General features: G+C 68.7%; 102 protein-coding genes and 1 tRNA gene (2 of these 103 cut by a window edge). 48 read left to right on the top strand and 55 right to left on the bottom strand.

Going from position 1 to position 113,931, the window contains the following annotated elements:
* A protein-coding gene (locus SOM10_RS14610) for a FadR/GntR family transcriptional regulator (RefSeq protein ID WP_072591934.1) crosses the window boundary here: on the top strand, positions 1 to 386 show its 3' portion. Its footprint begins 343 nt before the window's first position; 386 of the gene's 729 nt are visible here — the last part of the coding sequence; its start codon lies off the left edge, out of view; its stop codon occupies positions 384 to 386.
* Between the two features lie 34 nt (positions 387 to 420).
* On the opposite strand, the gene SOM10_RS14605 is transcribed toward SOM10_RS14610, so the two are convergent.
* Positions 421 to 1,809, bottom strand: a complete 1,389-nt coding sequence (locus SOM10_RS14605; RefSeq protein WP_320490717.1) for an aspartate aminotransferase family protein — start codon at positions 1,807 to 1,809, stop codon at positions 421 to 423.
* A gap of 36 nt (positions 1,810 to 1,845) precedes the next feature.
* A complete protein-coding gene (locus SOM10_RS14600; RefSeq protein ID WP_072591932.1) occupies positions 1,846 to 3,330 on the bottom strand; it encodes a CoA-acylating methylmalonate-semialdehyde dehydrogenase in 1,485 nt (494 codons plus the stop codon).
* Between the two features lie 99 nt (positions 3,331 to 3,429).
* Here SOM10_RS14600 and SOM10_RS14595 point away from each other — a divergent pair, with 99 nt between their 5' ends.
* On the top strand, positions 3,430 to 4,968 hold the full coding sequence (locus SOM10_RS14595) for a PucR family transcriptional regulator ligand-binding domain-containing protein (RefSeq protein WP_320490716.1): 1,539 nt from the start codon (positions 3,430 to 3,432) through the stop codon (positions 4,966 to 4,968).
* Between the two features lies 1 nt (position 4,969).
* On the opposite strand, the gene SOM10_RS14590 is transcribed toward SOM10_RS14595, so the two are convergent.
* The 6 genes from SOM10_RS14590 to SOM10_RS14565 form a co-directional block, all read right to left on the bottom strand.
* Positions 4,970 to 6,364 carry an aspartate aminotransferase family protein gene (locus SOM10_RS14590; RefSeq protein WP_320490715.1) on the bottom strand — a complete coding sequence of 465 codons (1,395 nt, stop codon included), beginning with the start codon at positions 6,362 to 6,364 and terminating at the stop codon, positions 4,970 to 4,972.
* Positions 6,361 to 6,828, bottom strand: a complete 468-nt coding sequence (locus tag SOM10_RS14585; RefSeq protein ID WP_053097793.1) for an Lrp/AsnC family transcriptional regulator — start codon at positions 6,826 to 6,828, stop codon at positions 6,361 to 6,363. Before SOM10_RS14585 ends, SOM10_RS14590 begins: the two co-directional genes overlap by 4 nt.
* 88 nt (positions 6,829 to 6,916) lie before the next feature.
* Complete coding sequence (locus SOM10_RS14580) at positions 6,917 to 8,077, bottom strand: acyl-CoA dehydrogenase family protein (RefSeq protein WP_320490714.1); 1,161 nt, start codon at positions 8,075 to 8,077, stop codon at positions 6,917 to 6,919.
* A complete protein-coding gene (locus SOM10_RS14575; protein WP_285364336.1) occupies positions 8,074 to 8,832 on the bottom strand; it encodes an alpha/beta fold hydrolase in 759 nt (252 codons plus the stop codon). The genes SOM10_RS14580 and SOM10_RS14575 overlap by 4 nt, the downstream gene beginning before the upstream one ends.
* Positions 8,833 to 8,876: 44 nt before the next feature.
* Positions 8,877 to 9,791, bottom strand: coding sequence for a sugar kinase (locus tag SOM10_RS14570; protein WP_320490713.1), 915 nt, complete (start codon positions 9,789 to 9,791; stop codon positions 8,877 to 8,879).
* Positions 9,788 to 10,996 carry an MFS transporter gene (locus SOM10_RS14565; RefSeq protein ID WP_187250725.1) on the bottom strand — a complete coding sequence of 403 codons (1,209 nt, stop codon included), beginning with the start codon at positions 10,994 to 10,996 and terminating at the stop codon, positions 9,788 to 9,790. The genes SOM10_RS14570 and SOM10_RS14565 overlap by 4 nt, the downstream gene beginning before the upstream one ends.
* 389 nt (positions 10,997 to 11,385) lie before the next feature.
* On the opposite strand from SOM10_RS14565, the gene nrdH reads away from it, so the two are divergent.
* From nrdH to nrdF, 5 genes are read left to right on the top strand one after another with little or no spacing between them, the layout of a single operon-like run.
* On the top strand, positions 11,386 to 11,619 hold the full coding sequence (nrdH, locus tag SOM10_RS14560; protein WP_042537838.1) for a glutaredoxin-like protein NrdH: 234 nt from the start codon (positions 11,386 to 11,388) through the stop codon (positions 11,617 to 11,619).
* 6 nt (positions 11,620 to 11,625) lie between these two features.
* The gene (gene nrdI, locus SOM10_RS14555; RefSeq protein ID WP_053097788.1) at positions 11,626 to 12,087 is read left to right on the top strand and encodes a class Ib ribonucleoside-diphosphate reductase assembly flavoprotein NrdI; all 462 of its coding nucleotides are present in this window, start codon (positions 11,626 to 11,628) and stop codon (positions 12,085 to 12,087) included.
* Between the two features lie 20 nt (positions 12,088 to 12,107).
* Positions 12,108 to 14,228, top strand: a complete 2,121-nt coding sequence (nrdE, locus tag SOM10_RS14550) for a class 1b ribonucleoside-diphosphate reductase subunit alpha (RefSeq protein ID WP_053099256.1) — start codon at positions 12,108 to 12,110, stop codon at positions 14,226 to 14,228.
* A 10-nt stretch (positions 14,229 to 14,238) separates the two neighbouring features.
* Positions 14,239 to 15,060, top strand: a complete 822-nt coding sequence (locus SOM10_RS14545) for an NUMOD3 domain-containing DNA-binding protein (RefSeq protein WP_320490712.1) — start codon at positions 14,239 to 14,241, stop codon at positions 15,058 to 15,060.
* Positions 15,057 to 16,034 (top strand): class 1b ribonucleoside-diphosphate reductase subunit beta, encoded by a 978-nt coding sequence (gene nrdF, locus SOM10_RS14540; RefSeq protein WP_053097786.1) that lies wholly within the window; start codon positions 15,057 to 15,059, stop codon positions 16,032 to 16,034. Before SOM10_RS14545 ends, nrdF begins: the two co-directional genes overlap by 4 nt.
* Before the next feature lie 73 nt (positions 16,035 to 16,107).
* Here nrdF and SOM10_RS14535 read toward each other — a convergent pair whose 3' ends face one another.
* The 5 genes from SOM10_RS14535 to SOM10_RS14515 are packed head-to-tail and all read right to left on the bottom strand — an operon-like array spanning position 16,108 to position 20,830.
* The gene (locus SOM10_RS14535) at positions 16,108 to 16,959 is read right to left on the bottom strand and encodes a siderophore-interacting protein (protein WP_320490710.1); all 852 of its coding nucleotides are present in this window, start codon (positions 16,957 to 16,959) and stop codon (positions 16,108 to 16,110) included.
* Positions 16,956 to 17,792, bottom strand: coding sequence for an ABC transporter ATP-binding protein (locus SOM10_RS14530; RefSeq protein ID WP_320490708.1), 837 nt, complete (start codon positions 17,790 to 17,792; stop codon positions 16,956 to 16,958). Before SOM10_RS14530 ends, SOM10_RS14535 begins: the two co-directional genes overlap by 4 nt.
* Complete coding sequence (locus tag SOM10_RS14525; RefSeq protein ID WP_320490707.1) at positions 17,785 to 18,849, bottom strand: FecCD family ABC transporter permease; 1,065 nt, start codon at positions 18,847 to 18,849, stop codon at positions 17,785 to 17,787. Before SOM10_RS14525 ends, SOM10_RS14530 begins: the two co-directional genes overlap by 8 nt.
* On the bottom strand, positions 18,846 to 19,898 hold the full coding sequence (locus SOM10_RS14520; RefSeq protein WP_320490705.1) for an iron chelate uptake ABC transporter family permease subunit: 1,053 nt from the start codon (positions 19,896 to 19,898) through the stop codon (positions 18,846 to 18,848). Before SOM10_RS14520 ends, SOM10_RS14525 begins: the two co-directional genes overlap by 4 nt.
* Positions 19,895 to 20,830 carry an iron-siderophore ABC transporter substrate-binding protein gene (locus tag SOM10_RS14515; RefSeq protein WP_320490703.1) on the bottom strand — a complete coding sequence of 312 codons (936 nt, stop codon included), beginning with the start codon at positions 20,828 to 20,830 and terminating at the stop codon, positions 19,895 to 19,897. Before SOM10_RS14515 ends, SOM10_RS14520 begins: the two co-directional genes overlap by 4 nt.
* A 301-nt stretch (positions 20,831 to 21,131) precedes the next feature.
* On the opposite strand from SOM10_RS14515, the gene SOM10_RS14510 reads away from it, so the two are divergent.
* Entirely contained in the window at positions 21,132 to 26,324 is a 5,193-nt protein-coding gene (locus tag SOM10_RS14510) for a beta strand repeat-containing protein (protein ID WP_320490702.1), read from the top strand.
* Between the two features lie 111 nt (positions 26,325 to 26,435).
* Here the strand turns inward: SOM10_RS14510 and SOM10_RS14505 are convergent, their stop codons facing one another.
* Positions 26,436 to 28,964 carry a LuxR C-terminal-related transcriptional regulator gene (locus SOM10_RS14505; protein ID WP_320490701.1) on the bottom strand — a complete coding sequence of 843 codons (2,529 nt, stop codon included), beginning with the start codon at positions 28,962 to 28,964 and terminating at the stop codon, positions 26,436 to 26,438.
* A 134-nt stretch (positions 28,965 to 29,098) separates the two neighbouring features.
* Here SOM10_RS14505 and SOM10_RS14500 point away from each other — a divergent pair, with 134 nt between their 5' ends.
* The gene (locus SOM10_RS14500; protein WP_320490700.1) at positions 29,099 to 29,650 is read left to right on the top strand and encodes a hypothetical protein; all 552 of its coding nucleotides are present in this window, start codon (positions 29,099 to 29,101) and stop codon (positions 29,648 to 29,650) included.
* Positions 29,651 to 29,720: 70 nt separating this feature from the next.
* Here SOM10_RS14500 and SOM10_RS14495 read toward each other — a convergent pair whose 3' ends face one another.
* The 3 genes from SOM10_RS14495 to SOM10_RS14485 form a co-directional block, all read right to left on the bottom strand.
* Positions 29,721 to 30,161, bottom strand: coding sequence for a hypothetical protein (locus tag SOM10_RS14495; RefSeq protein WP_083569392.1), 441 nt, complete (start codon positions 30,159 to 30,161; stop codon positions 29,721 to 29,723).
* A gap of 91 nt (positions 30,162 to 30,252) precedes the next feature.
* Positions 30,253 to 31,599, bottom strand: coding sequence for an MFS transporter (locus SOM10_RS14490; RefSeq protein ID WP_082298048.1), 1,347 nt, complete (start codon positions 31,597 to 31,599; stop codon positions 30,253 to 30,255).
* Between the two features lie 5 nt (positions 31,600 to 31,604).
* Positions 31,605 to 32,045: a MarR family transcriptional regulator gene (locus tag SOM10_RS14485; protein WP_053097780.1), complete on the bottom strand. Its 441-nt coding sequence runs from the start codon at positions 32,043 to 32,045 to the stop codon at positions 31,605 to 31,607.
* Positions 32,046 to 32,126: 81 nt separating this feature from the next.
* Here SOM10_RS14485 and SOM10_RS14480 point away from each other — a divergent pair, with 81 nt between their 5' ends.
* The 5 genes from SOM10_RS14480 to SOM10_RS14460 all read left to right on the top strand — a co-directional run bounded on the left by SOM10_RS14480 (position 32,127) and on the right by SOM10_RS14460 (position 36,776).
* Entirely contained in the window at positions 32,127 to 32,864 is a 738-nt protein-coding gene (locus SOM10_RS14480) for a copper homeostasis protein CutC (protein WP_320490697.1), read from the top strand.
* Between the two features lie 55 nt (positions 32,865 to 32,919).
* Positions 32,920 to 33,774: an alpha/beta hydrolase gene (locus SOM10_RS14475; RefSeq protein WP_320490696.1), complete on the top strand. Its 855-nt coding sequence runs from the start codon at positions 32,920 to 32,922 to the stop codon at positions 33,772 to 33,774.
* Positions 33,775 to 33,935: 161 nt separating this feature from the next.
* The gene (locus SOM10_RS14470) at positions 33,936 to 34,673 is read left to right on the top strand and encodes a DUF1684 domain-containing protein (RefSeq protein WP_320490695.1); all 738 of its coding nucleotides are present in this window, start codon (positions 33,936 to 33,938) and stop codon (positions 34,671 to 34,673) included.
* Between the two features lie 49 nt (positions 34,674 to 34,722).
* Positions 34,723 to 35,772 carry a biotin/lipoate A/B protein ligase family protein gene (locus SOM10_RS14465; protein WP_320490694.1) on the top strand — a complete coding sequence of 350 codons (1,050 nt, stop codon included), beginning with the start codon at positions 34,723 to 34,725 and terminating at the stop codon, positions 35,770 to 35,772.
* Between the two features lie 38 nt (positions 35,773 to 35,810).
* Positions 35,811 to 36,776 carry a site-specific DNA-methyltransferase gene (locus SOM10_RS14460; RefSeq protein ID WP_320490693.1) on the top strand — a complete coding sequence of 322 codons (966 nt, stop codon included), beginning with the start codon at positions 35,811 to 35,813 and terminating at the stop codon, positions 36,774 to 36,776.
* A 51-nt stretch (positions 36,777 to 36,827) separates the two neighbouring features.
* Here the strand turns inward: SOM10_RS14460 and SOM10_RS14455 are convergent, their stop codons facing one another.
* A complete protein-coding gene (locus tag SOM10_RS14455; RefSeq protein ID WP_320490692.1) occupies positions 36,828 to 37,373 on the bottom strand; it encodes a hypothetical protein in 546 nt (181 codons plus the stop codon).
* Positions 37,374 to 37,497: 124 nt separating this feature from the next.
* On the opposite strand from SOM10_RS14455, the gene SOM10_RS14450 reads away from it, so the two are divergent.
* Positions 37,498 to 38,964, top strand: coding sequence for a carboxylesterase/lipase family protein (locus tag SOM10_RS14450; protein ID WP_320490691.1), 1,467 nt, complete (start codon positions 37,498 to 37,500; stop codon positions 38,962 to 38,964).
* A gap of 45 nt (positions 38,965 to 39,009) precedes the next feature.
* Here the strand turns inward: SOM10_RS14450 and SOM10_RS14445 are convergent, their stop codons facing one another.
* The 8 genes from SOM10_RS14445 to SOM10_RS14410 all read right to left on the bottom strand — a co-directional run bounded on the left by SOM10_RS14445 (position 39,010) and on the right by SOM10_RS14410 (position 44,200).
* The gene (locus tag SOM10_RS14445; protein ID WP_320490690.1) at positions 39,010 to 39,483 is read right to left on the bottom strand and encodes a DUF3237 domain-containing protein; all 474 of its coding nucleotides are present in this window, start codon (positions 39,481 to 39,483) and stop codon (positions 39,010 to 39,012) included.
* Between the two features lie 269 nt (positions 39,484 to 39,752).
* The gene (locus tag SOM10_RS14440) at positions 39,753 to 40,121 is read right to left on the bottom strand and encodes a hypothetical protein (protein ID WP_320490688.1); all 369 of its coding nucleotides are present in this window, start codon (positions 40,119 to 40,121) and stop codon (positions 39,753 to 39,755) included.
* A 57-nt stretch (positions 40,122 to 40,178) separates the two neighbouring features.
* A complete protein-coding gene (locus SOM10_RS14435; protein WP_320490687.1) occupies positions 40,179 to 40,790 on the bottom strand; it encodes a hypothetical protein in 612 nt (203 codons plus the stop codon).
* 23 nt (positions 40,791 to 40,813) lie between these two features.
* Positions 40,814 to 41,227, bottom strand: a complete 414-nt coding sequence (locus SOM10_RS14430; RefSeq protein ID WP_320490685.1) for a hypothetical protein — start codon at positions 41,225 to 41,227, stop codon at positions 40,814 to 40,816.
* 7 nt (positions 41,228 to 41,234) lie between these two features.
* On the bottom strand, positions 41,235 to 41,795 hold the full coding sequence (locus SOM10_RS14425) for a hypothetical protein (RefSeq protein ID WP_320490683.1): 561 nt from the start codon (positions 41,793 to 41,795) through the stop codon (positions 41,235 to 41,237).
* 143 nt (positions 41,796 to 41,938) lie between these two features.
* A complete protein-coding gene (locus SOM10_RS14420; protein WP_072591899.1) occupies positions 41,939 to 42,301 on the bottom strand; it encodes a cupin domain-containing protein in 363 nt (120 codons plus the stop codon).
* Positions 42,298 to 43,704 (bottom strand): NAD(P)/FAD-dependent oxidoreductase, encoded by a 1,407-nt coding sequence (locus SOM10_RS14415; protein WP_320490681.1) that lies wholly within the window; start codon positions 43,702 to 43,704, stop codon positions 42,298 to 42,300. Before SOM10_RS14415 ends, SOM10_RS14420 begins: the two co-directional genes overlap by 4 nt.
* Positions 43,705 to 43,732: 28 nt before the next feature.
* Entirely contained in the window at positions 43,733 to 44,200 is a 468-nt protein-coding gene (locus SOM10_RS14410; protein ID WP_053097765.1) for an Lrp/AsnC family transcriptional regulator, read from the bottom strand.
* A 100-nt stretch (positions 44,201 to 44,300) separates the two neighbouring features.
* On the opposite strand from SOM10_RS14410, the gene SOM10_RS14405 reads away from it, so the two are divergent.
* Positions 44,301 to 45,734, top strand: coding sequence for a gamma-aminobutyraldehyde dehydrogenase (locus tag SOM10_RS14405; RefSeq protein WP_320490679.1), 1,434 nt, complete (start codon positions 44,301 to 44,303; stop codon positions 45,732 to 45,734).
* Between the two features lie 14 nt (positions 45,735 to 45,748).
* Here the strand turns inward: SOM10_RS14405 and SOM10_RS14400 are convergent, their stop codons facing one another.
* Positions 45,749 to 46,036 carry a hypothetical protein gene (locus SOM10_RS14400; protein ID WP_053097764.1) on the bottom strand — a complete coding sequence of 96 codons (288 nt, stop codon included), beginning with the start codon at positions 46,034 to 46,036 and terminating at the stop codon, positions 45,749 to 45,751.
* Between the two features lie 157 nt (positions 46,037 to 46,193).
* Here SOM10_RS14400 and SOM10_RS14395 point away from each other — a divergent pair, with 157 nt between their 5' ends.
* The 3 genes from SOM10_RS14395 to SOM10_RS14385 are packed head-to-tail and all read left to right on the top strand — an operon-like array spanning position 46,194 to position 49,560.
* Positions 46,194 to 47,333 (top strand): ROK family transcriptional regulator, encoded by a 1,140-nt coding sequence (locus tag SOM10_RS14395; protein ID WP_072591897.1) that lies wholly within the window; start codon positions 46,194 to 46,196, stop codon positions 47,331 to 47,333.
* Positions 47,330 to 48,238: a polysaccharide deacetylase family protein gene (locus SOM10_RS14390; protein WP_320490676.1), complete on the top strand. Its 909-nt coding sequence runs from the start codon at positions 47,330 to 47,332 to the stop codon at positions 48,236 to 48,238. Before SOM10_RS14395 ends, SOM10_RS14390 begins: the two co-directional genes overlap by 4 nt.
* Entirely contained in the window at positions 48,235 to 49,560 is a 1,326-nt protein-coding gene (locus tag SOM10_RS14385) for an MFS transporter (RefSeq protein ID WP_320490675.1), read from the top strand. The genes SOM10_RS14390 and SOM10_RS14385 overlap by 4 nt, the downstream gene beginning before the upstream one ends.
* A gap of 6 nt (positions 49,561 to 49,566) precedes the next feature.
* Here SOM10_RS14385 and galE read toward each other — a convergent pair whose 3' ends face one another.
* The 3 genes from galE to galT form a co-directional block, all read right to left on the bottom strand.
* Complete coding sequence (gene galE, locus SOM10_RS14380) at positions 49,567 to 50,544, bottom strand: UDP-glucose 4-epimerase GalE (RefSeq protein WP_053097760.1); 978 nt, start codon at positions 50,542 to 50,544, stop codon at positions 49,567 to 49,569.
* Positions 50,545 to 50,638: 94 nt separating this feature from the next.
* A complete protein-coding gene (galK, locus tag SOM10_RS14375; RefSeq protein WP_320490674.1) occupies positions 50,639 to 51,835 on the bottom strand; it encodes a galactokinase in 1,197 nt (398 codons plus the stop codon).
* On the bottom strand, positions 51,832 to 53,052 hold the full coding sequence (gene galT / locus SOM10_RS14370) for a galactose-1-phosphate uridylyltransferase (RefSeq protein WP_320490673.1): 1,221 nt from the start codon (positions 53,050 to 53,052) through the stop codon (positions 51,832 to 51,834). The genes galK and galT overlap by 4 nt, the downstream gene beginning before the upstream one ends.
* A gap of 158 nt (positions 53,053 to 53,210) precedes the next feature.
* Between galT and SOM10_RS14365 the strand changes: the two genes are divergently transcribed.
* The 7 genes from SOM10_RS14365 (at position 53,211) to SOM10_RS14335 (ending at position 61,198) form a co-directional block, all read left to right on the top strand.
* Entirely contained in the window at positions 53,211 to 54,164 is a 954-nt protein-coding gene (locus SOM10_RS14365; RefSeq protein WP_320490746.1) for a LacI family DNA-binding transcriptional regulator, read from the top strand.
* 262 nt (positions 54,165 to 54,426) lie between these two features.
* Positions 54,427 to 55,590 carry a Gfo/Idh/MocA family protein gene (locus SOM10_RS14360; protein WP_056279281.1) on the top strand — a complete coding sequence of 388 codons (1,164 nt, stop codon included), beginning with the start codon at positions 54,427 to 54,429 and terminating at the stop codon, positions 55,588 to 55,590.
* A 2-nt stretch (positions 55,591 to 55,592) separates the two neighbouring features.
* Complete coding sequence (locus tag SOM10_RS14355) at positions 55,593 to 56,765, top strand: dihydrodipicolinate synthase family protein (RefSeq protein ID WP_320490670.1); 1,173 nt, start codon at positions 55,593 to 55,595, stop codon at positions 56,763 to 56,765.
* Positions 56,762 to 57,625, top strand: coding sequence for a sugar phosphate isomerase/epimerase family protein (locus SOM10_RS14350; protein WP_053097755.1), 864 nt, complete (start codon positions 56,762 to 56,764; stop codon positions 57,623 to 57,625). The genes SOM10_RS14355 and SOM10_RS14350 overlap by 4 nt, the downstream gene beginning before the upstream one ends.
* 587 nt (positions 57,626 to 58,212) lie before the next feature.
* A complete protein-coding gene (locus SOM10_RS14345; protein ID WP_320490668.1) occupies positions 58,213 to 58,971 on the top strand; it encodes a sugar phosphate isomerase/epimerase family protein in 759 nt (252 codons plus the stop codon).
* A gap of 71 nt (positions 58,972 to 59,042) precedes the next feature.
* Positions 59,043 to 60,101: a LacI family DNA-binding transcriptional regulator gene (locus SOM10_RS14340; protein ID WP_320490667.1), complete on the top strand. Its 1,059-nt coding sequence runs from the start codon at positions 59,043 to 59,045 to the stop codon at positions 60,099 to 60,101.
* The gene (locus SOM10_RS14335) at positions 60,098 to 61,198 is read left to right on the top strand and encodes a glycerate kinase (protein WP_320490666.1); all 1,101 of its coding nucleotides are present in this window, start codon (positions 60,098 to 60,100) and stop codon (positions 61,196 to 61,198) included. Before SOM10_RS14340 ends, SOM10_RS14335 begins: the two co-directional genes overlap by 4 nt.
* Before the next feature lie 594 nt (positions 61,199 to 61,792).
* Here SOM10_RS14335 and pgm read toward each other — a convergent pair.
* On the bottom strand, positions 61,793 to 63,436 hold the full coding sequence (pgm, locus tag SOM10_RS14330; RefSeq protein ID WP_320490665.1) for a phosphoglucomutase (alpha-D-glucose-1,6-bisphosphate-dependent): 1,644 nt from the start codon (positions 63,434 to 63,436) through the stop codon (positions 61,793 to 61,795).
* A 62-nt stretch (positions 63,437 to 63,498) separates the two neighbouring features.
* On the opposite strand from pgm, the gene pheA reads away from it, so the two are divergent.
* Positions 63,499 to 64,449 carry a prephenate dehydratase gene (pheA, locus tag SOM10_RS14325; RefSeq protein ID WP_053097750.1) on the top strand — a complete coding sequence of 317 codons (951 nt, stop codon included), beginning with the start codon at positions 63,499 to 63,501 and terminating at the stop codon, positions 64,447 to 64,449.
* A gap of 15 nt (positions 64,450 to 64,464) precedes the next feature.
* Here the strand turns inward: pheA and SOM10_RS14320 are convergent, their stop codons facing one another.
* The 11 genes from SOM10_RS14320 to SOM10_RS14270 all read right to left on the bottom strand — a co-directional run bounded on the left by SOM10_RS14320 (position 64,465) and on the right by SOM10_RS14270 (position 75,581).
* On the bottom strand, positions 64,465 to 66,531 hold the full coding sequence (locus tag SOM10_RS14320; protein WP_320490663.1) for a molybdopterin oxidoreductase family protein: 2,067 nt from the start codon (positions 66,529 to 66,531) through the stop codon (positions 64,465 to 64,467).
* Positions 66,528 to 68,072, bottom strand: a complete 1,545-nt coding sequence (locus SOM10_RS14315; protein WP_320490662.1) for an FAD-dependent oxidoreductase — start codon at positions 68,070 to 68,072, stop codon at positions 66,528 to 66,530. Before SOM10_RS14315 ends, SOM10_RS14320 begins: the two co-directional genes overlap by 4 nt.
* 2 nt (positions 68,073 to 68,074) lie before the next feature.
* A complete protein-coding gene (locus tag SOM10_RS14310; RefSeq protein WP_320490661.1) occupies positions 68,075 to 69,466 on the bottom strand; it encodes an MFS transporter in 1,392 nt (463 codons plus the stop codon).
* A gap of 125 nt (positions 69,467 to 69,591) precedes the next feature.
* Positions 69,592 to 69,876 carry a DUF6457 domain-containing protein gene (locus tag SOM10_RS14305; RefSeq protein ID WP_320490660.1) on the bottom strand — a complete coding sequence of 95 codons (285 nt, stop codon included), beginning with the start codon at positions 69,874 to 69,876 and terminating at the stop codon, positions 69,592 to 69,594.
* Complete coding sequence (mobA, locus tag SOM10_RS14300) at positions 69,873 to 70,631, bottom strand: molybdenum cofactor guanylyltransferase (RefSeq protein WP_320490659.1); 759 nt, start codon at positions 70,629 to 70,631, stop codon at positions 69,873 to 69,875. Before mobA ends, SOM10_RS14305 begins: the two co-directional genes overlap by 4 nt.
* A complete protein-coding gene (gene glp / locus SOM10_RS14295) occupies positions 70,628 to 71,860 on the bottom strand; it encodes a gephyrin-like molybdotransferase Glp (protein WP_320490658.1) in 1,233 nt (410 codons plus the stop codon). Before glp ends, mobA begins: the two co-directional genes overlap by 4 nt.
* A gap of 108 nt (positions 71,861 to 71,968) precedes the next feature.
* The gene (locus SOM10_RS14290; protein WP_053099248.1) at positions 71,969 to 72,178 is read right to left on the bottom strand and encodes a hypothetical protein; all 210 of its coding nucleotides are present in this window, start codon (positions 72,176 to 72,178) and stop codon (positions 71,969 to 71,971) included.
* A 231-nt stretch (positions 72,179 to 72,409) separates the two neighbouring features.
* Positions 72,410 to 73,330, bottom strand: a complete 921-nt coding sequence (locus SOM10_RS14285; protein WP_320490657.1) for a hypothetical protein — start codon at positions 73,328 to 73,330, stop codon at positions 72,410 to 72,412.
* 423 nt (positions 73,331 to 73,753) lie between these two features.
* Entirely contained in the window at positions 73,754 to 74,794 is a 1,041-nt protein-coding gene (locus SOM10_RS14280; RefSeq protein ID WP_157538247.1) for an LLM class flavin-dependent oxidoreductase, read from the bottom strand.
* Positions 74,795 to 74,857: 63 nt separating this feature from the next.
* A complete protein-coding gene (locus tag SOM10_RS14275) occupies positions 74,858 to 75,094 on the bottom strand; it encodes a DUF2795 domain-containing protein (protein WP_320490656.1) in 237 nt (78 codons plus the stop codon).
* A gap of 64 nt (positions 75,095 to 75,158) precedes the next feature.
* Positions 75,159 to 75,581: an Hsp20/alpha crystallin family protein gene (locus tag SOM10_RS14270; RefSeq protein ID WP_053097741.1), complete on the bottom strand. Its 423-nt coding sequence runs from the start codon at positions 75,579 to 75,581 to the stop codon at positions 75,159 to 75,161.
* A gap of 123 nt (positions 75,582 to 75,704) precedes the next feature.
* Between SOM10_RS14270 and SOM10_RS14265 the strand changes: the two genes are divergently transcribed.
* Both SOM10_RS14265 and SOM10_RS14260 read left to right on the top strand, forming a co-directional pair.
* Complete coding sequence (locus SOM10_RS14265) at positions 75,705 to 75,989, top strand: MerR family transcriptional regulator (protein WP_187250757.1); 285 nt, start codon at positions 75,705 to 75,707, stop codon at positions 75,987 to 75,989.
* 97 nt (positions 75,990 to 76,086) lie between these two features.
* On the top strand, positions 76,087 to 77,817 hold the full coding sequence (locus SOM10_RS14260; protein ID WP_320490655.1) for a sodium:proton antiporter: 1,731 nt from the start codon (positions 76,087 to 76,089) through the stop codon (positions 77,815 to 77,817).
* 63 nt (positions 77,818 to 77,880) lie between these two features.
* Here the strand turns inward: SOM10_RS14260 and SOM10_RS14255 are convergent, their stop codons facing one another.
* The 5 genes from SOM10_RS14255 to SOM10_RS14235 all read right to left on the bottom strand — a co-directional run bounded on the left by SOM10_RS14255 (position 77,881) and on the right by SOM10_RS14235 (position 81,401).
* Positions 77,881 to 79,308 (bottom strand): dicarboxylate/amino acid:cation symporter, encoded by a 1,428-nt coding sequence (locus SOM10_RS14255; protein WP_320490653.1) that lies wholly within the window; start codon positions 79,306 to 79,308, stop codon positions 77,881 to 77,883.
* Between the two features lie 141 nt (positions 79,309 to 79,449).
* The gene (locus SOM10_RS14250; RefSeq protein ID WP_053097737.1) at positions 79,450 to 79,788 is read right to left on the bottom strand and encodes a hypothetical protein; all 339 of its coding nucleotides are present in this window, start codon (positions 79,786 to 79,788) and stop codon (positions 79,450 to 79,452) included.
* Positions 79,789 to 79,915: 127 nt separating this feature from the next.
* The gene (locus SOM10_RS14245; protein WP_053097736.1) at positions 79,916 to 80,146 is read right to left on the bottom strand and encodes a helix-turn-helix domain-containing protein; all 231 of its coding nucleotides are present in this window, start codon (positions 80,144 to 80,146) and stop codon (positions 79,916 to 79,918) included.
* Positions 80,143 to 80,778: a hypothetical protein gene (locus SOM10_RS14240; protein WP_320490650.1), complete on the bottom strand. Its 636-nt coding sequence runs from the start codon at positions 80,776 to 80,778 to the stop codon at positions 80,143 to 80,145. Before SOM10_RS14240 ends, SOM10_RS14245 begins: the two co-directional genes overlap by 4 nt.
* Before the next feature lie 2 nt (positions 80,779 to 80,780).
* Positions 80,781 to 81,401 (bottom strand): DUF2975 domain-containing protein, encoded by a 621-nt coding sequence (locus tag SOM10_RS14235; RefSeq protein WP_053097734.1) that lies wholly within the window; start codon positions 81,399 to 81,401, stop codon positions 80,781 to 80,783.
* Between the two features lie 226 nt (positions 81,402 to 81,627).
* Here SOM10_RS14235 and SOM10_RS14230 point away from each other — a divergent pair, with 226 nt between their 5' ends.
* The 4 genes from SOM10_RS14230 to SOM10_RS14215 all read left to right on the top strand — a co-directional run bounded on the left by SOM10_RS14230 (position 81,628) and on the right by SOM10_RS14215 (position 86,140).
* Positions 81,628 to 84,153 (top strand): ATP-dependent Clp protease ATP-binding subunit, encoded by a 2,526-nt coding sequence (locus tag SOM10_RS14230; protein WP_053097733.1) that lies wholly within the window; start codon positions 81,628 to 81,630, stop codon positions 84,151 to 84,153.
* 124 nt (positions 84,154 to 84,277) lie between these two features.
* Positions 84,278 to 84,781, top strand: a complete 504-nt coding sequence (locus tag SOM10_RS14225; protein WP_042539928.1) for an amino-acid N-acetyltransferase — start codon at positions 84,278 to 84,280, stop codon at positions 84,779 to 84,781.
* A gap of 9 nt (positions 84,782 to 84,790) precedes the next feature.
* On the top strand, positions 84,791 to 85,450 hold the full coding sequence (locus SOM10_RS14220; protein WP_320490647.1) for a hypothetical protein: 660 nt from the start codon (positions 84,791 to 84,793) through the stop codon (positions 85,448 to 85,450).
* Between the two features lie 279 nt (positions 85,451 to 85,729).
* Positions 85,730 to 86,140 (top strand): hypothetical protein, encoded by a 411-nt coding sequence (locus SOM10_RS14215; RefSeq protein ID WP_053097730.1) that lies wholly within the window; start codon positions 85,730 to 85,732, stop codon positions 86,138 to 86,140.
* Between the two features lie 276 nt (positions 86,141 to 86,416).
* On the opposite strand, the gene radA is transcribed toward SOM10_RS14215, so the two are convergent.
* Positions 86,417 to 87,784, bottom strand: a complete 1,368-nt coding sequence (gene radA / locus SOM10_RS14210) for a DNA repair protein RadA (protein WP_053097729.1) — start codon at positions 87,782 to 87,784, stop codon at positions 86,417 to 86,419.
* A gap of 100 nt (positions 87,785 to 87,884) precedes the next feature.
* On the opposite strand from radA, the gene SOM10_RS14205 reads away from it, so the two are divergent.
* The 5 genes from SOM10_RS14205 (at position 87,885) to cydC (ending at position 94,555) form a co-directional block, all read left to right on the top strand.
* Positions 87,885 to 88,565: an ArsR family transcriptional regulator gene (locus tag SOM10_RS14205; RefSeq protein ID WP_053097728.1), complete on the top strand. Its 681-nt coding sequence runs from the start codon at positions 87,885 to 87,887 to the stop codon at positions 88,563 to 88,565.
* 93 nt (positions 88,566 to 88,658) lie between these two features.
* Complete coding sequence (locus tag SOM10_RS14200; protein WP_320490645.1) at positions 88,659 to 90,074, top strand: cytochrome ubiquinol oxidase subunit I; 1,416 nt, start codon at positions 88,659 to 88,661, stop codon at positions 90,072 to 90,074.
* Positions 90,075 to 90,088: 14 nt separating this feature from the next.
* Entirely contained in the window at positions 90,089 to 91,111 is a 1,023-nt protein-coding gene (gene cydB, locus SOM10_RS14195) for a cytochrome d ubiquinol oxidase subunit II (protein ID WP_072591877.1), read from the top strand.
* A 106-nt stretch (positions 91,112 to 91,217) separates the two neighbouring features.
* A complete protein-coding gene (gene cydD / locus SOM10_RS14190) occupies positions 91,218 to 92,885 on the top strand; it encodes a thiol reductant ABC exporter subunit CydD (protein WP_320490643.1) in 1,668 nt (555 codons plus the stop codon).
* Positions 92,882 to 94,555, top strand: a complete 1,674-nt coding sequence (gene cydC, locus SOM10_RS14185; RefSeq protein WP_320490641.1) for a thiol reductant ABC exporter subunit CydC — start codon at positions 92,882 to 92,884, stop codon at positions 94,553 to 94,555. The genes cydD and cydC overlap by 4 nt, the downstream gene beginning before the upstream one ends.
* A 333-nt stretch (positions 94,556 to 94,888) precedes the next feature.
* Here the strand turns inward: cydC and SOM10_RS14180 are convergent, their stop codons facing one another.
* Complete coding sequence (locus tag SOM10_RS14180) at positions 94,889 to 95,665, bottom strand: hypothetical protein (RefSeq protein WP_320490639.1); 777 nt, start codon at positions 95,663 to 95,665, stop codon at positions 94,889 to 94,891.
* 127 nt (positions 95,666 to 95,792) lie between these two features.
* On the opposite strand from SOM10_RS14180, the gene SOM10_RS14175 reads away from it, so the two are divergent.
* Together SOM10_RS14175 and SOM10_RS14170 are read left to right on the top strand one after the other, a co-directional pair.
* The gene (locus SOM10_RS14175) at positions 95,793 to 96,839 is read left to right on the top strand and encodes a hypothetical protein (RefSeq protein WP_320490638.1); all 1,047 of its coding nucleotides are present in this window, start codon (positions 95,793 to 95,795) and stop codon (positions 96,837 to 96,839) included.
* A gap of 57 nt (positions 96,840 to 96,896) precedes the next feature.
* A tRNA-Ser gene (locus tag SOM10_RS14170) sits at positions 96,897 to 96,987 on the top strand.
* Positions 96,988 to 97,208: 221 nt separating this feature from the next.
* On the opposite strand, the gene SOM10_RS14165 is transcribed toward SOM10_RS14170, so the two are convergent.
* The 3 genes from SOM10_RS14165 to SOM10_RS14155 are packed head-to-tail and all read right to left on the bottom strand — an operon-like array spanning position 97,209 to position 99,005.
* Positions 97,209 to 97,793, bottom strand: coding sequence for a DUF1349 domain-containing protein (locus SOM10_RS14165; RefSeq protein WP_320490636.1), 585 nt, complete (start codon positions 97,791 to 97,793; stop codon positions 97,209 to 97,211).
* Complete coding sequence (locus SOM10_RS14160) at positions 97,790 to 98,419, bottom strand: TetR/AcrR family transcriptional regulator (protein WP_320490634.1); 630 nt, start codon at positions 98,417 to 98,419, stop codon at positions 97,790 to 97,792. Before SOM10_RS14160 ends, SOM10_RS14165 begins: the two co-directional genes overlap by 4 nt.
* Entirely contained in the window at positions 98,409 to 99,005 is a 597-nt protein-coding gene (locus SOM10_RS14155) for a sugar O-acetyltransferase (protein WP_320490632.1), read from the bottom strand. Before SOM10_RS14155 ends, SOM10_RS14160 begins: the two co-directional genes overlap by 11 nt.
* Positions 99,006 to 99,174: 169 nt before the next feature.
* Here SOM10_RS14155 and SOM10_RS14150 point away from each other — a divergent pair, with 169 nt between their 5' ends.
* The 5 genes from SOM10_RS14150 (at position 99,175) to SOM10_RS14130 (ending at position 107,333) form a co-directional block, all read left to right on the top strand.
* The gene (locus tag SOM10_RS14150; RefSeq protein ID WP_230108984.1) at positions 99,175 to 100,176 is read left to right on the top strand and encodes a LacI family DNA-binding transcriptional regulator; all 1,002 of its coding nucleotides are present in this window, start codon (positions 99,175 to 99,177) and stop codon (positions 100,174 to 100,176) included.
* Positions 100,177 to 100,416: 240 nt separating this feature from the next.
* Entirely contained in the window at positions 100,417 to 101,709 is a 1,293-nt protein-coding gene (locus SOM10_RS14145; RefSeq protein ID WP_230108985.1) for an MFS transporter, read from the top strand.
* A 62-nt stretch (positions 101,710 to 101,771) separates the two neighbouring features.
* Positions 101,772 to 104,270, top strand: coding sequence for an alpha-L-rhamnosidase (locus SOM10_RS14140; RefSeq protein WP_320490626.1), 2,499 nt, complete (start codon positions 101,772 to 101,774; stop codon positions 104,268 to 104,270).
* Complete coding sequence (locus SOM10_RS14135) at positions 104,267 to 106,516, top strand: glycoside hydrolase family 3 C-terminal domain-containing protein (RefSeq protein ID WP_320490625.1); 2,250 nt, start codon at positions 104,267 to 104,269, stop codon at positions 106,514 to 106,516. The genes SOM10_RS14140 and SOM10_RS14135 overlap by 4 nt, the downstream gene beginning before the upstream one ends.
* Positions 106,517 to 106,562: 46 nt before the next feature.
* On the top strand, positions 106,563 to 107,333 hold the full coding sequence (locus tag SOM10_RS14130; RefSeq protein ID WP_320490623.1) for an SDR family oxidoreductase: 771 nt from the start codon (positions 106,563 to 106,565) through the stop codon (positions 107,331 to 107,333).
* A gap of 244 nt (positions 107,334 to 107,577) precedes the next feature.
* Here SOM10_RS14130 and SOM10_RS14125 read toward each other — a convergent pair whose 3' ends face one another.
* A complete protein-coding gene (locus SOM10_RS14125) occupies positions 107,578 to 108,672 on the bottom strand; it encodes an alpha/beta fold hydrolase (protein WP_320490621.1) in 1,095 nt (364 codons plus the stop codon).
* Positions 108,673 to 109,443: 771 nt separating this feature from the next.
* On the opposite strand from SOM10_RS14125, the gene SOM10_RS14120 reads away from it, so the two are divergent.
* Both SOM10_RS14120 and SOM10_RS14115 read left to right on the top strand, forming a co-directional pair.
* Positions 109,444 to 109,800 (top strand): cupin domain-containing protein, encoded by a 357-nt coding sequence (locus SOM10_RS14120; protein WP_320490619.1) that lies wholly within the window; start codon positions 109,444 to 109,446, stop codon positions 109,798 to 109,800.
* Between the two features lie 61 nt (positions 109,801 to 109,861).
* The gene (locus tag SOM10_RS14115) at positions 109,862 to 110,374 is read left to right on the top strand and encodes a tetratricopeptide repeat protein (RefSeq protein WP_320490617.1); all 513 of its coding nucleotides are present in this window, start codon (positions 109,862 to 109,864) and stop codon (positions 110,372 to 110,374) included.
* A gap of 233 nt (positions 110,375 to 110,607) precedes the next feature.
* Here SOM10_RS14115 and SOM10_RS14110 read toward each other — a convergent pair whose 3' ends face one another.
* Complete coding sequence (locus SOM10_RS14110; RefSeq protein WP_320490616.1) at positions 110,608 to 112,965, bottom strand: arylsulfatase; 2,358 nt, start codon at positions 112,963 to 112,965, stop codon at positions 110,608 to 110,610.
* 242 nt (positions 112,966 to 113,207) lie between these two features.
* On the opposite strand from SOM10_RS14110, the gene SOM10_RS14105 reads away from it, so the two are divergent.
* Positions 113,208 to 113,699, top strand: a complete 492-nt coding sequence (locus SOM10_RS14105; RefSeq protein WP_201471033.1) for a DUF1269 domain-containing protein — start codon at positions 113,208 to 113,210, stop codon at positions 113,697 to 113,699.
* Positions 113,700 to 113,852: 153 nt separating this feature from the next.
* Here SOM10_RS14105 and SOM10_RS14100 read toward each other — a convergent pair whose 3' ends face one another.
* Positions 113,853 to 113,931: the 3' portion of a hypothetical protein gene (locus SOM10_RS14100; RefSeq protein WP_320490613.1), read on the bottom strand. Its footprint extends 47 nt past the window's final position; 79 of the gene's 126 nt are visible here — the last part of the coding sequence; its start codon lies beyond the right edge, outside the window; it ends in the stop codon at positions 113,853 to 113,855.

The raw sequence follows: 113,931 nt of genomic DNA, 5'->3' as shown, positions 1-113,931 counted from the left end.
TGCGGCGGGTGCTCGAGACGGGAGCAGTGCGGGCTGCGGCGAGCCGGACGCTGGATGCCGCGACCCGCGCCGACCTGTGGGCGCGACATGAGGCCGCACTGCCCGCCGGGCCCGAGGAGTATCGGCGTCTCGACACGCTGCTGCACCTCGCGATCGCGGAGGCGGCCGGCATCCCCTCGCTCGTCGCGCTGGTCGCCGAGAACCGGGCCGACGTCAATGCGTGGCTCGACACGTTCCCGCTGATGCCGCGCAACATCCAGCACTCGGGTGAGCAGCATGAGCAGATCGTGACGGCGATCCTCGCCGGGCGGCCCGATGTCGCCGAGGCGGCGATGCGCGATCACCTCGCCGGTTCCGAAGCGCTGCTGCGCGGATTCCTGATCTGAACCCGCGCAGCAGCGGCTGCGCCTCACGGCACTGTCAGCTCGTGGCTGCCTCGTCGGCCACGGCGAGAGCCTCGTCGAGCACGGCCAGACCGCGCACGAGATCGTCCTCGCCGATCACGAGCGGCGGTGCCACGTGGATGCGGTTGAAGTGCGTGAACGGCCAGACACCCGCCTTCTTGGCGGCGGCGGCGAAGGCGGCGACGGGCGCGGCATCCGCTCCGCTGGCGTTGAACGGCACGAGCGGCTCGCGCGTCTCCTTGTCGCGCACCAGCTCGACGGCCCAGAAGAGCCCGCGGCCGCGTACCTCTCCGACGCTCGGGTGGGTGTCGACCCAGCCGCGCAGGGTCGGCTCGACGATGCGCTCGCCGAGGTCGCGCACCCGCTCGAGGATGCCGTCGCGGCGGAACACCTCGAAGGTGGCGACGCCCGCGGCGCACGCGAGCGGATGCCCGGAGTACGTGAGCCCTCCCGCGAACGGCGTGGTGTCGAAGGCCTTCGCGATGCGCTCGGAGATGACGACGCCGCCGAGCGGCACGTACCCGGAGTTCACGCCTTTCGCGAAGGTGATCAGGTCGGGACGCCCGTCGTACGCGTCGATGCCGAACCACTCGCCGAGGCGGCCGAAGCCGACCATGACCTCGTCCGCGATGTAGACGATGCCGTAGCGGTCGCACAGCTCGCGCACGCCCTGCAGGTAGCCGGGCGGCGGCACGAGCACGCCGTTCGTGCCGACGACGGTCTCGATGATGATCGCCGCGAACGTCGAGGGTCCTTCGAGCTGGATGGTCTGCTCGAGGTGGGCGAGGGCGCGCTCGGACTCCTGCTCCGGCGTCTCGGCGTGGAACGGCGAGCGGTAGAGGTAGGGCCCGAAGAAGCGCACGGCTCCGGAATCCGGTGTGCCGTTCGCCCACCGGCGAGGATCACCCGTCAGCGAGATCGCCGTCGAGGTCGACCCGTGATAGCTGCGGTACATCGACAGCACCTTGTGGCGGCCCGTCGACTGGCGCGCCATGCGCACGGCGTACTCGTTGGCCTCGGCGCCGCCGTTGGTGAAGAAGACCTTCTCGAAGCCCTCGGGCGCGACCTCGACGATGAGTCGGGCGAGCTCGCCCCGCACGTCGTTGGCCATCGCCGGCTGGATGGTCGAGAGGCGACCCGCCTGCTGCTGGATCGCGGCCACGAGGTCGGGATGCTGGTGCCCCAGGTTGAGGTTCACCAGCTGGCTCGAGAAGTCGAGGTAGGCGTTGCCGGCGTAGTCCCAGAACGTCGAGCCCTCACCCGCGGCGACGGGCAGCGGATCGATGAGTCCCTGGGCGCTCCAGGAGTGGAAGACGTGGCCGCGGTCGTCCGCCCGCACCTGCGCCTCGGCCTCGGGGGCGGGGAGCGGATGCGATGCGCCGTGGCGATCGATGAAGTTCGTCATGTCTCGTGTCTCGGTTCTCAGTGTCTGCTCGGGGGCTCAGTGGTTGCTCGGGAAGCCCAGGTCGATCTGCGAGGGCGTGTGGTCGGGCCAGCGCGTCGTGACCACCTTCGACCGAGTGTAGAAGTGCACCGACTCGGGTCCGTAGATGTGCGAGTCGCCGAAGAGCGAGTCCTTCCAGCCGCCGAACGAGTAGGCGCCGATCGGCACGGGGATCGGCACGTTGACGCCGACCATGCCGACCTCGATGTCGAACTCGTACTGACGGGCGGTGCCGCCGTCGCGGGTGAAGATCGCGGTGCCGTTGCCGTACGCGTTCGCGTTGACGAGCTCGACGGCCTCGGCATAGGTCTCGACGCGCACGACCGAGAGCACCGGGCCGAAGATCTCGTCGTCGTACACCTTCATGCCGGGAGCGACCCGATCGATGAGGCTGACCCCGATGAAGAAGCCGTCGGAGTCGAACTCCTTCGTCGTGCCGTCGACCACGACGGTCGCACCCTCCGCGGTGGCGCCGGTCACGTAGGAGGCGACGCGGTCGCGGTGCTCGCGGGTGATGAGCGGGCCCATCTCGCTCGCGGCATCCGTGCCCGCGCCGATCGTGAGTCCGTCGATGCGCGAGGCGATCGCTGTGACGAGGTCGTCGGCGATGTCTCCCACCGCGACCAGCACCGAGACGGCCATGCAGCGCTCGCCGGCTGAGCCGTATGCGGCCGAGACCGCGGCGTCGGCCGCGGCGTCGATGTCGGCATCCGGCATCACGACCATGTGGTTCTTCGCGCCGCCCAGAGCCTGCACGCGCTTGCCCGCGTTCGCCGCCCGCTGGTAGATGGAGCGGGCGATCGGGGTCGATCCGACGAAGCTGATCGCGTTCACCCGCGGCGACTCGAGCAGCGCGTCGACGGCCTCCTTGTCGCCGTTCACGACATTGAGCACGCCGTCGGGCAGTCCTGCCTCCTGGAAGAGCTTCGCGATCCAGATGGCCGCCGACGGGTCCTTCTCGCTCGGCTTGAGCACGACCGTGTTGCCGCAGGCGATCGCCGAGGCGACCATCCACAGCGGCACCATGACGGGGAAGTTGAACGGCGTGATCGCCGCGACGACCCCGACGGGCTGCTTGACCGAGTGCACGTCGACGCCGCGCGAGACCTGCTCGCTGCGCTCTCCCTTGAGCAGGTGCACGAGGCCGGCGGCGAACTCGACGTTCTCGATGCCGCGCGAGACCTCGCCGGCGGCGTCCGAGAGCACCTTGCCGTGCTCCGAGGTGACGATCGCCGCGAGCTCGGGTGTGCGCTCCTTGAGCAGCTGACGCAGGCGGAAGAAGACGTCGGCGCGCTTGATGAGGCTCGTCTCGCGCCAGGCGGGCAGAGCGGATGCCGCGGCGGCGATGGCCTGGTCGACCTCGGCGGTCGACGCGAAGGCGACCTGCTTCGACACCTGACCGGTGGCCGGGTCGAAGACCTGTCCCGTGCGCGCCGCGTCGGCGGTCTCTGCTCCATTGATGAGGTGACGGACGATGTCCACGGGGCTCCTTCGTGCTGCGTGATCCGTATCGAACACTCTGACCGAGCAGCGATACGCTGGGTTCTCTCCCATGATCACAGAGCACGAGAGGGCGAACAGGTGTCAGAACGTAGCGACTTCGAGCTGGGTCGGACAGAACGTCCGGACGGCAGCACGTTTCTCAGCGTCTCCGACGTGCTCTCCGAGCCCGCCGTGCAACAGGGCGGCCCGTCCGTGCTCGTCGGCGGCGCCGCTCTCGATGTCGCCGTGCGGTGGGTGCATGTCTCCGACAGCCCGGACGTCGCGCGGCTTCTCGACGGCGGCGAACTGCTGCTGACCACGGGCGCCGGGTGGCCGAGCGACGTCGAGCAGCTGCGGGACTTCGCGACCAGCCTGCACCGCGCGGGCATCGCCGGCATCGTGTTCGAGCTCGGCACAGCCCGGGAGGCGGTTCCCCAGCCGCTGGTCGACCTGTGTGCGACGGCCGGACTGGCGCTCATCGCGTTGACCCGAGAGGTCAAGTTCGTCGCGGTGACCGAGGCGGTGCATCACGCACTCATCGCCGCGCAGACGCACGCGCTGCACGAGCGGCAGCACCTGCACGAGCTCTTCACCGCGCTGAGCCTGCAGGGCGCGCCGGCCGATGTCGTGGTGTCCGAGACCGCGCGGGCGCTGCGCGCACCGGTGATCCTGGAGAACCTCGCGGGTGAGGTGATCGCGGTCGAGGGGCTCGACTCTCCGATCGCCGACGTCCTGAGCTCGCGTGGCGACGCCGAGCGGGTGCCGGTGCAGGCGCGGGGAGTGCGCTGGGGCACGCTGCTCGCCCAGCCGGGACCGGCTCACCCCGCCGGGCGGGTCACGGTGCTCGAACAGGGGGCGACGGCCCTCGCGTTCGGCTGCATCGCCGACGGCGGCGACACCGAATGGTCGCTGCTCGCGCAGCGCACGGTGATCGATGATCTGCTGGGGGCGCGCTTCGCGAAGGCCGACGACATCGACGCGCGGCTGCGTGCCGGCGGTTTCGCCCTCGCCGACCGGCAGTGCCACGGGATCGTCGCCCGAGGGTCGGCGTCGATCAGCGAGCTCGCGTATCGCGCACGGCAGGCGGGGTTCGCCGTCATGGCGGCCAGGGTCGAGGGCGACGACGTCGCTCTGCTCTCGCTTCCGGCAACCGCAGTGCTGTCCGACGAGGTCGTGCTGCGCATCGCCGGTCCCGACCGCGCGGTGTTCGTCGGCCCGGTCGCCGATGACGTCGTCGGACTGCTCGGCTCGCTGCGCGCCGCGCGCGACCTCGCCGACAGCGACCGTGCCGAGGCGGGGGCCAGAGTGCGGCGGGTCGACGATCGCCCGCTCGAGAGGCTCGTCGCCACGCTGCGCGACGATCACCGACTGCACGAGCACAGCGAGCGGATGCTGGCGCCGCTGATCCGTCACGACCGAGAGCGTCGCGGCGACCTGCTCGCCGTGCTCGCGGCTCTCGTCGCACACCCGGGCAACCGCTCGGCGGCGGCCGCCGCGAGTCACCTGTCGCGGTCGGTGTTCTATCAGCGCCTCACGCTGATCGGCGATCTGCTCGGTGCCGACCTCGACGACGGCGAGACGATCGCGGCGCTCCACCTCGCGCTCCTCGCGAGGCGGCGCACCGCGGTGACCGACTGAGTCAGAGCACCGACTGGGCGTCGGTGAGCACGCTCCGCAGGATCTGCTCGATCTGACGGAACTCCGCGGGTCCCACCGTCAGCGGCGGTGCGAGCTGGATCACGGGGTCGCCGCGGTCGTCGGCACGGCAGTAGAGCCCGGCCTCGAACAGGGCGGGGGAGAGGAAGCCGCGCAGCAGCCGCTCGGACTCGTCGTCGTCGAAGGTCTCCCGCGTCGCCTTGTCCTTCACGAGCTCGATGCCGAAGAAGTAGCCGTCTCCGCGCACATCGCCCACGATCGGGATGTCGAGGAGCTTCTCGAGCTCGGCGCGGAACAGGGGCGAGTTCTCGCGCACGTGCTCGTTGAGCCCCTCCTCGTCGAAGATCGCGAGGTTCTCGAGGGCCACGGCCGCCGAGACCGGATGCCCGCCGAACGTGTAGCCGTGCGGGAACGACACGTCGCCCTTCGAGAACGGCTCGTAGATCCGGTCGCTGATGACGGTCGCGCCGATGGGCGAGTAGCCGCTCGTCATGCCCTTGGCGCACGTGATCATGTCGGGCACGTAGCCGAGGCCCGTGCACGCGAAGGTGTGGCCCAGGCGACCGAACGCGCAGATGACCTCGTCCGATACGAGCAGCACGTCGTGGCGGTCGCAGATCTCGCGCACCCTGGCGAAGTATCCGGGAGGAGGCGGGAAGCATCCGCCCGAGTTCTGCACCGGCTCGAGGAAGACCGCGGCGACCGTGTCGGCGCCCTCGAACAGGATCATCTCCTCGATGCGGTCGGCGGCCCAGCGGCCGAAGGCCTCGAGGTCGTCGCTCGGGCCGCCCATCTCGGCCGCGCGGTAGAAGTTGGTGTTCGGCACGCGGAACCCACCCGGGGTGACGGGCTCGAACATGGACTTCATCGCCGGGATGCCGGTGATGGCCAGTGCGCCCTGAGGGGTGCCGTGATAGGCGACCGATCGCGAGATGACCTTGTGCTTGGTGGGCTTGCCCATCAGCTTCCAGTAGTGCTTCGCGAGCTTGAACGCGGTCTCGACCGCCTCGCCGCCGCCCGTCGAGAAGAACACGCGGTTCAGGTCGCCGGGCGCCTCGGCCGCGAGTCGGTCGGCGAGCTCGATGGCCGCCGGGTGCGCATACGACCACAGCGGGAAGAACGACAGCTCGGAAGCCTGCTTCGCCGCGGCCTCGGCGAGGCGACGGCGGCCGTGGCCGGCGTTGACGACGAAGAGTCCGGCGAGGCCGTCGAAGTACTCCTTGCCCTTCGAGTCCCAGATGCGGTGACCGTCGCCCTTGACGATGATCGGGACGCCGCTCTTCTCCATCGTGGACTGCCGTGTGAAGTGCATCCACAGGTGGTCCTTGGCCATGGTCTGGAGTTCGGACTCGGACGGTGTCGGGCGTTGCGTGCTCATCTGGTCCCCCAGTTGTAGAGCTGCTTCTGCAGCTTGGCGTAGATGAAGGTCTCGGTCGACAGGACACCGTCGATCGGGCGGATGTGATCGTTGATGAGGGCGAGGAGGTCCTCGTCGTCCTCGCAGACGACCTCGGCGAGGATGTCGAACGAGCCGACGGTGATGACGACGTAGTCGATGGCGGCGATCTCGGCGATGGCCTCGGCCACGACCCTCGTGTCGCCCGAGACGCGGACGCCGATCATGGCCTGCCGGGGGAAGCCGAGCTGCATCGGATCGGTCACTGCGACGATCTGCATCACGCCGGACTCGGTGAGCCGCTGCACGCGCTGGCGGACGGCGGCTTCGCTGAGCCCCACCTCTCGCCCGATGTCGGAGTACGAGCGTCGCCCGTCCTCCTGCAGCAGTTCGATGATCGTCTTCGCGACATCGTCCAGTGGGGGGTGCTTCTTCGAGGACGCCATGATGCGATCCTCGCACCGCAGCGGCCGGTCTTCAACTGATTCCGCAGAATCGGCAGAGCCTCAGGGGTGAAACCGCAGAATATCGCGCTTATGCCTCGAGGGGTCCGAGCCAGGCGCTCGCCGCAGTGGAATGCGCCGATTCGGGATCGGAGGGATGGAATGCGCCCGCGAGGACGTCCCGGTAGAGACGCGACAGCTCGTTCGACGAGAAGTATGAGCCGCCGCCGGCGACGAGCATCGCCTGATCGACGACGTGCTTCGACATCGTGATCGCCCGGTGCTTGACGCCCGACAGCAGGGTGAACCACCGAGCGCCGTTGTCGACCTTCTCATCGACATCGCGGGCGAGCACCGCGATCTGCGGCGGGAGCGCGTCGTACGCGAGGCCCATGTCGGCGATGCGCCAGCGGATGTCGGGATCCTGGCTGTACGTCGCACCCGTCTTCTTCGAACGGCGCATCTGCGCGGTGAGCACCGCGAGGTCGAGGGCACGGCGTGCGATGCCCGTGTAGACGGAGGCGAGCAGGATCTCGAAGACGGAGAAGATCCCGAAGACGATGGGGTCGGGGTTCGGGCCCGGATCGATGCGACGCACCACGTGCGCGGCATCCGCCACGGCTCCGTCGAGACGCGTCGTGCGGCTCTGGGTGCCCCGCATGCCGAGGGTGTCCCAGTCGTCGCCCGTGACGACCGCGTCGGTGCGGTCGACGAAGGCGAAGACCAGCTTCGGAGCGTCGGCGCTCGTCGTGTCGAGGCCGTGCAGCCCGAGCCTCGTCCATACGGGCGCGAGCGAGGTGAAGATCTTCGTGCCAGTGAACGCGTAGCCTCCGTCGGCGGTGGGCGCGGCCTCGGTGTCGCTCCCGAACAGCACCAGGTCGTTGCCGCCCTCGCTGATTCCGAAGGCGAAGACCTCGCCCGCGACCGCGCCGTCCTGCACGAACTCGAGACCCGGCACGCCGCGGTCGGAGAAGACCTTCGCGACGCCGGTCCACACCAGGTGCATGTTGATCGCGAGCGCCGTGGCGGGAGCGGCGGTCGCGAGACGCTGCTGCAGGATCGCCGCCTCGGCGAGGCCGAGCCCCGCGCCCCCGCGTTCGGCGGGCACGAGGATCGACAGATATCCCGCGTCGCGGAGCTCATCGAGGTCCTGCTCGGGGAACGTGTTCTCGCGGTCGTGGATCGGGGCCCGCTCGCGGATGCGCTCGAGAAGGTCGTCGGGAAGGTAGGCGGTCGGATCGAAGGTGCTCACGCGAGTGCCTCTCTCAGCTGTCGGACGGTCTCTTCGGGCTTGTCGCGGTGCAGCGAGTGCCCGGCGCCCTCGACGACCGACATCGTGACGAGGGGGTTGGAGGCGAGGACGCCGGCCGCGACCTCGCCGGTGAAGATGCTGTAGACCGCGGGATCCGAGGCGATCACATGGGTGGGAACGGTCAGCCGGGCGGCATCCGCAGTGACGTCCCACGGAGTGTTCTGCGCACTCGTCTGCTCGACCGCCCAGGCGCTCGCGCGGTGCACCGCGTCGACCTTCAGCTCCCAGTCCTGCGGGTGCCAGTGCGGATGCTCCTGCCGCACCAGCTCCACCCTGTTGTCGGCGAAGGCGCGCTCCTGGCTCCTGCGGACGATCGCGGCATCCCGGCCGCCGACGAGGATCGCCGGATCGAGCAGCACGAGTCGGCGCGTCCACTCGGGAGCGGATGCCGCCGCCGCCGTGCTGGAGGCCCCGCCGAGCGAGTGGCCGACGACGGCATCCCAGGGTCCCCCTCCGTCGGGCGTCGTGGTGGCGAGGTCTGCCGCGTAGGCGGCGACCGAGTAGTCGAGGGCGCGCGGGGCGTCGCCGTGGCCACGCAGATCGACGGCGGTCGCATGCCATCCGGCGTCGGCGAGGTCGGAGCCGACGCGCCACATGAGAGCCGCGGACGAGCCGAGCCCGTGCACGAGGAGAACGCGACGATCGGATGCCGGGTCGCCCCAGGAGATGCGGGGCAGCGTGAGCGGTGCGGGCATGCAGCAAGCCTACGACCGGCTCGCGGCGGTGAGGCCTGCGGAGCTCAGTCGAGGGGCGGCAGGTCGCCGTGCGTCGTCAGCACGCGGGCCGCGGCGGTGTGGCCCGCGGACAGCCGTTCCGACAGATCTGCGCCGTCGAGGGTCGCGGCGAGGAACCCGGCCGCGAACGCGTCTCCGGCGCCGACCGGCTCGACGACCTCGACACGGGGAGCGGGCACGAACACCGGCTCGTCGTCGCCGAGGAACGCGGTCGCCCCGACGTCGCCGTCCTTGACGATGAGCAGCCCGCAGTGCGGCAGACGGGTGCGGATCTCGGCGGCGGTCGCGGTGCCCCAGATGCGCTCGGCCTCGTCGCGTCCGACGAAGGCGATGTCGGCGGCGTCCGCGAGGCGGGCGAGGGTGTCGGCGGCATCCTGCATCGTCCACAGTGCGCGGCGATCATTGACGTCGAAGGACACGAGGGCGCCGGCGGCGCGAGCGTCGACGAACAGCTGATCGACCATCGCGCGGCAGGACGGCGAGAGCGCCGGGGTGATGCCCGTGGTGTGCACGATGCGGACGCCGGCGAGCTGAGCGACGTCGAGGAACCCCGGTGCCATCAGCGAGGCGGCCGACCCGCGCCGGTAGTAGTAGACCGACGACGACTCCACGCCGGGGTCCTTGAACATGACGCCGGTGGGAGCATCCGCATCCGTCGTCACCCAGAGGTCGACGCCGCGCCGCTCGAGCTCGGTCGAGATGCGCACGCCGATCGGGTCGTCACCGAGGCGTGAGGCCCACGCGGCGCGGTGCCCTGCCGACACGAGCCCGACCGCGACGTTGCCCTCGGCTCCCGCCAGACCGAGCGCAGCCGTCTCGGTCTCGGCGAGCGGGGCTCCGAGAGCGGTGACGAGTCCCATGGACTCGCCGATGCAGACGACCTCGGGGGCGGCGGATGCGGGGGAGGGGGCAGAGCTCATGAAGGGGTGACCGCCAGGGGTTCGGTGTCGGGGTGGGGACTCGCGTCGCGATGGCGCAGGTCGGGGAAGGAGCGGACGAAGACGATCGAGACGACGAGGCCGGCTGCGGCGAACAGTGTCGCGGCGAGGTACGCGCCGCGCGGATCCGTCGCGTCGACCAGGAAGCCGGCGACCGCCGAGCCCGCCGCGGCACCGATGAGCTGTCCCGTGCCCGCCCAGCCGAACGCCTCGGCGGTCTCGCTGAACTTCACGCTTGCGGTCGTGATGGCGAACAGCACGGCGAGGGCCGGCGCGATGCCGATGCCGGCGAGGACCAGCGTGCCGCCGAGCCAGAACACGTTGAGGGAGAACATGGTGAGCGCCAGGCCGACGGTGACGATCGCGAGACGGCGGGCCATGGCCCAGGGGCCGATGGGGATGTGTCCGAACGCGAGTCCGCCGGCGAGGCTGCCGACCGAGAAGACGGCGAGCACGAGGCCGGCGGCGAGGCTGCCGTGCTCGAACGTGGCGACGACGCCGACCTCGACGGCGGAGCAGGCGCCAATGAGGAGGAACCCGATGACGGTGGCGAGCAGCACGGGCGGCTTGAGGACGACCTTGCCGAGGGCGTTGCGGCTGCGGGGGATGCGCACGCGACCGACCTCGGGCGAGAGGATGAACCACGCCCCGCCGCCCACCAGCACGACGGCGACGAGCAGGAGACCCTCGGCGGTGCCGACCTGGGTCGAGACGAGGGTGATCACGACGGGCGCGATGACCCAGATGATCTCCTGCAGCGAGGCATCGAGGGAGAACAGCGGAGTGAGCTGCTTCGAGTTCACGAGCTTCGGATAGATGGTGCGCACGGCGGCCTGCACCGGCGGGGTCGAGAGGCCGGCGATCATGCCCAGGATCATGTAGCCGGGGATGCTGAGGGGGAGGAGCGCGAGCCCCAGCACGGCGACGACGCAGACGCTGAGCGTCAGGGTGAGCACGCGGCGCATGCCCCAGGCGCCCATCCACCGACTCGTGATCGGGCCGGCGACGGCCTGCCCGACGCTCGTCGCGGCGAGCACGAGGCCCGCCGAGCCGTATGACCCGGTCTGCTGCTCGACGTGCAGCAGGATCGCGAGCGAGGTCATCCCGTTGGGGAAGCGAGCGGTCAGCTGTGCAGCGATCATGCGCGCCACTCCGGGCGTGCGAAGAAGGTCCCGATATCCCGCCACGGGTCAACGCTACCGGGAGGCGCGGACGCGGGTCCAAGCGGCTCCTCTGCGACACGCCGCGACACGCCCAAACCGAGTTTCCACAGAAAATCCGATGTCCGAGGTCGGCCGTATCGTCCCCCCTGTGGATGGATCTCTCACAGGTCGTTCCCAGCCGCGATTTCTCGCGGTTCGGAGGCACTGTCAAGGGGGCTGTGCCTGTGGAAGAAACGGTGGAGAACCTGTGTTGTAACAGTGGAGAGCGGTGGAAAACTACACGTATGTAACTACTACCCCTAGTGGTCACCCTGAATGTCCGTACCTATATGTAGTATTGAGATCCCGGTGAGGGTCTACCGGAAAGCAGCCTGATTCAGATGCAGGCCAGAGATGTGAGGGGAAGCGAAAAGATGTCGATCACGGTCTACACGAAGCCGTCCTGCGTTCAGTGCAACGCCACCTACCGCGCGCTCGACGCCAAGGGCATCGAGTACGAGATCCTCGACCTGTCGGAGGACGCCACGGCGCTCGAGCAGGTCAAGGCGCTCGGCTACATGCAGGCACCCGTCGTCGTCACCGACGAGGGTCACTGGTCGGGCTTCCGCCCCGACAAGATCGACGAGCTCGCCTCGCGTCTGGCGTGATCCGCCATGAGCGCCGTCGCGACCGCCGCGCCGCTCCTGGTCTACTTCTCGAGCGCCTCGGGTAACACCGCGCGCTTCGTCGAGAAGCTCGGGCTCCCGGCCCGACGCATTCCCCTTCTCCGACAGCAGGAAGAACTCGTCGTCGACGAGCCCTTCGTGCTGGTCACCCCCACCTATGGCGGGGGTGAGGGGCGCGGCGTCGAACGAGGCGCGGTGCCCAAGCAGGTCATCCGGTTCCTCAACGACGAGCGCAACCGGCGTCACATCCGCGGAGTCATCTCGGCGGGCAACACCAACTTCGGCGACTCGTTCTGTCTCGCCGGTGACATCATCAGCCGCAAGTGCAACGTGCCTCACTTGTATCGGCTCGAGATCTTCGGCACACAAGACGATGTAGATCGCGTGAGCGACGGATTGGAGCGACGGTGGGTACCGCAGTTGACGAGCAGGCAGGAGCCGACTCAGTGACGGATACGGTGGCGTTCAAGATGAACCCGACCTACGAGGGCCTGGACTATCACGCCCTCAACGCGATGCTGAACCTGTACGACGCGAACGGCAAGATCCAGTTCGACGCCGACAAGCGGGCGGCGCGCGAGTACTTCCTGCAGCACGTCAACCAGAACACGGTGTTCTTCCACTCGCTCAAGGAGCGCCTCGACTACCTCGTCGAGAAGGAGTACTACGAGCCGGCCGTGATCGAGCAGTACTCGCTCGAGTTCATCCAGAAGCTCAATGACCTCGCCTACGGCAAGAAGTTCCGCTTCGAGACGTTCCTCGGCGCCTTCAAGTACTACACGAGCTACACGCTCAAGACGTTCGACGGCAAGCGCTACCTCGAGCGCTTCGAGGACCGCGTCGTGATGACGGCCCTCGGCCTCGCCGGCGGCGACGAGCAGCTCGCCGTCGCACTGGTCGAGGAGATCATCTCCGGCCGCTTCCAGCCCGCGACCCCGACCTTCCTCAACTCGGGCAAGGCCCAGCGCGGCGAGCTCGTCAGCTGCTTCCTGCTGCGCATCGAGGACAACATGGAGTCGATCGCCCGCGGCATCAACTCCGCCCTCCAGCTCTCCAAGCGCGGCGGCGGAGTGGCGCTGCTGCTCTCGAACATCCGTGAGGCCGGTGCGCCGATCAAGCAGATCGAGAACCAGTCCTCGGGCATCATCCCCGTGATGAAGCTCCTCGAAGACAGCTTCAGCTACGCCAACCAGCTCGGTGCACGTCAGGGTGCGGGTGCGGTGTACCTCAACGCACACCACCCCGACATCATGCGCTTCCTCGACACCAAGCGTGAGAACGCCGACGAGAAGATCCGCATCAAGACGCTGTCGCTCGGCGTCGTCGTGCCCGACATCACGTTCGAGCTGGCGAAGAACGGCGAGGACATGTACCTCTTCTCGCCGTACGACGTCGAGAAGGTCTACGGCGTCCCCTTCGGCGACATCTCGGTCACCGAGAAGTACCGCGAGATGGTCGACGACCCGCGCATCAAGAAGACGAAGATCAACGCGCGCGAGTTCTTCCAGACGATCGCCGAGATCCAGTTCGAGTCGGGCTACCCGTACATCATGTTCGAGGACACGGTGAACAAGGCCAACCCGATCAAGGGCCGCATCAACATGTCCAACCTCTGCAGCGAGATCCTGCAGGTGAACACGCCGACCACGTACAACGACGACCTGTCGTACGACCAGATCGGCAAGGACATCTCCTGCAACCTCGGCTCGATGAACATCGCGCTGTCGATGGATGCCGATGACCTGGGCCAGACGGTCGAGACCGCGATCCGTGCGCTGAGCGCGGTGAGCGACCAGAGCCACATCCGCTCGGTCCGCTCGATCGAGGACGGCAACGACCGTTCGCACGCGATCGGCCTCGGCCAGATGAACCTGCACGGCTACCTCGCCCGCGAGCACGTGCACTACGGCTCCGAAGAGGGCATCGACTTCACGAACATCTACTTCTACACGGTGCTGTTCCACGCGCTGCGCGCCTCGAACAACATCGCGATCGAGCGCAAGCAGGCCTTCGACGGCTTCGAGGACTCGACCTACGCGTCGGGGGAGTTCTTCGACAAGTACATCGAGCGCGCCTGGGTTCCCGAGACCGAGAAGGTCAAGGAGCTCTTCGCGGGCAAGCACATCCCGACGCAGGAGGACTGGGTGGCGCTGAAGGCGTCGATCCAGGAGCACGGCATCTACAACCAGAACCTGCAGGCGGTGCCCCCGACCGGCTCGATCTCGTACATCAACAACTCGACGTCGTCGATCCACCCGATCGCGTCGAAGATCGAGATCCGCAAGGAAGGCAAGCTCGGCCGCGTCTACTACCCGGCGCCGTTCATGACGAACGACAACCTGGAGTACTACCAGGACGCGTACGAGATCGGCTACGAGAAGGTCATCGACACCTACGCCGCCGCCACCCAGCACGTCGACCAGGGCCTGTCGCTGACGCTGTTCTTCAAGGACACCGCCACGACGCGTGACATCAACAAGGCTCAGATCTACGCATGGCGCAAGGGCATCAAGACGATCTACTACATCCGTCTGCGTCAGATGGCGCTCGAGGGCACCGACATGGCGGAATGCGTCAGCTGCATGCTGTAATCGGCGAGAGATGATCATGCTGGAATTGAGGGATCGCGTAGGCGGATGGCCGATCATCGGTCTCGTTTACGCGGTCCGCCGCTACGATTCGCCCGAGTATCGGTATGTCGGCATGACAACGAAGTCCGTGGGAGTTCGCAGCAGGCAGCACCTGAAATCTGCGCGGGCGGGGAAGAGAACACCTTTTTACGACTGGATCCGTGCGCGCGATTCAGAGCAAGAAGAGGTGTATTTCGAACCCGTTGAGATAGTGATGGGCAGCCAACTTGAGGCTTTGGGTCTCGCCGAGCAGAGCTGGATTGCGAAGCTGCGAGCAGAGGGCCATCGGCTACTGAACCTTTCTGACGGCGGCCTGGGACCTCAAGGGCACGTCTGGACAGAGGCACAGCGTGAAGCCGCGGGTCAGCGATCGCGAGGAAGGAAACGACCGGATATAGGCTCCGGTCCGGATCATCCGAGCTGGGGGACTCGACGTTCCGACGAGCAGCGAGCCAGTTGGTCCGCTCAGCGCAAAGGCATGAACGCTGGGGAGAGGAATCCGAACTTCGCGAAGTTCGGACCCGAGCATCCGAAGTTCGGACATCGGATGTCCGAGCAGGCAAAAGCGAGGCTCTCCGAGATGCGGAAAGGCGAGTTGAATCCCAACTTCGGAAAATCCGCGAGCGTCGAGACTCGACTCAAGATGTCGATGACCCGCGCAGGCAAGCCGATGCCATCCAGCAGGCGAAGCGCGCACACCAGGTATCACTCAAACAAAGGCGTGTTCAAGGACACGTGCGCATGCTGCGTCGATGACCGTCAGAATGCACAGGACGAAATGAGGAAAGAATGACAGGGCAGAAACTTCAGCTTGTCAATGAGGTTCAGGCGATCAACTGGAACCGCATCCAGGACGACAAGGACCTCGAGGTCTGGAACCGCCTGGTGAACAACTTCTGGCTGCCTGAGAAGGTGCCGCTGTCGAACGACGTCCAGTCGTGGAACACGCTCACGCCCGATGAGCAGCTGCTCACCATGCGCGTGTTCACCGGTCTGACGCTGCTCGACACGATCCAGGGCACCGTCGGCGCCGTCTCGCTGATCCCCGACGCGATCACGCCTCACGAAGAGGCCGTGTACACGAACATCGCGTTCATGGAGTCTGTGCACGCGAAGAGCTACTCCTCGATCTTCTCGACGCTCGCGTCGACGAAGGAGATCGATGAGGCGTTCCGCTGGTCCACCGAGAACCCGAACCTTCAGAAGAAGGCTCAGATCATCATGGACTACTACCAGGGCGACGACCCGCTCAAGCGCAAGGTCGCCTCGACGCTGCTCGAGTCGTTCCTGTTCTACTCGGGCTTCTACCTGCCGATCTACTGGTCGTCGAAGGCGAAGCTCACGAACACGGCCGACCTGATCCGCCTCATCATCCGTGACGAGGCCGTGCACGGGTACTACATCGGCTACAAGTTCCAGAAGGGTCTCGAGAAGGAGACCGAGGAGCGCCGCCAGGAGCTGAAGGACTACACCTTCAACCTGCTGTTCGAGCTCTACGACAACGAGGTGCAGTACACGCAGGACCTCTACGACGGCGTCGGCCTGACCGAGGACGTCAAGAAGTTCCTGCACTACAACGCCAACAAGGCGCTGATGAACCTCGGCTACGAAGCGATGTTCCCCTCGACCGTCACGAACGTGAACCCGGCGATCCTGTCGGCTCTCTCGCCGAACGCCGACGAGAACCACGACTTCTTCTCTGGATCGGGATCGTCGTACGTCATCGGCAAGGCCGAGGCGACGGAAGACGACGACTGGGACTTCTGAGTCACCTGCTGAACGATACGAAGGGGGCGGATGCTGCGGCATCCGCCCCCTTCGTCGTGCTCCGCTGCGCGGATCACCCGACGAGTGGCCCACCTCGACGCCAGTAGCCGAGGAAGGAGACGCGGTCCTTTGGAATGCCGAGGTCGGAGGTCAGATACCGGCGAATACCGGTGGTCATGCCGGACTCACCCGCGATCCACGCGTAGAAGGCGGTGTCCTCGCGGGCGGACGCACCGTGGGTGGCGCCCCAGGCGTGCACCGCCCGTTCGATCGCCGTCGAATCCGGGGCGTCGCGCAGCACGCGATGCACGCGCGCGGTGTCGGGGGCAGCCGGCGAGATGAGGTCATCGGCGGGGTGACCGCATTCGAGGATGACCTCGGCGCGCGCGTCCGGCCCGAGGGAGTCGAGGATGCCGCGCACAGCCGGGAATGCCGTCTCGTCGGCGATGATCAAGAACCGCCCCGCATCGCCGGGATGCCAGTGCAGTCCGTACCCGGTCCACCCCATTCGCGCGTCGGGACCGTTGACGACGAGCCGGTCGCCCGGGGACGCCGCGGCCGCCCATGCAGAGGCGGGCCCGGCGGGCTCGTGGAGGAAGAAGTCGATGTCGATCTCGCGGTCCTCGGCTCTGATCGCGGCGGGGGTGTAGGTGCGCAGCACGTTGCGTTCGTCTTCAGGGAGGGCGCGCCACCGTGTGTACCAGTCGGAGGGATGCGGTGTCGGCTCGTCGAGCAGTCCGAAGTCGGCGATACCTCCGTCGGCCAGCGGCAGGACGACCTTGATGCGCTGGTCCATGCCCCAGTCGGCGAAGTTCCGCAGACTCTCACCGCCCAGGGTCAGCCTGACGAAATGCGGGCTGAGCATCACGCGTGCGCGAACCTCCACCGGGAAAGCGCTGTAGGCCCATGGGCGCTCGGCGGTCACGACCGCACTCCCGCAGAAGCAGAGCCGCGCAGCGGCACCACCAGCGGTCCTCCGGTGACGGGATCATCGATCACGACGTTCGCCAGGCCGAACACCTGCTGCACTCGTTCGCTCGTGATGACCTCGCGGGGTGGGCCTTGGGCGACGATGCGGCCCTCGCGCATCGCGATGATGTGGCTCGCGTAGCGTGCGGCGTGATTGAGGTCGTGCAGAACGGCGACGAGTGTGCGTCCCTGCGTATTGAGATGCGCGAGCAGCTCCATGAGATCCACCTGGTGGGCCACGTCGAGGAAAGTGGTCGGCTCGTCGAGCAGCAGCAGATCCGTCTCCTGCGCGAGCACCATCGCCACCCAGACGCGCTGGCGCTGCCCACCGGACAGAGCATCGACGGGGCGTGACGCGAGATCTGCTGTTCCTGTCGCGTCGAGAGCGTGCCGCACAGTACTCTCATCGGCATCCGACCATTGGCGCATCAGACTCTGATGCGGGTAACGTCCGCGGGCGACCAGATCGGCCACGGTGATGCCGTCCGGCGCTGTCGCACTCTGAGGAAGCAGCCCCAGCCGGCGGGCCACCTCCTTCGCCGGGTACTCGCTGATCGACCGGCCGTCGAGCACGACGCGCCCGCTCGAGGGAGGCAGCAGGCGCGACAGGCCGCGCAGCAGGGTGGACTTGCCGCACGCGTTCGGCCCGATGATCACCGTGAAGCCTCCTGCGGGCACAGCCACGGAGAGTTCGCGGACGATCTCGGTGCGGTCGTATGTGAGCGTGATGCTCTCGGCTCTGAGGCGCGAGGCGGCGCTGGGGTCGGGCGAGGTCGAGTTCTCAAGCACGGCGGCGGATCTCCAGGATGATCATCAGGACGAGGTAGGCGCCGCCGACCGACACGGTCACGACGCCGACAGGTAGAGCAGTCGGCAGCATGTGCTGGGCGATGAGGTCGGCACCGAGCAGGAGGATTCCTCCGAACAGCGCCGACAGCATCAGCGAGAGGTGCGGGGTGCGGGCCACGAGGCGCGCGATCTGCGGTGCAGCGAGCGCGACGAACGCCACGGGGCCGGCGACGGTCGTCGCGGCGGCGACGAGTGCGACGCCGATGAGCAGCGCCACGACCCGGATCCGCCCCGGCCGAGCCCCTGTGGCTGCGGCCGTGTCGTCGCCCAGCTCGAGCTGGCGCAGTCGCGGCACCAGGAGAAGCGCTGCGACGGCGAACGGCAGGGCGCACAGGAGCGCGCCCGCGAGCGGGCCTGCGGTGACGCCGTTCAGTGATCCAGTGCCCCAGGCAGACGCGAACATCGCGGTCTCGAGCTCGATCTGCAGGAGCAGCCAGGTGTTGAGAGAGGCGAGGATCGCCGAGACTCCGATGCCCACGACGATGAGGCGGAAGCCGTGCACACCGCCTCGTGCCGACAACAGCCAGATCACCACGGCTGTCGCGAACCCGCCGATGAGAGACCCGGCGGTGAGCACGGGCCAGCTCCCCGAGACCAGCACCAGCGCGATCAGCATGCCCGTGAACGCGCCGTTGGACAGGCCGAGGATGTCGGGGCTCGCGAGCGGATTCCTCGTGACGGTCTGGAAGAGCGCGCCGGCGATGCCCAGGAGCGCACCGACGGTGATCGCCGCGATCGCGCGTGGCAGGCGCCAGTCGATCACGACCGTGCGGTGCAGGGCGTCGCCCCCGCCGAGCAGCGTCTGCACGACCTCCTGGGGGGTGAGGGGATAGCTTCCCAGCCCCAGCGCCAGGATGCCCAGAACGATCAGAGTGGCCGCTGCAGCGACGCCGACGAGGATGCTGCGCCGGCGAACCGGCATCCGCAGCGGCCCCAGGTGCAGGATCATCCTGGGGCGGGTGGCGTCCGTGAGCGCCGAGGCGATCGACGCGCTCACAGGGCACTCACCTGGCGTCGTCGCGCCAGCGCGATCAGCACCGGCGCTCCGACGAATGCCGCGACGATTCCGACAGGCACTTCCGCCGGGGCGATGATGACCCGGCCGAGGACGTCGGCGAGAAGCAGGATCACCGGTGCCAGCACGGCGGAGAGCGGCAGGATCACTCGCTGGTCGACGCCGAACGTCCAGCGGATCACGTGCGGCACCATCAGCCCGATGAACGAGATCGGGCCGGCGAGGGCGGTCGCCGCGCCCGCGAGAAGTGTGACGGCGATGATGACCCCGACGCGGATGCCTGCGACATTCGCGCCCTGTGCCCGAGCGACGTCTTCGCCGAGGCCGATGGCGTTCAGGCCGGGACCGAGCAGCACTGCGAGTGCGACTCCGACAGCGACGAACGGGAGGACGGGAATGATGATGTCGAAACCACGTCCGAGCAGCGTTCCGGCGTTCCAGCTGCGCATCGAGTCGAAGGCTTCCGGATCGCTGAGGGAGATGCCCGTCGTGATGCCGGAGAGCACGGCTCCGAGTGCGACCCCGGCGAGCGTGAGGCGGAGCGGGTCAGCGGAGCCGCGTCCCGCCGAGCCGATCAGGTAGACGGCCACCGTGACGATGAGGGCGCCGAAGAAGGCGAACCAGACGAACTGCGAGACGTCGCGCAGGCCGAGCAGGCTCACGCCGAGGGCGACCGCGAGCGCGGCGCCGGCGTTCACGCCGAGGATGCCCGGGTCGGCGAGCGGATTACGGGTGAAGGCCTGGATGAGAGCGCCGGCCACACCCAGCGCCGCACCGGCGACGATCCCCGTGACGGTGCGAGGTATGCGCAACTCGAGCACGATGTAATCCATCTCGGTCGTGCCCGCGCCCCGCAGGGTCGTCCAGACCGCTTCGGGGGAGAGGGGATTCGCGCCGATCGCGAGGGAGAGGACGACGGCGGCCGCGAGCGCAGCAAGAAGGACGATCGCACCGACGACCGCACGACGGCCGCGTCGGGGGATCCGCGCGTGCGGAGCCCCCGACGTCTCGACCGGGGTGAGAGTCGTCACCGGCTCTCTTCGAGGTACGCCTCGATGTCATCGAGCACGGCCTGTGCGCCCTTCGGCCCGACTCCTGAGACCCAGTAGCTCGTGTCGACAGGGGTGACCGAGGGGAAGTCTGCGGCGTTCTGCGTGATCGCGGTGGGGATCTCCGAGGCGTCGTCGACGTCGGTCACGGTGACGAACACGTGGTCGGCTTCCGCCGAGACGATGTTCTCGGGCGAGATGTCGGCCTGCAGGCCGTCGGCCCACTCCTGCTCGGGGATCGTGAACCCGGCGCACTCGAGGAGGCTGCCCGAGAACGACACCGGCCCGTAGAGGCTGAGGGTCGTCTCGTCGCGGGGACGGATCAGCTGCGCGGTCTCGCCGTCGACCGCGTACTCGTCGGACAGCGACTCGCAGCGCTCGTCGACTTTCGAGAGCAGATCGGCCACCTCCTCTTCGCGGCCCAGCGCTTCGCCGATGAGCATCGCGTTGTCTCGCCAGGGGTCGGCCTGCGTCTCGATGAAGACCGTGGGGGCGATAGCTGAGAGCTGCTCGTAGAGCTCGGAGTGCCGGGCCTCGGTTCCGAGGATCAGGTCGGGTTCGAGCGCGGCGATGGCCTCGAGGTCGGGTTCGGGAACAGTGCCCACGGGCTCGACGTCGTCGGCGCCGAGGTATGCCGGTGCTCCGGCGACGTTGCTCGCGACCGCAGCGCCGACCGGCTCGATGCCGACCGCGACGGCGGTGTCGAGCTCGAGCGGTTCGAGGGTCACCACGCGCTGCGGCTCGTCGGGGACCGCGGTGGTGCCGCGGGCATGCTCGACGTCGTGGGTGCCGGCGGATTCCCCCGCCGCATCGGTGACGGCGGTCGGCTCAGGGGCGCAGCCGGCGAGCAGAAGCAGTGCGCATCCTGAGGCGGCCAAGGCCGTGACGGCGCGAAGACGGAGGCTGGAGGGCATGGTGAATGACCTTTCGGGACCGGGGAGGGGAACGACACCGACCAGATCGATGTTGGTTAGGCAACCCTAACAGTTTGGTCACTCGTGCCGGGCACCATGACGCCCCACCGTTCCGAGCAAGGGGTGAAAACGAGGGGTGAATTCGGCTCATTCGGGCGGGGGTGAATCTGCGGGCACGGCAGTCTTTCGGAGGCCCGGTTCGAGCGCGATGTCGATCGACAGCGCTCCGGGATGCCGCCGAAGGGGGTGGCGGGCCCCGTGTGCGCGAGTGCGCACCGGATGCGACAAGGGGAGAGCAGTCGTGATTATTCGTGGTGCGCGAAAGCGCCATCAACCGACCGAGACACAGCAGGCGACGCCACGCTGGGGGAGGACGGCGCGCAAGCTCGTCAGCGGGCTCGTCACCACAGCGGTCGTCGCGTCGTCGATGGTCTTGATCGGCGGCACGGTCACGGCCGCCCCCGCTGCGGCCGCCGACCCGTTCCTCTGCACGCCTGGGGCGGTCTTCGTGCAGAGCACGACAGAGATCCGCGAGTTCGCGGTGAACGAGCAGGGCGGCGCACCCGGTGACGGCGGCGCCCTCGGCGCGATCAGCTTCGGCACCGGCCACTCCGACAACGGTCTCGGCATCTCTGCCGGTGGTCGCTACGCCTACACGGTGACGAACACGTCGTCGAACAAGGTGCTGGCGAAGCACGACCGGGTCACCGATCAGACCACGCGCACCCCGTTCACGCTCAGCTCCGCCGTGCTGCGTGGGGCAGTGAACCCGGTGACCGGGGTCTACTACTTCGCGAGCGGCACAGCCGGCAATGCGATCAACATCTACGCCTGGAACGAGGGCGTCACCCCGCAGACCTACGTGCAGGTCGGCACGCTGCGTCCCACCGCAGGCAGCAGCGCCTTCGGTGCGAACGGCGACATGGCCTTCAGCGCCTCCGGCCAGCTCGTGCTCGTCGCAGATCAGGACATCTACGCCGCCGACCTGCCCACTGAACTCGTGTCGAGCACCGCCACCATCGACGCCAAGCAGGTGCATGACCTCGGCGACGGTGTGCAGGGCAACGGCATCGCCTTCGGCAACCTCGGCCACATCTTCGTCTCGGTCTCGAGCGGTGGCAGCCGCATCATCGAGGTCGACCTTCCGCGAGGCGAGACGGTCAACACGACTCTCCTCGGCAGCTTCTCGCCGACCGATATGTCGAGCTGCACCTTCCCCAACACCCTCACGCTCAAGAAGGACCTGCCGGATGGGCGCCACGCGCCGACCGACCAGTTCGCGCTCAGCATCCAGTCGCCCGACGGATACAGCGTCGCGCAGACCTCGGCCACGACGACCGGTGATGAGCCGGGCGTCCAGCGTGACTACGCCGGTCCGGTGTTCACGAACCAGGGCGACACGTTCGACCTCGCAGAGGCGGCCGCGGGCTCGGCCGACCCGACAGGCTACGACTCCTCTCTGGTCTGCGAGCAGATCAACGGAGACGGCTCGACCACACCCGTCGCCGTGAGCGACTCGGGACAGGTCACCCAGCCGGCTGGTCCTCTCGGCACCGACGTCACCTGCGTCTACTCCAACGTCCTCCTCACGCCCGGGCTCGACCTGCGCAAGACCTCCGACCCGGCAGACGGCACCGCCGTCGCGGCGGGGCAGCGGATCACCTACCAGGTCGCGGTGGAGAACACCGGGAACACCGTGCTGAACGATGTCGAGATCGCCGACGACCTGAGCGGGGTCTTCTCGTTCGCCGAGTACCAGGACGACCTCGCGACGACCGTCGACGGCATCGATCTCGTCGAGAGCGGTGCCGCCATCACCGGCGACATGCTCACGTGGACGGGAGCCCTCGAGCCGGGGCAGATCATGACCTTCACCTACTCGGTGATCGTCGACGACGACGTCGAGGGCGAGAGCATCGCCAACAGCGTCACGGCTTCGGGCACGCCTCCGGGAGGCGACCCGATCGTTCCTCCGGTCGTCACGACCGAGCACCCGGTCGCGGGCTTCACCCTCACCAAGACGGCTGATCCCACCTCGGGCGCCGTGGTGCAGCCGGGCCAGATCATCGACTACACCGTCACCGGCACCAACACCGGTGCCACCGCTCTCGACCCGGCTTCCATCGCCGACGACCTCACCGACGTGCTCGCGCACGCCGAGTACAACGCCGACATCGCGACCGCCGTCGACGGCACCCCGGTCGCCGCCGGTGCAGCCACCCTCACGGGCACCGACCTCGCCTGGAGCGGCACGCTGCAGCCCGGACAGGTCGTGACGATCACCTACTCGGTGACCGTCGGCGACGACGCATCAGGCCAGGTTCTCAGCAACGTCGCCTCAGGCACCGCCACCCCGACGACGCCGAATCCCGCAGACCCGACCGGCCCGCAGATCCCCGGCGAGCCCATCGTCCCTCCGACGGCGGTGACCCAGCATCCCGTGCTCGGGTCGGGCTTCACGATCAGCAAGACCGCCGACCCGGCATCGGGCACCGCGGTCTCGGCCGGCGACACGATCGAGTACACGGTCACCGGAACCAACACCGGCGACACCGACCTCTCTCCGGTGGCCATCACCGACGACCTCACGGCCGTGCTCGATGACGCCGCGTACAACGACGATGTGACTGCCGATCGCGGTAGCGCGATTGCGGCAGACGGCATGCTCACCTGGACGGGCTCGATCCCGCAGGGCGAATCCGTCACGATCCGGTACTCGGTCACCGTCGACGCCGGCGTCGAGAGCGCCCTGCTCGGCAACGTCGCGAACGGTGTGGCGACCCCGCGGATCCCCGCCGACCCGAGCGACCCCGAGGGTCCGTCGACTCCCGGCACGCCGATCACTCCGCCGCAGGTGGAGACCGCGCATCCCGTCGTCGACACCGGCTTCGAGGTCACCAAGACCTCTGATCCGGCCTCCGGCACGGCCGTGAGTCCTGGCGACACCATCGAGTACACGGTCACGGGAACGAACACGGGCACCACCGTGCTCGACCCCGCGGCGATCACCGACGACCTGTCGGCCGTTCTCGCGAACGCCGTCTACAACGGCGACGTCTCGGCGACCACAGGCACGGTCGACGTGACCGGATCCCAGCTCAGCTGGACGGGCGCACTCGGAGCCGGCGACGACGTCGTGATCACCTACACGGTGACCGTGAACGACGACGCGACCGGGGTGCTGCTGCGCAACACCGCCGAGGGCGAGGCCACGCCGCTGATCCCTTCGGACCCGACCGACCCGGAGAGCCCGACCACCGCGGGCACTCCGGTGTCGCCGCCGCCCGCGACGACCCAGCATCCGGTCGTCTCGCCCGGCTTCGAGGTCAGCAAGACCGCTGACCCGGCATCGGGCACGGCCGTCGACCCCGGCAGCGTGATCGAGTACACAGTGACAGGTACGAACACGGGTGACACCGTGCTCGACCCGGCGCAGATCTCGGACGACCTCGCTGACGTGCTGGCGAACGCCTCGTACAACGGCGATGTGGATGCCACGCGCGGCACCGCCACGGTGACCGACGGAGCGCTCGCCTGGATCGGTTCGCTCGAGCCGGGTGAGGACGTCGTGATCACCTACTCGGTGACCGTCGACGGCGGTGCCGGAGGCGAGACCATCACCAACACGGTGACGGGAGAGGCGACGCCGCTGGTTCCGTCCGATCCGAGTGACCCGGCGAGCCCGACGACACCGGGGGCGCCCATCGTGCCGCCGACCGCGGTCACCGAGCACCGGGTCAACGAGCCCGGCTTCGCGTTCTCGAAGACGGCCGATCCGGCATCCGGAACCGCTGTGGATCCGGGTGACGTGATCACCTATGTGCTGACCGGAGTGAACAGCGGCGAGACGGCGCTCGACAGCGTCGAGATCGTCGACGACCTCTCGAGCGTCCTGGATCACGCCTCGCTCGACGCCGATCCCGTCGCGACGATCATCGGCGGCGTGGAGACGCCTGTCGCAGTCGTCGACGGCGAGCTCTCGTGGACGGGCGCGCTGACCGTCGGACAGACGGTCACCATCACCTATTCGGTGACGGTCGGACCGGATGCCGCCGGCGAACTGATCGAGAACTCGGCGACCGCCATCGCGACGCCTCCGGGCGGCGAGGAGATCACACCGCCCCCGGCCACGACGACGAACCCGGTCAACGAGCCCGGCTTCTCGGTGTCGAAGAGCGCCGCTCCCGCTTCGGGCACGGCCATCGACCCCGGTGCCGTCGTCACCTACACGGTGACCGGCGTGAACACCGGCGAGACCGTGCTCGACCCCGTCGACATCCGCGATGACCTCTCGGACGTGCTCGACGACGCCGGGTTCAACGACGACGCGATCGCCCTGGTGGACGGTTCACCGGCTTCTGCTCCGCAACTCGTGGGCGAGACGCTCTCGTGGACGGGCGCACTCGGGATCGGAGAGACCGTCACGATCACCTACTCGGTGACAGTGAACGCGGATGCCGGTGGCGGGACGCTCGAGAACTCGGTGACGGGCGGCGCGACTCCTCCCGGAGGGGTGCCTCCGATCGAGACGCCCCCGGCGGTCACGGTGAACCCGATCAACGAGCCCGGATTCGAGCTCGTGAAGACCGCCGACCCGGCCTCGGGGACGCGGGTCGACCCGGGAAGCATCATCACCTACACCGTGACGGGCATCAACACGGGTGAGACCGCGCTCGACCCGGTCGCCATCGGTGACGACCTCTCGAACGTCCTCGCCCACGCCGAATACAACGGCGATGTGTCGGCCGCTGTCGACGGCACGCCCGTCGCAGCGCCGATCGTGCAGGGCGATGAGCTCTCGTGGCAGGGTGTCCTCGCGATCGGCGAGCGGGTCGCGATCACGTACTCCGTGACGGTGGAGGCCGACGCGGGCGGTGCGACGATCTCGAACGTCGCCGAGGGCAGCGCCATCGCCCCCGGCGGTGCGGAGCTCACGCCGCCTCCGGCATCGACGGAGCACAGTGTCGGCGCTCCGGGCTTCACGTTCGCGAAGACCGCGAACGTGGGCTCCGGGACGGCAGTGGCCGTGGGCAGCGTGGTCACCTACACGCTCACCGGCGTCAACACCGGGGAGACCGACCTCGACGAGGTCGTCGTCAGCGACGATCTCTCCAAGGTGCTGGACCACGCGGCCCTGACCGGTGTCGTCACCGCGACCGTCGACGATCACGAGGTCGCCGCACCCGTGGTCACGGACAGCGGGCTGCACTGGGTCGGCGCCCTCGCCGAGGGTGAGACGGTGACGGTCACGTACTCGGTGACCGTGGACGCGGATGCCGTGGGGGCCACGCTGGAGAACGTGGCCACGGCGCTGGCGACGAGCCCGGGGGATGCGCCTCTCCCGGTCGTCGAGAGCGCGACCGTTCATCCGGTCCAGTCGCCTCTGGCGATCACGGGCGGTCAGCTCGCACCCTGGGTGCTGGTGCTCGCGCTGACCCTGCTCCTGGGGGGAGCAGCGCTCCTGATCCTGCGCCGCCGCGCATCGATCGACTGAGCGACCCGCACGAAGAGCGGCCCTCGGCACCTGCCCCCCTCAGGTGCCGAGGGCCGTTCGGTGTCGTGATCCGACTCTGCTGTCCTGCGTCGACTCTGCTGCCGTCGAGGCTCAGCGGTCGGTGAGGAGGTCGTGCTTCGCGGCCTGCTCGATCGCGTCGGCGCGGTTGCGGGCATCGAGCTTGCGGTAGATGCTCCGCAGCTGCGTCTTGAGGGTGTTCTGCGACACGCTCAGGTCGGCCGCGATCGACGGCAGCGACGCACCCGAGGTGAGTGCGCGCAGCACGACGAGCTCGCGGGCCGAGAGACGCGGGCGATCGGATGTCGCGGGAAGCACCGCGGTCACCGGCCGCCCGGGGGCGTGGGTCGCCAGAGCGTCCTGCAGCAGCTCGACGTCGTCGGGGGCGAACAGGGTGGCCGGCGTCGTCAGCTCACGATCATCCAGTTGGATTCCCAGGGCGACCGCAGCCTTCGCGGCCGCGGTCGCGCCCGCCGTGCGGCGCAGGGCGACGACCTGGATCGCGGCCGCCTCGGCGCGCTGACGCGAGGTCTGCGGGATCTCCCGCTTCGGAGCCAGCAGCCGAGCCGCCTCGGAGGCGTCGCCCTCGACCACCGCGAGGCGTGCGCGTTCGATGGTCGTGCCGAACTCGTCGGGCCTCGCATCGTGCCGCAGCGTCGCTCGAGCCGCGGCCACGTCGCCGACGGCGAGATGCAGCAGGGTCCGGGCGCGGCTGAGCACGTGCCGTGCGTGGGTGCTCCCTGTCTCGCGCCGTCGCAGCCGTCGCAGAGACTCCAGCTGCTCGAGTCCGGCTGCGGCTCTGCCCTCGTGCAGAGCGACCCAGGCCTCAGCGAGCCCCATCGTCGCCCAGTGCTCGCTGGTCGAGCGGTGAGGTCCGAACACGCCCACATGCTCGCGAGCCGCGGCCACGTCGCCGTCCTCGACCGCCAGCAGCGCCTCCGCGACGCGATAGAAGGTGCCGCGGTAGCCGTCGCGCTGCTGCTGCTCCCACGAGCTCTCGCGGATCAGCTCGGCGTAGTGGCGTGCCTCTGGCATATCGCCGTTCAGCGCGTGGATGCCGCTGAGCAGCGCGATGCTGTGGAAGGCCTTGCTCAGGTCACGCGACGCCGCCATCGCCGCCGCGTTCTCGAAGCACTCGATCGCGTCATCCTCGCGCCCGCCGTAGTAGAGGGAGATACCGAGATGCGTGCAGAGCAGCGGCATCTCCAGGGCGTACGGCTGCCACACCGATTCCGGCGTCTCGCGGTAGAGGCTCAGTGCTCGGGCAGCGACCTGAGCGGCGCGCTCCGACATCCCGATGACTCGCAGGGCCGCGCTCTCGGCAGCCCAGATGAAGACGCGCTCGGTCGTGGCCACATCAGTGCGGCGGGAGTTCGCTGCCGAGATCGCCACGCGCATCAGCTGCAGGCCGCGCAGACGCCTCAGCTTGCTGGCGTTGTAGCAGATGGCGAGCAGCATGGCGATGAGTGGCTGGTCCTTCAATCGGGACACCGGAAGCCTGCGCAGCAGGCGCACTGCGGCGGGCCCGTGGTGGTCGAGCAGCTGGCTCCACCCCGACATGATCACGTGCGATGCGAGCGGAAGATCGTCGTACTCCATCGCGAGCTGCAACGCCTCCAAGGGCGCTCGCCGCTGGAGCGCGCCCTCGACGGCCAGGTTCATGAGGCGCGGGAGCTCGTCCGCGTGCGACCTCACGAGTTCGCGGCGCAGCAGCGTCCGCACGACCGGAGCGAAGAGGAACAGGCGGTCGTTCGACCAGCTTCCGAGACCGAACGCCTCCGCGTCGTCGAGCGGGCTCTCGATCTCGTCGACGCCCGACAGCGCGCGCGCCGAGGCGAGGTCGACGGCATCCGCGACACTGATGCGCACCAGTGCCTCGAGGACGTCGGGGTCGATGCCCGAGGCTTCGAGGCGTGACTGCATGTACTCCTCGACTGCGGGCGAGGCGGCCTCGATCGCCGCCGCCGGATCGTCGCCGAGTGCAGACCGCTTCGAGGCCGCGTGGATGAGTGCGGGGTATCCGCCCGTCGCCTGGAGCACGTCCGCCGCGTCCGACTCGTCGACCCGCAGGGCACGGGAGATCTCCTCGATGTCGAAGAGAAGGTCGTCCGGTCCTATCACCGTTCGATCGATCACCAGGCTCAACCCGTCGCGATCGAACGCGCTGCGCCGGTTCGTCGCTGCGATCGCGCGCGCTCGGGGCGCTGCGGCCACCGTCCGACACAGGTCGAAGATGCTGTCCGGCGACAGGGTGGCAGCGTCGTCGAGTACGAGGACGAGTTCATCCGTGGTTTCGCTGAGACACTGCGCGACGGCGCTCCACGGATGCAGACGGTCGTCGCCGGTCGGCGAGGTGAGTCCCGCACGGGACAGCGCGCGCAGAGCGGCGCGGGCGAGTTCGGTGCTGCTGGATCTCGTCGGATCGACAGTGACCCAGACGGTCGTCGACGCGGTGACGCGCGCCCATTCCGCGAGCGCGACCGTCTTCCCGAGTCCCGACGCGCCGCGGAGCACCGTCAGCGGACTGCGGTTCTCCAGCGAGGCCACCAGTCTCGGGCGCGAGGTGACATCGCTCGGCGGGCGGGGGACGTCCACATGCGCGAGCGCGGCAGAAGCTGGCATCGTCTCCTCCCCGGATGGTGTGCGTCTCTACGATATTCCGAAACATCGTCGGGGAGGCGCGTCAGGGTCTTCCTGCGACAGAGGGACGTCGGTCACGGATCCGCGCTGCAGTTGCACGGATCTAGGCTGGAGGGATGCATGAGGCCCGACCCCGAACCGTGAGGCGGGTGCCGACGAGCGCGCTGCTCATCAGCGCGGCATTCGCGGCGGTTCAGGCGCTGGTGTTCGTGATGGTCGTGCCCATCACCTCGTTGCTCGCCGTGTCGTCTCCGCCCGCGTACGCGCTCGTCGCCGCCGTGCACACCGCGATGCCGCTGCTCGCCCGTGTGGTCACCCGCGTGCCGGGCATGGCCACGTTCACCGCTGCGGTCACAGGGGTGCTGACGTCGGTGATCTCCCCGATCGGTCCGATCGCTGCGGTGCCGATGGTCTGCGCCGCCATCGCGCTCGATCTGGTCCTGCCGCTCCAGCGGGGAACGACAGCGAGCGCACGCCGCATCCTCCTTGCCGCTGCGGTCGCCGGCGTCGTGCTGTTCCTCGTCGCCTTGCCGGTGTTCTCCCCCGAGCACTTGGTGCCCGGCGTGCTGACGGCGACGTTCGGCGCGCGCCTCGTCGGCGAACTGGCGGTGGCGGCAGGCGTGATCGGAGTGCGGCGGTTGCTCGTGCGGGCCGGGACGATTCGCTGAACGCCCTGTCAGACGGCGCACGAAGGGGGCGGATGCTGCGGCATCCGCCCCCTTCGTCGTTCCCGCGCGCTCAGGCCGGGGTGTCGTTCGGGTCCAGCGTGCGCAGGGTGTCCTGCTCGACCTCATTGTCGGCCGTCAGCTGGTCTTCGGTGTTCTCGTCGCCGCCGATGGCCGCGTCGCGGTCGGGGCTCGCGTCGCCCTGGATGGCGCCGCGGGGTGATTCGCCGTGCGAGCTGTCGCCCTGGATGGCGCCGCCCTGGGCAGCGCCCTGTGCGTTCTCCTCGTCGGCGTCGCCCTGGATGGCACCGCGCGGCGAGTCGCCGTGCGAGCTGTCGCCCTGGATCGCGCCGCCCTGATTGGAGCCCTGGGCGTTTCCGTCGAGCTCGTCGGGCTGACGCCCGGCGTCTGCCGTCGACTGGCCGTCAGGAGCGGTGTTGTGCTCGGGGATCACGTCGGGGGAGCCTTCTGCGGGCTGCTCGGGGTGCGGGGTGCGTCCTGTGTTCTGGTCCATGACGTGACGGTACGTCCACCCCGCCTGCGCGTGGAGGGCATTGACAAACCGGTCTCACGCGTTCCGCCCGCGATGCCCGGTCAGAACGCGGTCAGTCCTTCTTCGAGGTGCGGATCGGCGTGGTGACGGCTGCCTCGTCGCTGAACTCGACCGGTTCGGCCTTCTTCTCGAGGATCTCGGCCTCGTCGACGATGTTCAGCGGTCGCGTCTCGTCGAGCGTCATGAGGAATCGGCTGCCCTCGGAGCGGTGCAGTCGTCCGGAGGTGAAGACCCAGATCGCGCCGATCGCGCACGCGACGAAACCGGCGGTGCCGCCGAGCATGATCGCCGTGCGCGGCCCGAAGGTGTCGGCCACCCACCCGGCGATCGGGGCGCCGACCGGCGTCGAGCCCATGATCACGGCCATGTACAGCGCGAGCACACGGCCGCGCAGGGCAGGCGCGGTGGTCATCTGCACGTAGCCGTTGGCGGTCGTCAGCAGCGTCACGATCATGAACCCGGTGAACGTCAGCGTGATCGCGTACGTCAGATACGTGGGCATGGATGCGGAGACGAACGCCGCGACGCCGAATCCCCCGGCAGCCAAGATCACGACACGCACCCTGGCTCGGTCACGCCGGGCAGCCAGGAGCGCACCGGCGAGCGAGCCGATCGCGAGCACCGAGCTCAGCACTCCGTACCCGTCGGCGCCCGCCCCGAACTCGATCGCCATGGTCGAGGCGAAGATGGGGAAGTTCATGCCGAAGGCGCCGATCAGGAACACCGTCACGAACACGACGCGCAGATCGCTGCGCCCCCACACATAGCGGAAGCCCTCGGCGAGTCCGCCGGGGCGGCGGTTCTTCAGGCGCGGCGCGAGCTGGCCGGTGCGCAGCATCAGCAGCGCGACGAGCATCGCCAGGAACGTCACGGCGTTCGCGATGAACACCCATCCCGAGCCGATCGCGACGATCAGCAGGCCGCCGACGGCCGGGCCGATCATGCGGGCCAGGTTGAAGGATGCCGAGTTGAGGGCGACCGCGTTGGACGTGTCGCCGGCGGAGACCATGTCGGAGACGAACGCCTGCCGCGCGGGGGCGTCGAAGGCGTTGACGACACCGAACGCCGCAGCGAAGCAGAACATCATCGGCAGCGTCATCACCCCGTTGAGCAGCAGCACGCCGACGGCGATCGCGAGCATCAGCAGCGCGCTCTGGGTGGCGAGCAGGATGCGGCGGCGCTCGAAGCGATCGGCGACCCATCCGGTGAGGCTCACGAGCACGAGCGGCGGACCGAACTGCAGCGCCATCGTGACGCCCATGGCCGCGGCGTCGTTGTCGGTGAGCTCGGTGAGCACGACCCAGTCCTGGGCGGTCGCCTGCATCCACCCGCCGATGTTCGAGACGAGGGCGCCGGCGAACCAGATGCGGTAGTTGATGTTCGAGAAGGAACGGAACATCGCGCTCATCGGTCGACCACCTTTCGCATCAGGGCGCTCGCTGCGCGCAGCGTCGCCAGTTCGTCCTCCGTGAAGTCCAGTTCGCCGAGCATCTCGGCGAGCAGCTCGTCTCTTCGTCGGATGGTCTGCTCCACGATCTCGGTGCCTGCCTCGGTGATGTCGACCTGCACGCGGCGGCGATCTTCGGCATCCGGAGTGCGGAGCACGAATCCCTGCTCTTCGAGCCCGTTGATCATGTTCGTCATCGACGGCGCGGTGACCCGCTCGCGCTCGGCCAGGGCGCTGATGGTGCGGCGACCGTGCATGCGCAGCGTCGCGAGCACCGCGAGCTGCGCGTCGCTCATCGCGTCGACGGCGCGAGCGCATCGCAGGCGCCGTGCGAGCCGGAACGTCGCCATGCGCAGGTCTGTCGCGGTGAGGTGGAGGGAATCATCAGGCGCAGACATTACTTAGACAGTCTAAGTAATTTTCGCCCGGATCGGAAGTCGGTGGCAGGACGCACCCGCCGCACAGGTCACAATGGACGGGTGACCCGAACCCCCGCGATCGAAATCGCCGTCCAGGATCCCGCCGGAGTGCGCATCGCCGGAGCCGTCGGCGCCGCGCGCGTCGAGCTGGCCCAGGCCCTCGCGCTCGGCGGCCTCACTCCGTCGCCGGCGACCCTCGACCTGTCGATCGACGCCGCGCATGCCGTCGGTGTCGAGGTGCACGTGCTCGTCCGGCCTCGGGCGGGCGGCTTCCGCTACTCCGCCGACGAGATCGCGATCGCCGAGAACGATGTCCGACGTGCGATCGAGGCGGGAGCCGACGGTGTCGTGATCGGCGCCCTCGACGACGAGGGGCTGCTCGACATCCCCGCCATGCGGCGTCTGCGCGACGCCGCCGGGGCGGCATCCGTCACCCTGCATCGCGCGATCGACGTGACCCCCGACCCCGTCGCCACGCTCGTCGCCGCTCGCTCGCTGGGCCTGCGCCGCGTGCTGACCTCGGGCGGCGCCTCGATCGCGATCGACGGCATCGACACGCTCCGGGCGCTCGTCGCCGAGGCCGCCGGCGAGATCGAGATCATGGCGGGCAGCGGAGTGGATGCCGCCAGCGCCGCCGCCCTCGCCGCCGCCGGTGTCGACGCCCTGCACTTCTCCGCGAAGCGCACGGTGAGAGAAGACGGCGGCGTGCGCATGGGCTCCGCCGCCGACGGCGTCGGAGGATACGAGGTCACCGACCTCGAGATCGCCCAGGGCGTCATCGCCGCGCTGTCGAGCTGACGCGTCCGACGCGGTCGGCCTGACGCATGTCGCGCACTCTCAGTAGGGTGGGGGCGTGACCGATACGCGCGAATTCACGGATGCCGACGGCATCGCCATCGTCTACGACGTGCACCCGGCGGTCGGTGATGCGCGGGGAGTCGTGCAGCTGCTGCACGGGGTGGGCGAGCACGCCGGTCGGTACGGCGCGCTGATCGCCGCGCTCACCAAGGCCGGATTCATCGTCTACGCCGACGATCATCGGGGGCACGGGCGCACCGGCATCCGTCAGCACGGCGGACCCGAGAAGCTCGGTCGACTCGGCAAGGGCGGTCTGCGTGCGGCGGAGGCGGCGATCTGGCAGCTCACCGGCATCATCAAGGACGAGCACCCCGACCTGCCCCTCGTGCTACTGGGGCACTCGTGGGGATCGTTCCTCGCGCAGATGCTCGTGAACGACCACCCCGAGGCATGGGATGCGGTGATCCTCTCGGGCTCGGCTCTGCGTACGCCCGGATCGCTCAACGCTGCACCGCTCAACGCCCGCTGGGCCGCCGACGACGCGACGGGCCTCGAGTGGCTGAGCCGCGATCCGGCGGTGTGGACGGCGTTCGACGAGGATCCGCTCACCACGAACCAGCCGCTGCTGAAGCTGTTCGGCCCCGTCGAGGCGGCCAAGCTCTACGGCCGTCCGCGCAAGGACCTCGGACGCGACATCCCCCTGCTGCTTCTCGTCGGTCGCGACGATCCGGTCGGCGGTCCGCGCAGCGTGCACAAGCTCGCCGACGAGTACCGCACCCGATCGGGACTCACCGACATCACGACGTTGGTGTATCCCGACGCTCGTCACGAGATCTTCAACGAGCTGCAGCAGGACGAGGTGCGCGCAGACATCCTGTCGTGGCTCGACACCCGCATTCCCGCTCGCTGACCGTCGCCTCGATCCGGGCGAGCCCCGCCATCATCCGGGCGGCTCGCGCGTCGGCGTGTTACGCCCCGTGAACGGACGTTACAGCGGGTGAATCCGCGTGACGTCATCCCGGCACATCGGCCTCTCCTCCGCATAGATTCGCGGCGAGAGGGAGGTGCGGGGTGGGATTCGAAGACGAGTGGCGTGCATGGCACGACGCGCGAGAGCGCTATGCCGGCGCGGAGTACGGTCCGGCCGCGCTCGAGTCGACGAACTGGCTCATCACCGAACCCGCCGCCGTGGAGGGGGTGCCGGGTCTCTGGGCGCTCACGGGAGACGGAGGGATCCGCGGCAGCGATCTCGGCACGGCCGGGTCGGTCGTCACGCTGAGGGGCCGTGAGACGCTGCGGCTCGGACGCCGCGAGCTGCGTGTGTTCGACCGGCGCGGCGAGGTCGCGCTGCGGGTGTTCAACCCCCGACGCCCCGAGCGCGAGCGGTTCAGCGCGATCGACGCGTATCCGCCTCGGGAGGGATGGCGGATCGCGGCGGTGTTCGAGCCGACGCCGGGCGAGACGATCACCGTGACCTCGATCGACGGGCGCTCGCACGACACCGACCTCGCCGGACGGCTGCGGTTCACGCTCGACGGTGTCGCGGTGGCGCTGGCCGCGACGCGTGCGCCGCAGGGCGGCCTGAGCGCCGTCTTCGCCGACGGGACCAACGGCACCGAGACCTATCGGTTCCGCTTCCTGCCGGTCGAGGAACCGGCATCAGACGGCTCGGTGGTCATCGACTTCAACCGCGCCTACCTGCCGCCGTGCGCCTTCTCGGACCAGTACGTGTGTCCTCAGCCGCCGCCGGGCAACCGCTTCTCGGCGCCGATCCGCGCCGGAGAGCGCGCGGTGGTGCACGGGCGCTGAATCCGCGGCGTACCGCGCCGTCCTGACGGCCCCGCCTTAAGCTGTAACCGTGCACGGTGAATACAAGGTTCCAGGAGGAAAGCTCGTCGTCGTCGACCTCGAGGTCGAAGACGGCAGGATCGCCCGCTTCCGGCTCGCCGGCGACTTCTTCCTCGAACCAGACACGGCGCTCGACGACATCGACCGGGCGGTCACCGGGCTGCCCGTCGAGACGGACGCCACGGCCATCGCCGCCGCGGTGCGCGGTGCGCTCCCCGAGGGCGCGCAGCTGCTGGGCTTCACGCCCGAAGCCGTCGGCACCGCCGTGCGTCGCGCCCTGGTCACGGCTCCCGGATGGAACGACTTCGACTGGGAGATCGTGCACGAGAAGGCGGTCTCGCCGCGCATGAACCTCGCGCTCGACGAGGTGCTCACCTCTCGGGTCGGCGAGGGGCGTCGGCGCCCCACCCTGCGCATCTGGGAGTGGGATCAGTCGGCCGTCGTCATCGGCTCATTCCAGTCGTACCGCAACGAGGTCGACCCCGAGGGCGCCGCCCGGCACGGCTTCGACGTCGTGCGCCGCATCTCCGGCGGTGGCGCGATGCTCATGGCCGCAGGGCAGATCATCACCTATTCGCTCTACGTGCCGGCATCCCTCGTGCAGGGCATGACCTTCGCCGACTCCTATGCGTTCCTCGACGACTGGGTGCTGCAGGCGCTGCGCTCGCTGGGGATCGATGCGATCTATCAGCCGCTCAACGACATCGCCAGCTCGTCGGGCAAGATCGGCGGAGCCGCGCAGAAGCGCCTCGCCAACGGGGGAGTGCTGCACCACGCGACCCTGTCGTACGACATCGACGGCCAGACCATGACCGAGGTGCTGCGCATCGGCCGCGAGAAGCTCAGCGACAAGGGGACGACGTCGGCCGCGAAGCGGGTGGATCCGCTGCGCAGCCAGACCGGCCTCGCGCGGGCCGAGATCATCGAGCGCTTCAAGGACACCTTCCGCTCGCTCACCTCGGCGGAGGACGGCACGGTCAGCGCCGACGAGTACGCGGATGCCGAGGCTCTGGTGGAGTCGAAGTTCGCCACCGACACGTGGCTGCACCGGGTTCCGTGACCGACCCCGCGCCTGACCCCTCGTCTGATCCCGGGGCGGTGGATCCCGCTCCTGTCGTCCGCGGTGACGTCTCGATCATCCAGGGCGACAACCTCGCCGTCGCGGCGACCCTGCCGTCGGCGTCGTTCACGCTCGTCTACCTCGACCCGCCGTTCAACACGGGCCGGACGCAGGAGCGACAGGTGGTCACCGCCCGTCGCACGTTCACGACTCAGCAAGAACCGGGTGCGTCCGGAGTCGGACTCCCGGAATCCCGCGGGTCGGATGCGACGGTCACGCCGATCGTGCTGAGTTCTGAACCGGCGGCGCCGCCGGCCGAGGTGCGGCACGGGTTCCACGGCCACGCCTATGAGCGGGTGCGCGGGATGCTCCGCACCTACGACGACCGTTTCGACGACTACGGCGCCTTCCTGATGCCGCGACTCGAGGAGGCGTGGCGGCTGCTGGCCGACGACGGCACCCTCTATCTGCACCTCGACTACCGCGAGGCGCACTACGCGAAGGTGATGCTCGATGCGGTCTTCGGCCGCGACTGCTTCCTGAACGAGCTCATCTGGGCCTATGACTACGGTGCGAAGTCCCGCCGTCGCTGGCCCACCAAGCACGACACGATCCTCGTCTACGTGAAGAACCCCCGCGAGTACGTCTTCAACTCCGACGACATCGATCGCGAGCCGTACATGGCTCCCGGCCTCGTCACGGCAGAGAAGGCCGCCCGAGGCAAGCTGCCCACCGACGTGTGGTGGCACACGATCGTGCCGACGACCGGCCGCGAGAAGACCGGATATCCGACGCAGAAACCCGAGGGCATCCTGCGGCGCATCGTGCGGGCGTCCAGCCGTCCGGGCGACCGTGTGCTCGACCTCTTCGCCGGCAGCGGCACCGCCGGGGCCGTCGCCTCGGCTCTCGGGCGCGACGCGGTGCTCGTCGACGACAACCCCGAGGCCGTGCGCGTCATGACCGAGCGGATGCCCGATGCCGTGGTGACCCGCGTCGGGGAGTAGCCCCGCACGCGGAGCACTCTCAGCAAGGATGCTCGCCTGCCGCAACAGGCGTCAGCGTGGTGCGTGGGTTCTCGTGTGCGCGTGGCAACGCGCGAGCAGGTCGGCGCGGCGTCTGATGGCGGCTTGTGCGCTCTCGGTGACGCTGCGTCCCACGCTGCTCGGGGTGGTCACATCGAGACCGGGGCGGGCGAACAGGACGTCGTAGAACGGAGCGAGAGTCTCGTCGGAGAACTTGAGCGTGCGACTGAGCGTCTGCAGCGGCGTGCCCCACCGACTGCCGCTGTCGGCATTGATATCCGCACCTTCATCGATCAGGCGGGCGAGCAGAGGCGCTTCGGCGGTGAAATCGTGTGCTGTCGCGCTCAGCAACACGTGCAGAGCGTTCACGTGGCTCTCGGTCGCTGCGGCGGCATCAGCGCCGTCGTCGAGCAGTCGCGTGGCGATCGCGACCCGGCTGGCGGGATCGGCGTTGCGGAGGGCTCGCATCAGCAGGGTCGATCCGTCCTCGTCTGCCCATCGTGCGAGCGAGGGCTCGTAGTCGGCGAGAAACTCGGTCTCGTTCGTGATCGCGGAGAAGTAGGCGCGGGGGTAGACCATGACGTCGACACTAGGCGACGGGCGCGGTCCGTGGCGGGAACATGCGGGACGAGGATCGACCGACGGGACACATCCCGGGCTGCCGTTCGGCGGGAGAGAGTCTCGGCGTGAGAGTGTGAGAGTCATGACCGAGTACGTCGAGGTGCAGACCGCCGCGGGGCGGGTTCGCGGGCGCTGGCGCCCGACCACCGGAGGCAGGGGCGCACCGCGGTCGGCGGCCTTCCTCGGCATCCCGTTCGCGGAGGCGCCGGTCGGCGAACTGCGGTTCCAGGCTCCGGTGCCGAAGGCGCCCTGGGACGGCATGCTCGACGCCCTCGAGTTCGCTGCGACCGCCCAGCGCGGCGATCCCGGGGTGACACTGATCCCCGAGCCGAGTGTCGAGGGCGACTCGACTCTGAACGTCAATGTCTTCACGCCCGATCCCACGGCGGCGGGTCTTCCCGTGCTGGTGTGGATCCACGGCGGCGGATACTTCGCGGGCTCTCCGGCGAGCCCCTGGTACGACGGCCGGAACTTCAACCGCGACGGCGTCGTCACCGTGTCGATCTCCTACCGGCTCGGCTTCGACGGATTCGGCTGGATCGAGGACGCCCCGTCGAACCGTGGCGTGCGCGACTGGCTGCTCGCTCTCGAATGGGTGCAGCAGAACATCGACGCATTCGGCGGAGACCCCGAGCGGGTGACGATCGCCGGGCAGTCCGCGGGCGGCGGCGCCGTGCTGACCCTGCTCGGCATGGAGAAGGCGCAGCACCTGTTCCACGGCGTCTATGCGATCTCGGGAGCGCTCGGCGATGTCGCGGCACCGCGAGCCGAGGCATTCGGGCGGGCGCTCGCTGCGGCGGCGAGCGTCGACCCCACCGTGGCCGGATTCTCTTCGGTCGCGGAAGAGCGTCTGCTCGCGCTGCAGAAGAAGGCCACCCAGCTCGGTCCGTCGTCGATGACCAGCATGATCGATGAGGGGCTTCCGCTCGGTCCCGCGATCGACGGCGACCTTCTCGTACGTCCGACCCCTGACTCTCTGCGTGCCGGCGTCGGTGCCGACAAGCCGCTCGTGATCGGCGCAGCCGACGACGAGTTCACCATGGCGTTCACCGGCAGCGCCGCGAGGGCGCTGCGCTGGGTGCCGCAGGGCGTCCTCTTGACCCGGCTGGGCCTGCGCAAGACGATCCGCGCGGACTATCTCGCCGCGAACGCCGACGTCGCCCGTCTCGGCAAGGCCCGCCTCGCCGGTCGCGTCCTCACCGATCGGATGTTCCGCAGCGGAGTTCCCCGCATCGCAGCCGCCCGGGGCGACGCGCCCACCTGGCTCTACCGGTTCTCGTGGCCGTCAGGGCATTTCGGCTTCGCGGAGCACTGCCTCGACGTGCCGTTCTTCTTCGACTGCCTCGACGGCCCCTCGATGGAGGCGCTCGCCGGACCGAATCCGCCGCAGGAACTCGCCGACGAGCTGCACGGTGCCGCCGTCGCGTTCCTCGCCGCGGGTGGTCCCGGCTGGCCGGAGCACCAGGGGGATGCCGGGATCGTGCGGGTGTACGACCTGCCCACCCGCGACGTCGCCGATGCGTACGCGTCGGTGCGTGCGCTGGTCTGACACGCCTCGACGGGCCCGAGCCGGGCCCGTGCGCGGCTGCGGGGCTCAGCTCACCCGGTAGGCGCAGTAGCGCACGGCATCCGCCTGCCTCTGAGCGGCCGAGAGGAACAGGGTTCGCTGCAGGTGGGCGAGTGCCGGCGCGGCCGTCTCGATCTGCACGGTCGTGCGGAAGTAGTACGCGCCCGGGTCGACGTCCTCACCGCGTCGCAGCTGCTCGAGCACGTCGGGAGTGCCTGTGCGGAGTCCCTTCGCGTGCAGCAGCAGCAGGTCGCCTCCGTCGGTCCGTGCCGAGTAGCGGCCGTCGATCTCGATCGTCCCGTCGGGTCGCACGATCTGCCAGTCCGCTCCGCCGGCCAGGATCTCGGCCTCGACGGCGCCCGTGATGCGCCCGCCGAGGATCGGCACGACACGGCGATGACCGACGCTCGTGGCGTGGTGATCTTCGAGCGGGCCGAGGTCGACGGTGACGTCGAAGGCGAACTCGAGGTCGGGTCGGGGGAGTTCATCGTGCGAGGTCATCGGGTCTCCTCATGGTCGGCGGCGAGCAGGTCCGTGACTCAACGCGCATCGAGATCGATGGCCTTCATCGGCGCTTCAGTGGCCCTGTCGGGTGCCGCGACAGCAGTACTGTTCTTCTTCCAGCCGTGGAGAAGCTGTCCCTATGAGGACACGTCCGTGGGGTGCGCCATGCTGCCGAATGACGCCGCGGTGATGGTGACCGCGCTGGGTATCGCCCTCATCGGCGCCGCGGTGTTCGCTGTCGGCAGGCTTCAGGGGCGTCGAGCGGGTTAGTGGTACAGGGGAGGCGGCGTAGCCAGCACGGCGATCAGCGCCCCCATCACGAGGACCGTGCTGAGCCCCACGATGCTCCATACCGTGGCACGTCGCTCGCGCTTCGGATGCACGCCGCCTAGCCCCACCAGCACGGCCGACAGCAGCAGCACGAGCCAGACCACAAGCGCGATGATGCCCATCCCGATACCGATCGCCCGCTCGGTGTCGTCCGAATCGGCGTACTCGATGACCGTGACGCCGGGGCCTCCCCAGCTGAGGCCGGGGCCCGCCAAGCTGAGGCCGGCTAAGCCGAGCATGAGAGCCCCGAAAAGTCCGATGAGCGTCGCGGCGATGGTCAGGGAGGCACTGCCGACGATCCGCACGGCCCCATAGTGGCACGTGGCGGGCGCGAGCGCAGTCACGGGCGTCGGCAGCGACAGCTACTGGCAGTTCGGCGACTGCAGCAGCGGTAGCTCGAACCTGGTCAGCCTCGCGGCCGATCCGGGCTCGAGGGCGAACCATCCGGCGATCTGCCCGTCGGCGATCCGCGTGCCGTAGTCGCCGGCGGTGAACGGCTGATGGCCGTCGTCCGCGCTCGTGTGCAGGACAGGGGTGGCGAGCAGCCCATCCTGCTCGAGCACGTCTATCGATGACAGGAAGAGGAAGGACCTCTCTTCGACGACGTATCCCGATTCGCACCCGTCGACCAGCAAGGGGGTGACGGGCCACGGCGTGGTCAGAAACCCCCAGAACACTGCCACCACGGTTCCGCCGATCGACAGCAGTCGCCCGATCACGATCAGTCCGAGCCAGCCGGACGGCGCCGAGACGGTGCAGAGCATGTAGCTGATCGCGATGAACGCGAGGATCGTGGATGCTCCGATGATGTGTCGTGACGGCAAGGTGCCGAGCAGCAGCTGAGCATCGCCACCGGATGCGGAATCGACCACGGCCACGCCGATCACCGCGATCGTCGCTGCGGCCACTGCCACTGTCGCCGCTGTCTGCAGCATCCGCGGGTGCCGGGATGCCGTGAGGGTGCGCTCACTCATCGCCGCTCTCTTTCACGAACGCATCACGAGCAGGACAGGTGCGAATATACCTCGATGACTCGCTCGATATCGGGGTAGCCCGCTTCTTCCAGAGCGGCCCGCACGTCCTCCCGCACGGATTCCAAGTAGGCGGACCCTCGGAGCCTGATCTCGGGAACGGAGTCGAGGTCAGGATCATCGTCGAGGAGTGAATACCACTCCGACCACTGAGACTCGCTGACCGTCGCATCATCGAGAGCTTTGGCGGCGATGCTGCTGGCCTCGGCGGGCGGATCATCGACCGCGGGGCTGAGCCACCATTCGATCTCGCACGTGCCACCCGGCACAGGCACGGTTTCGGAGCGATCGGGACCGCTCGCCGGCGGCATGAGGCCGCAGCCGGTCATCGCCAACAGGGCCGCCACCAGAGAACCACTGAACAGCCAAGGTCGACGCATGCAGAGATCATAGGTGAGCGTTCTGAGCATGCTCCGTCGCCAGCTCGACGAGCATTGCCTGACCAGAGGACATCGGTTCGGTCGTGAGCTCCACGGATCCGAAGGGGAAAGGGTAGAAGAACGTCCCTGTTCCGTCCCACTCGGTGATCGGGATCATCGCGAACCAGATCTGGCTGATCGCGACCGAGACGACGGCGAGGATCGCAACGGCAGCAGCGGCCCGATCGAGGTATCGGATTGCTGAGGGGATGTCTTGCGCGCGGCGCAGCACCGCGGTGATCGCCGCCAATGCGATCGCGGCGAATGCGAAGAGGATCAACGGGCTGGGCTGCAGAGCGAGATCCACGCACGTCGGCGCGGTCTCGGTCGCCTTGCCGGCTGCATCGATGAAACCGCCGTCCGCTGCGACGCCTCCTGGGCAGTATCCCTTGCCGCTCGTCATGAACGTCGAGTAGCCCAGAGCGGCGACCAGGGCGACCACGACCAGGCGCCGAACGCGAGCGATGATCTCCATGCCCGGCACTGCGGACTCTGTCGTCGGCGCGTCCCGCCTCGCGGTCTGAGACACGATGCCCCCCTTTGTGCTTTGCCCATGACACTATCGACGGCCGCGCCGAACATCCACCGAGGAATTGGTGATCGGAACGAGCTCGCCGACGGAAGGCACACACTCATGCGCGGCATCCAGGCGGTCGCCGTCGATGCCGCCCGTCAGGCGATGTAGATCTTGCGCAGCGTCTCGGTGACCGTCCACGCGGTGCGCTGCCCCGCGGCGAGGCGCACGACCGACCCGGGGCCGACCTCGACGGCGGGCAGCGGGGGGTCGACGAACTCGATCCGCGCCTGACCGGTCAGCACGACGAACACCTCGTCGACCTCGGTGTCCGATGCCGTGCCGGGCGTCATCTCCCAGATGCCGATCTCGACCTCACCCAGAGTCCCCAACGCCTGCGCCGCCGTCGTCGGGCGACCGATGAGCACGTCCTCCACGGGCAGCGGTTCGTGCATCAGCGGCAGCGCCGCGGCATCCACTCCGGTTCCCGGCGCGAGCTCGCCCGGCGCGAGCTCGCTCACGAGTCGAATCCCATGCCGACGGCATCCAGCGTCTTGAGGAACAGGTTGCGCTTGCCCTCGTTGTGGTCGGCCCGGTTCATCGCGGCTCGCACGAGGTTGACGCCGATCGAGGCGACGGGCTCGGGCGGGAAGGGGATCGGCTTCTCGCGCACCATCGCGAGCTCGGTGCGTTCGGTCGGCTCGCCCGACAGCTTGTCGAGCATGACGTCGGCGGCGAAGCGCGCGGCGCCGACGCCCAGGCCGGTGAATCCGGTGGCGTAGGTGACGCGTCCTTTGCGGGCGGTGCCGAAGAACGCGCAGAAGCGGCTCGACGAGTCGATCGCTCCGGCCCAGCGGTGCGTGAAGCGCAGCCCTTCGAGCTGCGGGAACGTCGTGAAGAAGTGCGACGCGAGCTTGCGGTGGCTCTCGGCGCGATCCTCGTATTCGGGTCGCACCTTGCCGCCGAAATGGTAGACCGCGTCGTATCCGCCGAACAGGATGCGATTGTCGGCGGTGAGGCGGTAGTAGTGGAACTGGTTGGCGCTGTCGGCCAGGCCCTGGCGGTTCGACCATCCGATCGACGCCAGCTGCTCGTCGGTCAGCGGCTCGGTCATGAGCACGTAGTCGTAGACGGGAACCGTCATCAGGCGGTTGCGCTTGAGCAGCGAGGGGAAGACGTTCGTGGCGAGAGCCACGGCATCCGCTCGCACCTGCCCGCCGTCACGTGTGACGAGCGTGATCGCGCTCGATCCGTCGCCGATGACCTCGCGCACGAGCGACTGCTCGTAGATCTCGACCCCGAGCTCGACCGCGACGCGCGCCAGCTCGAGACCGAGCTTGGCGGGGTGCACGAGCGCACAGGCATCGCGCTCCCAGGCGCCGGCGAGGAACGTGTCGGAATGCACCTCGGCCTGCATGGCCTCGCGGTCGAGGAATCCCTCCTCCTCGCGCAGCCACTCCACCTGGTGCGGCTCGACGGCGACGGCCAGCTGGCCGGTGCGCTCGAAGTCGACATCCATGCCGTACCGCTTCACGGTCTCTTCGATGCCGTGGAGGTTCTCGATCCCCAGCTCTTCCAGGCGGTCGATCTCGTCGGGCCAGCGCGTGAGGCCGTTCTCGTGTCCGTGCGTGAGGCTCGCCTCGCAGAACCCGCCGTTGCGGCCGGATGCCGCCCACGCGATGCGGGACGCCTCCAGCAGCACGACGCGACGCTCGGGATCGCGCTCCTTGGCGCGCACGGCCGTCCAGAGACCGGCGTAGCCGCCGCCGACGATGGCGAGGTCGGCCGTGATGCTCTCGGTGAGTGCGGGGTGCGAGACACGCTCGACGTCATCGAGCCAGAACACGCTGAACGCGGTGTCGCGCAGCGAGGCATCGATCACGGCATCCGCGGGGCGGCGACGTTCGAAGACCGTGGTTCCCATGGTGTTCTCCTGGTTCCGGACCCGCGCCTCAGCGCGTGCCCCAGTTGTAGAGGTCTTTGTAGAGCCCTGCGTAGAGCAGGCTCTCGGTGTGCGTGATGCCGGGGATCGTACGGATGCGGGTCGCGATCAGATCGAGCAGGTGGCTGTCGCTCTCGCACACCGCCTCGACGAGGATGTCGAACGTGCCGAGCGTGACGACGACGTACGCGAGTTCGGTGATCTTCGTCAGCTCCTCGGCGATCAGTCGCGGGTCGCCCGTGACGCGGATGCCGATCATCGACATGCGGTTGAAGCCGAGCTGCATCGGGTCGGTCACCGCGACGATCTGGATGATGCCCGCCTCGGTCATGCGCTGCACGCGCTGACGCGCCGCCGCCTCGCTGAGCCCCACCTCTCGGCCGATCTCGGCATAGGGTCGTCGACCGTCCTCCTGCAGCAACTCGACGATCCGCTTCGAGATGTCGTCCAACACGGGCTGCTTCGGCGTGGTGCTCATGTGTCGATATTGACAGGATCGGCGCTCCCTGGCAACTGATTCCATCGTTAAGATCACTTCACTCTTCTGTATTCGTGATCCGATCGCTAGCATGGCGAGCATGGCCACAGAACTCCTACAGAACTTCATCGGCGGGCAGTACGTTCCCGTGAGCGGACAGAAGCGGATGCCGTTGATCGACCCGGTGACCGAGGAGGCCTACGGCGAGCTGCCGGTCTCGGACGCCTCCGACGTGGACGCCGCTTATGCCGCCGCATCCGCCGCGTTCCCGATCTGGCGCGACACCACTCCCGCCGATCGCCAGCTCGCGCTGTTCCGCATCGCCGATGAGATGCAGAGCCGCGCCGAGGAGTTCGCCGACCTCGAGTCGAAGGACACCGGCAAGCCGCGAGCCAGCCTCGTGGCCGACGAGATCCTGCAGTCGATCGACCAGCTGCGCTTCTTCGCCGGAGCCGCCCGCAGTCTCGAAGGACGCGCGGCGGGGGAGTACCTCGCCGGCCACACCTCGTTCGTGCGCCGCGAGCCGATCGGCGTGATCGGACAGGTCACCCCCTGGAACTATCCGCTGAACATGGCGGTGTGGAAGATCGCCCCGGCGCTCGCCGCAGGCAACACGGTGGTGCTGAAGCCCGCCGAGTCGACGCCCCTGACCACCCTGCTGCTCGCCGAGATCGTCGCGCTGCACACGCCGGCCGGCACGCTCAACGTCGTGCTCGGCGACCGCGACACCGGCGTGGCACTGGTCGAGCATCCGACGCCGCAGATGGTCGCCATCACCGGATCCGTGCGCGCCGGGATGGCCGTCGCACGCTCGGCGGCGAACGACGTCAAGCGGGTGCACCTCGAGCTCGGCGGCAAGGCGCCCGCGATCGTCTTCCCCGATGCGAACCTCGACAAGGCGGCATCCGGCATCGTCACCGGCGCGTTCTTCAACGCCGGACAGGACTGCACCGCGGCCACCCGCGTGCTCGTGCACTCGTCTGTGCACGACGAGTTCGTCGCCGCGCTGGTCGAGAAGGCGAAGACGGATGCCCGCACGGGCGCCCCGCACGAGGAGGGCGTGCTCTACGGTCCCCTCAGCAGCGCTGCCCAGCTCGCTCAGGTGCAGGGCTTCGTCGACCGCCTGCCTGCACACGCCACGATCGAGACCGGCGGTGCGCGTCAGGGTGAGAAGGGCTACTTCTTCGAGGCGACCATCGTGTCGGGTCTGCATCAGGACGACGAGGCCGTGCAGGGCGAGATCTTCGGCCCGGTGCTGACCGTGCAGTCGTTCGAGACCGAGGAGCAGGCGCTCGAGATGGCGAACGACGTGCCCTACGCCCTCGCATCGTCGGTGTGGACCGCCGATCATGCCCGCGCGATGCGCTTCTCGCGCGACCTCGACTTCGGCTGCGTGTGGATCAACACCCACATCCCGTTCGTCTCGGACATGCCTCACGGCGGTTTCAAGCACTCGGGCTACGGCAAAGACCTCTCGCAGTACGGCTTCGACGACTACACGCGCATCAAGCACGTGATGTCCGCGCTGGACTGACGGCGGGTCTCGGGCTACCAGCGCGAGCGGATGAGCGACCCTCGCGTGAACCGCACCACCGAGATCGTCATCGGCACACTGCCGACGGGGGCATCGAGCGCTCGCGCGAGCAGCAGCTCTGCGGCCGATCTGACCTCGGCGAGCGTCGCGGCGACGCCGCGCACGTCGAGGTCGGCGACGTGCAGCACCCACCACCCGCGCTCCAGCAGGGCCGTCACCTCATAGGGGTACACGGCCGGGGTCGGAGTGTCGATGCGCGACGACGGACGTCGGTCGAGCCGGTGCGGGATGGTCGGTCGCATCAGATGCCTCCTCCCTGTGGTCGTACGGGGCCGCGGTGGCTCCCTGAAGCAAGACGCGCACGGCCGTGGATCATGACGCGGATCAGGGTCCGGATCTCTCGACACGTATGACGCGATGTGTCAAGCTGGGGCGGACGTCGAATCCGGGGGGATCAACTTGGCACGACCACTTGCGGGGCCCCAGACCCTGCTCCGAACACTCAACGGCCGCGCGATCCTCGAGACGCTCGCGCGCCGAGGCCCGCTCACCCGCGCCGAACTGGTCGCCGAGACCGGTCTCTCTCGCACTGCGGTGACGCAGGTGCTGCGGATGCTCGAATCATCGTCGGCGGTCGCCGCTGCGGGCGTCGACCGTGACACGCGGGGACCGGCAGCAGGGCGCGTCTCGCTGCATCCACATCTCGGACTCGCTGCCGCAGTGCACGTCGACGCCCACGCCGCCCACGTCGCGCTGGTCGACCCGACCGGAGCCGTGCGGGCCGAGAGCCACGCCGCCTTCCCCGTGCGCGGGGACCGCGTGCAGCACATCGCCGGGCTCATCGACGCCTGTCAGAGGGCCGTGGCCGGTCCGCTGCTGCTCGCGGTCGTCGGCATCCCGGGCATCGTCACCGCCGACGGCGGCATCCGCGATGATCAGGGTCCCGACGGCGGCGCGTTCAAGAACGCCCTGTCGACGCGCCTCGGCTGCCCGGTGCGGGTGGAGAACGACGTCAATCTCGCGGCGCTCGCCGAGCTCTCCGAGGGCGCCGGCGCGGCGCTCAGCAGCTTCGCGCTGCTGCTCCTCGACGACGGACTCGGCGCCGGCATCGTGATCGACGGCTCCCTGCACCGGGGCTTCTCGGGCGTGGCCGGCGAGGTCATGTATCTGCCGCAGAGTCCGCTGCCGATCGGCGCTCCCGTGCTCGGTGACGCCGTCGTGCGCGACCTCGCCCTGGCGAACGGGCGTGACCCGGACGAGACGATCGACCAGCATCTCGACGCCGCCTCCGCCGGCGATCCGGCCGCACTCGCCATGGCCGCCGAGATGGGACGCAGGCTCACCCTGATCGCGGGCAGCATCGCGCTCGTGCTCGACCCCGAGGCGTTCCTCCTCAGCGGCACGGCCGCCCACCCGGCGCTGGCCCGAGCAGCGGTCGCCTTCGCCGAAGAGCTCGCCCCGCAGCTCCCGCTCACCCTCCTCGTCTCGTCGTTCGGCCCGGAGGCGCCGCTGGTCGGCGCAGTCGGTGAGGCGGCATCCGCTCTTCGCGCGACCGTTTTCTCGCGGTTGCTTCCCGCATCGGACAGGAGTCGGCGATGACCTCGGACCTCGCGGATCGCCTCGGCCTCGCGCCGGGAGCCAGGGGCGTGATCATCAACGCCGACGACTTCGGCATGTGCCACGCGGCCAACACGGCGATCATGCAGCTGCTCGATGCGGGGCACATCGACTCGACGACGCTCATGGTGCCGTGCGCGTGGGCACCCGAGGCGCTCGCTTTCGCGGCCTCGCGCGCCGACCTCGACGTCGGCGCGCACCTCGTGCTCACGAGCGAGTGGACCGACTACCGCTGGCGGCCCCTCACCGGCACCGACACCACCCTCGTCGACGACGCGGGGTACTTTCCCGCCGGCGTTCTCGCGATCGAAGAGCTCGCGTCGGTAGACGACGTCACCGCCGAGATCGCCGCACAGCTGCAGACGGCGCTGGATGCCGGGGTCGACGTGACGCATCTCGACAACCACATGGGGTCTGTCTACGGTCTGCTGACCGGGCGGGACTTTCTCGGCCCGGTGTTCGAGCTCGCCGCCCGCAACGGCCTGCCGTTCCGGCTGCCGCGCAGCATGGACGGGACCGGCGACGACGCCGCCCTGCAGGCGAAGCTCGCCGAGGCCTCGGCCGCCGCCGATGCGCTCGGCGTCGAGATCATCGATCGGCTGTGGAGCCACCCGTTCGAAGAGGCTCCGGACGAGTCGTACGAACAAGTGCGCGACGGGTTCATCGCGCTGCTGCGCGCGGTTCCGGCCGGAGTGACCGAGATCTACCTGCATCCGATGGTCGACGACGACGAGCTGCGCGCGGCCGTCGACTTCGGTGCGGCCAAACGCGGGCACGAGCTTCGCCTGCTCTCCGACCCCGAGGTGCTGCAGGTGTTCGACGACGAGGGACTGGTGCGGCTCGGATGGCGCGATCTGCGCGATCTGCAGCGGAGCCGACGCGCATGACCTCGCTGACGACGCGGCTGCGCGACCGACGACTCGACGCCGCCCCCACGAGGGCTCAGGCCATCGCGTTCGGAGTATCGGGGTTCCCGACCCAGCTCATGGCGCAGACGTTCTCGGCGTTCGTCGTCTACTTCTACGTCACCCACCTCGGAGTCGCGCCAGCATGGGTGGCCGCGGCGATGATCGCGCACGGCGTGCTGAACGCGGTGCTCAACCCGGTCGTCGGGGCGCTGTCCGACCGCATCCGCACGCCGTGGGGCCGCCGCATCCCGTGGATCGGTCTCGGCATCGTGCCGCTCGTGGTCGCCTTTGCGCTGGTGTGGATGCCGCCGGAGCTGCCGACCGCCGGGCTGATCGTCTGGTTCCTGATCGTGGTGGCGGTGTACGACATCGCCTTCGTCGTGGTCGTGCTGAACATCTCGGCACTGTTCCCCGAGATCTTCCGCACCACCGACGAGCGGGCGCGCGGCAACGTGCCCCGGCAGATCTTCGCGATCCTCGGCATGGTGCTCGGCACCGCGGGTGCCCCTGCGCTGTACGACTCGATCGGCTGGCCGGGAATGGCCCTCGTGCTCTCGGCCGTCTGCCTCGTGCTGCTCGTCTGGTCGTTCTTCGGCGGCATGATCGAGCGTCGAGTGCCCGAGGCCGCATCCGAGGCGATGCGCTGGGGCGACCAGCTGAAGTACACGTTCGCGAACCGGGCGTTCGTGCCCTACGTGCTCGGCTCGCTGTTCATCCAGACCTCGATCGCCGTCATCCTCGCGGCGCTGCCGTTCTACGTGCGCTACTCGCTGGGCGCCGCCGAGGGAGAGGCGAGCCTGCTGCTGGGGGCGATCTTCGTCACAGCCATCCCGTCGATCGTGCTGTGGAGCGCGATCGTGCGCCGCACCTCGCCCCGCGCAGCGCTGCTGTGGAGCGTCGCCGTGTTCGGGATCTCCGTGCTCGGCTACCTGCTGCCGTCGACCGTGCTCGCCGCAGCGCTCATCGGCGTCGCGGTGGGCGTCGGCGTCGGCGGTCTGCTGCAGCTGCTCGAGGTCGTGCTCGCCCAGATCATCGACGAGGACGCCACACGCACCGGTCATCGACGCGAGGGCGCGTACTTCGGGGTGAACGGCTTCGTCGTGCGCGGCTCGGTCGTGCTGCAGGCCGTCGTGGCGGCGGTGGTGCTCACGGCATCCGGCTTCGACGCCTCGCTCGGCGATGCGCAGCCGGAGGCCGTCGATGGCGGGATCCGCGTCATGGTCGCGGTGGTCCCGCTCGTCTTCGCCGCCCTCGCGTGGCTGTGCTTCTGGCTCTACCCGATCCGCACGCGCGACCTCTGACCGACGTCAGGACGCGGCCTGACGGGCCTCCCAGCCCGTGCGCACCATCTCGTCGACCGTGTATCGCATCTTCCAGTCGAGGTCACGCGCGGCGAGCTCGCCGGTCGCGACGATGCGGTCGGGGTCTCCCGGACGCCGAGGGCCGATCTCAGGGGTGAAGTCGATGCCCGTGACGCGCGCGACCGCGTCCATGATCTGCTTCACGCTGAGGCCGTCGCCCGAGCCGAGGTTGTACGCGGCCTCGATCGGCTCGCCACCGGCGAGACGCTTCGCTGCCGCGACGTGGGCGGCGGCGATGTCGCCGACGTGCACGTAGTCGCGCACGTTGGTGCCGTCCTCGGTGTCGTAGTCGTCGCCGTTGATGCGGGGGGTCTCGCCGGCGATGAGCTTCTCGAACACGATCGGGAAGAGGTTGTGCGGGCTCACGTCATAGACCGACGGGTCGGCCGAGCCGACCACGTTGAAGTAGCGCAGCGAGGTGTGACGCAGCGGCTTGTCGGAGTCGGCGGTCGCGATCGCCTGGTCACGGAGCAGCCACTCGCCGATGAGCTTGGACTCGCCGTAGGGGCTCGCCGGCTTCTTGGCGGTCTCCTCGACGACGAGCGCCACATCGGGCGTGCCGAACACGGCCGCCGACGACGAGAACACGATGTTGGTGACGCCCGCGGCATCCATCGCCTCGAGGATCACCCGAGTGCCCTCGACGTTCTGCGCGTAGGTGTGCAGCGGACGCTGCACCGAGACGCCGGCGTACTTGTATCCGGCGACGTGGATGACACCCTCGGCGTCGTGATCGCGCAGCGCCTTCTCGACCAGTTCACGGTCGAGGATGCTGCCCTGCACGAAAGCAACGCCTTCGGGCACGAACGATGCGACGCCGCTCGAGAGGTCGTCGAGGACGACGGGCGTGAGCCCGGCATCCGCCAGTGCGCGAACGACGTGCGAGCCGATGTAGCCGGCGCCGCCGGTCACGATCCAGGACATTGTGCTCCTCAGGGTGGGGAAGTGTTCAGTATCTCAGGTCGCGATCGGCGGACTCTGAAGCCGCGAGTTCACGACGTGGCCGAGCGGGCAGCGGTCACGCGTCGCGATGCGCCCCGGCCGACGGCGTGACGGTGAAGATCACGGGGGAGGTGAAACCGGATGCGGCGAACGCCGCCGACACGGCATCCGTCACCTGCTGCACCGAGTCCTGCTCGATCAGCGCGATCGCCGCACCGCCGAAGCCTCCGCCGGTCATGCGAGCACCGAGTGCGCCGGCCGCGATGGCCGTCTCGACCGCCGTGTCGAGCTCGGGGACCGAGATCTCGAAGTCATCGCGCATCGAGGCGTGCGAGGCCACGAGCAGGTCGCCGATCGCACGGGCACCGTCTTCGCGCAGCACCACGACGGTGTCGAGCACGCGCTGGTTCTCGGTGACCACGTGCCGCACGCGGCGGAACGTCACGTCGTCCATGAGCTCCTCGGCGCGGGGCAGGTCGTCGACCGAGACGTCGCGCAGACTCGGCACGCCCATGATCGCGGCACCGCGCTCGCAGGCCGCACGGCGCTCGCCGTATCCGCCCGTGGAGTGCGCGTGCTTGACCCGGGTGTCCATCACGAGGATCGCGAGGCCGGCCTCGGCGATGCCGACCTGCACGAGGTTCGCATCGAGCGAGCGGCAGTCGAGGAAGATCGCGGCATCCGGCTCGCCGAGCATCGACGCCATCTGGTCCATGATGCCGGTCGGGGCGCCGACCGCCTCGTTCTCGGCCTTCCGACCGACGCGGGCGAGGGCGACGCGGTCGAGCCCGGCGGCCCAGAGGTCGTTGAGCGCGGATGCCGTGGCACCCTCGATCGCCGCCGACGACGAGAGCCCCGCGCCCACGGGCACGTCGGACGCGATGGCGATGTCGAGCCCTGAACCGGTGGCCGCGGAGGGAGCGACACCGTCGGCCTGGCGCAGCGCCCACGCGACGCCGAGGGGGTAGGCGGCCCACTCGGGCACGCGCGGCGCGGTGCCGGTCGGGGTCGGGAACAGCTCGTCGAGGTCGTCGAGGGAGACCTCGACCGGCTCGTCGGCGAAGGTCGAGGCGACGCGGATGCGGCGGTCGTCGCGGATTCCCACGGCGGCGACTGTGCGATGCGGGATGGCGAAGGGCAGCACGAATCCGTCGTTGTAGTCGGTGTGCTCGCCGATCAGGTTCACGCGCCCCGGCGCCGACCAGACGCCTTCGGGGGTGCGACCGGTGAGGTCGGTGAAGAGTGCGCGCGCGGCGTCCTGGGTGGTGGTCATGCGGATGCCTCGTCTGCGTTCTGGTCTGCGGATGCGGTGTGTGCGGCGTCGGCCTTCGCGATGGCCTCGCGGATGCGGGCCGCACCCTGCTCGGGGGTGACCTCGGCGGCCCAGGCCCACATCGCGGCCTCGGATCCCGCGAGGAACTTGAGCTTGTCGGCCGCCCGGCGGGGGCTGGTCAGCTGCAGGTGCAGGCGCACGCTGTCTCGGCCGACGTTCACCGGGGCCTGGTGCCAGGCGGCGATGTAGGGCGTCGGGGTGTCGTAGAGCGCGTCGACACCGCGGAGCAGTCGCAGGTAGAGGGGCGCGAGCTCGTCGCGTTCGGCATCCGTCGTCTCGGCGAAGTCCGGAACGTGGCGGTGCGGCATGAGGTGCACCTCCAGCGGCCAGCGGGCGGCGAAGGGCACGAATGCCGTCCAGTGCTCCCCGCGGAAGACGACCCTCTCGGACGCCTGCTCGGACTCGAGGATGTGCTGGAACAGGTCGGGCGCGGTGCGGTCGATCGAGTCGAGCAGGCGCGTGGTGCGCGGCGTCACGTAGGGGTAGGCGTAGATCTGGCCGTGGGGGTGGGGGAGCGTGACGCCGATGGCCTCGCCGCGGTTCTCGAACGGGAAGATCTGCTGGATGCCCGGCAGCTTCGACAGGGCGGCGGTGCGGTCGGCCCAGGCCTCGATCACCGTGCGGGCGCGCGTCACCGACTGGGTGCCGAACGAGCCGGTGTGCTCGGGGCTGAAGCACACGACCTCGCAGCGTCCGACCGAGGTGCGGGTGCGGCCGAGTCCGAGGGCGGCGAGATCGTCGAGCCCGCGGGGAGGGTTGCTCGCCTCAGGAGCGGTGCCGGTCGCCTCGGCGAGGGCGGGGCCGAAGGCGGGCGAGCGGTTCTCGAACACGGCGACGTCGTAGAGCGACGGCACCTCCGAGGGGTTGGTCGGCGACTGCGGAGCGAGAGGATCGGCGTCGGCGCTCGGCATCATCACGCGGTTCTGCCGGTTGGCGGCGACCGTGATCCAGTCGCCGGTCAGCACATCGAGGCGCATCGTGGCGGTCTCGCCGCGGGCGTCGAGCGTGCGGCTGTCGACGGCGCGGTCGGCGCCGAGCGTCGTGTCGGGATCATCGAAGTAGATCAGTTCGCGGCCGTCGGCGAGCGTCGTCGCGCGCTTGACGATGCCGGCGGAGAGGGTCTCGGTTCGCAACTCAGGAGGTTCGGGCGTGTTCACGTAAACATGGTACGCCCAGCGCCGTGGTAACGTCAACATTCCGGAGTTGTGAGCGCGTAGAGAGGGTGCCCGTGGACGACGAGCTGCTGCGCGACGATGATCTGCGTCGCGGCGCCGCGCGCCCGCGCCGCCGCCAGGCCCCGTCCGGTCGTGTCTCGATGGCGATGGTCGCCTCCCGCGCCGGCGTCTCGGGTCAGACCGTGTCGCGCGTCGTCAACGACAGCCCTCGCGTCGACCCCGCGACCCGCCGGCGCGTCGAAGCCGCGATGGCCGAGCTCGGCTACCGCCCCCACCGCGCAGCGCGCGCTCTGCGCACCGGACGCTCGCAGACCATCGGACTCGTCGTCACCACTCTCGCGACGGTCGGCAACTCGCGGATGCTGCAGGCCACCGCCGAGGCCGCGGCCGAACGCGGCTACGCCCTCACCCTCGTCACCGCGGGCGACAGCGTGGCCGACGCCTTCGAGCGCCTGGCCGAGCAGGAGGTCGACGGCGCGATCGTGCTGAACGAGGCGTCGGCGCTGGTACCCGCAGCCGATCGGCCGCCGGGACTGCGCCTCGTGGTCGTCGACGCCCCGGGGTCTGCGGATCTCGCGGTCGTGCACAGCGACCATGTCGGAGGCGCCGCTGCGGCGACCGCTCACCTGCTGGGCCTCGGACACGAGACGGTGCACCACCTCGCCGGGCCTGCCGACTCGTTCGCGGCCGCCGAGCGCGAGCGCGGATGGCGGAAGGCGCTCGCGGAGGTCGGGGTCGAGGCGACCGAGGTCGTCCGCGGCGACTGGACCGCCGAGGCAGGGTTCGCCGCGGGCGAGGCGCTGCGAGCAGCATCCGCCGTCTTCTGCGCCAACGACCAGATGGCGCTCGGGCTCCTCCGTGCGCTCGCCGAGTCGGGGCGGCGGGTTCCCGAGGACGTCAGCGTCATCGGCTTCGACGACGTGCCGGATGCTGCCAACTACCGCCCACCGCTGACGACGATCCGTCAGGATTTCACCGCCCTCGCCCACCGGGCGGTCGGCCTGCTCGTCGCCGAGATCGAGGGTGCCGCGGACGGTGCGGCATCCGCTGTCGTCGTGCCGACGCTTCTGGTCGAACGCTCCAGCACCCGCTGAGCCGCGCCGGCCCGCCCCCGCGCCCCGCCCGCCCGCGCTGGGCGCCCCCTACGGTGCGTGGCCAGAAACGCACGTGAATCGCGCCCTTCAGATGTGTTTGTGACCACTCACGCGGCAGAGGCGGCCGCGCCACCGCCCCGCGAACCCGGATAGCGGTTTCCACCCGCCGCTTGCGCGCCCGACGGAGTCGTGGCATGCTGACGGAAAGCGCTTACCCATATCGGGCGACCGGCGCACCGGCTTCCCACAGAACGGACCAGCAATGTCGCAGACGACAACCCGCGAGATCGGGATCATCATGAACGGCGTCTCCGGGCGCATGGGCTACCGGCAGCACCTCGTGCGGTCGATCCTCGCGATCCGCGACCAGGGCGGCATCGAGCTGCCCGACGGATCCCGCATCACGGTCAAGCCGCTGCTTGTCGGCCGCAACGAGGCCAAGCTCGCCGAGCTCGCCGCGAAGCACGGCATCGACGACTACACGACCGACCTCGACGCAGCGCTCGCGGACCCGAAGTGGGAGATCTACGCCGATTTCCTCGTGACCAAGGCCCGCGCCTCGGCCCTGCGCAAGGCGATCGCGGCCGGCAAGGCGATCTACACCGAGAAGCCGACCGCCGAGTCGCTCGACGAGGCTCTCGAGCTCGCGCGTCTCGCGGACGAGGCCGGCGTCAAGACCGGCGTCGTACACGACAAGCTCTACCTGCCGGGCCTGCAGAAGCTCAAGCGCCTCATCGACTCCGGTTTCTTCGGCCGCATCCTCTCGGTGCGCGGCGAGTTCGGGTACTGGGTCTTCGAGGGTGACTGGCAGCCCGCGCAGCGCCCCAGCTGGAACTACCGCACCGAAGACGGCGGCGGCATCATCGTCGACATGTTCCCGCACTGGAACTACGTGCTCGAGAACCTGTTCGGCGAGGTCAAGAGCGTCTACGCGCAGGCCGCCGTGCACATCGCCGACCGCTGGGACGAGAACGGCGAGCACTACACCGCCACCGCCGAGGACGCCGCGTACGGCATCTTCGAGATCGAGGGCGGCATCGTCGCCGAGATCAACTCCAGCTGGACGGTGCGCGTCAACCGCGACGAGCTCGTCGAGTTCCAGGTCGACGGCACGCACGGATCCGCGGTCGTCGGACTCTTCGGCGCGAAGATCCAGCCCCGCAACGCGACTCCGAAGCCGGTCTGGAACCCCGACCTCGAAGACAGCCACGACTACGACGCCGACTGGCAGAACGTCCCGACCAACGATGTGTTCCTCAACGGCTTCCGTCAGCAGTGGGAGGAGTACCTGGTCTCGTTCGTCGAGGGCACGAAGTACCCCTTCGACCTGCTCTCGGGCGCCCGCGGCGTGCAGTTCGCCGAGGCGGGGCTGACCTCCAGCGCCGAAGGCCGCAAGGTCGCACTCACCCCGCTGACGCTGGGCTGAGCATGACCACTCTCCGACTTCTCGACGCCGCGGGTGCGGTGACGGATGCCGAGCTGCGCGAAGGCGGCAAGTACACGCGTCCGGCCTCTCCGCTGCAGAGCCGCGTCGCGTACGCCGCAGCCCATGTCGTGCCGAAGGTGCACGCCGACAACACCCCGGGGCAGCCCGCCGACATCGACTGGGACTCGACTCTGGCGTTCCGCCGCAACGTGTACTCGTGGGGTCTGGGCGTCGCCGACGCCATGGACACCGCTCAGCGGAACATGGGGCTGGATGCCGCGGCGACGCGCGAGCTCATCGCGCGCAGCGCCGAGGTCGCCCGCGAGGAGGGCGGCTCGGTCGTGGTCGGCGTCAATACCGATCACGTCGCCGAGTCGCACATCTCGCTCGACCAGGTGATCGACGCCTACAAGGAGCAGCTGCACTTCACCGAGGAGCAGGGGGCGGGCCCGGTGCTCATGGCCTCTCGCCACCTCGCCCGTGTCGCTGAGAACGCCGACGACTACCGTCGCGTCTATCGCGAGGTGCTCTCGGCGGCCACCGTCCCGGTCGTGCTGCACTGGCTCGGCACGGCTTTCGACCCCGAGCTCGCCGGGTACTTCGGCGCGGACGACTGGCAGACGGCATCCGCTGTGCTGCTCGACGTGATCGCCGAGAACCCCGACAAGGTCGCCGGCGTGAAGATGAGCCTCCTGAACGCCGAGTCGGAGATCTCGGTGCGCGAGCGACTGCCGCAGGGTGTGCGCATGTTCACCGGCGACGACTTCAACTACGTCGGCCTCATCGGCGGAGACACCGTGGGGCAGGGTGACGGGCACTCCGACGCGCTGCTCGGCGCGTTCGCGGCCATCACCCCGGTCGCCTCCGCGGCGATCCAGGCGCTCGATGCCGGGGACCCCGAGCTCTACCTCGAGATCCTCGGCCCGACCGAAGAGCTCAGCCGCCAGGTGTTCGCCGCGCCGACCTTCTATTACAAGACCGGTGTCGCCTTCCTCGCCTGGCTCAACGGGCACCAGCCCGCGTTCCAGATGGTCGGCGGACTGCACTCGGCGCGCAGCCTTCCGCACCTCAGCCGCATCGTCGAGCTGGCGAACGCGTCGCTCGCCCTCGAGAATCCCGAACTCGCACGCGAGCGCTGGCACGGGATGCTCCGCCTGAACGGAGTGGACCTGTGACCGTCGACCCGCGCCTGTCGATCAACCAGGCCACGATCAAGCACGCAGATCTCGCGACGGCGCTGCGGGTGACGGCGGATGCCGGCATCCAGGCGATCGGCCTGTGGCGCGAGCCCGTGAACGAGGTCGGGCTCGACGTCGCCGCGCAGATGCTCGCCGATTCGGGGCTGCGCTTCACGACCCACTGCCGCGGTGGTTTCTTCACCCTTCCGGAGGGGCCGGATCGCATCGCTGCGCTCGATGACAACCGCCGAGCGATCGAGGAGACCGCGACCCTCGCTGCCGCGGGCGCCGACGGATCGACGGCCGTGCTCGTGCTCGTGGCCGGCGGCATCCCGGTGGGATCGCGCGATCTGATCGGCGCGCGCGAGCGTGTGCGCGACGCGATCGGCGTGCTCGCGTCCGACGCGAAGGCGGCGGGCGTGACGCTCGCGATCGAGCCCCTGCATCCGATGTACGCCTCCGACCGCGCGGTCGTCTCGACGCTCGGGCAGGCGCTCGACATCGCGGCCGATTTCGATGCCGACGTCGTGGGCGCGGCGGTGGACACGTTCCACATCTGGTGGGATCCGCAGGTGCTCGAGCAGATCACGCGCGCCGGCCGCGAAGGGCGCATCGCGACGTACCAGGTGTGCGACTGGAAGACCCCGCTCGCCGCCGATGTGCTGCTGTCGCGGCACTACACGGGTGACGGCGTGATCGACTTCGGCTCGCTCACGCGGGCCGTGATCGACACCGGATACGACCGTGACATCGAGGTCGAGATCTTCAACGCCGACATCTGGGCGGACGCTCCCGAGCACGTCGTCCGTCGTACGGCCGAGACCTTCGGCACCGCGATCTCGCCGCATCTGCGCTGACGGCCGCCGGGATCCGGTCGGGGTCGGGTTTCCGGTCGGGGCCGGCGAACCGGGTCGGGCACCGGGATCCGGTCGGGCACCGGCCGCGAACGTCCGCGAGCGGGCCACGCTTCTACCGTCTGCAGGACTCGAGCACGGATGCAGGGCCATGACACCGTTTCCGTCCTGCATCCGTGCCTGGGTCCTGCAGATGGGACGGGGTGCGGCGGTCTTCTCGTCGGACCGGACCGGACAAGACCGAACCGGACCGGCCGAGGGAACCGGAACCGGACCGGACCGTTCGCCGGAACCGGACCGGACCGTTCGCCGGAACCGGACCGGACCGTTCGCCGGAGCACGTGCAGGACTCGAGCACGGATGCAGGGCCGTAACACGGTTTCTGTCCTGCATCCGTGCCCGCGTCCTGCAGATGGGAGGGGGTGCGGCGGTCTTCTCGTCGGACCGGACGGGACCGGACCGGAAAAGACCGGACGTACAGAACGCCGCCGAAGACCGGATCCCCACCCGGGAACCGCCCACCTGTACGCGGCGGTCGCGCACGGCGCAAGCCCCGAGACACCCCGCCGAACGATTGAGAGGATGACGTCATGACGAAGATCCGCCCAGGACTCTGCTCGGTGACCTTCCGGTCGCTGAGCGCCGAACAGGTGGTCGACCTCGCCGCCGACGCCCGACTCGAGGTCATCGAGTGGGGAGCCGATTCGCACGTGCTGCCCGGCGACGTCGAGCAGGCCGCAAGGGTCGCGACGCTCACGACGGATGCCGGGCTCGTCGCGTGCTCCTACGGCTCGTACTTCCGTGCCGGTGCCGACGAGCCGATCACCCCCGTGCTCGACACCGCCGAGGCGCTCGGTGTCGATCGCGTGCGCGTCTGGGCAGGGCCGATCGGGTCCGGCGAGGCGTCGCCGCAGGACTGGGCGTCGACGATCGCCCGACTGCAGGATGCTGTCGATGAGGCCGCCGCCCGGGGAATCTCGCTCGCGCTCGAGTTCCACTCCGGGACGCTCGCCGACACCGCCCCGACGACGCTGCGGGTGCTCGACGAGGTGGCTCGGCCGACGCTCAGCTCGTACTGGCAGCCGACGGTCGGTGCCACGGTCGATGCGGTGCTCGACGAGTACCGCGCGATCGCCGACCGGGTCAGCGCCGCGCACGTGTTCTCGTGGTGGCCGGACCACGAGAGGCTTCCGCTGCGGGCGAGGGATGCCCTGTGGACCCGCTTCTTCGCGGAGGCGCTGTCCGCGACGACTCCGCCCCGCGATGCGCTGCTCGAGTTCGTACCCGGCGATGATCCGACGCTGCTGGGTGGCGAGGCGGCGACGCTGCGCGCCTACCTCTCCCTCTGAGCCATGCGCCCCCGCAGCCCGGTCGCCGGACCCTCCCCGGCATCGCCCTCACCGCGCAGTATGCTCAGGGCATGAGTCAGCAGGAAAGCCCTTCCCGCGTGCGTCAGCCGCGGCATTCGCGGGGCGCGGCCCCGACCCTGCATGACGTCGCCCGTGAGGCCGGGGTCTCGCTCGCCACGGCATCCCGTGTTCTCAACGGATCCGAGCGCAAGGTGGCCGAGTCCTTCCGCGAGCGCGTCGAGCAGGCGGCCGCCGAACTGGGCTACACGGCGAACGCATCGGCGCAGGCGACCGCCCGAGGAACCTCGCCCGTGATCGCACTCCTGGTCGCCGACATCGCCGACCCCTACTTCGGACTCATTGCAGCCGGTGTCGCCCGCGGAGCCGACGAACAGGGCCTGGTCGTGACGATCGCGATCACCGAACGAGATCCGGCACGCGAGGCGCGCATCGTGCGAGCCCTGCGCGGGCAGCGACCCCAGGGCCTGATCCTCGCCGCATCGCGTACGAACGAGCCGACGGACTCCGACACCTCACGCGAGCTCGCGGAGTACGCGCGCTTCGGTGGACGCGTGGTCACGTTCGGCGCCGGCAGCGCAGACAACCGCCACGTCGAGATCGACAACCGCGCCGGCGCCGAAGCGCTCGGTCGCCGCATGGCGTCTCTCGGATACCGCTCCGCCATCGCGATCGGCGCGGCCGAGGGAGTGCTGACGTCGGACGAGCGTCTCGCCGGATTCCGCGCCGGCTTCGAGACCGACGGCGGGGCGATCGAGCGGGTGATCCGCGGCGACTTCCGCCGCGAATCGGGTGCGCAGGCGATGACGGCGGCCCTCGCCGACGGCGTCGAACCCGGCACGCTCGTGTTCGGCATGAGCGACGTGGTCGCGATCGGAGCGATGGCGGCGATCCGCGAGGCCGGTCGTGAGGTCGGTGCCGACATCGCGGTCTGCGGCTTCGATGACGTGCCCTCGAGCAGCGATGTCACCCCGGCGCTCACCACCGTGCGCGTGCCGCTCAGCGAGGTCGGATATCAGGCCTTCCGTGCGACGGTCGACGCCGACTGGCAGCAGGCTCCGCTTCCGCTCGAGGTCATCGTGCGGGCGAGCACCCCCGGACTCACCCGATGACCCGCGTGGTGCTGGCGCCGGATAGCTTCAAGGGCACGATAACCGCGGCGGATGCGGCGGCATCCCTCGCCGAAGGCTGGTCATCGGTCGAGCCGACCGCGACGTTCGTGCACCGCCCCATGGCTGACGGCGGCGAGGGCACCGTCGCCGCGTTCGACGCGGCAGTGCCGGGAGCGCGACGCATGCCGGTCGTCGTCGACGGACCCGCGGGGCTGCCACTGGAGACGAGCTGGCTGCGGCTTCCCGTCTCGGGGGATTCTCCCGGGGGGACCGCCGTCGTCGACCTCGCGTCGACCTCGGGCATCGAACTGCTCGACGAACTGCGTCCGTGGGATGCCGACACCACCGGATTCGGCCAGGCGATCGCCGCCGCCCTCGACCACGGCGTCACGCGACTGGTCGTCGGCATCGGGTCGAGCGCGTCGACCGACGGCGGCACCGGGATGCTGACCGCCCTCGGCGCGCGATTCCTCGATGCCGCCGGTGAGCCGGTCGCACGAGGAGCCCGCGGTCTCGCCGACATCGCCTCCGTCGACCTGAGCGGTCTGCGCACGGCACCGCGGGTGCGCGTGCTCACCGACGTCACGAATCCCCTCGTCGGCCCGCGGGGCGCCGCAGCCGTGTTCGGACCGCAGAAGGGTCTCGTCGGCCCGGAGCTCGACGAGGTGGATGCCGGACTCGCGGGCCTCGCCGAACTGCTCGGCCTCGACTCCGCACTGCCGGGCACCGGAGCCGCCGGTGGCACGGGCGGTGCGCTGGTCGTCTGGGGCGCGACGCTCGCCCCGGGCGCTGCCGAGGTGGCGGACCTGATCGGCCTCGCCGACGCGATCGCCGACGCCGACCATGTCATCACAGGGGAGGGGTCGTACGACGGTCAGTCCGGAGACGGCAAGGTGCCCTCGTTCATCGCCGGCCTCGCGTCGACGACCGGTGCGACCGCCCTGCTCGCCGCCGGACGCATCACGGCCGACTCCGACACCGCGCTGTTCACGGCATCCGCGTCGCTCACCGAGATCGCCGGATCCTCGGATGCCGCGCTCGCCGACCCCGCCCGCTGGTTGCGCGAGGCCGGAGCCCTGCTCGCCCGCTCGGTCTGACGCATCGCCTCCGCGCGCGTCGGCCCGCGGTGGGGTTCGCTGTTGCGCAGCATCCGTCCGCATCCTTCCGCATCCTTCCGCCCGGGTTGCCCCCGCCCCCGCAGCATCCGCCCGCCAGCCAGTCGGGACCACTTTCGCAGCCGGCTCGCCAGTCGGGGCCACTTTCGCATCGGGATCGGCCGTTTCGGGTGCGTAATTGACCCCGCACACGCAGGGGGGCGAGCACGAGGGCCGGAAGGCACCTCCGTCCGCCAGCCGGGGCCACTTTCGCACCGGGATCGGCCGTCTCGGATGCGTAATTGACCCCGCACACGCAGGGGCGGCGAGATAGGGGACGCGAGGGCATTTTCGCCCGCCAGTCGGGGTCAGTTTCGCATCGCGGACGCCAGCCGGGGCCACTTTCGCATCGGGATCAGCCGTTTCGGGTGCGTAATTGACCCCGCACGCACAAGGAGGGGATGCCGTGGGGCAGTCCGCCACGCGGGCGTTCCGCCACTCGGGCGTTCCGCCACGAAAGCGTTCCGGTCCCGGATGCACTTCTGCCCCCACACGGGCGACGTGCGGGGGCAGAAGAGCAGCCCGAAGGGCGCGGGATCAGCCCCCGAGGGCGGCGGACACGACGGCGCGAGCCTCCGCCTGCACCTCGGCGAGGTGCTCGGGGCCGCGCAGGCTCTCGGCGTACAGCTTGTAGACGTCTTCCGTGCCCGAGGGGCGGGCGGCGAACCAGGCGTGCTCGGTCTGCACCTTGAGGCCGCCGATCGCCGCACCGTTGCCGGGAGCGTGCGACAGCTTGGCGGTGATGTCCTCACCCGCGAGGGTCGTCGCCGAGACGGCATCCGGAGCGAGCTTGCCCAGCGTCGCCTTCTGCGCGGGCGTCGCCGGGGCGTCGACGCGCTGGTAGGCCGACGAGCCGAAGGCCTGCTCCAGCTCGGCGTACCGCTCCGACGGCGTCTTGCCGGTGACCGCGATGATCTCGGCCGCGAGCAGGCACAGCAGGATGCCGTCCTTGTCGGTCGACCAGACGGTGCCGTCCTTGCGGAGGAACGATGCTCCGGCCGACTCCTCGCCGCCGAACGCGACCGAGCCGTCGAGCAGACCGGGCACGAACCACTTGAAGCCCACCGGCACTTCGAGGAGGCGGCGTCCGAGCGATTCGGCGACCCGGTCGATGATCATCGACGACACGAGGGTCTTGCCGATCGCGGCGTCGCGCGGCCACTCGGAGCGGTGCGAGAACAGGTAGTCGATCGCGACCGCGAGGTAGTGGTTCGGGTTCATGAGCCCGGCGTCGGGGGTGACGATGCCGTGGCGATCGGCATCCGCGTCGTTGCCCGTCAGCACGTCGTAATCGCCCTTCTTGGCGACGAGCGAGGCCATGGCCGACGGGGAGGACGGATCCATGCGGATCTTCTCGTCCCAGTCGAGTGTCATGAAGCGCCAGGTCGGGTCGACCTCGGGGTTCACGACGGTCAGGTCGAGGTCGTAGACCTCCTTGATGAGCGCCCAGTACTCGACGGATGCGCCACCGAGCGGGTCGGCGCCGATGCGCACTCCGGCGGTGCGGATGGCGTCGATGTCGATGATCGTCGCCAGGTCGCGCACGTAGGCGTCACGGAAGTCGTACCCCGGAAGCGCGTCCCAGTCGATGTCGGCGAACCGCTCGCGCTTGACGTCGACGAGACCGCCGGCGATCAGCTCGTTGGCGCGGTCGGCGATCCAGCCGGTCGCGTCGGTGTCGGCCGGTCCGCCGTGCGGCGGGTTGTACTTGAAGCCGCCGTCGCGGGGCGGGTTGTGCGACGGGGTGACGACGATGCCGTCGGCGCGGCCGGCGGCATCCGGCGCGAGGTCGCGGTTGAAGGTGAGGATCGCGTGGCTGAGCGCGGGCGTCGGCACCCAGGCGTCGCGCGAGTCGACGCGGACGTCGACGCCGTTGGCCACGAGCACCTCGATGGCGCTGCGCTCGGCGGGCAGCGAGAGCGCGTGGGTGTCGCGGCCGAGGAACAGGGGACCGGTGATCCCCTGGCTCGCGCGGTAGTCGACGATCGCCTGGGTGGTCGCCAGGATGTGGTTCTCGTTGAAGCTCTTGGTCAGCGACGACCCGCGGTGACCGCTGGTGCCGAACGCGACCCGCTCGGCGGCGACCCCGGGGTCGGGCACGCGGTCGTAGTAAGCGGCGATCAGCTCGTCGACATCGATCAGATCAGATTCCTCGGCAGGGAGGCCGGCGCGGCTCGTCATGCAGACAGTCTGCCCCCATCTCGGCATCCGCGCATCTTCTGGGCGTGTGCCGGTGCCCTAAGGTGAAACGCGTGACTGAACGCCGCACCTACAGCTATCTCGGCCCCGCCGGAACATTCACCGAAGCGGCGCTCGAACAAGTCGCTGAAGCACGGGGTCAGGACTGGCGTGCCGTGCACAACGTCGGAGAAGCCCTCGCGGATGTGCTCGAGGGGCGCAGCGACGCCGCGATGATCGCGATCGAGAACTCGATCGAGGGCGGCGTCTCGACCACGCAGGATGCGCTGGCCACTCTGCCGGGCCTCCGGATCATCGGCGAGTACCTCGTGCCGGTGAACTTCGTGCTCGTGGCGCCTCGGGGCACGACCCTGGCGGACATCAGCGTGATCGCCGCTCACCCTGTCGCCTACGCTCAGTGCCACGGCTGGCTCGGGGAGCACCTGCCCCGGCACTCGCATGTGCCCGCGGCGAGCAACGTCGCGTCGGCGATCGGCATGCTCGACGGCGGTCTTCCGGCCCAGGCGGCCATCGCCGCCCCGGGCGTCGTGAAGCACCTCGACGTCGACGTGCTGGCCGAGGACATCGGCGACAACGCTCAGGCCGTCACCCGCTTCGTGCTCGTGACCCGCACCACCACGGCGCCGGCACCGACGGGGGCCGACAAGACCTCGCTGATCGTCGAGCTGCCCAACGATCATCCCGGATCCCTGCTCGAGATGCTCGAGCAGTTCTCGACCCGCGGCATCAACCTCTCGCTGATCCAGTCGCGTCCGATCGGCGACGAGCTCGGCCGCTATCGGTTCGTGATCGACGCCGACGGCCACATCGAGCACGAGCGCATGGCGGATGCCCTGCTCGGCATCCGCCGTTTCAGCCCGCGCGTGGTGTTCCTCGGGTCGTATCCGCGAGCCGACCGGCAGATCGTGCAGTATCCCGAGCGCTACTCCGACGACATCTTCGTCGAGGCGCGCGACTGGCTGCGCGGCATCCTCAGCGGCGAGCCGGACGACTGAGCGCCGCCTCCACGATCAGACCGCGCGGAGCTCGACCAGAGCCCGTTTGAACTCGGGCATCGCCGAGTGCGGATCGACCCGGTCGTCGGTGAGCAGATTGGCGCTCTCGGCATCCGCGTAGTGGAACGGCAGGAACACCGTGTCGGGCCTGATGTCGTGCGTCAGCTCGGCCCGCGCCCGCACGGTGCCGCGGGAGTTCGAGAGACGGATGCCGTCGCCCTCGCCGAGGCCATGACGACGCGCGGTCGCAGGGTGCAGCTGCGCGACGAGATCGGGCCGCTTCTCGGTGAGCTCGGGGATGCGGCGGGTCTGCGCTCCGCTCTGGTACTGCTCGAGCAGGCGCCCGGTGATCAGGGTGAGCCGGTCGGCGCTCGCCGTCTGATGCTCCCGAGCCCGCACGGCGACGAGCTTCGCGCGCCCGTCGGCGTGCGCGAAGCGGTCGGCGAACAGTCGAGGGGTGCCGAGGCTCCCGATCGGGAAGGGCCAGTGCGCCTCGATGCCGAGGTCGAGCAGTTCGTGGCTGAGGCCGGAGTAGTCGGCGCGGCCGCCGGCGGAGGCGCGGGCCAGTTCGCCGAACACCTCCGACGGCACGAGGCTCCAGGTGCCGGGGGCGTCGAGGCGACGGGCGAGCTCGGCCATGATCCACAGCTCGCTGCGGGCGCCGGCGGGGGCGTCGACCGCTCGGCGGCGACGCAGCACGCGGCCCTCGAGGTTGGTCATCGTGCCCTCCTCCTCGGCCCACTGCAGCACGGGGAGCACGATGTCGGCGGCCTTCGCGGTCTCCGAGAGGAAGAAGTCCGAGACGACGAGCAGATCGAGCCGGCCCAGGGCCTCGCGCACGGTCGACACGTTCGGCGCCGACACGAACACGTTCGAGCCGTGCACGAGCAGCGCTCGTACGCCGCCGGGGAGTCCCGCGCTCTGCAGCAGCTCGACCGCCGGGATGCCGGGCCCGGGAAGGTCGTCGGGGTCGACGCCCCACACGGCCGCCACCGAGGCGCGGGCGGCCGGGTCGCTGATCGACTGGTATCCCGGAAGCTGGTCGGCTTTCTGTCCGTGCTCGCGTCCGCCCTGGCCGTTGCCCTGCCCGGTCAGCGTGCCGTAGCCGCACCCCGGTGTCCCCGGAAGACCCAGGAGCAGTGCGAGGTTGATGGCGGCCGTCGCGGTGTCGGTGCCGTCGACATGCTGCTCGACGCCGCGGCCGGTGAGGATGTAGGTCGAGTCGGAGTCAGCCAGTCTGCGAGCCAGATCGCGGATGCTGCGCGCCGCCACCCCGGTGACGGTCTCGGCACGCTCGGGCCACCACGCCGACACCGACTGGCGGAGGGCGTCGAAGCCCGATGTGCGCTGGCGCACATAGCCGTCGTCGTAGAGCTCCTCGGCGATCACGACATGGATCACTGCGAGCAGCAGCGCGAGATCGGTGCCGGGCACCGGCTGCACGTGGATGCCGGCGCCGTCAGCGCTCAGTCGTGCCGTCGAGCTGCGGCGAGGATCGACGACGATGAGACCGCCGCGGGCCCTGGCGCCCTGCAGATGCGAGACGAACGGCGGCATGGTGTCGCCGACGTTCGATCCCAGCAGCAGCACCGTCTCGGCGGTGTCGAGGTCGGTCAGCGGGAACGGCAGGCCGCGGTCGATTCCGAAGGAGCGGTTGGCGGCGGCCGCAGCGGATGACATGCAGAAGCGGCCGTTGTAGTCGATGCGCGACGTGCGCAGTGCGATGCGGGCGAACTTGCCCAACTGGTACGCCTTCTCGTTCGTGAGCCCGCCGCCGCCGAAGACGCCGACCGCATCGGGGCCGTCCTCCTCGGCGATCAGACGCAGCCGCGCGGCGATCAGATCGAGAGTCACGTCCCAGTCCGCCGGGTGCAGTTCGCCGTCGGTCCCGCGCACCAGGGGAGTGGTGAGGCGACCTGCGTCGGCGAGCAGCTCGGCCGAGGTCCACCCCTTCTTGCACAGCCCGCCGCGGTTCGTCGGGAAGTCGCGTCCGGCGACGGCGACCGGCAGCGGTGCGCCCACGGTCGGGGTCAGCGTCATCGCGCACTGCAGCGCGCAGTAGGGGCAGTGGGTGTCGGTCATGCGACGGCCCCCGCGTGGGCGTGCAGCATCTCGGTGATGCGGGCGCGGCATCCTCCGCATCCGGTGCCGGCGCGGGTGCACTCGCCGACCGCAGCCACCGACGAGCAGCCGTCGTCGATCGCGTCCTCGATCCGGCCGACGGTGACGGCGTTGCAGATGCAGAGGGTCGCGTCACGACCGGCCGGTGCGATCGCATCGGCGTCAGGATCATCGAGACGCAGCAGCAGCGAGCGGTCGGCGGGCAGTTCGCCGCCGCGCAGGTACAGCACGCTCAGTTCGGCCGCGGCCCGCGGCATCCCGACCGCCACGAATCCGGTGAGGATGCCGTCGCGCGTCGCCATCTTCACGTAGGTGCCGTGCTCGGGGTCGGCCCAGACGGCGATGCCGGGGGCATCCTCACCGGCCGGGACAGGGGCGAAGGGGTCGGCCGAGACGTCGCCCGCGGATGCGATGTCGACCAGCTCGCCCTTGAGCACGACGACGCCGGGGTGCTCGTCGGCGAACTCGCCCGGGTGGTCGTCGGCACTGTCGAGCTCGGCGGCGATGGCCGCGGCGAGCCAGCTCGCCTGACGCCAGCCGGGGCCGACGAGGCCGTGCGGTCCGCCCGGCACCTGGCGGTCGTGCAGGAACTCGGCGGGGTCGGCGATGTGGGCGCAGTCCCCGATCGCATGGATGCGCGGATCCGACCACGAGCGCAGTGCGCCGTCGACGAGCACGCCGTTGCCGACGCGGAGTCCCGCGGCCTCGGCGAGCTCGGTGCGCGCCCTGACGCCGCACGACAGCACGAGCAGATCGCCCTCGATGCGCTTGCCGTCGGAGCTCGCGAGTGCACGGAACCGGCGGATGCCGTCGTCGCCCTCGACCCCGATCACTCCCTCGGCACGGGTGTGCGGCACCAGCGTGACGCCGGCCGAGGCGAGAGCGGTCGAGAGGATGCTCGCCGACCCCCGGTCGAGTTGGCGGGGCATCGGCATCGGACCGAAGTGGGCCACGGAGGGCACGGCGCCGGCGTCAGCGAGCAGCATGGCGAGCTCGATCCCCAGCACGCCGGCTCCGAGCACCACGACCCGGCCGCCGCGTGCGACCACGGCGCGCACCTGCTCGGCATCCGACAGATCGCGGAGCACGCAGACCCCTGCGGTCAGGCTGCTGTCGAGGCCGGTGGTGTCCGGACCGAGCGTCTCGAGGCCTTCGAGCGACGGGACGATCGATCGCGCGCCGGTCGCGAGCACCAGGCGGTCGTACCCGACGGTCGATCCGTCGACCAGCTCGACGACCCGCGCATCCCGATCGATCCGCACCGCTCGCGTCCCCAGCCGCAGATCCACACCGGTGAGGCTCGCGGCAGTGGCGAGAGTGAGCTCGTCGGACGAGGCCTCGCCCACGGCGTATTCCGCGAGCAGCACCCGGTTGTACGGATCCGCCGTCTCGGCGCCCAGCACGGTGACCGTCGCCCGACCCCCTGCCACGAGCGGCAGGAGCTCTTCGGCGAAGCGGATGCCGACAGGCCCCGCGCCGATCACGACGATGCGCTCGGTCATGGTCAGATCCGGTGTCCGGCGAGCGAGGGCCGAGGCATCAGATAGACGAAGACCGTGATGAGGAGCAGCACGATGTAGGCGGCGACGAATCCGCCGAATGCCGGAGCGTACGAACCTGTGCCGCTCTTCGCCGCCGCGAGAACCTGCGGGATCACGAATCCGCCGTAGGCGCCGATGGCCGAGATCAGCCCCAGGGCGGCCGCACCCTTGCGCTGGGTGCTGACAGCGAGCGCGTCGCCCGCGGTCGCGGCACCGCGTGCGGCGAAGACGTTGGGGATCATCCGGTAGGTCGCGCCGTTGCCGACGCCCGCCGCGACGAACAGCAGCAGGAAGCATCCGAGGAAGAGCGCGAAGCTGTTCGCCTCGAGAGTGACGAGCAGCGACAGGGCGCCGACGATCATGAGCGAGAACGCGGCGATCGTCATCCGTGCTCCGCCGAAGCGGTCGGCGAGCTTTCCTCCATAGGGGCGGGCGAGCGAGCCGACGAGGGCCCCGAGGAACGCCAGAGACAGCGAGGCGCTGCCGATCTGGAACGTCGAGAACTCGGGGAAGGTGTCGGCGATGAGCTTCGGGAAGACGCTCGAGAAGCCGATGAACGATCCGAACGTGCCGATGTACAGCAGCGACAGCACCCACAGGTGCGGTTCGCGCAGTGCGGCGGCGGCCCCGGCGAAGTCCGCCTTGGCCGACGACAGGTTGTCCATGTGGCGCCATGCTCCCCACACGGCCACGAGGATCAGCGGCACCCACATCCAGCCGGCGAACGACAGGCTGAAGGTCGACGCGGCGGTGATCGACACGACGATCGGCACGGCGAGCTGGGCGACCGAGGTGCCGAGGTTGCCGCCGGCGGCGTTGAGTCCGAGCGCCCAGCCCTTCTCCTTCTGCGGGAAGAAGTAGGTGATGTTCGCCATGGAGCTGGCGAAGTTGCCGCCGCCGAAGCCGGCGAGAGCCGCCACCGCGAGCAGCACGCCGAACGGGGTTTCGGGATCCTGCACGACGATGCCGAGCAGAATGGCGGGGATCAGCAGCAGCAGCGCCGAGACGATGGTCCAGTTGCGTCCGCCGAAGCGGGCGACGAGGAACGTGTACGGGAACCGCAGCGTCGCGCCGACGAGGCTCGGCAGCGAGATCAGCCAGAACGACTCGGTGGTGCTCAGAGTGAACCCGGCGGCGGGGAGCAGCACGACGACGATGCTCCAGAGCTGCCAGATGATGAAACCGAGGAACTCGGCGAAGATCGACCAGCCGAGGTTGCGGCGGGCGATCGCCTTGCCCTCGGTGGCCCAGAAGGCCGAATCCTCGGGGTTCCAGCCGTCGATCCACCGGCCGGGGCGGCGCGTGAGGGTCACGGCGGCGGTGTCGACGCTGCTTCTTCCGGTGATCTGGGACATCGCGGCTCCTGCGTTCGAGAGGTGAATGCTCTGAACGTAGGCGGCGGATGTTGCAGGGCCGCACGAGTGCGATTACCGGACGATTACTTCTCGATCACATCGGCGAGGTGGGCGATGAGAGAACTTCAGGAATCCTGGTCGTCGGCGCGCCATTCCCCGGCCAGCTCGGTGATGGTGGCGATCGCCGCAGCGGTGTCCTCGCGGCTGCCGCCCGCGCGACCTGCGGCGAGGCCGGCGAGGTAGGCGCTGAGCGGTGCGGCCGGGCGGGCGACGCCGTGCGCGACATCCCGGGCGAGATCCAGGAGCAGGGCGACATCGACGGACTCGCGATCGATCCCGAGCGCGCTGCAGACCGCCGTGGTCCAGTCGTCCAGGGCTTCGACCGGAAGGTGTTGCGGCTTGTCGGTCATGTCGTCTCCTCGTCTGGTGCTCCGTCGCGCGGGGGCATCGGTGCCGCGGCGCGGGCCCGTTCGAGATCGTCCCACGTGTCGACATCCGTTGCCAGGTCTCCCGCCGGAATCGCGCTGATGCGCAGGCGCGCCAGCAGCGATCGCAACGACGCGTCGCGGCCGCCGTCGGGGAGAGCCGCGGCGGCGGATCGCAGGGCGTCGGTGCGGTAGCGGCCGACGAGCCACTGCATGCGTCCCGACGCGTCGATCAGGCAGACGCCGTCGATGCCGTGCGCGCCATTCGTGCTGGGGGCGTCGTCGTCCTCGCCGCCCTTGCCGTCGTTGCCGGTCGTGCGGGGGGCGTCGGCCTTGCCGATTTTGCCGTCGGCGTCGGCGGAGAGGGGCGGATGCCGGTGCAGCAGCGCCACGGCGCCTTCGGCGTTCGGCAGGTCGGCCGCCAGCAGCAGGACGTGGGCGGTGTCGACGAGAGCGAGGCCGGCGGCGATGCCGGCGACCGGTCCGCCGAACTCCGGGGTCTCCCGGGTCCATACGACGCGAACACGGGTCGGCGCCGGCGGACCTACGACCACGATGGGGTCGCAGCCGTCGACGGCGGCGATGGCGCGGTCCAGCAGGGTGCGGCCGCCGACCTCGAGCAACGGCTTGGCAGTCCCGTCGAGTCGTGAGGCCCGCCCGCCGGCGAGGATGATCGCGGCAGTCGGCCCGGACGCCGGTGTCGCGGCGTCCGGTGTCTCGGTCGTGCGCGTCCCGGTCACGAGAGCAGCATCACATCGACCAGGTCGCCTGCTGCGACGGCTGATACGTCGGCGGGCACGACGGCATAGGCATCCGCTCTGGCGAGTCCTGCCGCCAGATGCGCGCCCGACGACCCGTCGGCGGCCGCCGGGCGCACCGACCAGGCGGCCAGGTCGGATCGGTCGAGGGCGACGGGCACGTACTGCTGTCGTCCCACCGGGCTGCGCCACGCTGCGGTGCTGGCGAGGCGGAGCATCGGGCGTTGCAGTGCTGCGCGACCCTGGAGAGCGAGCAGCGCCGGCCGCACGAAGGCCTCGAACGACGCGGCGACGCTCGCCGGATTGCCGGGCAGTCCGAACACCAGCGCGTCGCCAAGGCGCCCGAAGGCCTGAGGCCTGCCCGGCTGCATGGCGACCGCCACGAACTCGATGCGATCGCGCAGCACGTTCTTCACGACCTCGTGGGCTCCGGCGCTGACTCCGCCGGACGTGACCACGACATCGACGCGCGCATCGACGAGCGCGCGATCGAGGAGTGCGGTGAAGGCGGCATCCTCGTCTGTCACCGTGTCGACCGAGACGATGTCGGCGCCCGTCTCCGCGCACAGCGCGGCGAGCAGCACCGAGTTCGACTCGGGGATCTGCCCGCGGGCGAGGTCGGTGCCGGGGTCGGCGAGCTCGCTGCCGGTCGAGATGACCGCGACGCGAGGACGACGATGCACCGGCACCGTGTCGATGCCGGTGGCCGCGATGGCCGTGAGCTGGAGCGGGCCGAGGGTGGTGCCTGCTGTCGCGACGACGGCTCCGGCGCGCAGCTCCTCGCCGCGGCGGCGGATGTTGGCACCCGCGCGAGTCGGCGCGGTGACCACGATCGCAGGCGCATCCCACGCCTGCAGGCCGTCGCGGGTGTGCTCGAAGGGCACGACGACGGTCGCCGTCTGTGGCACAGGGGCGCCGGTCATGATGCGTGCGGCCCGTCCCTCACGCAGCTCGGGTTCGTCGGCCGACCCCGCCGGGAGGTCGGCGATCACCGCGAGCTCGACGGGGTGCTCGGCCGTGGCCGACTCGACGTCGGTGAACAGGACCGCATATCCGTCCATCGCCGAGTTGTCGAACACCGGCACATCGACCCGAGCGTGCACGGTCGTGGCGAGGACGCGGCCCGCCGCCCGTGCGAGCGGCACCGATTCGGCATCCAGCGGTCGGGTGGCGGCGATCACCTTCGCCCGCTGCTCCTCGACCGTCAGCATGCCGGAGGAGCGAGGGGAGTGGTGATTCGCATGCAGTCAGCGTACGACGGTCGCGGGGATGCCCCGCGACCGCGCCGCCCCTCTGCCCCTTGTTTCCCCGTTCGAAAGTCAGTGCTCGCGGAACATCGGCCAACCGCTGCCCGGCAGCATGTGCGAGTGCAACGCGCCCTTCGCCGATTCCAGGGTCGGGTACGTGCCTGTCGCCGCATCGGACCCGGCCATGACGACGGTGTATCCCTCGTCGTCATGTCGGATGCTGCCGACGACGCCGTTCGTGCCGTACGCCACCCAGAGGGCCAGGGTCTTGGTAGTGCTCATCATCGAACCCCTTCCGTTGCGGGTGACCCTACGCCCCGGCGCACCGGAATGCCAGCCCCTGACGCGGAGTCTTGGCGGCATTCGCCACATGGCGCCGGTGATGCGGGGCCAGTTGTGCATCGCAAACGGATGATCCGGATGCGGAACTGGCCCCGCCTGGACGCCGGATGCGGAAATGGCCCCGCCTGCGGGCGTGGGAGGGGCGGGGCAGGACGCAGAGATGTGCGAGCGTCAGCGACGGGATGCCATCGCGCGACGGATGCGGTCCATCAGGGGTCGCCCGTCGTCCAGGTCGAGCTGAGTCACGCGGATGACGATCCAGCCGAGGTCCTCGAGATCTCGCTGCCGCTGGATGTCGCGGCGCCACTGATCGCGACTCGTGCGGTGGCCGTCGCCCTCGTACTCGATCGAGATCCTGAGGTCGGGATAGGCCATGTCGCTGCGCGCGATGAGGAGTCCGTTCTCGTGGATCTCGTACTGCACGACGGGTTCAGGAAGACCTCCCGCGACGATGAGCAACCGCGTCTCGGTCTCCTTGGGCGATTCCACTCCTTCGCGCGCACGGGACAGCGCGCCACGGACTCGTCGAGAGCCGGGGAAGCGGCCCCAGGCCTGCAGGCGCTGTTCGATCTCGGTCTCTGTCAGGGGAGGGCGCCCCTGACGCAGCCCGGGATAGTTGTCGGCCGTGCTCAGCACTGCGTCGAGGGCGATGACCACCTGATCCTCGGTCAGCGTCGCGGCGCACATGAACAGAGCCGCGGCCGGATCGACGACCGGAATTCCACCGATTCGCCAGGGATGGGCCCGTCCCTCTGCCAGGCGCCGGCCAGTGACGCCGCGGCGGCGGACGCGCGCCGAACCCGTCGTCACGACCACGAGGATCGGTGCCTCGACGTTCCAGATGCCGGGATGCGAATACCCCCACACGCGCATCGCCGTCTCCCCGCCGATGAGCTGACCACGGTGCAGGAGGGGCGCGAGGGCGATGACGCGATCGAGTGGTGTGTCCGCGGCCGTGACCGAACGCACCCCGCGGAAGGGCCGGTCGAGATCGCGCGCGGACACGCGACCCCGACCGACACCTGCGGCCGCGGCCTGCCGCACGGAGAAATGGCGCCCGAGTTCGTCGGGCAGGAGTATCCGATGGCGCATCCCATCAGGCTCGCTGGTCGGATGTGTCTTCCGGGCCTGATGACCGCGAGATCCCGAGAGATGTGGACAAGTCGCGCCTGTGGACAGATTGAGCGCCGCGTTCTTCCGGCGTGGGGCGGGGCCACTTCTGTATCCGGTGCCGCGAGCGGGGCCAGTTCTGCATCGGGTGCCGCGAGCGGGGCCAGTTCTGCATCGGGTGCCGCGAGCGGGGCCACTTCTGCATCTGAAACCGGCGTTTCGGATGCACAAGTGGCCCCGCCTGGCGGCGGGATGCGGAAGTGGCCCGCTCGCGTGCGCGAGCGCGCGCGGCGACCAGCGTGCGGCGACCAGCGCGGCGACCAGCGCCCGGCGACGAGCGCGCGACGGCCCAGCGCGCGACGGCACGCGGCGCCCCCGGCGCCTACAGAGCGGCGCCCGCGGCGCCTACAGGGCGGCGGCGATGAGCTCGAGCGTCTGGGCGCGGCCGGCGGCGGCGTCACGAGGCTCGGACTCGTATGCACCGGCGACGGGCGACAGCATGACCTCGTCGACGCCGTACTTCTCGGCGAACGCGCGCACCTCGGCGGCGACCGACTCGCCGGTGCCGACGAACCAGCGCGAGCGGGCGGCTTCGACGACCTGGTCGGTCGCGGCATCCGATTCTGCGGCGAGGGCCTCTTCGACGGTCTCGAGTGCGATGAGCGGCTTGTTGAGGCGCAGGCGCGACATCATGCGCAGCTGCGGAAGGGCGCGCGCCTCGGCCTCTTCCTGTGTCGGCGCGGCGACGACGTTGACCGTGAGGAACGTCCGCGGCTCGGGGTGCTCTTCGCTCGGCTGGTAGCCGGTGCGGTAGAGGTCGAGTGCGCGCTCGAGGCCCTGTCCCGAGAAGTGGTTGGCGAAGACGTAGGGCAGGCCGTGGGATGCCGCGAGCTGCGCAGAGTAGTCGCTCGATCCGAGCAGCCACACCTCGGGGCTTCCGGTGGCGGCCGGGGTCGCGTGCACCGTGTACTCGCCACCCGAGGTGAAGCGCACGGTGGCGCCCTCGCCCGAGATGAGTGCGGCGATGTCCTGCACGTTGCGCGGGAACTGCTCGACGTCGCTGGTCGTGCCCGATCCACGCAGCAGCTGGGTGATGACGGGGTCGCTGCCGGGCGCGCGGCCGAGGCCGAGGTCGATGCGTCCAGGCGCGATGGCCTCGAGGGCGGCGAACTGCTCGGCGACGATGAGCGGTGCGTGGTTGGGGAGCATCACTCCGCCGGATCCCAGACGGATCTGCGTCGTGCGCATCGCGGCGGCGGCGATCAGCACCGGGGGAGTGGTGGATGCCACGGCCGGCATGTTGTGGTGCTCGGCGAACCAGTAGCGGCGGTAGCCGAGCCGGTCGGCGGTCGCGGCGAGATCGAGGGAGGAGGAGATCGCCTCGGCACTGGTCTGGCCGGTGCGAACCGGGACGAGGTCGAGGACGGAGAGCGCGGTGGAAGTCATCCCCGAATGCAACGGCGGGGGCGGGCGGGGCATTCCCGTCCGCCCCATCGTCGCCGTTGCGTCTCAGACAGCGACGAGACCTGCGGATGCCGAGGGCGTGAACTCCTCGGTGAGCGCGCGTCGCGTGAGGTGATAGCGGATGTGCCAGGCGGCGCTGAAGCTCTGCTCGGGAAGCTGGGCGAGGGCCGTTCGGTCATCGGGGCCGAGGCCGTCGCGGGCTGCTTCGCGGAGCAGGTCGTCTCGTGTCGCCGGGTACTCCATGCCGCGGAGGAACCGGTCGAGAGTAGAAGAGGGGCGCATGGGATCGTCCTTTCCGAAGGGAGAGCGGGGTGGGCCGGGGTGTGCGCCCCGGCCCACCGAAGGGTCAGGCGGTGATCGACTGTCGGTTGTCGCTCGACTCGACCTCGATCTTGCGGGGCTTCGCGCGCTCGCTGACCGGGATGATCACCGAGAGCACGCCGCTCTCGTACGAGGCGCTGATCGCGTCGAGGTCGACGCCGTCGCCGAGCGAGAACTGGCGGAGGAACGAGCCCGCCCCGCGTTCGCGTGCGAGCCAGCGGACGCCTTCGCGACCGTCGGCCGTGCGCTGCGCGCGGATCGTGAGCTGTCCGCCGTCGAGGTCGACGTCGATCGAGCCCGGATCGATGCCGGGGAGGTCGGCGTGCAGGATGTACCTGTCGCCGTCGCGGTAGAGGTCCACCGGCATGAGACGCGGTGCGCGGACGGAGTCCAGCACGCTCGCAGCGAAGCGGTCGAGCTGACTGAACGGATCGAAGGACATGGCCATGAGTGTCTCCTTTCGTGTGGCCCGAGCGGGCGTTCTCCGGTGCAGATTATCTGCAACCGTTGCTATAGATTTGTTATAGAACAACGCGAGATAGAATGCAAGTGCGTCGAGAGGGAGGTGCCCATGGGTGATCGTGATCCGAGCATGCCGGTCTACGGCATCGCCGTCGCCGCGCAGCTCAGCGGGGTCCCCGAGGCCAGCCTCCGACTCTTCGAGGCGAAGGGGCTGGTCACGCCCGCGCGCAGCGAGGGCGGCACGCGCCGCTACAGCGATGACGACCTCGAGCGCATCCGCCGGGTGACCGGGCTGCGCGTCGAGGGCATCAACATCGTCGGCATCCGTCGCGTGCTTGATCTGGAGGATGAGAACGCCGGCCTCCGCGACGAGCTCGCCGACGAGCGCCCCTGATCCGCGGCCCGCTGCGCCCCGTGACCGACGCGGCTGCGCCCCGTGACCGACGCGGCTGCGCCCCGCGACCGACGCGGGAGGGCAGTACTTTAGGGGCATGGATGCCGAGATCTTCTACGTGCTCGTCGGTGCTGTCGTGGTGGCCGCGATCGCCCGATGGCGCGTCTGGCCGGCGCCGCTCCTCGTCACTGTCGTGGCGCTCGCGGCATCCTTCCTGCCCTTCGTGCCGGATGTCGAGATCGACGGCCATCTGCTGCTGAACCTCGTGCTGCCGCCGCTGCTCTATTCGGCGGCCCTGGACGTCTCGTTCGTCGGCTTCAAGCGCAGCCTCCCGCAGATCCGCCGGCTCGGCATCTGGCTCGTGCTGCTCACGGCGCTCGCGGTGGGGTTCGTGGCCTGGTGGATCATGCCGTCGCTGACCCTGCCGGGCGCCCTGCTGCTCGGCGCGATCGTGGCGCCGCCGGATGCGGTGTCGGCCGCCGCGATCGGCCGCAAGCTCGGTCTGCCGCGCCGCATCATGACTGTGCTCTCGGGCGAGAGTCTGATCAACGATGCGACCTCGCTGACGCTGTACCGCGTGTTCGCGGCGATCCTCGCGGGCGCGACCGTCTCGGTGTGGGGCGGCGTGGGACAGTTCCTGCTGGCCGTCGCCGTGGGTGTCGCGATCGGACTCGTCTTCGGCATCCTGCTGCATCAGCTCCGCATGCGGATCAACGATGCGGTCGTGATCGGGACCTTCGGCCTGCTCGCACCGTTCGGCGCCTATGCGATCGCCGAGCACCTGCTGGGTTCCGGAGTGCTCGCGGTCGTCGCGATGGGCCTGTACGTCGGATACAACTCGCCCCGCACCGATTACACGACCCGCCAGCAGGAGAAGCCGCTCTGGCTGTCGGCCGATCTGCTGCTCGAGAGCTTCGTGTTCGCGTACATCGGTCTGCAGTTCCCCCGGGTGCTCCGCGACCTCGGCAGCGAGTCCGTCGAGCAGATCCTCGTGCTGTCGGGCATCGTGCTGCTGGTCGTGCTCGTGGTGCGTCCGCTGTACATCTATCCGACGAGCGCGTGGGCGAACTTCCAGGACCGCAAGCGCCTTCAGCGCTGGGATCGCGGCGTCGAGAACGGGGAGTTCGAGAAACGTCACGAGAAGTCCCGGCGGTGGGGGCAGTTCACGGCCGACGAGCTGCGCACGCACATCGTGCGCGACCAGATGGCCGGGCTGCAGCTGACCTGGAAGGACAGCGCGGTGATCTCGTGGGCCGGGATGCGCGGCGTCGTGACGCTCGCGATCGCTCTCGCGGCCGCCGATCTCGCGACGCTCGACGAGGAGGCCTCGCACGCGATCGTCGTGGTGGCGTTCGTGGTGACCGTGGGCACGCTGCTGCTGCAGGGGCTCACGCTGCCGATGCTGATCCGCCGCCTCGGGATCGAGGGAGACGTCGATCACGATGACGACCAGCGTGCGCTCGCCGCGGTGCGGGAGAAGAGCCGAGAGGCCGGCAAGGCGTTCCTGGCCGAGAAGCGCGTCGAGTGGGAGGCCAAGTACGGCGAGGTCGACCTGGGAGTGTTCGATGCGTTCACGAAGCGCATGACCCGCGTCGAGAAGGACACCGACGACGCGCAGCAGGTCGAGGATGCCGCAGCTCGCCCGTCCTTCGACGACCTGGCTGCCCTGAGCCGGGGATGGCTGCAGGTGCGCCGCGACATCCTTCTCGCGGAGAGGGACGCGGGCAACCTCGATGAAGAGCTCATGCGCGAGCTGATGACGGCGATGGATGCCGAGGAGCTCGCGCTCGACACCCGCGGTGCCACCCGCCAGCAGGGTCGCGCATAGCGGGAGACGGACGAGCGCCCCGCCCCGGAAGGGACGAGGCGCTCGGGCGGTGACGGAGAGAGGTCAGCGGGTGCTGGCCGGCTCGGTCTCGGATGCCGCGGCATCCGCCTCGGGTGCGTCGTCGTCGGCCGAGTCGTCGGCGAACGGCAGGCCCTCGCGGGGCGCGTTGTAGAGCTCCTCGTCGAGGATCCCCTCGCGCTTGGCGACGATGGTGGGCACGAGCGCCTGGCCCGCGACGTTGACCGCGGTGCGGCCCATGTCGAGGATCGGGTCGATCGCGAGCAGCAGGCCGACGCCCTCGAGCGGCAGGCCGAGCGTCGACAGCGTCAGGGTGAGCATCACGGTCGCTCCCGTGGTGCCCGCGGTGGCCGCCGAGCCGACGACCGAGACGAGCACGATCAGCAGGTACTGCACGAGGGTGAGTTCGATGCCGAAGAACTGCGCGACGAAGATCGCGGCGATGGCCGGATAGATGGCGGCGCAGCCGTCCATCTTGGTGGTCGCGCCGAACGGCACGGCGAAGGAGGCGTACGAGCGGGGAACGCCGAGGTTGCGCTCGGTCACGCGCTCGGTGAGGGGCAGGGTGCCGATCGACGAGCGGCTGACGAACGCCAGCTGCACGGCGGGCCAGACGCCCGAGAAGTACTGCCTGATCGACAGGCCGTTGGTCTTCACGAGCACCGGGTAGACGACGAAGAGCACCAGAGCGAGACCGATGTACACGGCGATCGCGAACCAGCCGAGCGAGGCGAGCTTCTCCCAGCCGTACTCGACGACCGCGGCGCCGATCAGGCCGAAGGTGCCGATGGGGGCGATGCGGATGATCCACCACAGCACGCGCTGGATAACCTTGAGCAGCGACTCCGTGAACGCGAGGAAGGGCTCGGCCTTCTTGCCGGCCTTGAGCGCCGCGATGCCGACGGCGACCGCGATCACGATGACCTGCAGGATGTTGAAGTTGACGCTCGAGGAGAACGTGCCCTCGGTCGCGCCGGGGTTGGTGCTGACGCTGAGGCCGAGGAAGTTCTGCGGGATCAGACCGAGCAGGAAGTTCCACCATGTGCCCACGGTGTAGGGGGCGCTCGGGGCGAGGTCGTCGCCGGCGCGCGACCCGGGCTGGATCAGGAGTCCGAGCACGATGCCGATGCTCACGGCGATGAACGCGGTGATCGCGAACCACAGCAGCGTCTGGCCGGCCAGGCGTGCGGCGTTCTGCACCCGCCGCAGGTTCGAGATGCTCGCCACGATCGCGGTGAAGATCAGCGGCACGACGGCTGTGCGCAGCAGCGTGACGTACGAGCTGCCGATCGTGTCGAGGGTGGCCGAGAGGCCGTTCGGCTCGTCGCCGGTCGCTCCGAGCTGACGGGCGATCAGGCCGGCGGCGATGCCGAGGACGAGTGCGGCGAGGATCTGGAAGCCGAACGACGTCAGCAGCTTCCGGACGGGACCGCGGGTGTCTGGCGCCTTCGTGGCGCGGACGGTGGTGCTCATTGGATCGGGGACTCCAGAATCGGTGCGCGCCGTGTGCGCGCTATCCGTCCACGCTAGGAGCCGCGCCCGCGACCGGAGGCGGAGATGACGAAGGATGACGGATGCCGCAGCATCCGTCATCCTTCGTGGTCGGCCCGGGGGTCAGCCCGCGCACTTCTCCAGGTTGTCGGTGAGGATCTGCGTGGTGAGTGCCTTGTCCTCTTCGCTGGACTGCTTGTCCTCGCCGTTGGCGATGTAGGTGAGGGTCTCATTGCTCAGGTCGGAGTCGACGAGGGCGTCGGCGAAGCAGGTCGCGACGTCGTCCGTCACGACATCACCGAGTCCCTGCTCTTCGTAGACCTTCTGGATGCCGTCGGCGACGTCGTCGACCGCGGGGCGGGACGTTCCCCCGCAGGCGGCCAGCGAGAAGGCGAGTGCGGCGATGGGCAGAGCCATGAGGATGCGGGAGGGTGTGCGCAGGTTCCGGTCGTTGAGCTTCATGCGGTCAACGCTATCGACCCACAGGAGATTCATAGAAGGGGTTGCGCTGAGCATGCCGTCCGTGATGCTGTCCCGCGGCCGTCACCCGAGGGCGGTCATCGAAACAGGAGCCCCCATCGCGGTCCCCCTACGCGAGCACCAGCAGGTCGCCGACCTCGCAGTCGAGCGCGTCGCAGATCGCGCGCAGGGTCGAGTACCGGATCGCCCGCGCGCGGTCGTTCTTGAGCACCGACAGGTTGACGATGCTCACCCCGACGCGTGCGCTCAGCTCGGTCAGCGTCATCCCTCGCTCGGCGAGCAGCTCATCGAGCCGGCAGTGGATGCCGGTGAGCTCGTCGTCGTTCTCCGCCGGGCTCATACGAGACCCCGAGTCTCATCCTCGAGGGCCGCGTTCGTGCGCTGCAGGCGGATGCCCTGACGGAACGCTGCTGCGATGAGGCCCACCGCGACGCCGGTCGCGAAGATCGGGACGATGGACCAGAAATCGATCGGATGCACCGGCTCGCCCGTGCCGATGCCCACCGCAGCGGACACCCCGTTCAGCCCCAGTTTCTCGAGCAGCACGATGAACATCGGAGCGAGCACGAGGGTCCAGCCGATCGCGTCGAAGGCCCGTGCGTTGCTCCGCACGAAGAAGCGTCCGCGGAGGAAGTTCCAGGCGACGAGCATCACGCCGACGATGACGATCAGCGGGGCGAGCGCCCAGAGGACGAGAGAGCCGATGATCGCTGCGGTCGAAGCGGCGTCCACCCCGGTGGCGAACACCATCGCCTCCTGAGCGATCCCCTCGACCGACGCGGCTCCTGAGCCGACGGTCGCGTCGATCGGCTGCTCGTCGATCGGAATGGACCACGCGATACCTTGATCTCGGAAGGTCCCGAGCACCCGGAACACGGTGCTGATCGACGTGACCAGCAGAGCGGCTGCGCCGAAGAGGATCACGGTGATCGCATCCGCGGTCTGCGAACGTGTCGCGGTGGTCGTGCTCATCATCAGACGAGCCCGTCCGTGTCGCGCTGCAGCCGGTCGCCGATCACGAAGACCGTGCTGATCAGGGCGATGACGAACGCCCCGAGGACGAACGTGAACGGCTCGACGCTGATCACGGCGTTGTCCACCCCGTTGTCGGTGATCCTGGCGACCGTCGCGTTGGCCAGCATGTTGTCGAAGAAGCGCACGGTGGCGAACCCGACCAGGCCGGCGATCCCGGCGGTCGCGACGAGAGCGGTGTTGCGGCGGCTGAACACGCGGCCGGTCAGCACGCTCCGCGCCAGCAGGATCAGGCATCCGATGACGAGGACGATCGTGAGGATCTGCGCGACCTGCCCGATGATGCCGGGCACGGCGGCGATCGCCGGAAGCTGCGGGGCGGTGATGATCGCACTGTCGAGACCGACCGTGATGGAGTCGCCGGTGCTGAGGGGCAGCTCGACAGGCGCCGTCGAGCCGACGAACTCGACCAGCACGGGCACGTCGACCCCACGAGCCAGTTCGATGATGCGGATGATCGAGAACACCGTGATGTAGGCGGCGATCAGTGCTCCTGCGATGCAGAAGCCGATCAGGGCTCCGGAATCGCCGCGAGAGATCGTGCGGTCCTTCGTCGAGGTCATCGTCCACTCCTTATCGAGAGTCGTTATTACCGATAATCGTTAACATAACGACTGTCGATAAGTCCGTCAACCCCGGTGGTCCAGGAGACGCGTCACCGGCGGTCACGGCACTATGCCGACGGCGAACACGGGCATACTGCCTGCGCACGGTGGTTACTCTCGATGTACAAGCGCTTCACGCGTCTTCGCCAGTGTCGAACAACACGTGCGAATAAGGAGTCACAGCATGTTCGAGAGATTCACGGACCGAGCCCGTCGAGTGGTCGTCCTCGCCCAAGAAGAGGCGAAGATGCTCAACCACAACTACATCGGCACTGAGCACATCCTGCTCGGCCTCATCCACGAGGGTGAGGGTGTCGCAGCCAAGGCGCTCGAAAGCCTCGGCATCTCCCTTGACGCCGTCCGCGAGCAGGTGCAGGACATCATCGGTCAGGGCCAGCAGCAGCCCACCGGTCACATCCCGTTCACGCCGCGCGCCAAGAAGGTGCTCGAGCTCAGCCTCCGCGAGGCCCTGCAGCTCGGTCACAACTACATCGGAACCGAGCACATCCTGCTCGGCCTCATCCGCGAGGGCGAGGGTGTCGCAGCCCAGGTCCTCGTCAAGCTCGGCGCCGACCTGAACAAGGTCCGCCAGCAGGTCATCCAGCTGCTCTCGGGTGCCCCCGGACGCGAGCCGGCAGCCGTCGGCGCGCAGTCGAACGACACCCCGAGCGCCCAGGGCGGCTCGCAGGTGCTCGACCAGTTCGGCCGCAACCTCACGCAGGCCGCGCGCGACAACAAGCTCGACCCGGTCATCGGGCGCGAAAAGGAGATCGAGCGGGTCATGCAGATCCTGTCTCGCCGCTCCAAGAACAACCCCGTCCTGATCGGCGAGCCCGGCGTCGGCAAGACCGCCGTCGTCGAGGGCCTCGCTCAGGCGATCGTCAAGGGCGATGTGCCCGAGACGCTGAAGGACAAGCAGCTCTACTCGCTCGACCTCGGCTCGCTCATCGCCGGTTCCCGCTACCGCGGTGACTTCGAAGAGCGTCTCAAGAAGGTCACCAAGGAGATCCGCACGCGCGGCGACATCATCGTCTTCATCGACGAGATCCACACCCTCGTGGGTGCGGGTGCCGCCGAGGGCGCGATCGACGCGGCCAGCATCCTCAAGCCGCTCCTCGCTCGTGGCGAGCTCCAGACCATCGGCGCCACCACCCTCGACGAGTACCGCAAGCACTTCGAGAAGGATGCCGCTCTCGAGCGCCGCTTCCAGTCGATCCAGGTGAACGAGCCGAGCCTCCCTCACACGATCAACATCCTCAAGGGGCTGCGCGACCGGTACGAGGCGCACCACAAGGTGCAGATCACCGACGGCGCGATCGTCGCGGCATCGAACCTCGCCGACCGCTACGTGTCGGACCGCTTCCTGCCCGACAAGGCCATCGACCTGATCGACGAGGCCGGCGCACGCCTGCGCCTCAGCATCCTGTCGAGCCCACCCGAGCTGCGCGAATTCGACGAGAAGATCGCCAAGGTCCGCGAGCAGAAGGAAGTCGCATCCGAGGACCAGGACTTCGAGAAGGCCGCATCGCTGCGCGACGAGGAGAAGAGCCTCCTCGCCGAGCGCCTGCGCCTCGAGAAGCAGTGGCGTTCGGGTGACGTCGCGACCGCTGCGGTCGTCGACGAGGGCCTGATCGCCGAGGTGCTCGCCCAGGCCACCGGCATCCCGGTCTTCAAGCTGACGGAAGAGGAGTCCTCGCGACTCGTCTTCATGGAGAAGGCGCTGCACCAGCGCGTCATCGGTCAGGAAGAGGCCATCGCGGCGCTCTCCAAGACGATCCGCCGTCAGCGCGCCGGCCTCAAGGACCCGAAGCGTCCCTCGGGCTCGTTCATCTTCGCCGGCCCCACGGGTGTCGGAAAGACCGAGCTCGCCAAGGCGCTCGCCGAGTTCCTGTTCGACGACGAAGCGGCTCTCATCTCGCTCGACATGAGCGAGTTCGGTGAGAAGCACACCGTCTCGCGTCTGTTCGGTGCCCCTCCCGGGTTCGTCGGATTCGAAGAGGGTGGCCAGCTCACCGAGAAGGTGCGCCGCAAGCCGTTCAGCGTGGTGCTGTTCGACGAGATCGAGAAGGCCCACCCGGACATCTTCAACTCGCTGCTGCAGATCCTCGAAGAGGGTCGCCTGACCGATGGTCAGGGCCGCGTGATCGACTTCAAGAACACCGTCATCATCATGACCACCAACCTCGGTGCGCGTGACATCGCCGGTGGTCCGGTCGGATTCCAGATCGAGGGCGTCAACTCGACGAACTACGAGCGGATGAAGGGCAAGGTCAACGAAGAGCTCAAGCGCAACTTCAAGCCCGAGTTCCTCAACCGTGTCGACGACATCATCGTGTTCCCGCAGCTGTCGAAGGAAGAGCTGGTGCAGATCGTCGATCTGTTCACGAAGCGCCTCGGCGAGCGTCTGCTCGACCGCGACATGACGATCGAGCTCTCGCAGGCCGCCAAGGAGCGTCTCATCGAGATCGGGTTCGACCCGGCGCTCGGTGCCCGTCCGCTGCGTCGCGCGATGCAGCACGAGGTCGAGGACCGTCTGTCGGAGAAGATCCTGCACGGCGAGCTGAACCCCGGCGACCACGTGAAGGTCGACGCGAAGGACGGCGAGTTCCTGTTCGAGCACGGTCCCCGTGGCGAGAAGGTCGCGGTCGGCGTCAACACCGGCGGAGCGATCTCCGGCACCCCCGACCTGGCGGTCGCCAGCGGGGAGTGACCTGATCACAGAAGGGGCGGATGCTGCGGCATCCGCCCCTTCTGCGTGTACGGGGGACTCCAGCACTCCGGCATTCCGGGCTCGCTCAGGGTCTGGGGAGGTGACGGGTTCTAGGCTTGACGGTGTGAGCGAGTACATCGTCCGGCCTGCGCGCAGCGCCGACATCATCGGCATCCGGAACCTTCTGCAGCCGATGGTCGAGCAGCGCATCCTGCTCGGCAAGGATCTCGCTGTGCTCTACGGCGCCGTGCAGGAGTTCGTCGTGGCCGAAGCCGACGGCGAGCTGATCGGATGCGGTGCGCTGCACGTCTTCTGGGAGGACCTCGGCGAGGTGCGCACCCTCATGGTCCGCGGGGACTGGCTGCACCACGGCGTCGGCGGCGCGATCGTCGGCGCGCTCGAAGAGCAGGCTCGCGAGCTCGGGCTCAGCCGACTGTTCTGCCTGACCTTCGAGGTCGACTTCTTCGGCCGCCGCGGATACTCGATCATCGGCGAACAGGTCGTCGACCCCGACGTCTACTCTCAGCTGCTGCGCAGCGGCGACGCGGGTGTCGAGGAGTTCCTCGATCTCGCGCATGTCAAGCCGAACACGCTCGGCAACACCAGGATGCTGAAGAGCCTCAACTAACCTGAATCAATGCCTCGCCACTCCGCCGCCGTCTATCGTCGCCGCCGATTGGTGACCCTCGTCGCGGCGATCCTGCTCGTCGCCGTCATCGGCGCCGCGGTGTGGCTGCTCCTGGAACGCCCGTGGGCCAGCGCCGCCGAGGCGACGCCCTCGCCGAGCGCCTCGGCCTCGGGATCCCCGTCGCCGGATGCCACGACCTCCGAGTCGCCCGCAGCCGAGTCGCCGTCGCCTGAGCCGTCGGCCGATGAGACGCCCGGGATCGTCGCGTGCGAGGCCAAGGACGTCGAGGTGGCTGCCGTGACGGATGCAGATTCGTACGATCCCGGGGTGCTGCCGCAGCTGTCGATATCGCTGACGAACCGCGGGTCGACCGACTGCGCGATCGATGTGGGGTCAACGACTCAGCGGATGACGGTGTCGAGCGGCACCGATGTCTGGTGGACGTCGACCGACTGCCAGGAGAACCCGAGCAGCATGGTCGCCACGCTCACCGCCGGCGCGACCGTGACGAGCAAGGTGCCGGTCACCTGGGACCGCACGCGGTCGAGCGTCGAGACCTGCGCGGACGAGAATCGGCCGCGAGCTCCCGGCGGCGGAGCGTCGTATCACGTCGCTGTCGAGATCGGCGGCTTCAAGGGCACGACGACGAAGCAGATCCTCCTCTATTGAGGCAAAAACTAGCCAAAGGTCTTGAATACAGTCCTGCACTCAGTTTCGGGTGACACTGCTGTTTCTTTGGGATACCATTGGAGTGACCCTCGCAGACTTGCGGCGCATGCCATCCCCAGTGGCGTCGAGCACAGCGTCCCCAGCGCTTCGACATGCCGCCCGAGGGTCCGTGGGCCCTCTCGAGTACCCCAGTCCCCAATGGATGACTCGAGAGGGCCCCTTTCTTCTCCCGGCTCGGTTTCGGACCGCGCTGCGGCATCCGCTGAATATGCTGGATGCATGGCAGCGAAGAAGTCGAAATCCGCGAAGAGCAAGCCCGCACCTGAGGATTTCCGGTCGGATGCCCTCGCCCAGGCGTTGGAGAAGCAGGACATCGCGGCGGTCGCTCTCGCACTGCGCCACGGCACCACCGTCGTGCCGCTCGTGAAGCCCGGCGCCCGCGACAATCCTCTCGACAGTGGCGAGGTCTGGACCTATCGCGACCCCAACTCGGGCGATCTGGCGCTGCTGCTGTTCAGCGATGCCAAGAACAAGCCGGCGAACCTCCCGCCAGGGGTCGGCATCTACAGCGCTGAGTGGCTGCGGAAGTTCCTCGGCGCGCACCCGATCACCACGGTGTTCCTCGACATCGCGGGACCGCACCCGATGCAGGCCTCGCCCGAGGAGCTGCTCAAGGCCCTCGACGCCTGAGTAGCGGTGCGAGCTCGCGTGCTCTCGCGACCGGCGCAGGCCCCGCGGCCCGTGCCGGGTCACTTTCGCATCGGGTGATCTCTGCGGGGTCACTTTCGCATCCCGATCGCCCGTTTGGGGTGCGGAAGTGGCCCCGCTTGACGGTGCGGTGCGGAAGTGGCCCCGCTTGACGGCGCGGTGCGGAAGTGGCCCCGCTTGACGGCGCGGTGCGGAAGTGGCCCCGCTTGACGGTGTTCGGCCCGGATGAGCGCGGGACAGGCGCTCATCGCCGCGGGCTCAGAACGGCGGGATGTCGGCTTCGCTGCGCCTGCTCGTGTTCCGCGCACGCACGTCGTTGAGCGCCGCACGCAGCGTCTTCGAGCGGTCGTCGACCACCTGGTCGTAGCCGAGCCGCGACGCCTCGGACCGACGCTGCGCCGACTGGGTGACGGGGCGGATCTCGCCGGCGAGGCTGAGCTCTCCGACGGCGGCGACCGTGCGAGGCACCGAGATCTGCTGGATCGACCCCGCCACGGCGATCGCGATCGCGAGGTCGGCCGCAGGCTCGGTGAAACGCACCCCGCCGACGGTCGAGACGTAGACGTCGAGGTTGCTCGTCTTGATGCCGGCGCGGCGTTCGAGGATCGCGAGCACCATCGCGACACGCGACGAATCGAGTCCGTGCACCACTCGACGGGGATTCGGCGCGGTGGTGGTGATCGTCAGCGCCTGCACCTCGACCGGCAGCGCCCTGCGGCCCTCGAGCGAGATCGCGACGCAGGTTCCCGGCTCGGTGGCACCCTGTGAGAGGAAGAGACCGGACGGGTCGGGCACCTCGGAGATGCCCGCACCCGTCATCTCGAAGCAGCCGACCTCGTCGGTCGGACCGAAGCGATTCTTCAGCGCGCGGATGAAACGCAGCGACGTCTGACGGTCGCCCTCGAAGTGGCAGACGACGTCGACGAGATGCTCGAGCACGCGCGGCCCGGCGACGGTTCCGTCTTTCGTCACGTGCCCGACGAGGATGACGGGCAGCCCGCGGTCCTTCGCGACGCGGATCAGCGTGGCCGCCACTTCTCGGACCTGGCTCGGCTGACCGGCCGCGCCGTCGATGAGCGACGACGACACGGTCTGCACCGAGTCGACGATCACGAGCTGCGGGGCGACCTCGTCGATGTGGCCGAGGATCGTCGCGAGGTCGGTCTCGCTCGCCAGGTAGAGCTCGTCGTGCAGCGCGCCTGTGCGCTCGGCGCGCAGGCGCACCTGTGCCGGAGACTCCTCGGCGCTCGCATAGAGCACCCGACGGCCGGAGCGGGCGGCTTGAGCGGCGACCTCGAGCAGCAGCGTCGACTTGCCCACACCTGGTTCTCCGCTGAGCAGGATCGCCGCGCCGGGAACGATGCCCCCGCCGAGCACGCGGTCGAACTCGCCGACCCCGCTCGTGCGACGTGGGGCGTCTTCGGTGGTGATCTGCGTGATCGGTCGCGCGGCCTTCGCCGCGGTCGGCGCGAGCGGCGTGATCCGGCTCAGGATGCCCGTCTGGGTGCCCTGCTCCTGTACCGTTCCCCACTGCTGGCACTCGGCGCAGCGACCCACCCACTTGGCGGTCGTCCACCCGCATTCGGTGCAGACGTACGCAGGAGGAGCGGGTTTTCGGGTGGCCATGCAGCCAGGCTATCGCCGAGATCAGACATCCCTATCGCCTGGGGCATTATTCACGGCCGAACCACCCCATGGCGCCGAGCCCCCGCGGGATACTGGATCCATGGCCAACGGCGGGCCCGTCTGCGGGCCGATCTCGACCTTCTCGCGAGTGCAGATCCTGCACGCGCTGTTCGAAGGCGGCCCCCGCATCGATGGCGACGCCGAGCACGACGGCGGACCCGTGCGGACCCGCGGGGAGCGCACGATCGGCGAGCTGTGCGAGGCCACCGGCCTGCATCCCAACACGGTCCGCGAGCACCTGCAGCGCCTCATCGAAGGCGGCTACGTCATCCAGGCCAGTGAGCGCCGCACCACTCGCGGCCGTCCGCGCACGCTGTACAGCGCAGTGACCGGTGCAGCGGATGCCTCGAGTCCCATCGCCCGCGACAAGGCGAAGGCGGCCGCCGTCCGCGGCGATCTGCTGCGTCGGGTCCTGCCTGCGTCGGCATCCTCTCTCGGTCGCGATGCGACCTACCAGCTGGACGCCCTGATCGAACACTTGGAGGAGAGCGGCTTCGAGCCCGTCGTCGATGACGAGCAGCTCACCGTCGATCTCAGCCCGTGCCCGCATGCCGCGGGTCGCGCCGAAGACCGTCCGATGCTGTGCTCCGTGCACCTCGGCCTCATGCAGGGGGTGCTCACCGAAGCCGGTGGGCCGCTCGCCGCCGAGGCCGTTCGCACCTCCGCCCTGCCGGCGGACTGCACCGTGCAGCTGCGTCTGACGGAGATGTCCGCCGCCTAGGCGCGCATCTGCCTTATTCACGGTCGGCGGCCCATCGGGGGCGGCAGGCCCGTCGTTAGCGTGGCACCCAGGGCGCGGAAGAAGGAGTGGCTCATGGAATGGTTGGACCCGCTGGTCCTGTCTCGATGGCAGTTCGGTCTCACGACCGTCTATCACTACCTGTTCGTGCCGCTGACGATCGGCATGGCGCTCGTCGCCGCGATCTTCCAGACCGCGTGGGTGCGCACCGGCAAGGTGCAGTACCTGCACCTCACCCGGTTCTTCGGCAAGATCTTCCTCATCAACTTCGCCATGGGCGTCGTGACGGGCATCGTGCAGGAGTTCCAGTTCGGCATGAACTGGTCGGACTACTCGCGCTTCGTCGGCGACGTCTTCGGCGCTCCGCTCGCGTTCGAGGGGCTGCTCGCCTTCTTCTTCGAGGCCACGTTCATCGGCCTCTGGATCTTCGGATGGGACAAGCTGCCGCAGAAGCTGCATCTCGCCACGATCTGGTGCGTCTCGATCGGCAGCATCCTGTCGGCCTACTTCATCATCGCCGCGAACGCCTTCATGCAGAACCCGGTCGGGTACGTCTTCAACCCCGAGACGAACCGCGCCGAGCTCACCGACTTCTGGGCGCTGCTGACCAACCCGGTCGCGCTCGCCGCCTTCCCGCACACCATCTTCGGCGCGCTGATGTTCGCCGCCGGCGTCGTGATCTCGGTCTCGGCCTGGCACCTGGCACGCGGACAGCACTTCGACACCATGCGCATCTCGCTGAAGTTCGGCCTGTGGGCGATGATCTTCTCGACCGCCGGGGTCGTGCTCACGGGTGACCAGCTGGGCCTCGCGATGTATGCCGCTCAGCCGATGAAGATGGCAGCCGCCGAGGCGACCTTCAACACGGTGTGCGGCCCGGATGCCTCCTTCAGCCTCTTCACGCTGGGCACCCCCGACGGCAGCTCCGAGCTGTTCTCGATCCGCGTGCCGTACCTGCTGTCGCTGCTGTCGACCCACACGTTCGACGCGTGCGTGCACGGCATCAACGACCTCAACGCCGAGTACGCCACCACCTTCGCCGACACCGGACTCACCGAGTTCGCTCCGATCCTCTGGGTCACGTACTGGGCGTTCCGCTGGATGATCGGCCTCGGCATGGCCGCCGCCCTCGTCGCCGTGGTCGGCCTCTGGGTCACCCGCAAGAGCGCCAAGAACCCGCCGGCGCCGTGGATGTGGAAGCTCGCGATCTGGTCGTTCCCGCTCGCGCTCGTCGCCAACATCATGGGCTGGGTCTTCACCGAGATGGGCAGGCAGCCCTGGATCGTCTTCGGACTCATGACCACGCAGGACGGCGTCTCGCCGGGCGTCAGCGGCGTCGAGGTGCTGATCTCGCTGATCGCCTTCACCGCGATCTACGCCGCGCTCGCCGTGGTCGAGATCCGCCTCATCATCCGTGCGGCCCAGAAGGGTCCGGACACCGAAGAGCAGCCCCACGAGGAGACGGCCCAGCTGCCGTCCGTCGTGTACTGAGAAAGGGATCAGTCATGGAATACATGTGGTTCTGGATCGTCGCCTTCCTCTTCGTCGGCTACTTCGTGCTCGACGGGTTCGACTTCGGCGTGGGCATGTCGCTGCCGTTCCTCGGCAAGAACGACGTCTCGCGTCGCCAGGTCATCAACACGATCGGCCCCATCTGGGATCTCAACGAGACCTGGGTGATCGTCGCCGGCGCCTGCCTGTTCGCGTCGTTCCCCGAGTGGTACGCGACACTGTTCAGCGGGTTCTACCTGCCGCTGCTGCTGATCCTGCTCGCGCTGATCCTGCGCGGGGTGTCGTTCGAGTACCGGCACCAGCGTGAGGGCGCTCAGTGGAAGCGCGGCTTCGACCGGATGATCGTGATCGGCTCGGCCGTGCCCGCGCTGCTGTGGGGTGTCGCGTTCGGCAACATCGTGCAGGGCGTGGCGATCGACGAGAACCACATCTACGTGGGCGGGTTCTTCGCACTGCTGAACCCCTATTCGCTGCTCGTCGGCGTCACGACGCTGCTGCTGTTCTTCCTGCACGGCGTGCTGTTCGTCTCGCTCAAGACCGACGGACAGGTGCACTCAGACGCTCGTCGTCTGGTCAAGCTCGCCGCCGGCCCGACGGTGCTCGCCGCCGCTGGCACCGTGCTCTGGACGATCGGAATCGCCTGGGATCGCGAGTCTCCGCTCATGCTGATGGTCATCGGATGCGGGCTCGTCGCGGCGCTCGCCCTGATCGCGTCGGTGCTCTTCTCGATGCGCGGACGTGACGGACGGGCCTTCACGGCGGGCGCCGTCACCGTGGCATCCGCTGTCGTGATGCTGTTCGCGGCGCTGTTCCCCTACGTGATGCCGTCGACGATCGACCCGGCCTTCAGCCTCACGATCGAGAACGCCTCGAGCACGCCGTATACGCTGACGATCATGAGCTGGACCGCCCTGATCGCCCTGCCGCTGGTGCTCGCGTACCAGACCTGGACGTACTGGATCTTCCGCAAGCGCGTCACCCGCAGCTCGATCGAGGGGGCTCCGGCGCACGCGTGAGACACGACTTCTGCTCCGGTCGCAGTTCGCGCCGCCTCTCTGATCGGGGAGCGGCACGAACTGCGACCGGAGTGACCTGTCTGACCACGGCTGAGCGGGTGGCGCGGTGAAGCCGGTCGACATCCGGCTGCTGCGGTATGCGAGCGCCGCCCGCGGATTCCTGCTGCTCTCCGGCGCGATCGGGGTCGTGCAGACCGCGGTGACCATCGCGTTCGCGTGGATGCTGACGGACGCCGTCACCGGCGCGCTCGCCGGGCGCGATGTCACGGCATCCCTGCTCTGGCTGCTCGGACTCGCGGCCCTGCGGGGCGTGCTGATCGCGGCCTCGGATGCCGCCGGGACCCGCGCCGCGGCGAAGACGGGCATGCAGCTGCGTGCCGCTCTGATCGCCGCCGTCGGCCGCTTGGGGCCCGGATGGCTCGCGCAGCGCAATCAGGCTGGCCTCGCCGTCACCGCAGGGCACGGGCTGGAGGCGCTCGACGCGTACTTCGCCCGGTACATCCCGCAGCTCGTGCTCACCGTCATCGCGACGCCGGTGCTTCTCGCGGTCATGTGGTGGCAGGACTGGCCGAGTGGACTGACGGCGCTCATCACGCTGCCGCTGATCCCGTTGTTCCTGATCCTCATCGGCATCGCGACCCGCACGGTGCAGCGCACGCAGTGGCAGACGCTGCAGCGACTCGCGGCACGGTTCGCCGACACCGTGCAGGGGCTCTCGACGCTGCGTCTGTTCGGGCGCGAGCGCCGGGCCGCCGCGCAGATCGAGCACACGGCCGACGAGTACCGTCGCGAGACCATGAAGGTGCTGCGGTTCTCGTTCCTGTCGGGCTTCTCGATGGAGTTGCTGGCTTCGATCGCGGTGGCTCTGATCGCGGTGGCGGTCGGATTCCGGCTGCTCTCGGGCGACCTGTCGCTCGAGGTCGGACTGTTCGTGCTGCTGCTCGCGCCCGAGGCGTTCCTGCCGATCCGCCAGGTCGGAGTGCAGTTCCATGCGGCAGCCGAGGGGGTTGCGGCGACCGAGGATGTGTTCGAGGTGCTCGACGCGGCCGGGGCTCGGGAGGTCGGCGTTCACAATTCAGCACGGAACCGTGGCACGGTGTCGGGAGAAGAGCTGAGCGCTGGTTTTGGCCGTGTTCATGCTGAATTGCGAACGGGCGACGCGCGAGACCTCGTCGTCTCCGGTCTGCGCGTGCGCGATCTGCCGCCGGTCTCCTTCACAGCCGAGCCGGGAACCATCACGCTGATCGAGGGGCCGAGCGGCGCAGGCAAGTCGAGTCTGCTCGCGGCTCTGCGCGGTGCCGTCGAGTTCGAAGGTTCGGCTGCGGTCGCCGGAGTCGATGTGCGAGGTCGCGCGCCGTCGGAGTGGCTGGCCTGGAGCGGACAGCGCCCTCAGCTGAGTCGCGGCACGATCGCCGCGAATGTGGCGCTGGGGGATCCGGCACCGGATGCCGACGGCATCCGCCGTGCCCTGGATGAGGCGTGCGCGAACGACCTCGACCCTGCGCTCGAGCTGGGTGTGCAGGGCAGCGGGCTCTCGGGCGGACAGGCGCAGCGGGTCGCGGTCGCGCGGGCGCTGTATCGCCAGGCGCAGCGCCCCGACGCCGTGCTGGCGCTCGATGAACCGTCCAGTGCCTTGGACCCGGAGACCGAGCAGCGTCTGTGGAACTCACTGCGTGCGAGGGCGGATGCCGGGGCGACGGTGCTGCTCGTCTCGCACCGCCGGTCGGCACGGGACGTGGCCGATCAGGTCGTCGAACTGGGGGTGGGCGTGTGAGCGGCGCCAGCTCCGCCGCGCGTGTGCGCGGCATCCTGCGTCTCGCGCAGCCGCCGATGCGTCGCTTCCTCCCCGGCGCGATCTGGGGTTTCCTGTCGGCGGGCGCCGCGGTGAGCCTGCTCGCGGTGAGCGGCTGGCTGATCGTCAGCGCATCGATCGTCGACTCTCTCGTGCCGCTGTCGATCGCGGTGGTCGGGGTGAGGTTCTTCGCGGTGTCTCGTGCGGTGACCCGGTATCTGGAACGGCTGAGCGGCCACGATGCGGCGCTGCGTCAGCTCGCCTCGACACGCGCCGACATGGTGCGGCGCCTCACTCCGCTGTCGCCTGCCGGACTCGGACGAACCGACCACGGTCGCGTGCTCTCGGCCCTCGTCGACGATGTCGAGAACCTGCAGAACCTGCCGCTGCGGGTTGTGCAGCCGCTCGCAGTCTCGGGGCTCGTCGCCCTCGGCGCCGTCGGATTCCTGGCGTTCGTGTCGCTGCCGGCCGCACTCACTCTCTCCGCATGCCTCGTGGTAGCGGCCGCTGCGGCGATCGGACTGGGGTGGGTGTTCGGCTCTCGGGCCGAGGCCGCCGTCTCCCGCCGTCGCGGCGACCTCTCCGCCGCGCTGACCGACTACTTCGGCACGCTCGATGTGCTGCTCGCCTATGGAGCCGAGCCGCAGGCCCGCGAGCGGGTGCGGCAGGCGGATGCCGAGCTGCGCCGCGCCGTGAGCACGGCATCCCTGGCGCAGGCGATCGCGGCCGGCGTCGTGTCAGCGGTCGCGGGCGCGGCGTCGGTCTGGGCGCTGGCTGTCGCGGCTCCCGGGCTGACGACCGGGGCGATCGACGGACCCTGGCTCGCCGTGGCCGTGCTCGTTCCCATGGTCGTGTTCGAGGTCTTCGGCGCCGTGCCGATCGCCGCGGCATCCTGGCGCAGCGTGCGTTCGAGTGCCGAGCGCATCGTCGACGTGCTGCCGGCGGAGATGCCGGCCGAGCTGAGGTCGGACGACGGCGAGGATGTGACGATCGTCGGAGTTCCCGCGCTGCGACTCCGTGATGTGCGCGCGTGGTGGCCCGGGGGGACGCCGGCGCTCCGAGGAGTCGACCTGGACCTGCGTCCGGGAGAGCGTGTGCTGGTGGCCGGTCCGAGCGGGGCGGGCAAGAGCTCGCTCGCTGCCGCGCTCGTGGGGTTCCTGCGGATCGAGGGGGAGTATTCCGTCGGAGGCATGAATGCGGCGGAACTCTCCGGTCCCGCGTTGCGACGCACGATCGGGCTGTGCGAGCAGAGTCCACAGCTGTTCGACGAAGACATCCGCCAGAACCTGCTGTTCGCCCGAGACTCCGCGACCGACGATGAGCTGCTCACGGTGCTCGACCGCGTCGGCCTCGGCGCCTGGGTGCGCGAGCGGGGCGGACTGGATGCGCGGGTCGGCGACCGCGGCGGACTCGTGTCCGGCGGGCAGGCGCAGCGGATCGCTCTGGCTCGCGCGCTGCTCAGGGGCTTCCCGGTGCTGGTGCTCGACGAGCCGACCGCGGGCGTCGACCCCGATGCATCCGATGCGCTGCTGCGCGACCTGCTGCACGCGGCGGGGGAGCAGTCGGTGCTGCTGATCTCGCACGTCGCCCCGCCCGCGGGCACCGTCGACCGGGTCGTGCGGTTGGAGGATGGGCGCACGGTCGCGGAGTAGTCCGGCGGCTGTCGGCGTCCTGGGGCGTCTTCTCGCCGCTACCCCCGGGCACAGTGTCGGACGTCTAGGGCGGCGTGCCCTGGCATCCGTTCGTCCGTTCGGTGTGTCGGGGGTGGAGTCCGACGTCGTGCCGGGGTTCGGGAATGACAGGCCCGCCCGGTGTCGTGTCGGCGACCGTGTGCAGGACGGAAGCACCGATGTCGGTTCAGAACCGCGTTCTGGTCCTGCATACGTGCATCGGTCCTGCAGACGGACGCCAGCCCGGCCGAGGTCAGATGCCGGACCTATCGGGGCGGGGCTCCGTCATCATGCCCGACCGAGGAAGCGCGGAGGTCAGACGCTGAGGTCGGCGCGCGGTTCCATCACGATGCCCTGCGCCTCGAAGACGCGGCGGCGCTCTTCGATGCGACGGTGGAGTTCGACCTGTGCGTCGTCGACGAGCTGCGGGTCGAGGTCGACGGTCGCCGGGTGCGGGTCGCCGTGGTTCGCCTCGATGTAGGCGTCGAGCTCGGGACCCGACGTCCACGAGGTGATGAGGGCGTACCGCGGGGTCGTGCCGCGGTGCCAGACCGCGTGCCAGAAGCGCTGGGTGTCGACGATGATGCGGGATCCCTCGCGCAACGGCAGGCGGATCTCGGTCGCCGGGTCGAAGCGGTCGGAGCGCAGGAGAAGCAGCGAATCCGTGTCATCGGACAGGTTGTAGTAGCCGCGCACGACCCAGCCGGTGCCGTCTTCGTTGAGGCGGTTGTTGTCGTCCTGGTGCAGGTTGTAGACGGCATCCGCGTAGTCGTTGGGCTGCAGTTCGATGACGCGGCAGCGGCCGACTCCGGCGCCCGGCTCGAGGGCGCGTCGCTGCAGGGTCGGGGCGATCGCGACCTGCGACTCGACCCACACGCCGTCCTTGTCGGTGCGGGGAGGGGTCTGGTTCCAGAAGCCGTTGCATTCGATCGCGCCGGCGTAGCTGGCGAGCGGGGCGAAGCGGGTGACGCCCGACGAGCGCCAGCCGATGTACTCGAGATCGAGCCACTCCGCGGGATCGGACGCCTGATCGTGGTCATCGAGCACGACGTAGCCGGTCTCTGCCAGCGCCTCCGATGTGATGAAGCCCATTGCGTCCCCTCCGTGCCTCGACTCCGCGGCGCACCCTGCGACGGATGCCTTTAGGACAGCCTAACTTGGAGGCGCGGCGTTCGTCCGAGAGGCTGCCGGAGAAAACACGCGCCGATAACCTGGATGCATGACTCACCCGCAGGGTGCCCTCCTCGTGGGCAGTGTGAACTTCGACGACGCCGAGACCACGATGCGCACCGCCGCCGAACTGCTGGGTCCGCGACTCCGCCGCATCCCCGACGGTGAGGTCGGCAAGCGATTCCACTGGATCATGTTCCAGCCCGACGTGCTCGGCGAGGCCGACGGCATCGAGCGCATCGGCGACGAGCCCATCCCGTTCAGGGCCGGCATCGACGCTCGACCGCTGCGCATCGCCGACGGGGTGGACGCGGCGAGCATCCAGCTCCCGCCGCTGGGATATGCGGATGCCGCGATCGAGTCGTATGCGATCTTCTCGCGCCTGCGTGACAAGGGCGTCGTACCTGCCGCGACCCGCTTCCAGGTCTCACTTCCGACGACGGTCGCGGTCGTCTCGTCGTTCTTCTTCGGCGATGACCGCGCCGCCATCGATCCGGTCTACACCGCCGCGCTGCGGCGCGAGGTCGACAGCATCCTCGCGGCGATCCCGCATGACGACCTCGCGATCCAGTGGGACGTGGCGAGCGAGATGGGGATCATCGAGGCCGCGCCGGCGTTCGGGCGGGTCATGGACGTGTGGTGGGAGGGCGACCCGTTGCCCGGTCTCGTCTCGCGCCTCGCGGCACTGATCGACGCCGTGCCGGCCGACGTCGAGGTCGGAGTGCACCTCTGCTACGGAGACGTCGCCGAGAAGCACTTCTTCGAGCCGACGGATGCGGCGAACCTCGTCCGCTACGCGAACGCCGTGATCGCCGCATCGGTCCGCACGCTGACCTGGCTGCACCTGCCCGTGCCGATCGAACGCGATGACGAGGCGTACTTCGCGCCCCTCGCCGACCTCGCGTACGACGGTGAGCTGTACCTGGGGCTCGTGCACCGGGAAGACGGCGCGGAGGGAGCGGAGCGGCGCATCGCCGTGGCCCAGCGCTTCGCTCCGCAGTTCGGCGTCGCGACGGAGTGCGGCATCGGCCGGGCCCCCGAGGGGACGACCGACGGCATCCTGCGCACGCACGCGGAGGTCGCCGCCGCCTGGTGATCCGGTGCTGACCCACTCGATTCGCGCCGTGGCGCGGGTTGTCGTAAGCTAGTCCGCGGTGACGTGTCCGAGCGGCCGAAGGTGCAACTCTCGAAAAGTTGTGTAGGGTAACCCCCTACCGTGGGTTCAAATCCCACCGTCACCGCCACCACGAAGGCCCCGACTCCCTTGCAAACACTGGGATGCGGGGCCTTCGTTCTGTCTGGAGCGACGGTCGCGGTAACGCAGCAGTAACGGGCGCTGACTCAGGTTGTCGCCGGTACTTGGCTGAGCGGGGCGGTGGTCCAGTCGTTACGTCTTGAATCGCCCTGCAGGGCGAGAGGGATACAGGGCATCGCGGCGGCAAGACAGCCAGGCGAGCTTTCACGGCTAAGGGTGCAGGCTCTCATCGGGGTCCGTGGCGCGCCATGAGGTGAATTGGACCGTCAGGCCGCTTCGCGTGGGCGCGCAGCAGAATGGCCCAGCCGATACGACCGCGTCCGGGTCGAGAGGTGTGACGCGGACCAGTCGCCAGGGTTCCTCGTCGACGCGAGCGCGCAGCGTGACCGCGTCGCCTGAGCGGCTTGCGCGGATGGTGACCAGACGTCCATGCCACTCCGCCACGGGGGCGAGTGACCAGTCCGACGAGCCGCGCGTGGCCACTGCCCCAAGGCTGTCTACATCGTCGCTGCGCTCGATTCCGGACTTGATCCAGGTTTCCGCGTCGGCGCGGATGAAGAGGCCGGCCTGATCGAACTGGGCGGAGAAGTCTGACCGGAACGTGACCTCGATGGCGCTCTCCGGAGGAAAGGTCCTGAGGAGAGCATGCTCGCTGTCATGGATGAAACCATACGAGGTGATGCGCCAGGCGTCGCTGCCTTCGTGCGCCGTGACGAAGAGCCCGTCAGGCCGTATCTCTTGCCTGACGGGCGGCGTCGTCCAGGTTCCTGTTCTCCAGTCGATGTCAGTCATCATCTGCCTTCCTTATCGTCCGAGCGGGTCCGAGTGTTCACCAGGGACGCGGCCACGGTCGGTTGAGCTGAGGTCAGGACCCGCGTAACGGCGCGAACGACCTCCGTTGCTTCCCGGGGGTGATCGTCAAGAGAACGGTGTATCGATAGCCCCTCGATGAGCGCATCCACGATGCGTGCAGTCTCGGGATCGAAGTGCCGCTCGAGCGCAGTTCGGCTGCGCTTCATCCATTCAGTGGTGATGACGCGGTAGCCGGGGTCGCGGGCGGCGAGCGTGTAGATCTCGTGCGAGATGACAAGCTCGCGTGTACTCCGGAAGACGTCTCCGAGAATGATCTCGATGACGGCTTCGCGGGCGGACTCTGCGTCCGTCGCTGAGGTCATCCGTTGTTCGAAACGCTCACTAATCTCGCTGGCGAAGCAAGTGAGTGCTTCATGTAGCAACTCGTCGATCCCAGTGAAGTAGTAGGTCATGGATCCGAGTGGCACTTTGGCGGCCTCAGCGATGCGGCGATGGGAGGTGCCAGCGATACCGGACTCGGCGATGACATCCAGGCAGGCGGCCACGATCCGATCTCGACGATCCGGGTCGTTCCGTCGCCCGTATCGGGTTCCGGTCTCAGTGGTCATCGGGCGAGCCGATCTGCTTGATCACTCTGGCTGGGTTGCCAACGGCGACGACGTTCGACGGAATGTGCCGCGTGACTACGGACCCGGCACCGATGACGGTGTTCTCGCCGATTGTCACCCCGGGGCATACGATGACTCCTCCGCCGAGCCACACATTGTCGCCGATGATGATCGGCTGGGCGGCCTCGAGCTTGTCTCGACGCATCGCTGGATCGATAGGGTGCGTCGGTGTCAGCAGCTGCACGTTCGGCCCGATCTGGCAGTCTGCGCCGATCGTGATCTGAGCAACATCGAGGGCTGTCAGGTTGAAGTTCACGAAGGTGCGCGCACCGATTGAGATGTGGTCGCCGAAATCGACGTGGAGTGGAGGGCGGATCGACACTCCCTCGCCGAGATAGCCGATCAGGTCTGCGAGAGAAACTCGAGCCGCGGAATCACCGGAGATTGTTTGGCGAAAGTACAGGTCTGCGAGGCGGCTGGCCCGTTCGGATCGGGTGATGAGTTCGGGGTCATCGAAAATGTAGAGATCGCCGGCGAGCATCCGCTCCCGATGCGTGCGGCCATCCCCCGTGAAGTAGTTGCTCATGGGCCAAGAGTAACCATAATGCGTACGATCGTCCGCATCTTTCGTGCTCAGGCGACGCTGGGCCGTATAGCGATCACACACTTGTTGACTATGAAAGAGCTGCCTTGGCAACTCGCCTTGGTTTGCTAGGTTCAGAGCTAGCGCGCGCAGGCGCACAGCGGGAGGCATCGTGGCAGTACAGCGCAAGGAGCGCAGGACGACAGCGGCGGATGTCGCAAAGTCTGTGGGGCTTTCGCGCGCCACCGTGGGTTTCGTGCTCAACGACACCCCAGGGCAGACGATTCCGGAGGTGACGCGGCAGCGCGTGCTTGCCGAGGCGAAGAGGCTGGGATACCGGCCCCACACGGCCGCTCGCGCTCTCGCGAGTGGCCGATCTCAACTTGTTCTCCTGGTCTTGCCGGACTGGCCGATGGACTTCAGCCTTAGACGCAATATCGAAGAGGCATCTCTTGCGCTCGACGAGGCCGGGTACGCGCTGATCACCTACACGCCCCATCCCACGGGGGCGGCACGTCCTCTGTGGGAGGTGCTGCAACCAGACGTGGTGATGTCCCTGCAGCCACTGACAGACGAGCAGATCGGCGGCATTCGCGCTGCAGACATCTCGCGCATCGTTCCCAATCCGGCGACAGTGGCCGCCGAACAGCGCTGGGTCGAGGAGGGGCCGAGGCTGCAGATCACGCATCTCGCTGACGAGGGTCACCGGCAGATTCTCTTTGCCGGGTTGCGAGATCCACGCCTCGCCGATCTGGTAGAGAGCCGGTTTCGTAGCGCAACAGAGGCTGCCAATCGCCTATCGCTGCAGCCGCTCAGGCGCGCAGACATAGACCATCTGGATCCCGATATCGGCGATCTGGTGCGCTCATGGCGGGAAGAAGGAGTGACCGCGGTGGCGGGGTACAACGACGATGTCGCCGCCACCGTCGTTGGTGCGGCGCTGCGCGCGGGAATGGCGGTGCCGCAGGACCTGGCGGTCATCGGGCACGACGATACCCCCACTGCTTCAATGATTCACCCGCAGTTGTCCACCATTCGCGTCGATACGGCCGGACTGGGGCGCTACATGGCGGCTCTCGCATTGAGTGCAATCGACGAGACGGCGCCGCCGACTGCGGGACCGGAGTTCACGGCGACTCTCATCGCCCGCGCGTCCACTGTCGGCCAGGGCTGACGTTCGGAGGGTCTCTCACCTCCAAAGCCGCGGTGCGGTCGCGCGACGCACGAGTGGACCCGGATCACTTGCACGCGCTAGTGAATCGTAGTAGCGTCTAGCCATCACTAGCGCGTGCAAGTAACGCGTTTACCCAGACGCGGTCGAGCTTGCCGCACAGACAACGGAGTCTTCATGAATCAGCCAGCTGATCGCCCCTCCACGGAGCCCCTCGTTCTTGCCTCCGCTCAGGCGGCACCCATGCCACCCGCCGCAGACCTGAACACCTTCAACGTTGAGATTCCGCCGGTTGCCGAACTTGCCCCGGTCGGTGCCAAGTACATCTGGTTCATGGTTCTCGCCCAGTTCGGCGTATTCGTGGCCTTCATCACGCCGCTGGCGATCTCCCTGTCGATCCGGATCGCTGAGCTCGCTCCAAACAACCAGGAGTTCCTCGCCTACATCACAGGGGCTGGCGCATTCGCGGCCATGATCTCCTCCCCGTTCCTGGGGATCGCAAGCGACCGGACTCGTAGCCGCCTCGGCCGTCGCCGCCCCTACATGATTGGCGGCGCGATCCTCGGCATGGTGTCGTTGCTGGTGATGGCGACCGCTCCGAGCGTCCTGCTGCTGGGCGCAGGATGGGTGTTGGCTCAGATCGGGTGGGGCCAGGTCCTCAACAACCTGCTGTTCTCCATGGCGGACAACCTCCCCGAACAGCAACGAGGAAAGGTCGCCGGCCTCACAGGATTCGCCACCCAGGTCGCCCCCGTCGTCGGTGTTGTAGTCGCAGGCGGGTTTGCCACCCAGAACATCCTGCTCTTCCTCATCCCTGGCTTCATCGGGCTCGTGTTCGTCCTGCTCTTCGTGCTCTTCATCCGGGAGAGCGACAGCCGCACCATGGCTCGCCAGCCGCGCCTGCACATCGGCACCCTGCTGAGCAAGTTCCTGTTCAACCCTCGCAAGCATCAGGACTACGCGTGGGCGTGGCTGGGGCGCTTCCTGTTCTACTTCGGCCTGACCCTCAACACGACATTCACTGCGTTCTTCTTCGCCCAGCGCCTTGGCGTGGACGTCACTGAGGTGGCACCGACACTCGCCATCCTCTCGCTGCTGGGAATCGGGGCGACCACCATCGGCGCGGTGGGTGGCGGCTTCCTGTCAGACAAGCTGCGTCGTCGACGCGTCTTCGTCACTACCGCAGGCATCCTCTTCGGTGCGGGTGCCATCGTGATGGCGCTGTCGACGGACGTTGTGGGGCTGATGGCAGGCTCGCTGCTGTGCTCGGTGGGTATCGGGGCATTCGCCGCCGTTGACCAAGCGCTGATTCTCGACGTTCTTCCGTCACGAGAGACGGACACCGGCCGCTTCATGAGCATCATCGGCTTCGCGACCTCCCTCCCGCAGGCCGTCGCTCCGCTCGTCGCGCCCATCTTCCTCGCGATCGGCGTTACGGCAGCAGGCGAGAAGAACTACCTCCTGCTCTACATCGTCGCCGCTGCTTTCACCATTGCCGGAGGAATCGTTGTCCTCCGCATTCGCGGCGTGAAGTAGCACCGAGACCGCTCCGCCTTCTTGACCAGACCCGCGCCTCGTTACCCAAGAGAGTCCCGATCATGACCACAGCTTGGACCGCCGCGTTCATCACCCCCGCCTCAACCACCGGTGTCACGGATGAACCCGCGTCCTATCTTCGTCGCGAGTTCCACGTCAGCGAGCAGCCCATCCGGGCGACTCTGCACGTGACTGCGCTCGGGCTCGTGGAGCCTCACCTGAACGGGGCGGTTGTCGGCGATGAGGTTCTCGCGCCGGGCTGGACGTCCTACCGGCACCGGCTGGTGGTCAGTACTCACACAGTCACCGATCAGATCCGGGCCGGTGCGAACGCTCTCGGAGCCGTCTTGGGCGAGGGGTGGGCTCTGGGGCGCCTGGGGTGGGAGGACCGTCGGAATCACTACGCCGATCGTCCCGCACTGTGGTTGCAGCTCGAGCTTGAATACCCGGACGGCTCTGTCGAGGTCATCCGCACGGACTCGGAGTTCACCTCCCACGCGGGCGGCGTGCGAGAGAACAGCATCTACGACGGTGAGGCGTTCGATGCGCGCCTGGAACCCGTCGGATGGGATCTTCCCGGATTCGATGACAGCGAGTGGGGGGCCACGGAAGAGTTCGACTGGCCTGTGGAATCGCTGGTCTCGCCCGCCGCGGAACCGATTCGTCGCATCGAGGAGCTCGCGCCTGTCGAGATCCTGACGACGCCCCAGGGACGCACGGTGGTGGATTTCGGACAGAACATCTCCGGTTGGGTGCGCCTGAAGGTCGAGGGTACGACGGGCTCCACCATCACACTGCGTCACGCGGAAGTCCTCTTCGACGGTGAGGCCGACTTCGAGACCTTGCGCACGGCGAAAGCCACCGACTCCTACACGCTCCGCGGAGACGGTATCGAAGAATGGGAACCCCGGTTCACCTTCCACGGATTCCGCTACCTGCAGCTCGACGGCTGGCCCGGCGAGCTCACGGCCGACAGTGTGCGCGCCGTGGTCGTCCACTCCGATATGACGCGAACGGGCTGGTTGGAGACGTCGAACCCGCTGCTGAATCAACTGCATTCCAACGCTGTCTGGTCGATGCGTGACAACTTCGTCGGAGTGCCCACGGACTGCCCCCAGCGCGACGAACGGCTGGGCTGGACGGGCGACATCAACGCGTTCGCACCGACAGCGGCGTTCCTGTACGACGTCCGCGGGGTGCTGGGGTCTTGGCTGAAAGACCTCGCGGTCGAGCAGCAAGAGAAGGGGTTCGTTCCGTGGGTGGTGCCCGACGTGCTGTCCACGCCGTCATCTCCGACGGCCCTGTGGAGTGACGTCGCGGTGAGCTTGCCCTGGACTCTGTACCGCGAGTACGGGGACGAGACTATCCTCGCCGATGCGTATGAATCCATGACGACCTTCATCCGTCAGGTCGCCGACCTTCTTGACGACAACGGGTTGTGGAGTACGGGCTTCCAATATGGGGATTGGCTAGACCCGGATGCTCCCGCCGACAACCCTGCGGGGGGCAAGACGGACCGACACCTCGTTGCGGCCGCGTACCTGTATCGCACGACCCGCGAGATGGCGGACACGGCCCAGGTCCTCGGACGCGCCGATGACCACGCGGAGTTCACCTCGCTGGCCGCACGCGTCCGGACCGCGTTCCTCAACGAATACGTCACGGCGACGGGTCGTGTGGTCAACGAGAGCGCCACAGCGTACGCCCTCGCCATCACGTTCGATCTGCTCAGCGCGGACCAGATGGCGCACGCCGGAGACCAGCTCGCGAAGATAGTCGCCCGTGCCGGGTACCGGATCTCCACGGGCTTCGCGGGGACCCCGCTCGTCACCGACGCCCTCACCGCCACCGGCCACCTGGACGAGGCGTACCTGCTGCTCCTGGAGACCAGCGCCCCGTCCTTCCTCTATCCGGTGACGATGGGTGCGACCACGATCTGGGAGCGCTGGGACTCCATCCGACCCGACGGCAGCGTCAACCCCAGCGGCATGACCTCCCTCAATCACTACGCTCTGGGCGCTGTGGTCGACTGGATGCACCGCACCATCGGAGGCCTCACCGCCACCGAACCGGGATACCGCGCCGTGAGGATCGCACCGCAGCCCGGCGGAGAGCTCACCTCTGCACGGTTGCGTCACACCACCCGATACGGCGACATCTCAGTGGCCTGGGCGAAGAACGCTGACCTGGTCACCGTGGACGTGACGATTCCGGAGGGCACAACCGGTGATGTGGTCCTTCCCTGGCACCCGGAAGGGCTGACCGCACCCATCGCTGCGGGGGAGCACCACTGGGAGTACCAGATCGTTGAGGATGCCGCCGGTGTCGCGCTGTCGTTGGCCTCGACGTTGCGTGAAGTCGCCGATGACGCCAGGGCGTGGCGTGCATTCACCGACGTGTTCGCCCGCCACTACCCGGGCATCCCGCTGGATGCCAAAGCCCCGGAAGCTGCAGCACTGCCCATCAGCACCCTCCTGGACTATGTCCCCGGCGCATCCGCGGAGTTCCGCTCCGAGATCGAAGCGTCACTGATCACCTCCTCGAATGGACTTCCCGCATGACTGTCGACATCAGCACTCTCACCCTCGAGCAGAAGGCCTCTCTCCTCTCCGGGCAGGACTTCTGGTCCTCGCAGCCCATCCCGGAGGCGGGAATCCCATCCATTGTGCTGACCGATGGGCCGCACGGCATCCGTCGCCAGGACGCCGAATCCGACCACCTCGGAATCAATGACGCCCTGCCCTCCACCTGCTTCCCGCCGGCGGTGGCCGTGGGATCCAGCTGGGATCCCCAGATCGCCGCGCAGGTCGGGGCAGCGGTCGGGCGCGAGGGTCTCGCGTTCGGGATCGGGGTCGTCCTCGGCCCTGGCGTGAACATCAAGCGGTCTCCGCTATGCGGGCGCAACTTCGAGTACTACTCGGAGGACCCCCTGCTCTCCGGCGTACTGGCGACAGCTCACGTGAACGCCATGCAGGACGTGGGCCCGGGCGCTTCCGTGAAGCACTTCGCCGCGAACAACCAGGAGCACGAGCGGATGCGGATCAGCGCCGATGTCGACGAGCGCACCCTTCGTGAGATCTACCTTCCCGCGTTCGAGCGGGTCGTCACCGAAGCCGCCCCCGCGACGGTGATGGCCTCGTACAACAAGATCAACGGCGTGTACGCGTCTCAGAACCGGTGGCTGCTCACCGACGTGCTCCGCACCGAATGGGGATTCCAAGGCGCCGTCGTCTCTGACTGGGGCGCAGTCAGCAACCGCGTCGCGGGCGTCGCCGCGGGCATGGATCTGGAGATGCCCGGCAACGGTGGCGGCACAGACCAGGAGATCGTCGACGCCGTGCGCGACGGGAGTCTGGACGAGGGGCTCGTCGACGAGTCGGTCCGTCGGGTGCTCGCTCTTACCACGCGCCACCAGAAGTCGCGCGGGGTCGTGGACATGGACGCCCATCACGCCCTGGCGCGAACGCTGGCTGCAGATTCCATCGTGCTCCTGAAGAACGAAGCCAACGCCCTGCCTGTCGCCGCTGTTTCGCGGATTGCGGTGATCGGCTCGTTCGCGACTGACCCGCGATTCCAGGGAGGTGGCAGCTCGCACATCAACGCCGCACGTACCGACGCGGCGTTGGACACCATCCGCGACCATGCGCTCGAGCGCGGCGCCACCGTTGAGTACGCCACCGGGTTCCTTCTCGCAGACGATGGTGACGCGAACGCTCGCCGCGCAGAGGCAGCATCAACCGCTGAACGTGCAGATATCGCCATCGTGTTCGCGGGCCTGAGCGACCGTGAGGAATCGGAAGGGTTCGACCGCGAAACCCTGCAGCTTCCCGCCGCCCAGATCGACGTCATCAAAGCGGTCGCAGCGGTCGCTCCGCGCACCGTGGTGGTCCTGTCCAACGGTGGGGTGGTGTCCCTCGAAGGATGGCACGACGACGTCGATGCCATCGTCGAAGGATGGCTGCTCGGACAGGCCGGGGGATCGGCCATCGCAGACGTGCTGTTCGGCGTGGTGAATCCGTCCGGTCATCTCGCGGAGACGATTCCTCTGCGTCTGGAGGACAACCCCAGCTGGAACAACTTCCCCGGTGAGCAGGGACACGTCCGCTACGGCGAGGGCGTGATGGTCGGGTATCGGCACTATGAGACTTCGGGTACCCCGGTGCGGTACCCGTTCGGGCACGGACTCTCCTACACGACATTCGTCACGACCGGACTGGAGGTTGAACAGACTGGCCCGGACACCACGACCGTCTGTGTGACCGTCACGAACACCGGCGCGAGGACCGGCAAGCACGTGGTGCAGTTGTATGTGGCCACCGATACCGGGCCGATCCGCCGTCCCGCGCGGGAGCTGCGCTCCTTCGCAAAGATCAGCCTGGCGCCGGGCGACACGGAGACCGTCGAACTCACGCTCGGTCGACGCGCGTTCGCCTACTGGGACATCGAAGTGGGGGACTGGGTCGTGCCGGCGGGGGAGTACCGCATCCAGGTCGGGGAGAACGTATCCAGCATCGTTGCGGAGCGCTCCGTCACGTTGGAGGGAGACGTCATCATCCGCGCCCTCACGATGGACTCGACTGTCGGAGACTGGTTCGCCCACCCGGTCGTCGGACCCGCCCTCATGGCGGGAATGGCCGACGGCATGACCGAGGAGCAGGCGCAGCAGGCGGAGCAGAATCTTGACGCGCTGAAGATGGTCGAGTCGATGCCGATGCAGCAGTTCCTCACATTCACCAACGGGGCGTTCCCGCTCGAGATGCTGGAGCAGCTCATGGCCCTCAGCACGGACGAACCCGCGAACGCATGACCGCGCAAGCAACGACCATCACCGATCTCGATTGAACGGAATCATCATGTCCCGCCTCGACAGCAAGTCCATCATCGTCACCGGTGCCGCCTCCGGAATCGGACGCGGCACGGCGCTGCGTCTTCTCGACGAAGGTGCCCGCGTCGCCGCTCTCGATCTCAACGACGACACGCTCACCGCTCTCGTGGAAAGCGTGCCTGCAGAACACCGGGACCGCCTGTTCACCCACCGCGTCGACATCGCCGATGAGGAGTCGGTGAAGACGGCTGTTGCCGCGGCTCTCGCCGAGTTCGGGTCAGTCGACGCGCTGGTGAACGCCGCCGGCATCCTCTTCGGAGACCACACCCATGAGGTCACCCTGGAGCGGTGGAACAAGATCATCAACGTCAACCTCACCGGGACGTTCCTTGTCACACGAGAAGCGTTGCCGAGTCTGACTGCGAACCCGGGAGGCGTCATCATCAACTTCGCCTCGACGTCCGCGTTCTTCGCCCACCCGTACATGGCCGCGTACTCCGCGTCAAAGGGCGCCATCGCAGCGTTCACGCACTCCATCGCTCTCGAGTACGCAAAGCAGGGGCTGCGGGCGATCAGCGTCGTCCCCGGAGGTATCACAAGCGGAATCACCAGCACCACCGCCCAGAACCTTCCGGCCGACACCGACTGGTCTCTGTTCACCAACCTCCAGGCTCGCCTCGGCAACGGCTCTCAGGGGACGCCGGATAACGTCGCGGGGATCATCGCAACCCTGATCTCTGACGACGGTGCCTTCATCACTGGAACCGAAGTTCGCATCGACGGCGGCGCACACATGTAGGGCGGTCATGGCTCGAGAGGCGCCGTGGTAGCGACGAGAAAGCGGGACCTGCCTGTCGCGAGTGCCTCGTCGGCGGATGGCCGGTCGATCGTGATCCCCAGAATGCGCGGGCAGGACAGTCCGGCGTCGGGTCTGGAGTCCACGACTGCCTGTTCTCTGGCCGTCAGCGGGCCCCGAGCCCGCGAGCCTACGGAGGCGGAACTCGCTCGATCGGAGTCGGCGATGAGTCACGCGTCGTGTCCGATCAGCCGGCGGCCACGCGGATGGCGGCGCGGATGCCGGCGAGATAGTCGTCAGGCTGCTCCCAGGCCGCGAAGTGTCCTCCGCGTCGGCGCACCGACCACTCGGTCACGGCGAAGAAGCGTTCGGCGAACTCGCGGGGCGCGTTGACGAGGTCTTTCGGGAACACCGTGAACACGGTCGGCGCCGCGATCTTCGGCCACGGTTTCGGTGCCGCCTCGGCGTACGGGGTGAACGAGGTGCCGATGCTCCGGCTGAACCAGTACGCGGAGATCCAGGTCAGGAGCTCGTCCCGGGTGAACACCGACTCGATGTCTCCGTCGTTGTCGGTCCATGACCGGAGTTTCTCGAGGATCCACGCGGCCAGGCCTGCCGGGGAGTCGCTGAGACCGACGGCGAGAGTGTGCGGTTTGGTGGACTGCTCGTGCATGTACCCGCCTTCCGCTGACTGCCACGCGTGCCCATGCCGGACGTAGCTCTTCTCCGCGGGCGACAGGTCCGCTGGTGGGTCGACGAGGAAGTGGTATTGGGACACGTCGGTGAGGTGGAGTGCGGCGACGGCATTCGGATTGTTCGCTGCGAGGGCCTCTGCCACGTCGCATCCGACATCCCCCGCAGAGACGATGTAGCGCTCGTACCCGAGATCGGCCATCGCGTCTGCGACGGCAGCCGCGATGTCCACGGATGACAGGCCGCCCTCGGGGATCGGGTGGGCGAACGGGAAGCCTGGGAGCGCCGGTGCGACGACGTTCACGTCATCGAGTCCTGGCAGGATCTTCTCGAAGCGGAGGACCGAGTCCGGCCACCCGTGCAGCAGCAGCACGGTGGCTTCGGCTCCGGCCGAGGGACGATGCACCACCCGCAGGCGGTGGCGCCCGCCGACGAGCTTCCAGCCCCAGTCGCGGATGCGGGCCTCGTGTGCCGTCCAGTCGTAGTCGGATGCCCAGTACTCGATCAGGCTCTGCAGATACTGCTCGTCCACGCCTCGCCCCCAGGACCGTCCTGGGGGCAGGGACGGCGTCCGGAAGCGCCGCAGCCGGGTGCGGAGGTCCTCGATGTCGTCGCGGGAGGTCTGGGGTGGTGCAGCGGTCGTGCTCATGGCTCTTCCTTCCGGGATCATCTGCCGGTCTGCGACGACCGAGCTGCGATTCGCATCTTTCCGAGCGTCTCCATTGTCGCGCGCAGCCCGTCGAGATGTGGATCAAGCCCGGGGAGCGAAACGCGACTACCGGTAAGTTTCGTGAGACAACCGGCAGCTCCTGCAGCGCGCTACTTACCCGACTTTTCGGGGGTGATCTGTTTCACTAACCGCCGGTTCGGAACGTCAGCGGCTGTCGGGGCCGGAGGTGAGGGACAACCGTAGAAGCGATAGTTGCGATAAGTGGTCTTATCGTCGGTAAACGGCCAGACAGGGAAGTAAGAAGGGGCTGAGCAGGTGAGAGCGCGTTTCCAGCGCTGGCGCGGGGTTCCAGCCCGACACGCGGACTTGATGCCGAAGCTGGGAGATCGCAGTACGGACGAGTCGAGTGCGCGTCTGATGTCTACGTTGGACCATGACTCAACGCGGATCGAGGTTGATGACTGTCCTCGGCGCGTCATCGGGGCTGGTGGGGGCGGCGACAGCCGTGCTGTTCTTCTTCCAGCCCTGGAGAAGCTGTCCCTACGAGGACACATCCGTCGGGTGCGCCATGCTGCCTAACGACGCGGCAGTGATGGTGATCGCGCTTGGTGTCGCCGTCGTTGGCGCCGGGGTGTTCCCTGTCGGCAGGCTTCTTTCTCGTCGATCCCAAGGTGTGCGTACTTCCTAGAGCATGTGTCCGGGCGCGCGTTCGCACTAAGCGCCGACCGTTTCGTCTGGAAGGATCGAAGAGTGCCCGAACCTGTCGATGTCACCAATGCTGATCACTACGTGTGGGGCGAGGTCTCCGACGGGTGGCGACTATCCGACAGTCCAGGGCTGTCGGTGATCGAGGAGCGAGTACCGGCCGGAGCCGGCGAAGAGTGGCACGTTCACGACACTGCGACGCAGTTCTTCTACGTGCTCGAAGGAACCGCTCAGATGCAGACAGCCGAGGGCGCCGTCGTCCTCGAGGCCAGGCAGGGGGTCGAGGTCCCGCCGGGGCTCGCGCACCGGTTCTTCAACCCTGGGGACACGGAGACGCGGTTCCTCGTGATCAGCACCCCGAACACACGAGGAGACCGACGCCCCGTCCACGTCGCGCTCTGAGCCGTACGCCTCGGATAGCGTGACCGAGTACGGTTCCACCACCGTGCACCGGGGAGCCACGATGGCAACGGACAAGCTGAACGCTGAGCTGGATCGAATATTCGGGGAGCGAGACCGCGAGAACACGGCGCCGACGATCGCGGCGCTTCGCCCGATCCTGGAGCAGCACCCGCACGATCCGCGTGTCCTCTACGAAGTCGGCGGCGCGTTCGATACGGCGGGCGAAGAGGTCATGGCGAAGGGTTACTACCGGCGCGCCCTCGAGAACGGACTCCACGGCGACATCCGCCGCCGGTGCTACCTGCAGTACGGGTCCACGCTGCGCAACCTCGGCGATCTGGAGAAGTCCGCGGAGGTGTTCAGGACGGCTCGCGAAGAGTTCCCTGGCGACGTGGCGCTGGGTGCATTCGAAGCGCTGACGCTGCATGCGCAGGGGCAGATGAGTGCAGCGTTGGGTAGTCTGCTCACGCTGCTCGCCGAGCACGTGCATGTCGATGAGCTCGAGCGGTACAAGGCAGCGATGCGCGGCAACGCCGACTACCTGGTATCGCTCGACGCGCATGAGTACCGTTGAACGCAGCGCGCATCGCACTGGACGGTGCACCGCCCTCGCGAGATGAGGGTCGCTCACTCTCGGGCCGAGATGGTGCGATCCTGAGTCTGTCAGCGGGCGCCGGGGGGCGTGCGCTGACATCGGGTGTGACGCCCGGCGGGCACCGGCGTCACCCGGGATGCCCCGCCAGCGTTACCTCCCTCGAGGCGGGGCATCCCACCCTAGGACGTCTCGCTCTCCGTAATCTCGCGCTTTCATTGCTTGAGCATCGCGACGGCCAGCTTGTGCTCGTCGTCGATCAGGTGGGAGTGGTCGTCGTCGCCGAGGTCGATGCGTACCCAGTCGATCGTTCCGGTGAACGCGTTGCCGGTCGCGCCGTAATCGGGTGAGACCGGCGATGCGAGGTCTTGGCCGACGTCGACGGTCTCGTCGAAGGTGAACTGGTAGGGGATCGTCTTCTCGATCCGACCTTCGCCGATCTTGTCTTCGCCGGCGAAGAGAGTGACCATGCCGCCTTTCGCGACGCCGCCTCCGTCGTAGGCGAAGTGTGCTCGCAACTCGCGGTCCCCAATTGGCGCAGGCTCGTCAGAGCGCACGATGTCGACGGTGATGCCGAGCAGGTTGTACGCGAACGCGAGAGCACCATCCGTCAGGTAGAACGACCAGCCTCCGTACGCGCCTCCTTGCGCGATGAGCACACCGTCAGCACCCGCGTCGGGGATCGATACCTGCGCGGTGACGGTCCACGACTTGTTCTTGATGTTGATCGTGGTGTTCTCGCTCATGCGCTTCATACCGGGATAGAACTTCTGCGTGTCGCTGACGACGAGTTGCGGCCGGCCGGCGATGTCCGGGTTCATCCGCTCGGCGGAGCGAATGTCGAGGGGGAGAACGTTGAAGCGTGCCGCCTGGATGAGGAACAGCCGCTGCAGGTGAGCGAGGCGTTCGGGTTCTTCGGCGGCGAGGTCGTTGGCCTGTGTCCAGTCTTGCTCGACGTTGTACAGCTCCCAGACGTCGTCGTCGAGGCCATGGGATGACGCGAGCCAGGGATCCTTATGCTTCGCGACCGCCGTCCAGCCCTTGTGGTAGATCGCGCGGTTGCCGATCATCTCGAAGTACTGGGTCTCGTGCTGCTCGGCCGCGTCGGCATCCGCGTCAGTGAAGGTGTAGTTCATCGCCGTGCCCTCGTAGGGGCGTTGGGTGACACCGTTGACGATGCTGGGCTCGGGGATTCCGGCGGCTGCGAGCACGGTGGGTGCGACGTCGATGACGTGGCTGAACTGGTTGCGGATGCCGCCCTTCTCCACTCCGCCGTTCGGCCAGCTGACGATCGTGCCGTTGCGGGTACCGCCCCAGTGGCTCGCTACCTGCTTGGTCCACTGGTATGGGGTGTCCATCGCGTGAGCCCACCCGACGGCGTAGTGGTTGTAAGAGCGCGGGGTGCCGATGTCGTCGATGTGATCGGCGACGTACTGTTCGGTCTCGATCTCGTTCATGTGGTTGATCGTGAAGCTCTCGTTGGTCGTGCCGTGCATCGACCCTTCGGCACTGGCGCCGTTGTCGCCGATGATCACGTAGACGAGGGTGTCGTCGAGGATGCCGAGCTCTTCGTAGGCATCGAGCAGCCGGCCGACGTGGTGATCGGCATAGGCGAGGAATCCGGCGTAGACCTCCATCTGGCGGGCGAGAGCGGGCTTGATCAGATCACTCATCTCGTCCCACGCGGGGATGCCCGGGCTGCGCTCGGTGAGTACGGCGTCGGGCGGGATGACGCCGAGCTCGAGCTGGCGCGCGAACGTTTCCTTGCGGATCTCGTCCCAGCCCTGGTCGAACTGTCCCTTGTACTTGTCGGCCCACTCCGCAGGCACATGGTGCGGTGCGTGGGTGGCGCCGGGGGCGAAGTAGGTGAAGAACGGCACGTCCGGGGCGAGGGACTTCTGCTCGCGGGCCCAGGCGATCGCTTTGTCGGTCATGTCGCCCATGAAGTGGTATCCGTCTTCGGGGGTGCCCCAGGGCTCCACGGGTGTGGTGTTCTCGTACAGGGCCGGGTACCACTGATTGGTCTCGCCCCCGATGAAGCCGTAGAAGTACTCGAAGCCGTTGCCGGGACTCGGCCATCCATCGAATGGGCCGATCGCGCTCGCCTGCCACACGGGCACCTCGTGGCACTTGCCGAACTGAGCCGTGTTGTAGCCGTTGAGCTTCAGCGTCTCAGCCAGCGGAGCGCAGCTGTTGGGACGCAGCGAACTGTAGCCGGGTGCGGAGGTGGCGATCTCGGTGATCCCTCCCATGCCGACTGTGTGGTGGTTGCGGCCGCTGAGCAGTGCCGCCCTCGTGGGTGAGCAGAGCGCCGTGGTGTGGAACCGGGTGTACTTCAGTCCAGCGGCCGCGACGCGCTCGAAGTTCGGGGTCTGCACGGGTCCGCCGAACGAGCTGGAAGCGCCGAATCCGGTGTCGTCGATGAGCACGATCAGGACGTTCGGGGAGCCTTCAGGGGGGCGCACCGGGGTGATCGGCGGGAACGTGGTGTCGGGGTCGGTCGCGTCGTAGGTGACCGTGCCCGTGTAGGCGAGGTCCGGGATCGGAAGAACAGAACGCTGCGCGTCGGACATCGCCACTCCCTGAAGTACGGCGAGCCGGTCTCGCCCTGTGCGGTCGAGCGTATGCGCCACGCGCGAGGCGGAAACGGGCGGGTCACCCTTCGAAGGTGAGGGGCGGGAACGCCCCGTCCCGCTAGGCCGCATCCTGTATCTGGCAGGCGGCGCCGGTGGCGTTGTCCGGCCGTTCCAGGCTCAGAACCATCTGCCGCCGAGAAGGAGCTTCTTGACGGCACTTCCACGAAAGCAGGATCCCCATGGCCGATCTCATCGTCATCGCATACGACTCCGAAGCGGACGCGGAAGCGGCGTACAACCGGGTGCAGGAGTTGCAGGGCGACCTCGTCGTAGAGCTCGCCGGGCTCGCACTCGTCAAGGTTGACGGCGAGGGTAAGACCAAGGTCGAATACCCCGGGACCACCGGCAAGGTGGGCGCCGGTGCCGCCGGCGGGGCTCTCTTCGGCGGACTGATCGGGATCCTCTTCTTCGTCCCCTTCGCGGGACTGATCTTCGGAGGACTCTTCGGTGCCCTGTTCGCGGGCCTGGACAAGACTGGCTTGGACGCCGAGTTCCGCAACCGCGTGAAATCGACGGTCACCGCCGGGAAGTCCGCCATCGTCCTCTACGCCGTGAAGCTCACCGAGGACAAGTTCGCCGCAGCGCTCGCTCCGTACAACGGCACCGTCGTGCAGACATCACTGTCGGAGGAAGACGAGAAGGAACTCATCCACGACCTGGGCTCGCACTGATCGATCGCTACGTGTGCGCTGAGGCGGTCGGCCCCAGATTCGTCGCGCGGGACGACGAATCTGGGGAGGCTGCTGCGCCATCCGTAGCCGACGCACCACCTCCGCAGCCGGCCCCATGCCTCTCAACGCCGGCGTCGGCGATGGGCGGCATCGTCACTCCACCTCGTTCGGGTAGGCCATGAACGATCCTCGTTCGGCGCCGGTCGAACGCCCAATCCAGTGGCATTGGACG

Origin of the sequence: Microbacterium sp. CFBP9023 (genome assembly GCF_034045055.1) — a bacterium.
Classification (GTDB): Bacteria; Actinomycetota; Actinomycetes; order Actinomycetales; family Microbacteriaceae; genus Microbacterium.
The sequence above is the reverse complement of the archived record's forward strand: the minus strand, read 5'-3'. Positions and strand labels throughout refer to the sequence as shown.

Excerpts from the sequence above, each read along its gene's own strand:
- SOM10_RS14165 (WP_320490636.1), bottom strand. The coding sequence starts at position 97,793 with ATGATGACTGACATCGACTGGAGAACAGGAACCTGGACGACGCCGCCC.
- SOM10_RS14265 (WP_187250757.1), top strand. The coding sequence starts at position 75,705 with ATGGGTGATCGTGATCCGAGCATGCCGGTCTACGGCATCGCCGTCGCC.
- SOM10_RS14605 (WP_320490717.1), bottom strand. The coding sequence starts at position 1,809 with ATGACGAACTTCATCGATCGCCACGGCGCATCGCATCCGCTCCCCGCC.
- SOM10_RS14275 (WP_320490656.1), bottom strand. The coding sequence starts at position 75,094 with ATGCGCCCCTCTTCTACTCTCGACCGGTTCCTCCGCGGCATGGAGTAC.
- SOM10_RS14135 (WP_320490625.1), top strand. The coding sequence starts at position 104,267 with ATGACTGTCGACATCAGCACTCTCACCCTCGAGCAGAAGGCCTCTCTC.
- SOM10_RS14105 (WP_201471033.1), top strand. The coding sequence starts at position 113,208 with ATGGCCGATCTCATCGTCATCGCATACGACTCCGAAGCGGACGCGGAA.
- SOM10_RS14500 (WP_320490700.1), top strand. The coding sequence starts at position 29,099 with ATGCATGAGGCCCGACCCCGAACCGTGAGGCGGGTGCCGACGAGCGCG.
- SOM10_RS14215 (WP_053097730.1), top strand. The coding sequence starts at position 85,730 with ATGGCAGCGAAGAAGTCGAAATCCGCGAAGAGCAAGCCCGCACCTGAG.
- SOM10_RS14220 (WP_320490647.1), top strand. The coding sequence starts at position 84,791 with ATGCCTCGCCACTCCGCCGCCGTCTATCGTCGCCGCCGATTGGTGACC.
- SOM10_RS14455 (WP_320490692.1), bottom strand. The coding sequence starts at position 37,373 with ATGGTCTACCCCCGCGCCTACTTCTCCGCGATCACGAACGAGACCGAG.
- SOM10_RS14260 (WP_320490655.1), top strand. The coding sequence starts at position 76,087 with ATGGATGCCGAGATCTTCTACGTGCTCGTCGGTGCTGTCGTGGTGGCC.
- SOM10_RS14450 (WP_320490691.1), top strand. The coding sequence starts at position 37,498 with ATGACCGAGTACGTCGAGGTGCAGACCGCCGCGGGGCGGGTTCGCGGG.
- SOM10_RS14285 (WP_320490657.1), bottom strand. The coding sequence starts at position 73,330 with ATGCGCCATCGGATACTCCTGCCCGACGAACTCGGGCGCCATTTCTCC.
- SOM10_RS14360 (WP_056279281.1), top strand. The coding sequence starts at position 54,427 with ATGTCGCAGACGACAACCCGCGAGATCGGGATCATCATGAACGGCGTC.
- SOM10_RS14125 (WP_320490621.1), bottom strand. The coding sequence starts at position 108,672 with ATGAGCACGACCGCTGCACCACCCCAGACCTCCCGCGACGACATCGAG.
- cydB (WP_072591877.1), top strand. The coding sequence starts at position 90,089 with ATGGAATACATGTGGTTCTGGATCGTCGCCTTCCTCTTCGTCGGCTAC.
- SOM10_RS14280 (WP_157538247.1), bottom strand. The coding sequence starts at position 74,794 with ATGACTTCCACCGCGCTCTCCGTCCTCGACCTCGTCCCGGTTCGCACC.
- SOM10_RS14400 (WP_053097764.1), bottom strand. The coding sequence starts at position 46,036 with ATGCGACCGACCATCCCGCACCGGCTCGACCGACGTCCGTCGTCGCGC.
- SOM10_RS14430 (WP_320490685.1), bottom strand. The coding sequence starts at position 41,227 with ATGCGTCGACCTTGGCTGTTCAGTGGTTCTCTGGTGGCGGCCCTGTTG.
- SOM10_RS14570 (WP_320490713.1), bottom strand. The coding sequence starts at position 9,791 with ATGAGCTCTGCCCCCTCCCCCGCATCCGCCGCCCCCGAGGTCGTCTGC.
- SOM10_RS14110 (WP_320490616.1), bottom strand. The coding sequence starts at position 112,965 with ATGTCCGACGCGCAGCGTTCTGTTCTTCCGATCCCGGACCTCGCCTAC.
- glp (WP_320490658.1), bottom strand. The coding sequence starts at position 71,860 with ATGCTGACGGTCGAGGAGCAGCGGGCGAAGGTGATCGCCGCCACCCGA.
- SOM10_RS14545 (WP_320490712.1), top strand. The coding sequence starts at position 14,239 with ATGATCATGCTGGAATTGAGGGATCGCGTAGGCGGATGGCCGATCATC.
- SOM10_RS14200 (WP_320490645.1), top strand. The coding sequence starts at position 88,659 with ATGGAATGGTTGGACCCGCTGGTCCTGTCTCGATGGCAGTTCGGTCTC.
- SOM10_RS14385 (WP_320490675.1), top strand. The coding sequence starts at position 48,235 with ATGACCTCGCTGACGACGCGGCTGCGCGACCGACGACTCGACGCCGCC.
- SOM10_RS14405 (WP_320490679.1), top strand. The coding sequence starts at position 44,301 with ATGGCCACAGAACTCCTACAGAACTTCATCGGCGGGCAGTACGTTCCC.
- nrdH (WP_042537838.1), top strand. The coding sequence starts at position 11,386 with ATGTCGATCACGGTCTACACGAAGCCGTCCTGCGTTCAGTGCAACGCC.
- SOM10_RS14130 (WP_320490623.1), top strand. The coding sequence starts at position 106,563 with ATGTCCCGCCTCGACAGCAAGTCCATCATCGTCACCGGTGCCGCCTCC.
- SOM10_RS14485 (WP_053097780.1), bottom strand. The coding sequence starts at position 32,045 with ATGTCTGCGCCTGATGATTCCCTCCACCTCACCGCGACAGACCTGCGC.
- SOM10_RS14355 (WP_320490670.1), top strand. The coding sequence starts at position 55,593 with ATGACCACTCTCCGACTTCTCGACGCCGCGGGTGCGGTGACGGATGCC.
- galE (WP_053097760.1), bottom strand. The coding sequence starts at position 50,544 with ATGTCCTGGATCGTGACCGGCGGCGCCGGCTACATCGGCTCGCACGTC.
- SOM10_RS14590 (WP_320490715.1), bottom strand. The coding sequence starts at position 6,364 with ATGAGCACGCAACGCCCGACACCGTCCGAGTCCGAACTCCAGACCATG.
- SOM10_RS14155 (WP_320490632.1), bottom strand. The coding sequence starts at position 99,005 with ATGAGCAACTACTTCACGGGGGATGGCCGCACGCATCGGGAGCGGATG.
- SOM10_RS14245 (WP_053097736.1), bottom strand. The coding sequence starts at position 80,146 with ATGAGCCCGGCGGAGAACGACGACGAGCTCACCGGCATCCACTGCCGG.
- nrdE (WP_053099256.1), top strand. The coding sequence starts at position 12,108 with ATGAACCCGACCTACGAGGGCCTGGACTATCACGCCCTCAACGCGATG.
- SOM10_RS14230 (WP_053097733.1), top strand. The coding sequence starts at position 81,628 with ATGTTCGAGAGATTCACGGACCGAGCCCGTCGAGTGGTCGTCCTCGCC.
- SOM10_RS14180 (WP_320490639.1), bottom strand. The coding sequence starts at position 95,665 with ATGGGCTTCATCACATCGGAGGCGCTGGCAGAGACCGGCTACGTCGTG.
- SOM10_RS14205 (WP_053097728.1), top strand. The coding sequence starts at position 87,885 with ATGGCCAACGGCGGGCCCGTCTGCGGGCCGATCTCGACCTTCTCGCGA.
- SOM10_RS14575 (WP_285364336.1), bottom strand. The coding sequence starts at position 8,832 with ATGCCCGCACCGCTCACGCTGCCCCGCATCTCCTGGGGCGACCCGGCA.
- SOM10_RS14290 (WP_053099248.1), bottom strand. The coding sequence starts at position 72,178 with ATGAGCACTACCAAGACCCTGGCCCTCTGGGTGGCGTACGGCACGAAC.
- SOM10_RS14490 (WP_082298048.1), bottom strand. The coding sequence starts at position 31,599 with ATGTTCCGTTCCTTCTCGAACATCAACTACCGCATCTGGTTCGCCGGC.
- nrdF (WP_053097786.1), top strand. The coding sequence starts at position 15,057 with ATGACAGGGCAGAAACTTCAGCTTGTCAATGAGGTTCAGGCGATCAAC.
- SOM10_RS14145 (WP_230108985.1), top strand. The coding sequence starts at position 100,417 with ATGCCACCCGCCGCAGACCTGAACACCTTCAACGTTGAGATTCCGCCG.
- nrdI (WP_053097788.1), top strand. The coding sequence starts at position 11,626 with ATGAGCGCCGTCGCGACCGCCGCGCCGCTCCTGGTCTACTTCTCGAGC.
- SOM10_RS14235 (WP_053097734.1), bottom strand. The coding sequence starts at position 81,401 with ATGACCTCGACGAAGGACCGCACGATCTCTCGCGGCGATTCCGGAGCC.
- SOM10_RS14390 (WP_320490676.1), top strand. The coding sequence starts at position 47,330 with ATGACCTCGGACCTCGCGGATCGCCTCGGCCTCGCGCCGGGAGCCAGG.
- SOM10_RS14140 (WP_320490626.1), top strand. The coding sequence starts at position 101,772 with ATGACCACAGCTTGGACCGCCGCGTTCATCACCCCCGCCTCAACCACC.
- SOM10_RS14240 (WP_320490650.1), bottom strand. The coding sequence starts at position 80,778 with ATGAGCACGACCACCGCGACACGTTCGCAGACCGCGGATGCGATCACC.
- SOM10_RS14505 (WP_320490701.1), bottom strand. The coding sequence starts at position 28,964 with ATGCCAGCTTCTGCCGCGCTCGCGCATGTGGACGTCCCCCGCCCGCCG.
- SOM10_RS14495 (WP_083569392.1), bottom strand. The coding sequence starts at position 30,161 with ATGGACCAGAACACAGGACGCACCCCGCACCCCGAGCAGCCCGCAGAA.
- SOM10_RS14585 (WP_053097793.1), bottom strand. The coding sequence starts at position 6,828 with ATGGCGTCCTCGAAGAAGCACCCCCCACTGGACGATGTCGCGAAGACG.
- SOM10_RS14175 (WP_320490638.1), top strand. The coding sequence starts at position 95,793 with ATGACTCACCCGCAGGGTGCCCTCCTCGTGGGCAGTGTGAACTTCGAC.
- galK (WP_320490674.1), bottom strand. The coding sequence starts at position 51,835 with ATGACCACCACCCAGGACGCCGCGCGCGCACTCTTCACCGACCTCACC.
- SOM10_RS14340 (WP_320490667.1), top strand. The coding sequence starts at position 59,043 with ATGAGTCAGCAGGAAAGCCCTTCCCGCGTGCGTCAGCCGCGGCATTCG.
- SOM10_RS14305 (WP_320490660.1), bottom strand. The coding sequence starts at position 69,876 with ATGACCGACAAGCCGCAACACCTTCCGGTCGAAGCCCTGGACGACTGG.
- SOM10_RS14410 (WP_053097765.1), bottom strand. The coding sequence starts at position 44,200 with ATGAGCACCACGCCGAAGCAGCCCGTGTTGGACGACATCTCGAAGCGG.
- radA (WP_053097729.1), bottom strand. The coding sequence starts at position 87,784 with ATGGCCACCCGAAAACCCGCTCCTCCTGCGTACGTCTGCACCGAATGC.
- SOM10_RS14415 (WP_320490681.1), bottom strand. The coding sequence starts at position 43,704 with ATGGGAACCACGGTCTTCGAACGTCGCCGCCCCGCGGATGCCGTGATC.
- SOM10_RS14255 (WP_320490653.1), bottom strand. The coding sequence starts at position 79,308 with ATGAGCACCACCGTCCGCGCCACGAAGGCGCCAGACACCCGCGGTCCC.
- SOM10_RS14320 (WP_320490663.1), bottom strand. The coding sequence starts at position 66,531 with ATGACCGACACCCACTGCCCCTACTGCGCGCTGCAGTGCGCGATGACG.
- SOM10_RS14345 (WP_320490668.1), top strand. The coding sequence starts at position 58,213 with ATGACGAAGATCCGCCCAGGACTCTGCTCGGTGACCTTCCGGTCGCTG.
- SOM10_RS14250 (WP_053097737.1), bottom strand. The coding sequence starts at position 79,788 with ATGAAGCTCAACGACCGGAACCTGCGCACACCCTCCCGCATCCTCATG.
- SOM10_RS14435 (WP_320490687.1), bottom strand. The coding sequence starts at position 40,790 with ATGAGTGAGCGCACCCTCACGGCATCCCGGCACCCGCGGATGCTGCAG.
- SOM10_RS14335 (WP_320490666.1), top strand. The coding sequence starts at position 60,098 with ATGACCCGCGTGGTGCTGGCGCCGGATAGCTTCAAGGGCACGATAACC.
- pgm (WP_320490665.1), bottom strand. The coding sequence starts at position 63,436 with ATGACGAGCCGCGCCGGCCTCCCTGCCGAGGAATCTGATCTGATCGAT.
- SOM10_RS14115 (WP_320490617.1), top strand. The coding sequence starts at position 109,862 with ATGGCAACGGACAAGCTGAACGCTGAGCTGGATCGAATATTCGGGGAG.
- SOM10_RS14365 (WP_320490746.1), top strand. The coding sequence starts at position 53,211 with ATGGCGATGGTCGCCTCCCGCGCCGGCGTCTCGGGTCAGACCGTGTCG.
- SOM10_RS14310 (WP_320490661.1), bottom strand. The coding sequence starts at position 69,466 with ATGTCCCAGATCACCGGAAGAAGCAGCGTCGACACCGCCGCCGTGACC.
- SOM10_RS14160 (WP_320490634.1), bottom strand. The coding sequence starts at position 98,419 with ATGACCACTGAGACCGGAACCCGATACGGGCGACGGAACGACCCGGAT.
- SOM10_RS14315 (WP_320490662.1), bottom strand. The coding sequence starts at position 68,072 with ATGACCGAGCGCATCGTCGTGATCGGCGCGGGGCCTGTCGGCATCCGC.
- SOM10_RS14445 (WP_320490690.1), bottom strand. The coding sequence starts at position 39,483 with ATGACCTCGCACGATGAACTCCCCCGACCCGACCTCGAGTTCGCCTTC.
- SOM10_RS14270 (WP_053097741.1), bottom strand. The coding sequence starts at position 75,581 with ATGGCCATGTCCTTCGATCCGTTCAGTCAGCTCGACCGCTTCGCTGCG.
- SOM10_RS14515 (WP_320490703.1), bottom strand. The coding sequence starts at position 20,830 with ATGCCCTCCAGCCTCCGTCTTCGCGCCGTCACGGCCTTGGCCGCCTCA.